Origin of the sequence: Streptomyces albofaciens JCM 4342 (genome assembly GCF_008634025.1) — a bacterium.
Lineage (GTDB): Bacteria > Actinomycetota > Actinomycetes > Streptomycetales > Streptomycetaceae > Streptomyces > Streptomyces albofaciens.
Genome location: NZ_PDCM01000001.1, coordinates 4,311,177 through 4,426,519, shown reverse-complemented (window position 1 = coordinate 4,426,519; position 115,343 = coordinate 4,311,177). Strand labels below are relative to the sequence as shown.

At 72.3% G+C, this 115,343-nt stretch carries 94 protein-coding genes and 1 pseudogene (1 of these 95 only partly in view); 52 read left to right on the top strand and 43 right to left on the bottom strand.

Annotated elements, in window-relative coordinates; all coding sequences use genetic code 11:
* Position 1 precedes the first annotated feature (1 nt).
* From CP973_RS19635 to CP973_RS19620, 5 genes are all read left to right on the top strand, one after another.
* Positions 2-1,102: an aminotransferase-like domain-containing protein gene (locus tag CP973_RS19635; RefSeq protein ID WP_150242489.1), complete on the top strand. Its 1,101-nt coding sequence runs from the start codon at positions 2-4 to the stop codon at positions 1,100-1,102.
* A gap of 353 nt (positions 1,103-1,455) precedes the next feature.
* The gene (locus tag CP973_RS19630) at positions 1,456-3,267 is read left to right on the top strand and encodes a coagulation factor 5/8 type domain-containing protein (protein WP_150242487.1); all 1,812 of its coding nucleotides are present in this window, start codon (positions 1,456-1,458) and stop codon (positions 3,265-3,267) included.
* A gap of 130 nt (positions 3,268-3,397) precedes the next feature.
* Entirely contained in the window at positions 3,398-3,559 is a 162-nt protein-coding gene (locus CP973_RS40050; RefSeq protein WP_167538381.1) for a hypothetical protein, read from the top strand.
* Positions 3,560-3,714: 155 nt separating this feature from the next.
* Entirely contained in the window at positions 3,715-4,365 is a 651-nt protein-coding gene (locus CP973_RS19625; protein WP_167538380.1) for an acetoacetate decarboxylase family protein, read from the top strand.
* Between the two features lie 75 nt (positions 4,366-4,440).
* Positions 4,441-5,682, top strand: a complete 1,242-nt coding sequence (locus CP973_RS19620; RefSeq protein ID WP_150242485.1) for an FUSC family protein — start codon at positions 4,441-4,443, stop codon at positions 5,680-5,682.
* A gap of 67 nt (positions 5,683-5,749) precedes the next feature.
* Here CP973_RS19620 and asnB read toward each other — a convergent pair whose 3' ends face one another.
* Together asnB and CP973_RS19610 are read right to left on the bottom strand one after the other, a co-directional pair.
* The gene (gene asnB, locus CP973_RS19615) at positions 5,750-7,609 is read right to left on the bottom strand and encodes an asparagine synthase (glutamine-hydrolyzing) (RefSeq protein ID WP_150242483.1); all 1,860 of its coding nucleotides are present in this window, start codon (positions 7,607-7,609) and stop codon (positions 5,750-5,752) included.
* 324 nt (positions 7,610-7,933) lie between these two features.
* On the bottom strand, positions 7,934-8,809 hold the full coding sequence (locus CP973_RS19610) for an RNA polymerase sigma factor SigF (protein ID WP_150243780.1): 876 nt from the start codon (positions 8,807-8,809) through the stop codon (positions 7,934-7,936).
* 283 nt (positions 8,810-9,092) lie between these two features.
* Between CP973_RS19610 and CP973_RS19605 the strand changes: the two genes are divergently transcribed.
* The 5 genes from CP973_RS19605 to CP973_RS19585 are packed head-to-tail and all read left to right on the top strand — an operon-like array spanning position 9,093 to position 13,284.
* Positions 9,093-9,977, top strand: coding sequence for an STAS domain-containing protein (locus CP973_RS19605; RefSeq protein ID WP_150242481.1), 885 nt, complete (start codon positions 9,093-9,095; stop codon positions 9,975-9,977).
* Positions 9,974-10,384 carry an STAS domain-containing protein gene (locus tag CP973_RS19600; protein ID WP_150242480.1) on the top strand — a complete coding sequence of 137 codons (411 nt, stop codon included), beginning with the start codon at positions 9,974-9,976 and terminating at the stop codon, positions 10,382-10,384. The genes CP973_RS19605 and CP973_RS19600 overlap by 4 nt, the downstream gene beginning before the upstream one ends.
* Positions 10,368-10,856 carry an ATP-binding protein gene (locus CP973_RS19595; protein WP_150242478.1) on the top strand — a complete coding sequence of 163 codons (489 nt, stop codon included), beginning with the start codon at positions 10,368-10,370 and terminating at the stop codon, positions 10,854-10,856. The genes CP973_RS19600 and CP973_RS19595 overlap by 17 nt, the downstream gene beginning before the upstream one ends.
* Entirely contained in the window at positions 10,853-11,869 is a 1,017-nt protein-coding gene (locus CP973_RS19590; RefSeq protein ID WP_244409610.1) for a SpoIIE family protein phosphatase, read from the top strand. Before CP973_RS19595 ends, CP973_RS19590 begins: the two co-directional genes overlap by 4 nt.
* Positions 11,866-13,284: a PP2C family protein-serine/threonine phosphatase gene (locus tag CP973_RS19585; protein WP_150242474.1), complete on the top strand. Its 1,419-nt coding sequence runs from the start codon at positions 11,866-11,868 to the stop codon at positions 13,282-13,284. The genes CP973_RS19590 and CP973_RS19585 overlap by 4 nt, the downstream gene beginning before the upstream one ends.
* Before the next feature lie 3 nt (positions 13,285-13,287).
* Here the strand turns inward: CP973_RS19585 and CP973_RS19580 are convergent, their stop codons facing one another.
* The gene (locus CP973_RS19580; protein WP_150242472.1) at positions 13,288-13,725 is read right to left on the bottom strand and encodes an ATP-binding protein; all 438 of its coding nucleotides are present in this window, start codon (positions 13,723-13,725) and stop codon (positions 13,288-13,290) included.
* Positions 13,726-14,037: 312 nt separating this feature from the next.
* Between CP973_RS19580 and CP973_RS19575 the strand changes: the two genes are divergently transcribed.
* The gene (locus CP973_RS19575; protein WP_150242470.1) at positions 14,038-14,463 is read left to right on the top strand and encodes an SRPBCC family protein; all 426 of its coding nucleotides are present in this window, start codon (positions 14,038-14,040) and stop codon (positions 14,461-14,463) included.
* 6 nt (positions 14,464-14,469) lie between these two features.
* On the opposite strand, the gene CP973_RS19570 is transcribed toward CP973_RS19575, so the two are convergent.
* Both CP973_RS19570 and CP973_RS19565 read right to left on the bottom strand, forming a co-directional pair.
* A complete protein-coding gene (locus tag CP973_RS19570; RefSeq protein ID WP_425281979.1) occupies positions 14,470-14,889 on the bottom strand; it encodes an STAS domain-containing protein in 420 nt (139 codons plus the stop codon).
* Between the two features lie 190 nt (positions 14,890-15,079).
* On the bottom strand, positions 15,080-15,601 hold the full coding sequence (locus CP973_RS19565; protein ID WP_208853218.1) for a MarR family winged helix-turn-helix transcriptional regulator: 522 nt from the start codon (positions 15,599-15,601) through the stop codon (positions 15,080-15,082).
* 148 nt (positions 15,602-15,749) lie between these two features.
* Here CP973_RS19565 and CP973_RS19560 point away from each other — a divergent pair, with 148 nt between their 5' ends.
* Positions 15,750-16,874 (top strand): PP2C family protein-serine/threonine phosphatase, encoded by a 1,125-nt coding sequence (locus CP973_RS19560; protein WP_244409609.1) that lies wholly within the window; start codon positions 15,750-15,752, stop codon positions 16,872-16,874.
* A gap of 44 nt (positions 16,875-16,918) precedes the next feature.
* Here the strand turns inward: CP973_RS19560 and CP973_RS19555 are convergent, their stop codons facing one another.
* Positions 16,919-17,617, bottom strand: a complete 699-nt coding sequence (locus tag CP973_RS19555) for an FMN-dependent NADH-azoreductase (RefSeq protein ID WP_150242466.1) — start codon at positions 17,615-17,617, stop codon at positions 16,919-16,921.
* Between the two features lie 74 nt (positions 17,618-17,691).
* Between CP973_RS19555 and CP973_RS19550 the strand changes: the two genes are divergently transcribed.
* Together CP973_RS19550 and CP973_RS19545 are read left to right on the top strand one after the other, a co-directional pair.
* Entirely contained in the window at positions 17,692-18,567 is an 876-nt protein-coding gene (locus CP973_RS19550) for a sigma-70 family RNA polymerase sigma factor (protein ID WP_150242464.1), read from the top strand.
* A gap of 239 nt (positions 18,568-18,806) precedes the next feature.
* Positions 18,807-19,637: a glutamate racemase gene (locus tag CP973_RS19545; protein ID WP_167538379.1), complete on the top strand. Its 831-nt coding sequence runs from the start codon at positions 18,807-18,809 to the stop codon at positions 19,635-19,637.
* Here CP973_RS19545 and CP973_RS19540 read toward each other — a convergent pair.
* The gene (locus CP973_RS19540) at positions 19,528-20,802 is read right to left on the bottom strand and encodes an MFS transporter (protein WP_167538378.1); all 1,275 of its coding nucleotides are present in this window, start codon (positions 20,800-20,802) and stop codon (positions 19,528-19,530) included. The two genes, CP973_RS19545 and CP973_RS19540, sit on opposite strands and share 110 nt — an antisense overlap.
* Positions 20,803-20,949: 147 nt before the next feature.
* Here CP973_RS19540 and CP973_RS19535 point away from each other — a divergent pair, with 147 nt between their 5' ends.
* The 3 genes from CP973_RS19535 (at position 20,950) to CP973_RS40045 (ending at position 23,783) form a co-directional block, all read left to right on the top strand.
* Positions 20,950-21,897: a LysR family transcriptional regulator gene (locus tag CP973_RS19535; RefSeq protein WP_150242458.1), complete on the top strand. Its 948-nt coding sequence runs from the start codon at positions 20,950-20,952 to the stop codon at positions 21,895-21,897.
* A 395-nt stretch (positions 21,898-22,292) separates the two neighbouring features.
* Positions 22,293-23,600 carry a phytase gene (locus CP973_RS19530; protein WP_150242456.1) on the top strand — a complete coding sequence of 436 codons (1,308 nt, stop codon included), beginning with the start codon at positions 22,293-22,295 and terminating at the stop codon, positions 23,598-23,600.
* A gap of 24 nt (positions 23,601-23,624) precedes the next feature.
* On the top strand, positions 23,625-23,783 hold the full coding sequence (locus CP973_RS40045) for a hypothetical protein (RefSeq protein WP_167538377.1): 159 nt from the start codon (positions 23,625-23,627) through the stop codon (positions 23,781-23,783).
* A gap of 54 nt (positions 23,784-23,837) precedes the next feature.
* Here CP973_RS40045 and CP973_RS19525 read toward each other — a convergent pair whose 3' ends face one another.
* Positions 23,838-24,311, bottom strand: coding sequence for a carboxymuconolactone decarboxylase family protein (locus CP973_RS19525; protein ID WP_150242454.1), 474 nt, complete (start codon positions 24,309-24,311; stop codon positions 23,838-23,840).
* 302 nt (positions 24,312-24,613) lie between these two features.
* Complete coding sequence (locus CP973_RS19520) at positions 24,614-25,297, bottom strand: hypothetical protein (protein WP_208853217.1); 684 nt, start codon at positions 25,295-25,297, stop codon at positions 24,614-24,616.
* Positions 25,298-25,786: 489 nt separating this feature from the next.
* On the opposite strand from CP973_RS19520, the gene CP973_RS19515 reads away from it, so the two are divergent.
* Entirely contained in the window at positions 25,787-26,611 is an 825-nt protein-coding gene (locus CP973_RS19515) for a lipase family protein (RefSeq protein WP_208853216.1), read from the top strand.
* Here the strand turns inward: CP973_RS19515 and CP973_RS19510 are convergent.
* Both CP973_RS19510 and CP973_RS19505 read right to left on the bottom strand, forming a co-directional pair.
* Positions 26,578-26,850, bottom strand: coding sequence for a hypothetical protein (locus tag CP973_RS19510; protein WP_150242452.1), 273 nt, complete (start codon positions 26,848-26,850; stop codon positions 26,578-26,580). The two genes, CP973_RS19515 and CP973_RS19510, sit on opposite strands and share 34 nt — an antisense overlap.
* Entirely contained in the window at positions 26,847-27,701 is an 855-nt protein-coding gene (locus tag CP973_RS19505) for a LysR family transcriptional regulator (protein WP_150242450.1), read from the bottom strand. Before CP973_RS19505 ends, CP973_RS19510 begins: the two co-directional genes overlap by 4 nt.
* Before the next feature lie 210 nt (positions 27,702-27,911).
* Here CP973_RS19505 and CP973_RS19500 point away from each other — a divergent pair, with 210 nt between their 5' ends.
* Positions 27,912-28,943, top strand: coding sequence for a nitronate monooxygenase (locus CP973_RS19500; protein ID WP_150242448.1), 1,032 nt, complete (start codon positions 27,912-27,914; stop codon positions 28,941-28,943).
* 48 nt (positions 28,944-28,991) lie between these two features.
* Here the strand turns inward: CP973_RS19500 and CP973_RS19495 are convergent, their stop codons facing one another.
* The 7 genes and pseudogenes from CP973_RS19495 to CP973_RS41420 form a co-directional block, all read right to left on the bottom strand.
* Positions 28,992-29,567: a hypothetical protein gene (locus tag CP973_RS19495; RefSeq protein ID WP_150242446.1), complete on the bottom strand. Its 576-nt coding sequence runs from the start codon at positions 29,565-29,567 to the stop codon at positions 28,992-28,994.
* A 153-nt stretch (positions 29,568-29,720) separates the two neighbouring features.
* Positions 29,721-30,677, bottom strand: coding sequence for a hypothetical protein (locus tag CP973_RS19490; RefSeq protein ID WP_150242444.1), 957 nt, complete (start codon positions 30,675-30,677; stop codon positions 29,721-29,723).
* A gap of 247 nt (positions 30,678-30,924) precedes the next feature.
* Positions 30,925-31,641, bottom strand: a complete 717-nt coding sequence (locus tag CP973_RS19485) for a class I SAM-dependent methyltransferase (protein WP_150242442.1) — start codon at positions 31,639-31,641, stop codon at positions 30,925-30,927.
* 135 nt (positions 31,642-31,776) lie between these two features.
* Positions 31,777-33,813 carry a SpoIIE family protein phosphatase gene (locus tag CP973_RS19480; RefSeq protein ID WP_150242440.1) on the bottom strand — a complete coding sequence of 679 codons (2,037 nt, stop codon included), beginning with the start codon at positions 33,811-33,813 and terminating at the stop codon, positions 31,777-31,779.
* A 294-nt stretch (positions 33,814-34,107) separates the two neighbouring features.
* Positions 34,108-34,667: pseudogene (locus CP973_RS19475) on the bottom strand (ABATE domain-containing protein).
* A gap of 91 nt (positions 34,668-34,758) precedes the next feature.
* Entirely contained in the window at positions 34,759-35,010 is a 252-nt protein-coding gene (locus CP973_RS19470) for a DUF6087 family protein (RefSeq protein WP_150242438.1), read from the bottom strand.
* Positions 35,003-35,125, bottom strand: coding sequence for a hypothetical protein (locus CP973_RS41420; RefSeq protein WP_280119008.1), 123 nt, complete (start codon positions 35,123-35,125; stop codon positions 35,003-35,005). Before CP973_RS41420 ends, CP973_RS19470 begins: the two co-directional genes overlap by 8 nt.
* Before the next feature lie 644 nt (positions 35,126-35,769).
* Here CP973_RS41420 and CP973_RS19465 point away from each other — a divergent pair.
* From CP973_RS19465 to CP973_RS19455, 3 genes are all read left to right on the top strand, one after another.
* Entirely contained in the window at positions 35,770-36,030 is a 261-nt protein-coding gene (locus CP973_RS19465) for a hypothetical protein (RefSeq protein WP_150242436.1), read from the top strand.
* 33 nt (positions 36,031-36,063) lie between these two features.
* On the top strand, positions 36,064-36,873 hold the full coding sequence (locus CP973_RS19460; protein ID WP_150242434.1) for a helix-turn-helix domain-containing protein: 810 nt from the start codon (positions 36,064-36,066) through the stop codon (positions 36,871-36,873).
* A gap of 413 nt (positions 36,874-37,286) precedes the next feature.
* A complete protein-coding gene (locus CP973_RS19455; protein WP_150243772.1) occupies positions 37,287-38,063 on the top strand; it encodes an SDR family oxidoreductase in 777 nt (258 codons plus the stop codon).
* Between the two features lie 69 nt (positions 38,064-38,132).
* On the opposite strand, the gene CP973_RS19450 is transcribed toward CP973_RS19455, so the two are convergent.
* From CP973_RS19450 to CP973_RS19435, 4 genes are all read right to left on the bottom strand, one after another.
* The gene (locus tag CP973_RS19450) at positions 38,133-39,140 is read right to left on the bottom strand and encodes an alpha/beta fold hydrolase (protein WP_150242432.1); all 1,008 of its coding nucleotides are present in this window, start codon (positions 39,138-39,140) and stop codon (positions 38,133-38,135) included.
* Between the two features lie 245 nt (positions 39,141-39,385).
* Positions 39,386-41,755, bottom strand: coding sequence for a HelD family protein (locus CP973_RS19445; RefSeq protein ID WP_244409608.1), 2,370 nt, complete (start codon positions 41,753-41,755; stop codon positions 39,386-39,388).
* Positions 41,756-42,078: 323 nt separating this feature from the next.
* Complete coding sequence (locus CP973_RS19440; RefSeq protein ID WP_150242430.1) at positions 42,079-42,612, bottom strand: hypothetical protein; 534 nt, start codon at positions 42,610-42,612, stop codon at positions 42,079-42,081.
* A gap of 77 nt (positions 42,613-42,689) precedes the next feature.
* Positions 42,690-43,001 (bottom strand): hypothetical protein, encoded by a 312-nt coding sequence (locus CP973_RS19435; protein ID WP_150242428.1) that lies wholly within the window; start codon positions 42,999-43,001, stop codon positions 42,690-42,692.
* A 719-nt stretch (positions 43,002-43,720) separates the two neighbouring features.
* Here CP973_RS19435 and CP973_RS19430 point away from each other — a divergent pair.
* The 5 genes from CP973_RS19430 (at position 43,721) to CP973_RS19410 (ending at position 48,995) form a co-directional block, all read left to right on the top strand.
* On the top strand, positions 43,721-43,930 hold the full coding sequence (locus tag CP973_RS19430; protein WP_150242426.1) for a hypothetical protein: 210 nt from the start codon (positions 43,721-43,723) through the stop codon (positions 43,928-43,930).
* A 938-nt stretch (positions 43,931-44,868) separates the two neighbouring features.
* Entirely contained in the window at positions 44,869-45,231 is a 363-nt protein-coding gene (locus CP973_RS19425; protein ID WP_150242424.1) for an STAS domain-containing protein, read from the top strand.
* Positions 45,232-46,068: 837 nt separating this feature from the next.
* Positions 46,069-46,956 (top strand): transcription antitermination regulator, encoded by an 888-nt coding sequence (locus tag CP973_RS19420; protein WP_150242422.1) that lies wholly within the window; start codon positions 46,069-46,071, stop codon positions 46,954-46,956.
* Positions 46,886-47,599, top strand: a complete 714-nt coding sequence (locus tag CP973_RS19415) for a GAF and ANTAR domain-containing protein (protein WP_150242420.1) — start codon at positions 46,886-46,888, stop codon at positions 47,597-47,599. The genes CP973_RS19420 and CP973_RS19415 overlap by 71 nt, the downstream gene beginning before the upstream one ends.
* 1,063 nt (positions 47,600-48,662) lie before the next feature.
* A complete protein-coding gene (locus tag CP973_RS19410; protein WP_150242419.1) occupies positions 48,663-48,995 on the top strand; it encodes an STAS domain-containing protein in 333 nt (110 codons plus the stop codon).
* A 761-nt stretch (positions 48,996-49,756) separates the two neighbouring features.
* Here CP973_RS19410 and CP973_RS40895 read toward each other — a convergent pair.
* Together CP973_RS40895 and CP973_RS19400 are read right to left on the bottom strand one after the other, a co-directional pair.
* Positions 49,757-50,458: a GAF and ANTAR domain-containing protein gene (locus CP973_RS40895; RefSeq protein WP_150242417.1), complete on the bottom strand. Its 702-nt coding sequence runs from the start codon at positions 50,456-50,458 to the stop codon at positions 49,757-49,759.
* Between the two features lie 131 nt (positions 50,459-50,589).
* Entirely contained in the window at positions 50,590-51,285 is a 696-nt protein-coding gene (locus CP973_RS19400; protein ID WP_167538376.1) for a response regulator transcription factor, read from the bottom strand.
* Positions 51,286-51,483: 198 nt separating this feature from the next.
* On the opposite strand from CP973_RS19400, the gene CP973_RS19395 reads away from it, so the two are divergent.
* The 3 genes from CP973_RS19395 to CP973_RS19385 are packed head-to-tail and all read left to right on the top strand — an operon-like array spanning position 51,484 to position 54,390.
* Positions 51,484-51,777 (top strand): circadian clock KaiB family protein, encoded by a 294-nt coding sequence (locus CP973_RS19395; protein ID WP_150242413.1) that lies wholly within the window; start codon positions 51,484-51,486, stop codon positions 51,775-51,777.
* A gap of 2 nt (positions 51,778-51,779) precedes the next feature.
* Positions 51,780-53,321 carry a circadian clock protein KaiC gene (kaiC, locus tag CP973_RS19390; protein ID WP_150242411.1) on the top strand — a complete coding sequence of 514 codons (1,542 nt, stop codon included), beginning with the start codon at positions 51,780-51,782 and terminating at the stop codon, positions 53,319-53,321.
* A complete protein-coding gene (locus tag CP973_RS19385; RefSeq protein ID WP_150242409.1) occupies positions 53,314-54,390 on the top strand; it encodes a sensor histidine kinase in 1,077 nt (358 codons plus the stop codon). Before kaiC ends, CP973_RS19385 begins: the two co-directional genes overlap by 8 nt.
* Positions 54,391-54,800: 410 nt before the next feature.
* Here the strand turns inward: CP973_RS19385 and CP973_RS19380 are convergent, their stop codons facing one another.
* Positions 54,801-55,076 (bottom strand): hypothetical protein, encoded by a 276-nt coding sequence (locus CP973_RS19380; RefSeq protein ID WP_150242407.1) that lies wholly within the window; start codon positions 55,074-55,076, stop codon positions 54,801-54,803.
* Between the two features lie 50 nt (positions 55,077-55,126).
* Between CP973_RS19380 and CP973_RS19375 the strand changes: the two genes are divergently transcribed.
* Positions 55,127-55,429 carry a hypothetical protein gene (locus tag CP973_RS19375; RefSeq protein WP_150242405.1) on the top strand — a complete coding sequence of 101 codons (303 nt, stop codon included), beginning with the start codon at positions 55,127-55,129 and terminating at the stop codon, positions 55,427-55,429.
* Here the strand turns inward: CP973_RS19375 and CP973_RS19370 are convergent.
* Entirely contained in the window at positions 55,414-55,710 is a 297-nt protein-coding gene (locus CP973_RS19370) for a hypothetical protein (RefSeq protein WP_150242403.1), read from the bottom strand. The two genes, CP973_RS19375 and CP973_RS19370, sit on opposite strands and share 16 nt — an antisense overlap.
* A gap of 1,009 nt (positions 55,711-56,719) precedes the next feature.
* Here CP973_RS19370 and CP973_RS19365 point away from each other — a divergent pair.
* From CP973_RS19365 to CP973_RS19330, 8 genes are read left to right on the top strand one after another with little or no spacing between them, the layout of a single operon-like run.
* Positions 56,720-58,129, top strand: coding sequence for a B12-binding domain-containing radical SAM protein (locus CP973_RS19365; RefSeq protein ID WP_150242401.1), 1,410 nt, complete (start codon positions 56,720-56,722; stop codon positions 58,127-58,129).
* Positions 58,129-59,262 (top strand): arginase family protein, encoded by a 1,134-nt coding sequence (locus tag CP973_RS19360; RefSeq protein WP_150242399.1) that lies wholly within the window; start codon positions 58,129-58,131, stop codon positions 59,260-59,262. The genes CP973_RS19365 and CP973_RS19360 overlap by 1 nt, the downstream gene beginning before the upstream one ends.
* A complete protein-coding gene (locus CP973_RS19355; RefSeq protein WP_150242398.1) occupies positions 59,259-60,311 on the top strand; it encodes a hypothetical protein in 1,053 nt (350 codons plus the stop codon). Before CP973_RS19360 ends, CP973_RS19355 begins: the two co-directional genes overlap by 4 nt.
* A gap of 5 nt (positions 60,312-60,316) precedes the next feature.
* On the top strand, positions 60,317-61,270 hold the full coding sequence (locus tag CP973_RS19350; RefSeq protein WP_167538375.1) for a phosphotransferase family protein: 954 nt from the start codon (positions 60,317-60,319) through the stop codon (positions 61,268-61,270).
* 17 nt (positions 61,271-61,287) lie between these two features.
* The gene (locus CP973_RS19345) at positions 61,288-62,403 is read left to right on the top strand and encodes a GNAT family N-acetyltransferase (RefSeq protein WP_167538374.1); all 1,116 of its coding nucleotides are present in this window, start codon (positions 61,288-61,290) and stop codon (positions 62,401-62,403) included.
* Positions 62,400-63,653, top strand: coding sequence for an MFS transporter (locus CP973_RS19340; protein WP_150242392.1), 1,254 nt, complete (start codon positions 62,400-62,402; stop codon positions 63,651-63,653). Before CP973_RS19345 ends, CP973_RS19340 begins: the two co-directional genes overlap by 4 nt.
* Positions 63,650-64,843, top strand: coding sequence for a peptidogalycan biosysnthesis protein (locus CP973_RS19335; RefSeq protein ID WP_150242391.1), 1,194 nt, complete (start codon positions 63,650-63,652; stop codon positions 64,841-64,843). The genes CP973_RS19340 and CP973_RS19335 overlap by 4 nt, the downstream gene beginning before the upstream one ends.
* 2 nt (positions 64,844-64,845) lie before the next feature.
* Positions 64,846-65,610 (top strand): HAD family hydrolase, encoded by a 765-nt coding sequence (locus CP973_RS19330; RefSeq protein WP_150242389.1) that lies wholly within the window; start codon positions 64,846-64,848, stop codon positions 65,608-65,610.
* Between the two features lie 296 nt (positions 65,611-65,906).
* On the opposite strand, the gene CP973_RS19320 is transcribed toward CP973_RS19330, so the two are convergent.
* From CP973_RS19320 to CP973_RS19295, 6 genes are all read right to left on the bottom strand, one after another.
* Positions 65,907-67,514: a DHA2 family efflux MFS transporter permease subunit gene (locus tag CP973_RS19320; RefSeq protein WP_150242387.1), complete on the bottom strand. Its 1,608-nt coding sequence runs from the start codon at positions 67,512-67,514 to the stop codon at positions 65,907-65,909.
* Positions 67,514-68,182: a PadR family transcriptional regulator gene (locus CP973_RS19315; RefSeq protein WP_150242385.1), complete on the bottom strand. Its 669-nt coding sequence runs from the start codon at positions 68,180-68,182 to the stop codon at positions 67,514-67,516. The genes CP973_RS19320 and CP973_RS19315 overlap by 1 nt, the downstream gene beginning before the upstream one ends.
* A gap of 351 nt (positions 68,183-68,533) precedes the next feature.
* On the bottom strand, positions 68,534-69,799 hold the full coding sequence (locus CP973_RS19310; RefSeq protein WP_150242384.1) for an MFS transporter: 1,266 nt from the start codon (positions 69,797-69,799) through the stop codon (positions 68,534-68,536).
* On the bottom strand, positions 69,796-70,968 hold the full coding sequence (locus CP973_RS19305; protein ID WP_150242382.1) for a PLP-dependent cysteine synthase family protein: 1,173 nt from the start codon (positions 70,966-70,968) through the stop codon (positions 69,796-69,798). Before CP973_RS19305 ends, CP973_RS19310 begins: the two co-directional genes overlap by 4 nt.
* A 135-nt stretch (positions 70,969-71,103) precedes the next feature.
* On the bottom strand, positions 71,104-71,529 hold the full coding sequence (locus CP973_RS19300) for a hypothetical protein (RefSeq protein ID WP_167538373.1): 426 nt from the start codon (positions 71,527-71,529) through the stop codon (positions 71,104-71,106).
* 282 nt (positions 71,530-71,811) lie between these two features.
* Positions 71,812-73,101, bottom strand: a complete 1,290-nt coding sequence (locus CP973_RS19295) for a PAS domain S-box protein (RefSeq protein WP_150242378.1) — start codon at positions 73,099-73,101, stop codon at positions 71,812-71,814.
* A gap of 442 nt (positions 73,102-73,543) precedes the next feature.
* Between CP973_RS19295 and CP973_RS19290 the strand changes: the two genes are divergently transcribed.
* Genes CP973_RS19290 through CP973_RS19280 form a run of 3 tightly spaced genes read left to right on the top strand, consistent with a single transcriptional unit; the run spans position 73,544 to position 78,452 of the window.
* Positions 73,544-75,016: an ATP-grasp domain-containing protein gene (locus tag CP973_RS19290; protein WP_150242373.1), complete on the top strand. Its 1,473-nt coding sequence runs from the start codon at positions 73,544-73,546 to the stop codon at positions 75,014-75,016.
* On the top strand, positions 75,013-77,025 hold the full coding sequence (locus CP973_RS19285) for a PEP/pyruvate-binding domain-containing protein (RefSeq protein ID WP_150242371.1): 2,013 nt from the start codon (positions 75,013-75,015) through the stop codon (positions 77,023-77,025). Before CP973_RS19290 ends, CP973_RS19285 begins: the two co-directional genes overlap by 4 nt.
* Complete coding sequence (locus CP973_RS19280; RefSeq protein WP_244409607.1) at positions 77,022-78,452, top strand: MFS transporter; 1,431 nt, start codon at positions 77,022-77,024, stop codon at positions 78,450-78,452. Before CP973_RS19285 ends, CP973_RS19280 begins: the two co-directional genes overlap by 4 nt.
* Before the next feature lie 75 nt (positions 78,453-78,527).
* On the opposite strand, the gene CP973_RS19275 is transcribed toward CP973_RS19280, so the two are convergent.
* The 7 genes from CP973_RS19275 to vanY-N form a co-directional block, all read right to left on the bottom strand.
* Positions 78,528-79,172, bottom strand: coding sequence for an HAD family hydrolase (locus CP973_RS19275; protein WP_150242369.1), 645 nt, complete (start codon positions 79,170-79,172; stop codon positions 78,528-78,530).
* 332 nt (positions 79,173-79,504) lie between these two features.
* Complete coding sequence (locus CP973_RS19270) at positions 79,505-83,344, bottom strand: type I polyketide synthase (RefSeq protein ID WP_150242367.1); 3,840 nt, start codon at positions 83,342-83,344, stop codon at positions 79,505-79,507.
* Positions 83,337-88,919, bottom strand: coding sequence for a type I polyketide synthase (locus CP973_RS19265; protein ID WP_150242365.1), 5,583 nt, complete (start codon positions 88,917-88,919; stop codon positions 83,337-83,339). The genes CP973_RS19270 and CP973_RS19265 overlap by 8 nt, the downstream gene beginning before the upstream one ends.
* Before the next feature lie 27 nt (positions 88,920-88,946).
* Positions 88,947-90,209 carry a cytochrome P450 gene (locus tag CP973_RS19260; RefSeq protein ID WP_150242363.1) on the bottom strand — a complete coding sequence of 421 codons (1,263 nt, stop codon included), beginning with the start codon at positions 90,207-90,209 and terminating at the stop codon, positions 88,947-88,949.
* A 3-nt stretch (positions 90,210-90,212) separates the two neighbouring features.
* On the bottom strand, positions 90,213-99,782 hold the full coding sequence (locus CP973_RS19255; RefSeq protein ID WP_425281978.1) for an SDR family NAD(P)-dependent oxidoreductase: 9,570 nt from the start codon (positions 99,780-99,782) through the stop codon (positions 90,213-90,215).
* 546 nt (positions 99,783-100,328) lie between these two features.
* Complete coding sequence (locus CP973_RS19250) at positions 100,329-101,534, bottom strand: cytochrome P450 (protein ID WP_150242359.1); 1,206 nt, start codon at positions 101,532-101,534, stop codon at positions 100,329-100,331.
* Positions 101,535-101,780: 246 nt separating this feature from the next.
* On the bottom strand, positions 101,781-102,488 hold the full coding sequence (vanY-N, locus tag CP973_RS19245; RefSeq protein ID WP_244409605.1) for a D,D-peptidase/D,D-carboxypeptidase VanY-N: 708 nt from the start codon (positions 102,486-102,488) through the stop codon (positions 101,781-101,783).
* Between the two features lie 86 nt (positions 102,489-102,574).
* On the opposite strand from vanY-N, the gene CP973_RS19240 reads away from it, so the two are divergent.
* Both CP973_RS19240 and CP973_RS19235 read left to right on the top strand, forming a co-directional pair.
* Positions 102,575-103,270 (top strand): response regulator transcription factor, encoded by a 696-nt coding sequence (locus tag CP973_RS19240; RefSeq protein WP_150242357.1) that lies wholly within the window; start codon positions 102,575-102,577, stop codon positions 103,268-103,270.
* On the top strand, positions 103,263-104,387 hold the full coding sequence (locus tag CP973_RS19235; RefSeq protein WP_150242355.1) for a sensor histidine kinase: 1,125 nt from the start codon (positions 103,263-103,265) through the stop codon (positions 104,385-104,387). The genes CP973_RS19240 and CP973_RS19235 overlap by 8 nt, the downstream gene beginning before the upstream one ends.
* A gap of 104 nt (positions 104,388-104,491) precedes the next feature.
* On the opposite strand, the gene CP973_RS19230 is transcribed toward CP973_RS19235, so the two are convergent.
* Both CP973_RS19230 and CP973_RS19225 read right to left on the bottom strand, forming a co-directional pair.
* A complete protein-coding gene (locus CP973_RS19230) occupies positions 104,492-105,610 on the bottom strand; it encodes a lipid II:glycine glycyltransferase FemX (protein WP_150242353.1) in 1,119 nt (372 codons plus the stop codon).
* Between the two features lie 8 nt (positions 105,611-105,618).
* Positions 105,619-107,001, bottom strand: coding sequence for a UDP-N-acetylmuramoyl-tripeptide--D-alanyl-D-alanine ligase (locus CP973_RS19225; protein WP_150242351.1), 1,383 nt, complete (start codon positions 106,999-107,001; stop codon positions 105,619-105,621).
* A 510-nt stretch (positions 107,002-107,511) separates the two neighbouring features.
* Between CP973_RS19225 and CP973_RS19220 the strand changes: the two genes are divergently transcribed.
* The 4 genes from CP973_RS19220 (at position 107,512) to CP973_RS19205 (ending at position 110,831) form a co-directional block, all read left to right on the top strand.
* Positions 107,512-108,543 carry a D-isomer specific 2-hydroxyacid dehydrogenase family protein gene (locus CP973_RS19220; protein WP_150242348.1) on the top strand — a complete coding sequence of 344 codons (1,032 nt, stop codon included), beginning with the start codon at positions 107,512-107,514 and terminating at the stop codon, positions 108,541-108,543.
* Positions 108,540-109,580, top strand: coding sequence for a D-alanine--(R)-lactate ligase (vanA, locus tag CP973_RS19215; RefSeq protein ID WP_150242346.1), 1,041 nt, complete (start codon positions 108,540-108,542; stop codon positions 109,578-109,580). The genes CP973_RS19220 and vanA overlap by 4 nt, the downstream gene beginning before the upstream one ends.
* Complete coding sequence (vanX, locus tag CP973_RS19210) at positions 109,577-110,185, top strand: D-Ala-D-Ala dipeptidase VanX (RefSeq protein ID WP_150242345.1); 609 nt, start codon at positions 109,577-109,579, stop codon at positions 110,183-110,185. The genes vanA and vanX overlap by 4 nt, the downstream gene beginning before the upstream one ends.
* A gap of 61 nt (positions 110,186-110,246) precedes the next feature.
* Complete coding sequence (locus CP973_RS19205) at positions 110,247-110,831, top strand: hypothetical protein (protein ID WP_150242343.1); 585 nt, start codon at positions 110,247-110,249, stop codon at positions 110,829-110,831.
* A 339-nt stretch (positions 110,832-111,170) separates the two neighbouring features.
* Here the strand turns inward: CP973_RS19205 and CP973_RS19200 are convergent, their stop codons facing one another.
* A complete protein-coding gene (locus CP973_RS19200) occupies positions 111,171-111,521 on the bottom strand; it encodes a helix-turn-helix transcriptional regulator (RefSeq protein ID WP_150242341.1) in 351 nt (116 codons plus the stop codon).
* A gap of 133 nt (positions 111,522-111,654) precedes the next feature.
* Here CP973_RS19200 and CP973_RS19195 point away from each other — a divergent pair, with 133 nt between their 5' ends.
* From CP973_RS19195 to CP973_RS19180, 4 genes are all read left to right on the top strand, one after another.
* Positions 111,655-112,449 (top strand): ANTAR domain-containing protein, encoded by a 795-nt coding sequence (locus CP973_RS19195; RefSeq protein WP_150242339.1) that lies wholly within the window; start codon positions 111,655-111,657, stop codon positions 112,447-112,449.
* A gap of 645 nt (positions 112,450-113,094) precedes the next feature.
* A complete protein-coding gene (locus CP973_RS19190; RefSeq protein WP_341874827.1) occupies positions 113,095-113,763 on the top strand; it encodes a response regulator in 669 nt (222 codons plus the stop codon).
* 210 nt (positions 113,764-113,973) lie between these two features.
* Entirely contained in the window at positions 113,974-114,267 is a 294-nt protein-coding gene (locus CP973_RS19185) for an STAS domain-containing protein (protein ID WP_341874836.1), read from the top strand.
* Positions 114,267-115,196 carry an anti-sigma factor RsbA family regulatory protein gene (locus CP973_RS19180; protein WP_150242333.1) on the top strand — a complete coding sequence of 310 codons (930 nt, stop codon included), beginning with the start codon at positions 114,267-114,269 and terminating at the stop codon, positions 115,194-115,196. Before CP973_RS19185 ends, CP973_RS19180 begins: the two co-directional genes overlap by 1 nt.
* On the opposite strand, the gene CP973_RS19175 is transcribed toward CP973_RS19180, so the two are convergent.
* Positions 115,193-115,343 carry the 3' end of an STAS domain-containing protein gene (locus CP973_RS19175; protein WP_150242331.1) on the bottom strand. Its footprint extends 230 nt past the window's final position, so the window shows 151 of its 381 coding nt (coding positions 231-381); its start codon lies off the right edge, out of view; the stop codon is at positions 115,193-115,195. The two genes, CP973_RS19180 and CP973_RS19175, sit on opposite strands and share 4 nt — an antisense overlap.

Genomic DNA, 115,343 nt, shown 5'->3' with positions numbered 1-115,343 from the left:
CATGTTCCACTTCTCGCGTGGCATCCCCCCGCAGGAGGCGATCCCCGCGCGGCAGATCGCCGAGCACACCGCGACCGTCCTGCGGGAGCACGAGGACCGGGTGTTCCAGTACGCGCCGATCGGCAACCACACCGGTGACGCGGCACTGCGGGAGCAGCTCGCGGCGTTCCACTCGGTCGGCGCCGACCAGATATTCGTCACGAACGGCTCTCTCCAGGCGCTGGACCTGCTCGCCGCGCACCTCTTGGCGGGCGACCGCAAGGACGTCTACGTGGAGGCGCCGACCTACGACCGCGCGGTGCAGATCTTCGAGCGGCACGGCGGGCGGGTCTCCGGCGTCACGCTCCAGCACGACGGCCTGGACCTGGACGCGCTCGAAGCGCGGCTGGCAGCCCGGGTGCCGGCGTTCGTCTACGTCATCCCGGACTTCCAGAACCCGAGCGGCGTCACCATGAGCGAGGACAAGCGCCGCCGCCTGGTACAGCTCGCCGAGACCCATGACTTCCTCATTCTGGAGGACATCCCCTACCGGGAGCTGCGGTACGGCGGCACCGCGCCCACCGGCTTCTTCGAGCTGGCGCCCGCCGGGCGGGTGCTCACCATGGGCTCGCTGAGCAAGATCCTCAGCCCTGGGCTGCGCGTCGGGTACGTCATCGGCGCGGCACGGACGCTCGGCGCCCTGGCCGCGCTCGCGGAGGGCACCTACCTCTCGCCCGCCCCGCTGCTCCAGGCGGTCGCCGCGCAGGCGCTCCGCGCGGGCCTGGCCCAGGAGAACGTGGCGCGGGTCCGTGAGCTGCTCGGCCCCCGGCACGACGGCGCGGTCGAGGCCGTACGCGAGGTGCTGGGCGAGGACGCGCTCCTCGCCGTACCGCACGGCGGCTACTACGTGAGCGTGCATCTGCCCGTCGCCACGGACGAGAGCACGTTCCTCAAGGCCGCCGCGGCCGACGGCCTGAAGCTGACCCGGGGCTCGGGCTTCTACCCGGCCGACGCGGCACCGCCGGAGGGCAAGGTCTTCCTGCGGCTGCCGTTCCAGTCCTTCGAGCCGGACGAGTTCGCGGCCGGCGTGGAGCGGCTGGCGGCGGTGGCGTCGAAGGGCTGAGGCCCCGACGCCGGACACCCCCGTGCGCCCCGGACGGACTCGGTTCCGTCCGGGGCGCGCGGCGTAGGGCGCACGGTGTAAGGCGTAGGGCGTACGGCGTAGGGGGCATGACCACTCGTCAGCCGCCTGCCGTCACCTCCTGAACCCTCATCGGCGCCCCAGGGGCACTTCCACCCCGATCGCGTACATTCCCTTGACGCCCCGCTCCCGATGGCGCCACCATCCTCACGCAAGAGAGCGCTCTCACCCGTGTGAGCCTTCGTTCCTCGAAGTCACCCGCATCTCCTCCCCCCAAGGCGCATCCCGCTCAACGAGCCGACGTTCGAACGAGCCGATGACCCAGGAGACTTGTCATGTCCTCACCCCCCTCGCGCCGCAGAGTCCTCGCCACGGCGGCCGCCGCCCTGCCCGCCGCCGCTCTCCCCGCCGCCGGCCTGCTCGCCGGAGCCGGCACGGCGTCCGCCGCGGCGGCCGCGGCGCAGTCACCCGCCGCCCCACGGCGGACGGCCCGTGCCCCGCTGCCCGGCGGCGGCGACCTCGGCCCGAACGTGATCGTCTTCGACCCCGCCACGCCCGGCATCCAGGCCAGGCTGGACGAGATATTCGAGCGGCAGGAGTCGGACCAGTTCGGCAAGGGCCGCTACGCCCTGCTCTTCAAGCCGGGCACGTACCACGGAATCAACGCCCAACTCGGTTTCTACACCTCGGTCATGGGCCTGGGCCTGTCGCCCGACGACACCCTCGTCAACGGTGATGTGACGGTCGACGCCGGCTGGTTCGGCGGCAACGCGACCCAGAACTTCTGGCGCTCGGCGGAGAACCTCGCACTGAACCCGGTCAGCGGGACCAACCGGTTCGCCGTCTCCCAGGCGTCGCCGTTCCGGCGCATGCACGTCAAGGGGAACCTCAACCTCGCCCCGGACGGCTACGGCTGGGCCAGCGGCGGGTACATCGCCGACAGCCGGATCGACGGCACCGTGCAGCCGTACTCCCAGCAGCAGTGGTACACCCGTGACAGCTCCGTCGGCGGCTGGCTCAACGGCGTGTGGAACATGGTCTTCTCCGGTGTCGAGGGCGCCCCCGCCCAGTCCTTCCCCGACCCGCCGTACACGACGCTGGCGACCACACCGGTCTCCCGCGAGAAGCCGTTCCTGTACCTGGACGGCGGTGAGTACAAGGTGTTCCTGCCCGCGCTGCGCACCGGCGCCCGCGGCACGAGCTGGGGCCGCGGCACGCCGCAGGGCAGGTCGCTCCCGCTGAGCCGGTTCTACGTGGTCAAGGAGGGGGCGACCGCGGCGACCGTCAACGCCGCGGTCGAGCAGGGACTGCACCTGCTGTTCACACCCGGCGTCTACCCCCTCGACCGGCCGATCGAGATCACCCGGGCCGGCACCGTGGTCCTCGGCCTCGGCTATCCCACGCTCGTCCCGGAGGGCGGGGTGAGCGCGCTGCGGGTCGCCGACGTGGACGGCGTACGGCTCGCCGGTCTGCTCGTCGACGCCGGACCGCGGAACTCCGAGGTGCTGGTGGAGATCGGCCCGGCGGGCGCGTCCGCCGGGCACGCCGCCGACCCGATCACGGTGCAGGACGTGTTCGTCCGCATCGGCGGCGCGGGCGCCGGGAAGGCCACCACCAGCCTGGTGGTCAACAGCAACCACACGATCATCGACCACACCTGGCTCTGGCGGGCCGACCATGGCGACGGGGTCGGCTGGGAGACCAACCGGGCCGACTACGGGATGGTCGTCAACGGCGACGACGTACTGGCCACCGGGCTGTTCGTGGAACACTTCAACAAATACGACGTGCAGTGGAACGGCGAGCGCGGCCGTACGGTCTTCTTCCAGAACGAAAAGGCGTACGACGCGCCCGATCAGGCAGCCGTCCAGGACGGGTCCGTCCGCGGCTTCGCCGCCTACAAGGTCGCCGGTTCCGTCACCGCGCACGAAGGCTGGGGCCTGGGCAGCTACTGCTACTACAAGGACGCCCCGACGATCGTCCAGGACCACGGTTTCGCCGCGCCGCGCAGGCCCGGGGTGACGTTCCACGATCTCCTCGTGGTCTCCCTCGGCGGCAAGGGCCAGTACGCCCATGTCGTCAACGACCACGGCGCCCCCACCTCCGGCACGGCCACCGTTCCGTCGAAGGTCGTGTCGTACCCCTGATCCGCGCCGCCGGGCCGTCCCTTCGACCGGCATGCCCGTAGCCCGTACGCCTGTGCCGGTGTTTGCCCGTGTTCGTCACGGGTAGTCAGCGGATCTCAGATGATCTTCGAGGCCCTTGGAGGCACGGCACATGAGCGATCAGACACCGTCACAGGCGGAAGGCGAACGGGACGACGACCCGGAGGCCACGGGCCGGCAAGGCGCCTCCCGTGGCCGCGAGGACACGCCCCGCTCCACCCCTTCCCAGGCGGAGGGCGAACGCGAGGAGGAGGCGGAGCAGGACAAGACCTGAGGCCGGCCGGCTCCAGATGGTCCGTGTGGGCCGCGTGGGCGGCGACGCACGGGGGTACTCGCGGGCGGGCGGGCGGGCGGTCCGGTCCGGCGGCAGGCGCACGGTACGGTCCGGCGGCAGGCGCACGGTACGGTCCGGCGCGGGAAGGAGCCCCGGTGGACACGCCGGAAGACACACCCGGCACCGGCCAGGTGCCGGGCCCGTACCCGCCCCCGCCCTGGCAACTGCGGGGCCACCTGTGGGGCGGTCTGTTCCCCGCGGAGTCGGTGCCGGCCCCTCCTCCGGATCTCTCGCGCCTGCTGCCGCGGACCCTGGCCGTCTTCCTCATCCGGTACCGCGCGGGAACCCTCCGCTACGACGAGCTGATCGTCGGTACGCCCGTGCGCCGCGGCCGGCGGCCCGGCCTGTATATCCAGTGGATCTGGGTGGACGACGAGCGGTCGCTGTGGGGCGGCCGCCGTATCTGGGGCGTGCCGAAGCGACTGGCCGGGTTCCGCTGGGACGGCTCACGCGTCCGCGTCACGGACGGCGAAGGGCCGGTCGCCGTACTGGACGTGGCGACGCAGCGCCCGCCGCTGCCCCGCCTCCCGCTGCCGATGACCGGTTTCGGCTCCCTCGACGGGGTGCGGACGGTCGCCACCGCACGGTTCAGCGCCCGGCCCGCGGCCGCCTCCCTGCGGGTGGCCGGATGGTCGCCGCGGCTGCCCGCGCTCCGCCGCGCCGACGCCCGTATCCGCTTCGCCGCCACCTCGTTCGACATGTTCATGCCCGCACCGGCGCTCCACCCGGCTCCGGCCGCCACCTGACGTACCGTCACGAGCAGATCGGTGATCGGGCGCTCGCTGGTGCCTGTGGTGCGCAAGAGGGGGAACAAGCCAAACGTGGCTGAAGTTACCGACCCTCTGCTGGATCTCGTCCGGCGGCGCCGGGAGCCGGTGGTCGTCCAGACCGTCCGCTCGACCGTGGCCGCCGTGCTCTCGTACGTCGTCGCCCTGGTACTGAGCAGCGAGCCGGCGCCGCTGACCGCGCCGCTCACCGCGCTGCTGGTCGTCCAGGTCACGCTCTACGCGACGCTCACCACCGGGATGCGCCGGGTCAACGCGGTGGTCGTGGGCGTGCTGATCGCCATCGGGTTCAGCGCGCTGGTGGGGCTGACCTGGTGGAGCCTGGGCCTGATCATCCTCGCTTCGCTGGTGATCGGCCGCTTCGTGCGGGCCGGTGAGTTCGTACCGGAAGTGGCGATCAGCGCGATGCTGGTGCTGGGCGTGACCCGGGTGGCCGAGACCGCCTGGGACCGGGTGCTGGAGACGCTGATCGGTGCCGTCGTCGGGCTGCTCTTCAACATCCTGTTCGTCCCGCCGGTGTGGGTGCAGCCCGCCAGTGCGGCCATCGAGGACCTGGCGGGCCGGATGCGGCGGCTGCTCGTGTGCCTCGGGGACGAGGTGGGCGGGCACACCCCCGTCTCCGAGGCCGCGGCCCGGCTGCACGAGGCGCGCCGCCTGGACCACGACATCGTGCAGGTCGACGCCGCGCTCCGGCAGGCGGAGGACAGTCTGCGGCTCAACCCCCGGGTCAAGGAGGGCACGCTCTACCGCGTCGTGCTGCGCACCGGCCTGGACACCCTGGAGATCTCCGCGGTGGTGCTCCGTACGCTGTGCCGCACGCTGACGGACCTGGCCAAGGCGCGGACGGAGGAGCATCTGTTCGCGCCGCACATCGCCACCGCCCTGCACGACGTGTTCGACCACATGGCCAGCGCGGTGGAGAGCTTCGCCGTACTGATCACCACGCAGGTCGGCGCCAACGCCGAGGAGGCCGAGGAGCGGCTCGCGGGGGAACTCGCCCGCAGCCGCGCCAGCCGCGACGTGGTCGCGCACCTGCTGCTCGACGGGGTGCGGGAGCATCCGCGCCAGTGGCAGTTGCACGGCGCGCTGCTGGCCGAGATCGACCGCATCCTGGACGAGCTGGACGTGGAGAAGCGCTCCCAGCGGCTGATCGAGGAGCTGGACCGGGAGTCGCGTGAGCAGCGCGAGAAGTACCGGCTGGTGGACCGGCTCCGGGGCCGGATAAACGTCACACGTACGGGCGACCGCACCGCGAAGCCGCAGGGGCCGGTGCCGTGACGCCCGCGCCCGGGGGCCGTCCGGTGCCGGACCGGCTCTCCGCCGGGTCCGTGCCCGGACGGGGCCCTCAGTACGCGACCCGTACGCCGTACTCCCGCACCCACGTGTCGAACTCGACGAGCCGTTCCAGGACGGCGCGGGCGCTCCACGGGCCGCCGACCCCGTACGCGCCCTCCGGCCGGGCCAGGAGCCGGCGGACGCCGTCCGCGCTCACCAGGCGCAGCACCGGCGCGTCCGGGGTGAGGAGGTCCGCGACCTTGCGGCGCAGGGCGTGCTCGTAGGCGAGGTCCTGGGTGGAGGGGTAGGGGCTCTTCTTGCGGTCGAGGACCGGGTCCGGGAGCAGGCCGCGCATCGCGGCGCGCAGCAGGCTCTTCTCCCGGCCGTCGAAGTTCTTCATGGCCCACGGGGTGTTGTAGACGTACTCCACCAGGCGGTGGTCGGTGAAGGGGACCCGGACCTCCAGGCTGACCGCCATGCTGATGCGGTCCTTGCGGTCCAGGAGGAAGTTCTCCCAGCGGGTGAGGTTGAGGTAGGTGATCTCGCGCATCCGGGCCTCGTGCCCGCTCTCGCCGGGCAGCCGCGGCACCTCGGCCATGGCCTCGGCGTAGCGGCGCTCGATGTACGCGGTGAGGTCCAGCGCGTCCCACAGGCCCAGTTCGCGCAGCGCGCCGATGCCGCCCGCCTTCTCGAACGGGTGGTGCCAGGGGAAGCTGTCGAGGCCGACGGCCTCCGGGTCGTGGAACCAGGTGTAGCCGCCGAAGAGCTCGTCCGACGCCTCGCCGGACAGCGCCACCGTCATGCGCTCCTTGAGCGCCCGGCAGAGCAGGAACAGGGAGTACTCCATGTCGCCGGTGGACACCGGCAGGTCCTGGGCGCGCAGTACGGCGTCGCGGACCTTCGGGTCGAGGATGTCCTCGTTGTCCAGCTCCACGATGATGTGCTCGGCGCCGACGTGGGTGGCCACCTCGATCGCGAAGGGGGTGTCCGGGTCCTCCCACTGCACGTTGGAACGGAAGCGCTCCTGGTGGCCGGTGAAGTCGACGGAGAACGCGCGGACCGGTTCCGGCACGCCGCGCCGGGCGCGGGACGCGGCGGCGAGCGCGGTGACCGCGCTGGAGTCCAGACCGCCGGAGAGCAGGGTGCCCACGGTGACGTCGGCGACGAGCTGGCGCTCGACGGTGTCCTCCAGGAGTGAGCGGACGGTGGCCACGGTGGTGTCGAGGTCGTCGGTGTGCGGACGGGCCGTCAGCTCCCAGTAGGGGCGTACGCCGCTTCCGTCCCGGGTGAATTTCCGTACGGTCCCGGGCAGTACCTCGTACATACCGCTGAACACGCCGTGGCCCGGCGTTTTGACGATGCTGAAGATCTCGCGCAGCCCTTCCGCGTCCACGGCCGCCTCGGCCTCGTCGTGGGCGAGGATCGCCTTCGGCTCGGAGCCGAAGAGCACGCCGTCGGCGGTCGGCCGGTAATAGAGGGGTTTGACGCCCATGCGGTCGCGGACCAGCAGGAGTTCTTCGGAACGCGGGTCCCACAGCGCGAAGGCGTAGATGCCGTTCAGGCGCTCGGGGAAATCCTCTCCCCATTCCAGGTAGGCGCGGAGCACGACTTCCGTGTCGCTGGACGTCCGGAAGGCGTGCCCGCGCGCACGCAACTCCTCGCGCAATTCACGGAAGTTGTAGACCTCGCCGGTGTAGGTGATGACCGGCGATTCCCCGGAATCGCCGTCGCCCGCCGCGGTCATCGGCTGGCGGCCGCCTTCGATATCGATGATCGCCAGCCTGCGGTGGCCCAGCAGTGCGTGCTCCGACACCCACACTCCCCCGGCGTCGGGGCCACGGCAGACCATGGTTTCGGTCATCGCCCGCGCGGTATCCCTATACGCGGTGAGGTCGCGCGCGAAACTCACCCATCCGGCCAGACCGCACATGAAAACCACACGCCTTCATCAGGAAGGTGCGGGCCGACGGCGGGCGTCCTTCGCACTTTCCTACAAGTGCCTGGAATCAGTCTATCCGCCTGGCTTCCATCCGTCTCGGCGGGGAATTCCCGGCTCGTTCACTGCCGTGGAGCGGCCGGGGCAAAGCCGAGAAAAGCAACTCCTTGAAGCCGGCCGACTGAGCCCGGCTCCCGCGGCGCCGAACTGCCGGTGGGGCCTCATCCTGTCCGCGCGGGGTCCGGGCGGACAGGTGAAGGACCGCAGTGCCGTACGGGGACGATGGGGGCCGTTCCCGGGGGCTTTCGCACCGTACGGCTACTGCTCCAGCAGTCCCTTCCGCAGGTGTTCCAGGGTCCGGGAGAGCAGCCGCGAGACGTGCATCTGGGAGATGCCCAGCTCCGCGCCGATCTGCGCCTGCGTCATCTCCTGGACGAAGCGCATCTCGATGATGCGGCGCCGGCGGTCGTCCAGCTCGTGCAGGAGCGGGGCGAGGGCGTTGAGGTTCTCGACCAGTTCCATGCCGGGGTCGTCGCCGCCCATGACATCGGCGATGGCGCGGCTCTCGCCTTCAGCGCCGGAGCCGTCGCCGGGGGTCTCCAGCGGACCCGCCGTGTAGCCGTTGCTGGCGGCGATCGCGTCGACGACCTCGTCCTCGCCGATCTCCAGACGGGCGGCCAGCTCGGACACGGTGGGTTCGCGGCCCAGGTCGGCGGAGAGCTGCTCGCCCGCCCGGGACAGCTCGGTGCGCAGTTCCTGGACCCGGCGGGGCACGTGCACGGCCCAGGTGGCGTCGCGGAAGAAGCGCTTGATCTCGCCGACGATGTACGGGACGGCGAAGGTGGAGAACTCCACCTCGCGGGTCAGGTCGAACCGGTCGATGGCCTTGATCAGTCCGATCGTGCCGACCTGGATGATGTCCTCGGAGTGCCCCTGGTCCTGGCCCCGGCCGCGGAAGCGGGAGGCGGCGAAGCGGACCAGTGAGAGATTCATCTCGATGAGGGTGTTGCGCGCGTACTGGTACTCGGCCGTCCCCTCTTCCAGTGCGGCGAGCCGGGTGAGGAACAGCTTCGACAGTTCCCGGGCGTCCCGGGGCGCCACCTTGGTCGCGTCGCGTACCTGCGGCAGCTCGGGCGCCCGCCCCGCCGGCGCCGCCGTCCGAGGTCCCGCTGCACACCCTTGTACGGCAAGCATGGTCACGTCTTCACCCTTCACGGTATGTACGGTCAGGTGCACCTGCCCGACCCTTAGGTGTTTAACCCTTGCCAATGGGAAACAGTTTCTCGTGTGGCCGGGAGCCTACCGGCCCGGGCGGGGCCGGCGGGCGGCCGCGGCGGTCCGGCCTTCAGGCCCCCGCCCGCGCTCGGTAACATTTGCCGGACGGCAATCGAAGATCGCGTGCGGTTGGGTACGCACCGCACGAGCAGCACATCATGCGCGCTTGTGCTCCAGTCAATCACCAAGAAAGGACCGTGGGTTGAGTTCCACCGAGGCCGCGGCACGCGAGCGTGTCATCGGCGCGCTGCGCGCAGAAACCGACACCGTCTCCGACCGCTGGGTGCAACTCCAGCTCGACCAGGAAGAGCTGCGCGACATAGTCAGCGAGGGCGAACTGCGCGAGGAGGCCGACACCTTGCTCGGCGCCCTCCTGCGGGGCCTGGAGAGTGACCTTCCGGCGAACCGCGTGGTGGCCACCGACCGGTCGCTGCGCCAGGCCGTGACCGATCTCTCCATGCGCCGGGCGCGGGCCGGCGCCATGCCGACCATCACGTCGCTGGCCGTCCTCTCGCTCAAGGAGGCACTCCTGGAGGCGGTACAGCGGCAGACCCGGGACACCCAGGAGCTGTTCAGCGCCGCCGTGCTGATCAACCGGCTGCTGGACGCGGCCGGCGCGCTGTCCTTCGAGACGTACGTGGAGGGCCGCGAGGAGATCATCCGACGGCAGAGCCGGCAGCTCCTTGAGGTGTCCACCCCGGTCGTCCGGCTGTGGCGGCAGGTACTGGCCGTGCCCCTGATCGGCACCCTCGACACCACCCGTACGCAGGTGGTGATGGAGAACCTGCTGGAGGCCATCCAGGAGCACGAGGCCCTGGTCGCCATCATCGACATCACCGGCGTGCCGACCGTGGACACCGCGGTCGCCCAGCACCTGATGCAGACCGTCAACGCGGTCCGGCTCATGGGCGCGGACTGTGTGATCAGCGGCATCCGGCCGTCCATCGCGCAGACCATCGCCCAGCTCGGCATCGACCTGTCCACCATCCTGACCCGCGCCACCCTGGCCGACGCGCTGGCCGCCGCCGTCAAGCTCACCGACGAGGGCGCGCACCGGCCGTCCAGCGGCGTACGGGAGAACCCGTGAACGCCCGGCCCACCCCTGGCGTGCCCATCCTCAGGCTCGGCGACGTCCTGGTCACGGGGCTGCTCAACGAGCTGGACGACGCCACGGTGGTGGCCTTCACCGAGGAGCTGACCACCCGCATCACCGCCGACCGGGCTCGCGGAGTGCTCATCGACATCTCGCGCCTGGAGATCATCGACTCGTTCGTGGCGCGGACCCTGATGGAGCTGACCACCATGGCGCGCCTGCTGGGCGCCCGGGTGATCGTCGCGGGCATGCGGCCCCCGGTGGCCATGACCCTGGCCGAGCTGGGGCTGCGCCTGGCCGGTGTGGAGACCGCCCTGAACGCGGAACACGGCATGGCGGCCCTGGGCTGGCATCAGAGTCCCCGTTCCTCAGGAGAGGTACCGCATGAAGGGACCCGGTGAATACGGCGGTACCGGCGGCGCCGGTACCACGACCCTCGACGGCGGGGGCCCGGAACGGGCCGGTGACCCGGCGGAACCGACGGTGCTGACCGTGCGCAGCGAACAGGACCTGCTCGCGATCCGGCACGCGGTGCGCGACGCGACCCTGGCGGTGGGCTTCAGCATCGTCGACCAGACCCGGGTCGTCACGGCCGCCAGCGAGCTGGCCCGCAACGCCTACGTCCACGGCGGCGGCGGCACGGTACGCATCGAGTACCCGACCCGGCCCGGCGCGGTGGGCCTGCGGCTGACGGTCGACGACGCCGGACCGGGCATCGCCGACATCGACGCGGCCCTCACCGACGGGTACACCACCGGCGCGGGGCTCGGGCACGGGCTGGGGGGCGCGCAGCGCCTGATGGACGAGTTCGAGATCCGTACCCGGGAGGGGGGCGGTACGACGGTGACCGCGACCCGGTGGGCCGACCGTTGACCCTGCCCCCCGCCGCGTACCCGTCGGCGTACATCCCCGTCGACCACTACAGCGCCGTGCACCTGGCCGCGCAGGCCGCGCGGTCGGTCGCGCAGCGCTGCGGGCTCCAGGGGGCGCTGCCCGACCAGGCCGCGGTCATCGCGTCCGAACTGGGCAGCAACCTGGCCAAGCACGCGGTGGACGGGGCGCTGTACGTCCAGGAACTGCCCGTGGGGAGAGGAGTGGAGATCATCGCCGCCGACCGTGGGCCGGGCATGCCGGAGCTCCGGCGCTGCCTGGCCGACGGGTACACGACGACCGAGACGCTCGGCGCCGGAATGGGCGGCGTCAACCGCATAGCCACCAGCTTCACCGTCCGCACCCAGGAGCCGGACGGCACGGTGGCCTGTGCCCGGCTGACGCCGCCCGAGGACGCCGGGGACGCGCGCCGGGCGGTCGGCGCGGTCTGTGTGCCCGCACAGCGGGAGGAGGTCAGCGGCGACGCCTGCGCCGCGGCCGAGACCGAGCAGGGCCTGACCGCGATCGTGGTCGACGGGCTCGGGCACGGCCCGGAGGCGGCCGAGGCGGCGCAGATCGCGCTGCGCACCTTCGCCAGGACCCCCGACCAGCCGCTGACCGGGCTGCTGACCACCGTCCACCGCGCGCTGCGGCGCAGCCGTGGCGCGGCCGTCGGGCTGCTGCGGCTGCACGCCGGGCGCGCCCAGTACTGCGGCATCGGCAACGTACGGTGCATGACGCTGACGCAGCGGGACATCCAGCACCGTCTGACCGGCCAGCCCGGGGTGGCGGGGTTGGAGATGCCGCGGCCGCTGACCCGCGACATCCCGTGGGAGCCGCACTTCACCGCCCTGCTGCACACCGACGGCATCGACCACCGCTGGGCGTACAGCCCGGACCCATTCCTCATGCGTCTGCCCGCGCCGCTGCTGGCCACGGCCCTTGTGCACGGCCACCGCCGCAGCCGGGACGACGCGACCGTCCTCGCCGCCAACCTCCATCAGAGACTTTCGTGAGACGCCACACTTTCCACGCGCTGCCGGCGCTGCGCCACGCCGTGCGCCGGCTGGGCGCGGCCAACGGCCTGCCCGTCGAGACCCGGGCGCGCCTCGTGCTGTCCGTGAGCACGCTGGCCGACCCGGTGCTCCGGGCCGGCTACGGGGTCACGCTGGAGACGGCCCGTACCTGTACGCGGGGCCGTTCCTCCTCGGCGGATTCCCCGGCCCCGGGGGCCGGGGAGCCCCGGGACGGTGACACCGACGGCGTCTCCGCCGACCCGGCCCGCACCGGCTACCTGGCCGTCACGCTGCGCACCCCCGCCCCGGGGCTCGTACCGCCGACCGGGGCCGAACTCCCGCTGCCCGCCCAGGTGTCGTCCGGCGCGGCCACCTGGCACGTGCCGCTGCCGGACGGGACACCGGAGATCCGGATTCCGGCGGGACGGCAGCCGGAAGACGCGACGGCGGACGGCGGCGGACGGCGGCGCGGCCCCGGCGGTACGCCCGCGGGCGCGTCCGGCGGGGACGGGAACGGCGCGGTGTCGGACCCGGTGGCCGAGAACCGGCTCCTGGAGGAGGAACTGCGGGTCGCGCTGGCCCGGGTGGACTCGCTCGCCGCCGACCAGCGCCGGCTGACGCACGAGCTGGCCGAGACCAACAGCGGTGTACTGGCGCTGTACGTACAGCTGGAGGAGCGCGACGAGCAGCTGCGTACGGCGCACGGCCACATCCTGCGCGAGCTGGAGGACGCGCTGCGTCCGCCGCCGATCGCGGTGGACGGGCTGGAACTGGCCGTGCATTACGCGCCGGCCGGCACCGACGCGCCCACCGGCGGCGACTTCTACGACTGGTTCACGCTGCCGGACGGGACGGTCCACATCACCGTCGTCGACGCGCTGGGGCACGGCGTGCGCAGTACGCGCAGTGCGCTGAACGTCACGCACGCGGTCCGTACGCTCGCGCTGGAGGGCCACCCGCTGAAGTCCATCGTGGCCCGTACGGACGAGATCCTCGCGCCGCTGGACCCCGAGCTGATGGCCACGGTGCTGCTGGCGCGGATCGACCCGGCCAGCGGGGACCTGCGGCTCGCCAACGGCAGCCATCCGCCGGCCCTGGTCGTGCGGGGCACGGGCGAGAAGGAGTATCTGGAGGTGCGCGGGCGCGGGGTCGGCTATCCCTACCCCGGCAGTGAGCGGCTGCTGCACGCCAAGCTGGACGAGGGCGACCTGCTCGTGCTCTACACCGACGGGCTCACCGAGAGCCGCCGGGACCCCCGGGAGGGTGAGCAGCGCCTGGCCGAGAGCGCCCGGCGGCACCGGCACCGGCCCATCGGGGAGATCCCCGGCGCCATCGCCGAGGACATGCACACCGTCGTCCTGCACCCGGACGACACGCTGGCGCTGGCCGTCCGCCTGTCGCCGCGTCCACGCTGAGGCTCACGCCGGGGTCCGGCTCGTACGGGCGACGACGGCGCTGACCGTCTTGCCCCAGGCGGTGGTCTCCACCGAGGTGGCCGCGGCGAGGCGGCGGACCATCGGCCAGCCGAAGCCGCCGCCCTCGCCGCGCACGTCGGGGTTCCGCTCGCGGGGCGGGGTGGCGCTGGAATCGGCCACGCTCACCGTCACGGTGTCGGGGGCGGCCGTCAGGCTCAGGGTGCAGGTGCGGGTCCGGGTGTGGCGGACGGCGTTGGTGACGAGTTCGGAGACGATCAGGACCACGGCGTCCGAGGCGTCCCGGTCCAGCGGAGGCCCCAGCCCTTTCAGCAGGTCACCGGCGGCGTCCCGGGCGACTGCCGCCGCCTCGGGACAGTTCTCCAGCGTCACCACCAGCGACGGCGCTGCGGAAACCCTGTCCGGGGCCGTGGCACTGCTCATCGGGGCTCACCTCGTTTCCCGTTCGACCGTAAGGCGTACAAGTAGGCAGCTTTCCCGCCAGGCAACCGGGCAATCACGCTGTCACATGCGGAACAGCAAGTTCCCGATGGGGTGACAACCCGGCGGGCGGCGTTCCGGTAACCGCTGCCGTACTCCCCGGGTACCCGCTCCGGCACGGGGTACAAGGGCAACTCCGGACCGCTCGCGGATACGGCCGGACGGCAATCCCGGCCGCGGACGAATACGGCCGCGGCGGGCCGTTACCGCGCGTGTCCGTGCGCTTTCGCCCACCAGACCAAGGAGGTTCCTGCCATGTCGTCCTCGCTGCTGGAGAGTGTGGACATCGAAGCGCCCGTCGCGGTGAGCTGGGCTTTGTGGTCCGACGTCACGCGGTGGCCGAAGTTCCTCAGCCACGTACGGCTGGTCGAGCGCCTGGACGACACGCATTTCGCCTGGCAGCTGTCGCTGCCGGGGGCGGACAAGAATTTCGTGGCGGAACTCACCGAGATCAAACCCCATGAGCGCATCGCCTGGAAAACGACGGAGGGCGTCCATCACGCGGGAGTCGTCACCTTCCACCGGCTCAGTGACACCGCGAGCCGTGTCACGCTGCAAATAGAGTACTCACCGGAAGGTTTCGTGGAGCGGCTGGGGGCCCTGACGAACCTGGACTCCACCCTCGCCAACTACGACCTGGGGGAATTCCGGAAACTCGCGGAGACGGCGGCGGCCGGCTGAGAGCCGTTACTCCCCGGCCGGCTCCCCCGCCACGCCGTCGGCCGCCGCCGCTTCCGCGACCGTTCCGTACAGCGGGAGCACACCGTCGAGGCCGGTCAGCTCGAAGAGGCGGCACAGGCCCGGCGAAGGGGCGGCCAGACGCAGCCGGGTGCCGAGGGCGGCGTGCTGCTGCAGGAGGACGTTGACCGTCGTGGAGTCCGCGAACTCCACCCCGGACAGGTCGACGACCACGGGCCGCGCCGCTCCGTCGCCCGGCCCGGCTCCGTCCCCGTGCCCGGCGCCCGCCTCGCGCAGGGCGGCTTCCAGCGGCGCGACGGTGTCGATGTCGAGCGGTCCGGTGACGGTGACGACCATGGCGTCCCCGGCGCGCTGTCCTTCCCGTATCAGAACCTGCGTCGGCCGGTCTGCGCTGGGCTGTGGATGCACGGTAGTCCTCGGTCGGTGACGGGTCGGCGGCCCGGCCGAACTCCCGTCCGGCCGGATGGAGTGATCAACAATAGAAGCGATTGTTGCCGTTTGACAATATTCCAGAAAGGCAACAATCTTGTCCCCTGTCACTGCGCAACACGGCTCTGCCCGGAGTGACTTCGGATCGAGAAGCGGGGCCTGAATGTCTTCACGCTGTGTCCGCGCTGTCCGCACCGAGCGTGCGGCGGGCGGGGACCGTACGAGAGCCCTCGGCCGTACGGTGCAGGGCGGCCGCCCGGTGGAACGCCGCCAGGCCGGACGCGAGATCGGCGACCTGAGCCGGGTCCATGCGCGCCACGATGGCGGCGACCTCGCTCTTGCGGGCCGCCCGGTACTCCTTCAGGAAGGCGCGCCCGCGCAGGCTCAGCCGCAGCTCGACCTCGCGCCGGCTCGTCGCGCTCGGACAGCGCTCGGCCAGGCCCATGGCCTCCAGGCGGTCACAGAGGCGGCTCACCGCGGGCGGACGCGAGCCGAGTGCGTCGGCGAGCGCCCGCAGGTTAGTACCCTCATGATCCTCGATCACCAGCAGAGCCCGCAGCTGGGACGGCGACACCTGCGCCGAGCGTGCCGTCTCCTGGCCACGACCCCACAGCACCTCCAGCAACTCGGAGGCGGCAAGGGTGGCCTCGGTCACCTGCTCGTGTTGCGACTGGCCGGGAAAACGGGACACACGACCACTCTGTCACCCTCCGGCCGCCCGCGTCAGCCCGGCCATGTCTGAATTCATCTGAATCCACCGGAATAAGAATGCTTGAGAGACCGTGACCCTGAGCTGTGATGTGGAAAGAGCCGTTCGCGCGTCGGCACCGCACGCATTGGTGGACACGCTGCGCGAAGCACTCGCCGCGGCCTACGGAGCCACGTCCGTCCATCTGTTCCTCGCCGACTACGGCGGCACGGTGCTCAGGCCGTTCGCCTCGCTCGGCGAGGACTCGCCCGGCGCGCTGTCCATCTCCAACAGCCCGCAGGGGCGTGCCTTCGGCAGCCAGGAACCGCACGAGCGGCAGGTCCGGCAGGGCGGCGCGGTCGACCACCACCTGCCGGTGACGGTCCGCGGCGAACGGCTCGGCATCCTGACCGTACGGCTGCCCGGCGACCGCAACGTGCCGGGCGTCGCCGACGAGCTCGCGCACGCCGCCGACCTGCTCGGCCACGAGATCCTCGTCGCCGAGCGGGACACCGACGTCTACCAGCGGGCCCGCCGCACCAACCGGCTCACGCTGGCCGCCGAGATGCAGTGGCAGCTGCTGCCCGCGCGGGCCTGCGTGGCCGCGGAGTACGCCATCGGGGCGCAGCTCGAACCGGCCTACGCGATCCACGGCGACAACTACGACTGGGCGGCGGACGCGGACGAGCTGACCCTCGCCGTCACCAACGGCATGGGCACCGGCATCGAGGCGTCCCTGCTCACCCATCTCACGGTCAACGCGCTGCGCAACGCCCGCCGCGCCGGTATCGGCATCGCCGACCAGGCGGCCCTCGCCGACCAGGCCCTCTACGGGCAGTACCGCGGCTCCGCCTACGTCTCGACACTGCTGCTGCGCTTCGAGCTCGCGACCGGCCGGGTGGAGGTCGTGGACGCGGGCTCCCCGCAGCTGTGGCGGCGCCGGGGCCGCACCATCGACCGGGTGCCCCTGGAGGCGCAGCTGCCGCTCGGCATGTTCGAGGAGACGCAGTACGTGGCGCAGGAATTCGAGGTGCGGCCCGGTGACCGGCTGCTGTTCGTCAGCGACGGGGTGTACGGGGCGGTCTCGCCGCCGGGCGAGGAGTACGGCGAGCACGCCCTCGCCCGCGCGATCCACGCCACCAGCCTGCTGCCGGCGGCGAGCGTGCCCCGCGCCGTACTGCGCGACCTCGCCGAGTACCGCGACGCGGAGTCGATGGACGACGCGCTGGTGCTGTGCCTTGACTGGTTCGGGCGGCCGCGGGACCGGGAGGGGTGAGGCGTTCGTCCGACGGCCGGGGGGCGGGGCGCACGCCTCCCTGGTCAGGTGACCGCCCCGCAGGCCCCGGCCAGCGCGGTCACCTCGGCCCGCGCCGCGTCGAGCGAGTCGGCCGCCGGCGGCCCGAAACGCGTCACATGCGGAACGAGATGAGCCAACGTCAGCTCGACGGGGACGACCCGGACGGCGTCCTCCGCCACCCCCAGCTCGCGGAAGTACGCCCGTAGGTACGGCGTCTGGAAGTCCCAGCCCTCCCGTGGGGTCCCCGGCCCGTACGCCCCGCCCCGGGAGCTGATCACCACCACCCGCGTCCCCCTCAGCAGGCCCTCCCCGGTTCCCGGGTCGGTGAACGCCCCGGGAAAGCGGACCCGGTCCAGCCATGCCTTCAGCGCGGCGGGCACCGAGAAGTTGTACATCGGCGCACCGATCAGCACCGTCCCGGCCGCCCGCAGCTCGTCCACCAGCGGGCGGGTCAGCGCCCACGCCCGCCGCTCGGCCGGGTGCGCGATCAGCGCGTCCACGCCGTCCGGCGGGACGAGGCCGCGCTCCTCCACGCGCCGGCCGAGCGAGCAGTAGGCGGTGTCCAGCGGGGGCACGGGGTCCGCGGCCAGGTCCCGGTGGCGGTATCCGGCCGCCGGGCCGTGTGCGGCGCGCCAGGTCTCGGCGAACAAGGCGGTCAGCTGCCTGCTGACCGACCCGCCGGAGCGGTCGGCGCTGGAATCCAGGTGCAGCAGGGTCGGCATCGGGTTCTCCTGTCACTTCTCGCGCGGTGCGTCCGTCCTTACCCGTGACGGAACGGAACGAGGAAAGGTGACCGGTGGACGCGCGCGACGGACTGGCGGAACGTTTCGAGGAACAGCGCGACCGGCTGCGGGCCGTCGCTTACCGGATGCTCGGCTCCCCGGAGGAGGCCGACGACGCCGTACAGGAGGCGTGGCTGCGGCTGGGCCGGGTGGACGCGGACGCGGTGGACAACCTGGGCGGCTGGCTGCGGACGGTGGTGACCCGTATCTGCCTCGACGCCCTGCGTGCGCGGACGTCCCGGCGGGAGGACCTGACGGAGCTGCGGGCCTTCGACGAGGCCCCGGGCCGGGCAGCGGGCCCTGAGGCGACCGCGCTGCTGACCGACTCCGTCGGCCGGGCGCTGCTCGTGGTGCTGGACCGGCTGGGTCCCGCCGAGCGTGTCGCGTTCGTCCTGCACGACATGTACGCCGTGCCGTTCCAGGAGATCGCCCCCGTCGTGGAGCGCACCCCGGCCGCCACGAAGAAGCTCGCCAGCCGGGCGCGCCAGAAGGTACGGGGTACGCCCGCCGTCCCGGCGGCCGACCTGGCCCGGCACCGCCACGTCATCACCGAGTTCCTGAAGGCCGCCCGCGCCGGCGACCTCCCGGCGGTCCTCGCCCTGCTGGCCCCCGATGTCGTACGCCGCGCCGACCCGGCCGCCCTGCCGCCGGGAGCGGCGCCCGAACTCCGCGGCGCCCGGGCCGTGGCCGAGGGCACCCTCCTGTTCGCCCACCGCTCCCGCCAGGCCGAACCGGCCCTCGTCAACGGCACCGTCGGGCTCCTCGTGGCACCCCGCGGCCGCCTGCGCGTCGCGCTGACCTTCACCGTCGAGGACGACCGGATCACCGGCTACGAGGTGATCGCGGACCCGGCGCGGCTGCGGGGGCTGGAGATCGGGGTGCTCGACTGACCCCCGGACGCGAAGACACCGCCCCGCACCAGACCATCCCCACGGAATTGGCCATGTTGTCCGGTCCCGCCTCCATACAGACTCACCTCCCGTAACACCGACACCGAGCGAACGCGGAGGCGACCGGCATGGACGACGAGCACCGGGACGGCGGCGGGGGCGGGCCACATCACCGACGCGCGGCAGGCCGCGCCGCCACAAGGCGGTCCCGCCCCGGTGACCGGCCGAAGATCGCGGTCATGGATGTCGGGATCGGGCTGCTGGCGGCGGCCTCCGCCGTACGCCGCCTGCGGCCCGACGCCGACCTCGTCCTCTCCTCGGACCCCGACGGCATGCCCTGGGGGCCGCGCACTCCACGGGACATCACCGCCCGCGCGCTCGCCGTCGCCGAAGCCGCGGCGGCGCGGCGCCCGTGCGCGCTGGTCATCGCCTGCAACACCGCGACCGTCCACGCGCTGCCCGCCCTGCGGGCCCGCTTCGAGCCGGACCTGCCGGTCATCGGCACGGTTCCGGCGATCAAACCGGCGGCCGCGGGCGGCGGGCCCCTCGCCGTCTGGGCCACCCCCGCCACCACCGGCAGCCGGTACCAGCGCTCGCTCATCCGGCGGTTCGCCCGGGGTGTGGCGGTCGCCGAGGTGCCGTGCCCCGGGCTCTCCGACGCGGTGGAGCAGGGGGACGAGGACGCCATCGACCTCGCGATCGCCGCCGCCGCACTGCGCACCCCGGCCGGGGTGCGCAGCGTCGTCCTCGGCTGCACCCACTACGAACTGGTCGCCGAACGCATCCGCACCGCACTGCAACGTCCCGGCCTGCCACCCCTGGTCCTGCACGGCTCGGCCCACGCGGTCGCCGCCCAGACCCTCCGCCGCATCGGGCACCCGCCCGCACCCCGCTCCCCCGCCGACGGCAGCCTGACCGTCGTCCTCAGCGGACGCGAAGCGCTCCTTCCGGACCCCGCCTTCACCTACGCGGAGGGCCGGTTTCTGCTGCGGGAACCCGCGAGGGCCCGGGCGAGGCGGGGGCCGGCCCGGCCGGCCGCCGGGGCAGCAGGAAGGGAGTCGTCAGGATGAGGGCGCCGGCGAGGGCGATGGCGGGGCGGGGTCCGGTGAGGGCGGCCAGCAGGCCCCACAGGGCGGTCAGGGCGGCGATGGTGAGTTTGCCGGTGACCGACCAGGCGGAGAGCGTACGGGCGACGCGGTCCGGCTCCGTGAGTTCCAGCCGGTGGGCGGCGAGCACCGGGTTGTAGACGCCGATGCAGACGATCATCGCGAACTCGACGGCCATGACGAGCAGCAGCCCGGACACACCGGGGTGGACGAAGGCCAGACCGATCAGCCAGCAGGCCCGCAGCGTCCCGGCCGCGCGCAGGACCCGGTGCCGCCCGTAGCGCGCGACGAGCGGACCGGCCAGGCGCGAGCCGAGCAGGCCGCCGAGGCAGGGCACCGCGAAGGCGAGGGCGTACTGCCAGGGCGGGAAGCCGAGGGGGCCGAGCATGAGGACGGCGGCCAGCGGCGCGGTCGCCATGATCAGGCCGTTGACCAGGACCGCGTTGAGGAACAGCGGGCGCAGGACGGGGTGGGCGAGGAGGTGCCGCCAGCCCTCCAGGACCGTGGCGGCGCGTGCCGCCGGCGGCGCCTCGGCCCGTACCGGACGCGGTTCCCCGCCGCCGACCGCCCGGATGCCCGCGGCCGACAGCAGATAGCTGACCGCGTCGGCCACCACGGTCGTCACCGGCCCGAACAGCCCGGCCGCGGCTCCGCCGAGCGGCAGTCCGAGCACGGTGGAGGTCCACTGCGTGGCCTCGAACCGCCCGTTCGCGACGACCAGGTCCGGCGGCCGGACGAGGGCCTTCAGGCAGGCGCCGGCGGCCGCGTTGAAGGTGATGTCGGCCGCCGCGACCACCATGGACACGACCAGCAGCTGGCCGAAGCCGAGCCGCCCGAGCAGGTACGCGGCGGGGACGCTCAGCAGCAGCCCGCACCGGACCAGATCCATCGCGATCATCACGGGCCGCTTGCGCCGGAACTCCACCCACGGGCCGAGCGGCACCGCCAGCACGGCCCCCACCGCGGGCCCGACCGCCGCGAGCGCCGACACCTGGGCGGGCCCGGCGTGCAGCACCAGGACCGCGATCAGCGAGAACGCGTCGAAGGCGAGCGACGTCCCGAACGTACTGATCGCGTACGCCGCCCACAGCCACCCGAACCGCCGCCCCAGCGGCCGTCTGCTCCCCACGCCCCACTCCATACTTTCCCGGCGTCCACTTCGCACGACAGATCGTCGAGCGGAGACATCTCACCGAGCGGGCGGCGCGGAAGCAAACAACCCGGGGCGACCGCAGGGACAACCGGCGGTTGTCCACGCGTCCTCTAGAGTGCTCCCGTGGATCTGCATGCCGTACGCACCGTCGTCGCCGTCGCGGACTCCGGGCAGTTCCGGGAAGCCGCCGCCCAGCTGTCGGTCACCCAGCAGGCCGTGTCCAAGCGCATCGCCGCGCTGGAGAAGGACCTCGGGGTACGGCTCTTCGACCGCACGCCGCGTGGGGCGCGGCTCACCATCGACGGACAGGCGTTCCTGCCGCACGCCCGCGAACTGCTGCGCGCCGAGGAGCGGGCGGCAGCCTCCGTACGGCCCGGCAGCCGCGCCCTGCGCGTGGACGTGATCGGGCGCCGGCTCGCCCCGGCCGACCTGGTGCGCGACTTCCACCGCACGCACCCCGACACCGCGCTCGACGTGGTGACCCTCTTCGACGCCGACGCGGCGCTCGCCGCCGTACGGTCCGGCACGATCGACGCGTCGTTCCGCGCCGTGACCGTACCCGCGCGGCAGCTGCCCGACGGCGTCGGGGCCGTACGGGTCCACGACGAGCCCGTGCAGCTCCTCACCGGACCCGCCCACCCGCTGGCCGACGCGCGTGCGGTCACCCCCCGCGGGCTCGCCGGGCACCGGATCTGGATGCCGGGCATCGTCAGCGGCACCGAGTGGGCGGCCTACTACGACGCGCTCGCCGCCGCGTTCGGGTTCACCATCGAGGTGACCGGACCCGACTTCGGCACCGAACCGCTGCTGGACACCATCGCCGACTCCCCGCGGATCGCGACCCTCGTCGGCGCGTGGACGCGGTTCGCCTGGCCCGCCGAACACGATCTGCGGCGCGTGCCCCTGCACCGGCCGACCCCGGTCTACCCGCACTCGCTGATCTGGCACCGCGACAACCCGCACCCCGCGCTGGCCGCGCTCCACGACCACCTGCGCGCCCGGTACGCGGCGCCCGCAGCGGGTGCGGAACGGCGGGACGACGAGACGTGGACGCCGGAATGGGCGGGGTGACCGGGTAAGGGGGCGGCTCCTCGGGGCCTTCAGGAGGGTCACGGAGGGCGGCTCTTTGGTGCCGTTCAGGAGGGGCACGGGAGGGCGGCTCCTTGGGGCCGTTCACGAGGGGCACGGGGGCGGCTCCTCGGGGCCGTTCAGAGGGGTCACGGGAGGGTGGCCTTTCGGGGCCGTTCAGGAGAGCCGGCCACCCGACCGGGAGTCAACTCCCTTTGCAGCGCACGGAGTTCGCGTTACCTTCAGCTGCCGCACGGCTCAACCGGCGCCGCGCCACGGACCGTTCACGTCCCGTACGCGCCCCGGAAACGTTACCTACTGGTAAGCCGTCATGCGCGCATCCCAGACTCCCCCTGCTTTCCCCTTCAACCACCCTCCCGACATGAAGGAGCCCCTTCGTGGCCACCTCCCGCAGCGTCCGGCCGGCAAGGCTCGCCCTCGCCACGGCACTCGCCGCGCTCACCGTCGCGGCCGTACCCTTCCCGGCCGGGGCCGCCCCGTCCGCGCCGCCCGCCGTCACCCCGCGGGCCGAGACCCCGGCCCTGCACGACGACGCGGCCGGGGGCGACGCCGACGCCGACGACCCGGCGATCTGGCGCGACGCCGCCGACCCGGGCCGCAGCCTGGTGATCGCCACCGCGAAGAAGGGCGGTCTGCGGGTCTACGACCTCGACGCCCGCGAGGTGCAGTCGCTGCCCGCGCCCGCCGCGCCCGGCTCCGGGCACGCCGCCGGCCGGTTCAACAACGTCGACCTCGTCTCCGGCCTGCGCCTGTCGTCGGGCCCCGCCGACCTCGCGGTGGTCAGCGACCGCGGCAACGACCGGCTGCGCTTCTACCGCGTCGACCGCGACCGCGCGGGCGGCCCGCTCACCGACGTGACCGACCCCGCGGCCCCGCCGGTCTTCTCCACCTCCCAGCAGGAGATCGACCAGCAGCGCACCGCGTACGGGCTGGCCACCTGGACCGACCGGGCCACCGGCCGCTCGTACGCCCTGGTCAGCCGCCGTGAGCGGACCACCCTCGCCCTCCTGGAACTCACCCCGGGCGCCGGCGGCACGGTCGGCTACCGCAAGGTCCGCACCCTGGACCTGCCCGCCGCCTTCCGCCTCCCCAACGGCAAGAAGTGGTCCCCCTGCGCCGAGCCGGGTGAACTCCCGCAGGTCGAGGGCATGGTGGTCGATCCCCACAACGGCACGCTGTACGCGGGCCAGGAGGACGTCGGCATCTGGCGGCTGCGGGCCGACCTGACCGGCACGCCGAAGCTGATCGACAAGGTCCGCGAGTACGGCGTACCGGCCACCTACGACGAGGCGTCCGAGAAGTGCGTCGCGGGCGCCGACCCCGGCTACGGCGGCAAGCGGCTGACGGCCGACGTCGAGGGCCTGACACTGGTCGAGGAGTCCAAGGGCGACGGCTACCTGCTGGCGTCCAGCCAGGGCGACAACACCTTCGTCGCCTACGACCGCGAGATATCCGACGACAACGAGTACGAGGGCGGCTTCCGCGTCGCTCCCGCCTCGCCGGCCCTGGACGGCTCCGAGGAGTGCGACGGCGCCGCCGCGCTGAAGGCGCCGCTGGGCCCCAAGTACCCGAAGGGGCTGCTGGTCGTGCAGGACGGGCACGACGCGCCCGGAGACCCGGAGCGCCCCTCCACCAACTTCAAGTTCGTCGACCTGGGGGACGTACTGGACGCCGTGGACGACTGATCCGCGGACCGCACCGTGGGTACGGTGGCGGCTGCGACGGCCGTACGGAGCGCGGACGGCATCGGCGACGCACGGCGGACGCACCCGCACCCGCACCCGCCCCCGCAGAGCGTCTGCCGCAAGCTCGCCGTGACCCGGCGGTCGGCCGCGGTACGGCGGGCCCGCGAGCTGGAACTGCTGTGACCGGTGGCCGGGCCGCCGGGGCGGAGCGAGGCCTCCGCCCCGGCGCTCCCCCGGCTACTTGAACTGCCCGGGCCGGTAGTCGCCCGCGGGCTGCTGGACGATCACGTTCATCCGGTTGAAGGCGTTGATCAGGGCGATCAGGGACACCAGCGCGGCGAGCTGCTCCTCGTCGTAGTGCTTGGCGGCGTTCGCCCAGACCTCGTCCGGGACCCCGCCGGCCGCGTCCGCGATCCGGGTGCCCTGCTCCGTCAGCTCCAGCGCGGCGCGCTCGGCCTCGGTGAAGACCGTGGCCTCCCGCCATACCGCGACCAGGCTCAGACGTACCGCCGTCTCACCGGCGGCGACGGCCTCCTTGGTGTGCATGTCCGTGCAGAAGCCGCACCCGTTGATCTGGCTCGCGCGGATCTTCACCAGCTCCTGCGTCGCGGCGGGCAGCGACGAGTCCGTGACGACCTGCCCCGCCGAGACGACGTGCTTGAGGAACTTGCCGGCGGTCGGGCTGCCGAAGAGGTTGAGACGGGCATCCATGGTGGTTCTCCTCCGCGTTGTTCACTTGCCGCTGTTCGATAGCTGCACCCCTATGACGGAACGGCCCGGCCGGATGTGACAGGGCCGCCGGTGACGTGCGTCACGCCTGCTGGGGGCGGGGACGGACGCCGGCGGAGAAACTCCTGAAACAGGACACCAGCCGCCCCCGACTTCGCAGCGCCTGACCCCGGCCCCCTGCACCGCGTCCACCAGCGCCCGTACGGGACCGTCCGTCCCGACCAGGGAACGCAGCGAACTCAGCAACCCGCTGGGCGAGAGGGCGGGTGGGTGGGGCTATGGCGTCATGAGCCCGCGGAGCCGGGCTCCTCGGTGTCCGGCGGGAGGGCACCGATGAGTCGCCGGGCGAGCGTACGGGCATGGGGAGGCCGGGCCAGGAGTGAAAGGGCTGCCTCTTGCCGGTGGTGCAGCGCCTCCACCGCCGTGCGCAATGCCCGGATGCGCGCGGACATGCGCCATCTGCTCTGCCACGGGTGCCACAGCGCCTGGAGCAGGAGTTGCGCCGTCGCCTCCCGGTACTCGGCACACGCGGTCATCAGCTCGTCGAGCGACTCGCCCAGCACCCCGCCGACGCGCAGGTCGGCCAGCCGGATCACCTCGCACTGCAAGGCACGCTCCTCGCCGCCTCCCGCGAAGTCCAGCACCCTGCGCGGTATTCCGGCCGAGAGGGACGCCACCACAAGGCCTGCGACGGCTTCGCGCAGCGCACGCTCCGCGTCGCCGCCGTCCTCCAGCACCGCCGACAGCCCGAGCTCGGCTGTGGCCGACAGCTGCCTGCCCGCCACGGACGCAGCAGGGCGGCCGTGGCGGCACGGCACGATGTCCCACACCCCGGCACGGACCAGCGACACCTGTTGAAGCCGCTCCATGACAGTCGCACGCAGCTGACGGCGCTCGTGGTTCCTGGAGATGTGGGCGGTCACTGCCGCGCCCACCACACCGCCGGCCGTCGTATACACCAAGTCCATCAGCCCGGGCAACGGTCCGCCTCCGCCGGTGCGGCGCGCCTCCGACCGGCCCTGCCGGGCGACGCGTTCGCCTCCGTCCTGCCGCCGGGCGAAGTGCGCCGGAGTCGCCTCGTGTGCTCCGGCTCGCGCACCCTGGCGCGGTCGGCACGGCACTGCCTGATCACAGCCGCCGCGAACGTCCCGCCGATATCCGGCACCGCGACGACGAGCCGGCTGATCGAGCTGTCTGAGCTGTCTGAGGTGTCTGAGGTGTCCAATCTTCCCCCCGGCTTTGATCGGCTCGGCGGGACTGTATCGCTTGTGGGTGGGTGGCAGCACGAACGCCCTGGGGGTGCACGGCTGCACAGCCCCCGGCGTACCACCCGAAAGAGGGAACAATGCGTCAGATCGCAGGGCGCTGCGCACAGATCACATGACGGCCCGGCAGAACGCGCGCGCAAGACCCCGGTGAGCGGCACGGCCGTCGAACCGAGCGAAAGGACCGTACCCGTGAGCGCACCGCCCGCACTCGACCACCGTTCCACCAGCGGCTACAGCGTCCCGCTGGCCTACTGGCTGGCCCAGGCGTCCGACCTGGCCTACAAGGACGAAGCCACCATCGAAGCCCGGGCACACGACTGGGGCTTCGACACGGTGCGCCACCACCGGACGCGGTTCACCCCGCCGTTCCCGCTGGAGGACACCCAGGCCTACACCGCCGCCAGCGACCACATGATCATCACTGCCTTCCGCGGCACGGAACCGGCCCAGATCCGCGACTGGCTTTCGGACACCAGCACTCCCCCGTGGCCCGGCCCCGCCAAAACCGGCTATGTCCATTACGGTTTCGCCGAGGCCCTCCAGGCGGTCTTCCCGGGCGTCAAGGACACCCTGGCCGAACTGCGCACCAACAACCAGACCGTGTGGTTCACCGGCCACAGCCTCGGCGGCGCCCTGGCGATGCTCGCCGGGGCGCGGATGTACCTGGAGGAGCCGAAACTGCAGGCGGACGGCATCTACACCTACGGCCAGCCCCGCACCTGCGACCGCGTCCTGGCCGCCGCCTACAACAAGGGCTTGAAGGACCGCGCGTTCCGCTTCGTCAACAACAACGACATCGTGCCGCAGATGCCGCCCGAGCCCGTTTTCACCCACGCCGAGGGCCTGAGGTACATCGACTCCGACGGCAAGCTCCACTCGTCGATGAGCCTGCTGGGAGGCCTCACGGACCGCGCCAAAGGACTGACCGCGGACCCCTTCGCCCCCGCCTCGGACGGCGTCCGCGACCACTCCGTCAAGCGCTACATCGCCGCCATCGGGAACAATCTCACCTGACCGTGTCCGTGAATGCCGAGCCGGCCGTCGGCGTCCTCGAAGCCGAAGCCGTGCGCCTCCAGGCGGTGCAGGCGGTATCCCGCGATGCGGCGCGGTGACCATGAGCACCAGCCCCGTGCTCGGCCATTGATTACGGTGATCTCCACGACCGGGCACGCGGCGAGACAGGCGTCCTGCCGGTGTGCGGGCCACTCCCGCGCCGCGCGGACGCCGCCGTACGCGTCGGCGGCGGCGATCACCCCGTAGCCAGAGCGGCGTCCAGGAAGCGGCGGATCAGCGTCCGCTGCGTGTCGGGCAGATGGACGAGGCCGACCGGGCTGGGCGGCGCGTTGGTGAGGGGGACGAAGCGGAGGGCGGGGTGCTGGGCGCGGCGTCGGGCGACCCCGGGGACGATGCCGATGCCCCGGTTGGCGGCCACCGTCTCCAGCCATTCGTCGTAGTTGGCCGTTTCGACGATCTCGTCCGGGCCTTCGCCGACGGGCCACGACCAGGGGCCGGTGGTTCCGCCGACCGTGTTGACGACCAGCGGCCAGTACCGGACATCGCTCCAGTCCAGGTGTGCGCAGCGGGTCAGCTCGCTGCGCTCCGAGCAGACGGCGACGCGCGGCTCGTCGTAGAGTCGCACGCTCCGCATCCCCGTCGGCACGTCGGCGTCCCCCCGGACCAGGGCGATGTCGACCGTACGCCGGCGCAGCGCCTCGACGGGATCGTCGGTGCGGGTCAGGACGACCGAGGCTCCGGTGTTCTCCTCGAAGCGGCTGACGGTGCGCTGCGCCCAGGGATCGGGCAGCAGCCAGCCGAAGCCGAGCCGGAGGGTGGCCCGGGGCCGGACGGCGGCCAGGGCCGTGTCCAGGGCGGCGAGGACCCGCTCGGTGTGCTCCAGGAACTGCGCACCGGCGTCGGTCAGCGCCGGGTGCCGGGCGGACCGGTCGAGGAGCAGGACGTTCAGCCTGTTCTCCAGTTGCGCGACCGTACGGCTGAGGGCCGGCTGGGTGATCAGGAGTTCCTCGGCGGCCCGGGAGAAGGAGCGGTGGCGGGCCACGGAGGAGAAGGCCCGCAGGTGCCGCAGTTCGATGTCCGTGCTCGTCATGCCCTTCACCGGCGTCCATGCGCGTCGTGCATGGCAGCAGACTAACGGGCATTTCCCAGGCGGCCGCGGGTCGCCTAGCGTCGACGGCGGCTTCCGAACTCCCCATCACCCGCCCCGGCCGGGGCCGCGGCCGTGACCAGCCTTGTCCGTTCTCCCGCTCGGCCCCGCCCGTGGCCCCAGCGGCCCGGCCTCGCACCTCAAGGAGCTGTCATGAGCACCCTGTTGTCCCGTCTCGGTATCGACCGTCCGCTCCTGGCCGCGCCCATGGCCGGCGGAGCGAGCACGCCCGCTCTGGTCACCGCGACGGCACGCGCCGGCGGACTGGGGTTTCTGGCCGGCGGCTACAAGAGCGCCCAGGCACTCGCCGGGCAGATCCGCACCGTCGAAGCCGAAGGGGTTCCGTTCGGCGTCAACCTCTTCGCGCGCACCCCCGTCCCCGTCTCACCCGAGGCATATCGCGCCTACGCACGCCTGTTGCAGGACGAGGCCGACCGCTACGGGCTGACGGTGACCGGCACCGGACCGCTGGACGACGACGACAACTGGACGGACAAGATCGACCTGCTGACCGCGCGTCCCGTTCCCTGGGTGTCCTTCACCTTCGGCCTCCCCGACACCGGGACCGTCACCAGCCTGCGCCGCGCCGGAACCACCGTCCTGCAATGCGTCACCACCCCCGCGGAGGCACGCCTGGCGGCCGACGCCGGCGTCGACGCGCTGATCGTGCAGGCGTCCGCCGCCGGCGGGCACTCGGCCACCCTGACCCCCGAACGTCCGCTCACCCCCGTCGCTCTCCCCGACCTGGTCAGCGCGGTACGCCACACCGTGCCCCTGCCGGTCATCGCCACCGGCGGCATCGCCGGCCCCGCCGACGTGGCGGCAGCCCTCCGGGCGGGCGCGCAGGCCGCCATGGTCGGCACCGTACTGCTGCGCACCGACGAGAGCGGGGCCTCCGCACCGCACAAGGCGGCCCTGGCGGACCCGGGCTTCGACACCACCGTCATCACCCGCGCCTTCACCGGACGCCCGGCCCGCGCCCTGCGCAACCGCTTCACCGACCGGTACTCCGCCCACGCCCCGGCCGGCTACCCTGCCCTGCACCACCTGACGAGCCCACTGCGCAAGGCGGCCACCGCGGCCGGCGACACGGACCTGATCCACCTGTGGGCCGGAACCGGTCACCGCCAGGCCCGAACCGAACCCGTGGCCCACACCGCCGAACGGCTGACCAGCTGCCTCTGACGCAGCCGCGTCGCACGACAGCTCGCCGATGTACGGCGGGCTTCCGGCTCAGCAGGGCCGGGCGTACCAGACCGGGGTCCAGTTGGCGGTGCCGGAGCTGTAGGCCGGGCCGGTGTTCCAGCGTTCGCTGCCGTCCTTGTTGTAGAAGCGGCCTATGGTGCCCGGGGTCTGGTTGTTGCCCCAGGTTCCGTTGCCGACCAGGTTCGGGAGTTGGTAGTAGCCGCAGTGGTAGTAGTCGAAGCCGTTGCCGTTGCCCCCGGAGCCGTTGGCCCAGCCGCACAGGTGGCCGTAGTCGCACACCGGCTTGACCGGGGCCTTGGAGCGGTCGGCGAGGTCGCGGGCGTAGGGCTGGCCCGGGGCGCGGACCACCATGCTGCCGCCCGGCACCAGGATCTTGTTGGCGGAGACCTGCTTGCCGCCCAACTCGGCCACGTAGGTGTCGACCTGCGCCTGGAGCCGGTCGGCCTGGGCGGCGGTCAGCCCTGCCCGCTGCGTCTGGGCTGCGAAGCCGGTGGAGGGGCCGGCCGGAGTGTCGGCGGTCGCCGCGCCCGTGAGGCCGAGCACCGAGGCGGCGGCGAAGGTGGTGGCGGCGATCAGCAGTGCGGTCGGTTTGCGGACGGCCACGGTGGTCCCCCTTGGGTTCCCTGGTCCAGGAGCCGGCGACGGACCGGCCTCCCGACCAAGATGACGGGTGGGGCGCGGGTTGGCCACGCGTTTCCGGTCGCTTTGTGCTCCGTGGGTGGCCGGTGACCGGAGGGCGTACGGAGTGGGCGGGCGCTACGCGCCGGATGCACCGGGTTCCTCGTCACGCACACCGTCGTCGAAGACCACGGTCAGCGGTTGCCGCCCGCCACTGGTCGTCCTGCGCAGGCCCTCGGCGATACGGGAGTAGAAGGCACTGGTCAGCGCCCAGGTTCCGTCCAGGTGGCTCTCGTCCCGGGTGTGGCGCAGGGAGATCAGCGCGCCGATGAGGGAGCGGCCGGACAGTACGGCCCGTACCCGTCCGTCACCCTGGTCCGTCAGCTCGCAGGACCCTCGGAAGTGCTCGTTGTCGGCGGCGCAGGCGGTGAAGAACTCCCATGACTCGCGATGGCAGACCAGGGCGACCGTCCCGGCCTTGGCCGCTTTCAGCAGCAGCACACCGTGGTCGATGTCTTCTTGGGTCTCGCTGCGGATCCGGTCCTCGCCCTGGCCGATACCGTCCTCGTCCTCCGCGCCCGGCTCCCCTCCGGCGTCCTCGAACGGAGCGACGGCGGGAGGGTCGCCGGGTACAGCATGGCCGTGGTGCCCGGGTTCGTGCCCGCCGCCCTCCGCGAGCGGGGGGAACGGCGGCTCCTGCCCGGCGTCGACCGTCTCCGGCTCCAGCCCCGCCCACCCGGGGTCCGCCTCCTCGCCGAGTGGCCCCTGCGCCTCGGTGGGTTCCGTACGGAACACCGGGTGCTGCGCCAGCGTGTCCAGCGTCCGCCGGAGTCCGGCGATCGCGTCCCGTACCTCGGAGATCTCCTGCCGCAGCTGCGACACGGCCCGCCCGGTCTCCGCGGCGGCGGTGGCGCCGCGGTGGGCGCGGTCGCGGGTCTCCCGGCCGTCGGCGCGCAGCTCCGCCGTCTCCGTGTCGATGCGCTCCAGCACTTCGCGCCGCGAGTCGTCCAGGCTCCGGCCCAGGCCCGCGATCTCTTCGCCGAGTTCCTCGCGGACGTTGGCCAGAGCCGCCATGAGGTTTTTGTCGCGTCCCACCAGTACCCCCGTACTGCGTGTGTTCCGACGGTATCGGCGGGGAGACTGCCCGGGTGGGCCCGGGGTTGACGCGTCCCGGCCCCCGTCGCCGCGCCGGCCGGCCGCAACCGGCCGAAAAGGCGCCCTCGGAGGGGTGACTGTGCGCCACTCCCCCCAAACTCGCGCCCGACCGGCGCACACCAGGACGCATTCGGCACGCGCCAGGACGCATTCGGCACGCGCCAAGGCCTGCTGGGGGCACGGGTGTTCAGCGGCCGAGGACCATCCACTGGGCCGGGAGGTCGATGCGGGCTCCGTCCGCGCGGTTCTCCGTCATCACCAGGTCGGTCTCGCCGTGTGCCAGCACCGTCAGGCCGAGGTCGCGGAAGAAGCGCGGGATGGCGGCGTCGTCCGCCTCGGCCGGGGTGAGGCCGTGCTGGAAGATGCTGGCCAGCTTCGGCGGCGGGCCGTCGGGGCCCTCGGCCGCGTGGGCCAGGACGTCCTTCGCCCGGGACAGCAGCTCGACCACGAAGGCGTGGCCGCGGTCGCCGATCAGCGTCGCGACGGCGGCGGCGACCGCCGGGCGGGCGTCCGGTTCGCTCTGGTGGATCACCGCGCGCAGGTAGACGTTGGCGTCGCCCAGCCGCTCGTGCAGGCGCCGGACGGCGTCCTGGTCGGTGGCGTCGAGCTGCTCGAAGCGGGCGATGTGCCCGGTGTCGGCACGCCGCGCGTGGTCGACGGCGGCCTCTGCGAGGTCGACACCGACGGCCTGGGTGAAGTGCCGGGCCAGATAGCGGGTCTGGGTGCCGGTGCCGCATCCCAGGTCGACGATGGGCAGTGCGGTGTCGGCGTGGGGGGCCAGCAGCGGCAGGTGGCGGGCCGCGCTCAGTTCGGGGGCGCAGTCGAAGATCGCGGCGCCCGGCGCGTCCGATGTGTCGCGCCAGTAGCTCTCCCACGCTTCCCGGTAGCGCTTCGACACGTCCATGGGGCCTCCCGCTCCGCCGATACGTTTGCTCCTGCCGTTGGTTATCTCCGGCGGGTCGCTGCGCCAAGCTACGCGATCAAACGTTTGCCCGGTCTTCATGTGCTCTCCGTCGCGGCCGGCCGCCGCCTCAGCGCATCAGTCACCGGCGGCCGCCGGACCGATGCCGTTGAGGCGCGCCATGAGGAGGGCCACGTCGTCCTTGCGCCCGCCCGCCGACGCGAGGGTGCGGATGATCGTGTCGCAGGCGTCGTCCATGGAGGCGGCCGGGTGGGCGGCGCTCTCGCACAGGGCCGCGAGCCCGTCCCCGATGTCCTGGCCGCGCACCTCCACCAGGCCGTCGGTGCACATGACCAGGCGGTCGCCGGGGGCCACTTCGCGGACGACCGTCTCGAACGGTATGCCGCCGACGCCGATCGGCACCCCGGTCGGCAGGTCGAACAGCTCGCTGCCGCCGTCCGCGGCACGCACCAGAACGGGCGGGAGGTGCCCGGCGTTGGCCAGGTGCAGGCGGGACGCGTACGGGTCGTAGACCGCGTACAGGCAGGTCGCCAGGTACTGTTCGCCGAGCCGCCGGGCGAGGTCGTCGAGGTGGCGGAGCAGCTGGGCGGGCGGCAGGTCCAGGGCGGCGAGGGTCTGCACCGCCGTACGGAGCTGCCCCATCGTGACGGCCGATTGCAGGCCGTGCCCCATCACGTCGCCCACCACCAGCGCCAGCCGGGAGCCGGGCAGTTCGACGGTGTCGAACCAGTCGCCGCCCACCCGGCCCAGCCGGGTGCCCGAGAGGTAGCGGGTGGCGATGTCGCAGCCGGGCGGGTGCGGGTCGACGCGCGGCAGCATCCGGTCCTGGAGGGTCTCGGCGATGTTCTCCTGGTAGGTGTACATCCGGGCGTTGTCCAGGACGAGTCCGGCGCGGGCGGCGAGTTCCGCGCCGGCCGCACGGTCCATGTCGGTGAACCGCGGGCGGCCGGGGCGGCGCAGCAGCACCATGAAGCCGAGCACCACCCGGCGCGCCTTGAGCGGCACGATGAGGATGGACCGGCCGTTGATCAGGGGGCGCAGGTCGCGCTTCTCGAACTGGGCGGAGATCCTGTCGCCCAGTTCGTCGCTGATGTGCGGGATCAGCACCGGCTCGCCGGTGACCATGCACTGGAAGAACGGGGTGTGTTCGGGGAAGGCGAGGGCCTCGCCGACCGGGACGGTGTCGTCCCAGCGGCCGGGCTCGTCGTCGTGTTCGACCCATACCCGGTGCCAGACGGTGGTGACGTCGGGCGGGCCGTCCGGGAAGGTGTCGCCGGCCAGGACCTGGGCGCGCAGGTGCGTACCGGCGAAGTCGGCGAAGCGGGGTACGGCCGCGCTGGTCACCTCGCGGATGGTGACTTCCAGGTCGAGCGAGGAGCCGATCCGTCCGGAGACCTCGTCGAGGAATTCCAGACGCTCCCGGACCGCCGCGTGCTCCAGGTCGGGCCCGGATCCCGGCCCGTCCGCGGCCGCGGACGCCGCGCCGCCCGGCCGGGTCCGCCGGGCGCGGCGCCGTACATGCTTCGGCACGCCCCAGTCCGCCGTGATCGGCACCCGGTCGTGGTGGCTGACCTCCAGTACGGGATAGCCCCACTCCAGGACCTGCGCGACGATCCGGGCGCTGCGCGCCGGGCCCATGCGGGGCAGGATGTCCGGCAACCGCCGCGCCAGTACGTCCGCTTCGGGTAGCGTGGCGTGCCGGGCGAAGCCGCACGCGATCCGGTCACCGGGCCGGGCCGTGGCGGCGGCGGAGGCCTCGGCGAGGAGCAGCAGGAGCCGGTCGGTTCCGGGGCCGGCCAGCGGATACGCCCACCACAGCAGATCGGCGGGCGCCGGGCCGGGGCGGGGCAGGCGGGCGCGGCCGGACCGCGGATACGTCACGTCGTTGACGGTGAGCCAGGAGTCAGGCTCGGACGCCGCGGTGGTGAGCCGCCCGAGGACCGGGGCGGTGCCGTTCCCGCCGGCCTCGTGGCCGAACACCGGCACCCGTCTCAGCAGCGGGCTGCCGATCGCCTCCTGCCGCTCCACTCCGAGCAGCCGTCCGGCGCCGCTGCTCCAGTGCGCCACCAGCCCGTCCCTGTCGGCGATGACCACGCCCAACGGCAGCCGCCCGCACATCCCGGCGCCGCCCGCGGACGCCGTGCTCCTGCCCATACGTGCCGAACTCCTCACCCGTGACGGGCGACAGCCGACGCCGCGCCGCCCGCGCACATCCCCGTGTCCACCCCACTCAACGGTAGGCCCCGGACACGGTCGGTGACGTCGTAATGCCCACATCACGTCAACATCCGTCGCACGACATGACGGGAGCCCCCCGAGTCGCGTACGCTCCGGCGGCTTCCCGGACGCGCCCGACAGCCACCGCCTCCTCGGCCGGGCTCCGGGCGGGCTCCGGGCGGGCTCCGGGCGGGCTCCGGGCGGGCTCCGGGCGGGCTCCGGGCGGGCTCGTCAATCCGTACCGGAAACCGTTCCGGCGCCCTTTCCGGACCGCGTGCGGCGGGCGTAGGCGCGGGCGGCGCGGGCGCGGTCGCCGCAGCGGGTGGAGCACCAGTGGCGGCGGCCCGTGCCGCAGCAGGTACCGGCCGCAGGGGGCGGAGCCGCAGGCGGTGAGCCGCTCGGCGTCGGGCGAGGTCGGCGGCGTCGGCGGCGAGGGCCGCCAGGGCGTGGTCGACGATCTGCGTGGTGGGGTGCGGGGTGGCGCGGTAGGGGCCGTTCTCGTCGTCCCACCGCAGCAGGGGGGCGGTGGGGACGCGGGTCATGGCGTCGTTGACCGCGGACAGGTCGGCGGGCAGGGCGGGCAGGCCCTCGACACGGGAGGCGAAGAGCGCCCGGAGGTGTTCGCGCAGGGAGCGCAGCTGCGCCGCGCACATGTCCCGCAGGCCGGCGTCGGCCGGGGCGAGGCCGCGTTCCGCGAGCCAGCGGTTCGCCGGCTCGGGGGTCCCGAGCTGGTCGATGCAGTGACCGCCGGGCAGGGCGATGGTGCTGTTGACGAGCGCGTCCTGAGGCAGGAGCCAACGGGTCTGAGGCTGTGCCGCGCGGGCCTCGGTCCACGGCCGGCTCGCCGCCCGATCCGCCCCGGCGGGGGACAGCCGGGGCAGGTCACCACGGTTCGGGCCCGGCCTTCCGCGGGCGCATGAGCCGCTTCGCGGCCGCGAGGTCCGGTACGACCTTGACCAGCTTCCACTGCACGCCGGTCCAGCGCAGCACCGCCCGGGGCAGCTCCGGGTCCAGGTGCTCGGCACGGGGCGGCCCCTCCCGCAGCGTGACGGCACGCATCCGGCCCGGCTGATACGTACGGGCCAGCAGCCGCCGTCCCCACCGGCGGCTGACCTCGTCGGACCAGTCAGCCATCGCCGTCCTCCCGACCGCCGTCGGGCTCATCGGGCTCCATGGTGGAAAAGGGGCTCATGGTGCCGGCTTCTTCCTCGGTGACCTCACCGTTGCTCTCGGCGTCCTTACGGGCCATGGCAGCAGTGTCCCGCACGAACTCCACGGTCTGCTACGGCCGCCAGCCGGGCCTGGTCCGAGTTCACCGTCGCCCGCGTGACGTGCTCGACGGCGAGGTGGCTGCCCGGCGCCGACGACGTCCTGGGGCGGCTGGTCCACGCCCGAGGCCCAGCGCACACGGCGAGGCATCGGAACGTACCCCGCCCTCGGCGAGGCATCGGCCCCCACCACCGGCCGGGCTGCCGGTGCTCGTTCCGGCTCACAGCGGCGACCGCGCCGCCTTCCGGAAGGGGCCCGGCAACAGCACCGGCAACGGAAGTGGGCCAAGAATGGAGGAACGCGCGCCCGGCACTCCCCGGAGCGGCGTGTTCCGGTTGGTGGTCGGCGGGTTGCGGCTGGTCAGCTACCGGACCGCTCGTCACACCGGCCACAGGCCATGGCCAACGCTGGGGGAATTTGCCAAGGGGCCCTCTCCCCTTCCGCCGGGACGGCAGTGAACGAACAACGCAGAGCAGGCGCGGGAGCACTCTGCGCACTGGCACGATTCTGTCCACCGCGGCCCGGCGGAGCCGACCGCCGTCGCGGCGTCTGGCGGGAGCCAGTCGACGTATGCCGTACACACCCGGCCGCGCGGTGCGCCGGTGGGGAATCAGGGAGTCGCTCATGTCTGTCCAGCAGTCCGTCGCCGCGTGCGGCACGGCCCGGTCCCGCTTCGGCTCGGGAGAGACCGCCGTCGTCATCGTGATCATCGCGCTGGCGGTGCTCATGACCCTGCGCGGTCTGCCACTGCCCGAGGTGACGGCCGTGCTCACCAGCGCCGGCCTGCTCGCGGTGACCGTGATCCGGATCGGGCAGGGTCGGGTGGTGCGCGGTGCTGCGCTGCGCAGTGCCGGCCGGGCCCTGTTGTCCTGCGGCCCGGCATGATGCCCGGCGATGGCGCGCCGACGGGGGCGCCCGATGGCGCCCATCCTGACGCCGAACCACGGGGCCGGACTGCTCGCGCAGGAGCTGCGCCGGGCCCGCGCCCGGCGCGACCTGTCGCGGCCGGAGCTCGCGCACAAGATCGGCCGGTCGCTCGCGACGGTCCAGCGGGCGGAAGCCGGCCGGATCAGGCCGCCGTGGCCGGTGATCCGGGACATCGCCTCGGTCTGCGGCCTGGATCTCGACACGGCGGAGGACCTGTGGCGCAAGGCCGGCCGACCGGGCAGGACACGCCGTACGGAAGCGCCGCTGCTGAGCCTGGTCCGTACTCCCGGGGACCTGGCGGCCGTTCTGCGGCGGGTCTGGGAGGACAACGGCGCCCCCTCGCTGCGGACCATGGAAGCGCGGGCGGAGCGGCTGGCCAGGACGTACGCGCCGCTCTCCCGGATGTCCGCCTGGCGCATCCGCGAACGCAAGCAGACGCTCTCCTCGCTCAACCAGCTCTACGCCTACCTGACCGCCTGCGACGTCGCGGAGGAGGACTTCCCGGCGTGGGCCCAGGCCTGGCGCCGGGCCGGTCACCACGAGGAACGGCCGCCGAGGCCTACGGCGCAGTCCGGTGGTCCGCGCCGCGCGACCTCCTTCGAAAGAGCGGCGGCGCTGATGCGGCAGGCCGGCCTCCTTCCCTGCGAACCTTTTCCCGGGCGCCACGTCCCCTGGGCCGCCCGGTGCCGGTCCTGCGGGAAGCTCAGCCGGTTCAAGTTCTCCCAGGTGCTGGAAGGAACCGTCTGCCCGGTCTGCCACCACCCCCACGCGGTGATGGACGCGGGACCGGAAGAGGGCTGATGGACGGAACGGGCTCAGGGCCCGCTGGTGCTGCGGCGGATGCGGCGGCTGCGGCAGGACGACTGGTTCGGCCTGTACGCCATCGGATCCGAGCCACGCTTCTCCCGGACCTCCCGGACCTCCCGGACCTCCCGGACCTCCCGGACCTCCCGGACCTCCCGGACCTCCCGGACCTCCCGGGCCTCCCGGGCCTCCCGGCGGACGGACGCCGGGTACCGACGAAGGAGCTGCCGATGAGGAGAGGGGGTGCGGGACACCTGGACACGAGCAACCCCGATACAAGCCACCCGGATACCAGCCATCCGGACACAAGCCACCCAGGCACAGTCCGCCCTGGTCAGACCGTAAGCCCTGCCGCAGCCTCATAGGGCAAGCACGTGAACAAGCACGTGAAGCCCCCTGAAAGGCACGGCATGAACTCCAACCCGAGCGCATACGGTGGCGAGACCGCGGACACCACCACCCCCGGCAAGGTCGTCCTGATCACCGGTGCGAGCAGCGGCATAGGCGAGGCGACCGCGTGCCGACTGGCCGCCGACGGCCATCGCGTCTTCCTCGGCGCACGTCGCACCGAGCGGCTGGCGGCACTGGCCGAGCGGCTCACCGCCGAAGGGCACGCGGCGGCGTACCGGCGGCTGGACGTCACCGACGCCGCGGACGTACGGGCCTTCGTGGACGCCGCGCGTGCCGCCTACGGGCGGGTGGACGTGCTCGTGAACAACGCCGGTGTGATGCCGCTGTCGCCGCTGGAGGCGCTGCGGACCGCGGAGTGGGACCGGATGCTCGATGTGAACGTGCGCGGTGTGCTGCACGGGATCGCCGCCGCGCTGCCCGTGATGCGGGCGCAGGGCGGCGGGCACTTCGTGAACATCGCGTCGGTCGGCGCGTACGAGGTGTCGCCCACCGCGGCGGTCTACTGCGCCACGAAGTTCGCGGTGCGCGCGCTCTCCGAGGGGCTGCGGCAGGAGTCCGGCGGCGACCTTCGCGTCACCGTCGTCTCCCCCGGCGTCACCGAGTCCGAACTCGCCGACGGCATCGGCGATCCGCTGGCCCGGCAGGCGATGCGGGACTACCGCGCGGTGGCCATGCCGGCCACCGCGGTCGCCTCCGCCATCGCCTTCGCGGTCGCGCAGCCGGCGGACGTCGACGTGAACGAACTCGTCGTACGGCCGACCGCGAGCGCCCAGTAATGCCCCGGGCGCCCGGTCAGGACAGCTCAGGTCAGGACAGCTCAGGTCAGGACAGGCCAGGAGGCCAGGTCAGGAGGCCAGGGAGCGGAGCCAGCCGGTCAGGATGCGGTTCACCTCGTCGGGCCGTTCCTGCTGGACCCAGTGTCCGCAGCCCTTGAGCAGGTGGGCGGCCGACAGCCCTGGGAGGGTGGTGGGAAAGGCTTCGATGGCGTCGGCCATCCATGTGGTGGAGGAGTCGTGTTCGCCGCCGATGAAGAGGGAGGGCTGCGTGATGGGGGCGCCGTCCCAGGGGGCGAGGTCCTCCCAGTCCCGGTCGACGTTGCGGTAGCGGTTGAGGCCGCCGGTGAGGCCCGTACGCTCGAACTCCTCGGCCAGCTCGTCGAGTTCCGCCTCGGAGAGCCAGGCCGGGCGGGCATCGCGGACGAACCGGTCGGACATTTTCCCGCCGGGCGGCACGAAGAAGCAGCTGGGGCTGCCTTCGGGGGCCATGGTGTCGGCGGACAGGCTGGCGTAGAAGCCGGCCAGCCAGCCGCGGACATCCGGCTCGATCTCCGCCTCCGCCCGGCCGGGCCGCTGGAAGTAGCCGACGTAGAACTCCTCGTCGCCGCCGGCCATCCCGAAGGCGTCCGTCGGCCGGACGCCGTTGCGGGGTGCGTACGGCACGCCCAGCAGTCCGACGGCGGTGAAGACATCGGGCCGCAGCAGCGCGGTGTCGGCGGCGATGGTGGCACCCCAGTCGTGGCCGACGACGGTCGCGGTGTCCTCGCCCAGGGCGTGGACGACCGCGACGTTGTCGGCGACGTGCGCCGTCATCCGGTACGCGGCGACCTCGGCCGGCTTCGAGGAGCGCCCGTAACCGCGGACGTCCAGGGCGACGGCACGGAAGCCCGCGGCGGCCAGCGCCGGCAGCTGGTGCCGCCAGGAGCGCCAGGTCTCGGGGAAGCCGTGGAGCAGCAGTACCAGCGGGCCGGTGCCCTGTTCGACCAGGTGGACGCGTCCGCCGGGGACGTCCACCAGCCGGTGTTGCGCCTGGTGCCCCTCGTGGGGCGGGGTGGCCGTGTCGGTGGGCTGGGACATGGCGGTCTCCTCGTTCCGTTGTCCGGCGCCGTGCGGTACCCGTACGGTGCGTCGCCGTTGTGATCATCCGAGGGGACCCGCACCGCGTCCAAGGGTCTTTGCCGGTCCGGCAAACCGGCCGGTGGAGGAGCCGCCGGGGACGGGGCGCCGCGCGCGGTGCGCGGCGCCCCGTCCGTACGGGTCCCGGCCGGGAGCCAGGCCGTACCGTACGGGCCCCGGCCGGGGAGGCAGGCCCTGCCGTACGGTCAGCGGCCGGCGCCGACCGCCTCCGTTTCCGCCTCCGCTGCCGCTGCCTCTCCCGCTTCCGCTGCCGCTCCCTGTTGCGGCTCCCCCTCCGCCAGGGACCGCAGCGCCTCCGGAAGGGCCGCCGCGTGTATCACCCCCAGCCGCTGGGTGGCCCGGGTGAGCGCCACATACAGGTCGCTCGTGCCGAACTCCGCCGGTTCGACCACGACCACGGTGTCGAATTCCAGGCCCTTGGCCTGCCGCGGGTCGAGCAGCACGACCGGGCGGGTCAGGTCGAGGTCCGGGCCGGTGGAGGCCTCCGGCACGGCCGCGGACAGCGCGGCGTACAGGGCGGCGTGGTACGTCCCCGGGGCGATGACCGCGAGCCGGCCCTCCGCCGCACCGCCGGCCGTCTCCCGTACGACCGCGTCGGCGACCGCCCGCGGCAGGTCGTCGGCGGTGATGCCGAGCGCCCAGGGGCGTACGCCGGTCGAGCGGATCGAGCTGGGCGGTTCGAAGGAGGGGTTCTCGGAGCGGGGAACCGCCGCCGCGATCTCCATGATCTCGCTCGGGGTGCGGTAGTTGACACCCAGCCGGACGTGCTCCCAGCGGTCCTCCACGTACGGCGCGAGGATCGATTCCCACGCGCCGCAGCCGCCCGGCTCCGCGGTCTGCGCCGGGTCGCCGACCAGCGTCATCGAGCGGGTCGGGCAGCGGCGCATCAGCAGCCGCCAGGTCATCGGGGACAGCTCCTGCGCCTCGTCCACGATGATGTGCCCGAACGCCCAGGTGCGGTCGGCCGCCGCCCGTTCGGCGGCGCTGCGGTGGTCGGCCTCCTCCTGCCGGTCGGCGAGCCGGTCCGCGTCGATCAGGTCGTGCGCGGCCAGCACTTCGGAGTCCTCGTCGTCCTTGTCCTCGAACTCCTGGGTGCGGGAGCCGTACGAGAGGTCGAGCACGCCCTGCGCGTACTTGATGCGCTCCTGACGCTCCGACTCCTCGGCGGCGCGCGCGGCCGTGTCGTCCTCGCCGAGGAGTTCGGCGGCCTCGTCCAGCAGCGGCACGTCCGCGGGCGTCCACTCTTCCTCCGCGGGCCAGGGCCCGTGGTGGCGGGGCGTACGGCGGATGGCGTCCGCGTCGGCGTCCGGCAGGTGCACCGGGTCGGCGAGGAAATCCGCGACCAGTTGCTGCGGCGTGAGCGAGGGCCACAGCTCCTGGATGGCGGCGTGCACCTCGGGGTCGGCGGCCACCGCCTTGCCGATCTGGGCGATGTCGTCCGGGCCGAGCAGGTTCGGGCCGCCGTACGGGTCGGCGCCGATCCGGTCGGCCAGCTGCGCGGTGAGGGCGTCGATGACGTGGAACGCGAAGTACGGGCGGGCCAGGTTGTGCGGCAGCCGGGTGGCGCGCGCGTGCTCCCGGGCCGCCGCGGCGATGTCCGCGTCCAGCACCAGCTCGCCGTCCTCGTGGTCGATGACAAGGGCCGGATCGGGCAGCGCCTGCCGGTCGCGTACGTACGCCGCCAGCGCGTCGGCCATCGCCGCGCCGCCCTTGACCTCGGCGGCCCGCGCGGTGTCGGTGCCGGTCGCGATCACGCCGGGGAACAGTTCGGCGGGCGTGGCGAGCAGCACGCCCGTCTCGCCGAGCGAGGGCAGCACCTCGTCGATGTAGCCGAGGAAGGCCGGGTTGGGACCGACGATCAGCACGGCCCGGCGGGCCAGCAGCTCGCGGTGCTCGTAGAGCAGGTACGCGGCGCGGTGCAGGGCGACGGCGGTCTTGCCGGTGCCCGGGCCGCCCTCCACGACCAGTACGCCGCGGTGCGGGGCGCGGATGATCCGGTCCTGCTCGGCCTGGATGGTCTGCACGATGTCGTGCATCCGGCCGGTACGGGCGGCGTCCAGCGCGGCCAGGAGCACGGCGTCCGCGTCGGCGGCCTCGTGGCCGGTGCGTTCGGCGTCGGTGAGGTCCAGGATCTCGTCGTGCAGGGCGGTGACCTTCCGCCCCGACGTGGTGATGTGGCGCCGGCGGCGCAGACCCATGGGGGTGTGGCCGGTGGCGAGGTAGAACGGGCGGGCGACCTCCGCCCGCCAGTCGATGACCAGCGGCGTACGGTCCGCGTCGTCACGGCGGATGCCGATGCGGCCGATGTGGTGGTCGGCGCCGTCCTGGAACGCCAGCCGCCCGAAGCACAGGCCGTTCTCCCCCGCGTCGAGGGCGGCCAGCAGCCCGGACTGCTCGGCCACCGTCACATCGCGCTCCAGCCGCGCCTGGAAGTTGTTCCCCTCCAGCGGCAGCGCCCGCTCGACGGCGGATTCGGTTCCGGCCCGCAGTTCGGCGAGGCGCTCGTAGAGCAGATCGGTGAATTCCTGCTCCTGCCGCAATTCCTCGTTTGACAATTCAGCTCCGCTCGGATACCGTGTTCTCTAGTGGCCAACCATGTATGACGAAAATCTCAGACATGGAAACGCCCAATATACCCAGAGAAACACCCCGGCCGTCAATGCGGACCGGGGCGTTTTTATGTTTCCGTACGGTGCCGCGAGCGGCGGGCGGGGACGGTGACACCGGTGCGGACGGTGGGCCGCGTCGGGGCGGTGAGTGGCCTCCGGACGCCGGGACGCGTCAGGCCGGTGAGCCACGTCCGAGCGGTGGGACGGGTCCGAGCGGTGGGACGAGTGCGAACGGTGGGACGAGTCCCGTCAGCTTGGGACGAGCCCGGTCAGCTGACGAATTCCACGCTCTCGAAACGACTGTGGGAAACCCGTTCATGCGCATAGATCTTGGCGTTCGCCGTGCCGGGACAACCGGGCCTGCTGAACAGCAGCACCACCTTGTCGGTGCGGTTGGCGGCGCGGCCCTCGCCGCGGATATCGATGCAGCGGTCGGCCTGTGGATTTTCCAGCGCCTCCGGAAGCGGGGCGAGGGAGTAGGAGAAATAGCCGCCGGCGGAGCCGTGGCCGACGAAGCGAGCGCTGCTGAAGACGGCGTTCCTGTGCCTCTGCCCCTGCCGGAGGACGCGGTCCAGGCCGGAGCAGTTCGCACCGCGGAAGAGCTCGGCCTCGTAACGGGTCTGGTTCTCGGCGGGGCCGTCGCCGTCCATCGTGTAGCAGGTGCCGACGCGGGGCGCTTGCAGCGCCTCCTCGACGGGCGGGGGCGTGTAGGTGAACAGCCCCCGAGTGGCCGACGCGGTGCCGGGCTGCAGGGCCAGGACCACGGCGGCCGCCATGCTCACGGCGAGGGAGGAACGGTTCACTGCGGGGCCTCTCTGAACGGGAAACGTACGGGGGCAACGGACGGGGGCGGTGGGCCCGGAGGCCCACCGCCGCAGGGTCAGCTCGGGAATTCCACGCTTTCGAAGGTGATGTCGAAGGCGTGCTGCTTCGGCCTGATCCGCTCCGCGCTGCCGACACAGCCGGCGCGCCGGAAGACCAGGGCGGTCTTGTTGGTCTGGTTCACGGCATGCCCGTCACCGGCACGGTTGTAGCAGCGGTCGACGGAGGGGTTGTCGAGGGTCTCCTGCTCACCGCCCGCGGTGGTGTACAGGAAGACGCCTTCGGCGGAGGCGTAGGAGCTGCCCGCCAGGCCCACGGTCAGGGCGACGGCAGTGCCGACGGAAGCCAGGGCCATCGTGATGCGCTTCATCAGTTCTCCTCGGTGGGGGAAACGACCGCACGGCGAGAGCGCGTGCGGGGTACGGGGACGGCGGACGGTCCTCCGGTGGCCACCGGGAAGAACCGCCATGCCGGCACCGCCGCCCGCCCTCGGAGCCCCCGGACGCGAACGGCGGCCGACCGGGCCGGCGACCCCGCCGCGGACCGGTGCCGCACTCGACGCATCATGTGAACTCCCCGGGCAAGAGCGGCTGATGGGGGCATCGTGCCCATTCACGACAAGGGTGATCGTTTCCTCATCCCCAAAGATCGGAGCAACAGGGGCACTTCTGTAAAGCCGCCCACTACCCACGCCCCGCGTGCGCGCCAGCGCCTGGCTCAATAACCCGCACGGATACGGCTGTTGGCGGCCTCATGGCGCGGCAGGAGGGGCGCATGCGAGGGTGGCAATGGCACGGAGGGCGGCGCGACACCAGGCGCGAGCGCCGACGGCGGCGAGGCACGGGCGGACTGGCGCCACCTATGCCTTTCACCCGGCCAACTGGCCTCAATGAGCGCCCAGTTACCGGCTCCCGCTACCCATCCACATCTCAACCCCGGACGCCGCGCTGGGCGATGCGGCAGCAGCGGACGCGCGCTCACCAACGAGGCCCGCCCCCAGATTGCGCGGGCCGGGCTTCGCCGCCGTACACAACCGGCAGTTTCTCGCAGTTGCCGGCACCTGCCGGTAGAAGCTCGCGGAGGCCTGCCGTGCCGATTTCCCACTCACCCCGCTCAACCGTTCTGATCCACCTCCTGGAAGGCGGCAGGATCGCCGAAACCGGCACCTTCACCGAGCCGGTAGGCCCGGCCACGGCACCGGGCGGCAGGTTCCTGGCTGTGTACGAGATCCAGCGGGCCCAGTTCGCCACAGGCGACGAGCACGCCGTACCGCTGCAGGAGGGCTCAACGGCTGCATGAGGTAATGGCCGATACGTACGGTCAGCCTGGGCAATGGTCGCGGACTTCACCGGCACGGAACGGCCGTGGTAACACTTTCCGGGCTTCGGCGTGACCTTGCCGTACTTGCCCGTGTAGTTCTTCAGACGAGGGGCCTCGGATGCTTCATCCGGCACACCCGGGACATCCGGCACATCCACGCGCCGACGCGCAGCGTCCGCCGACTTCCGCACGAACTACCTTGCGCTTTCCTCGCTACGGGAACTCACAATTCCGCATCGCTCCTTGCCGTGTCGGCTCAGCCGCCCTCTTCCTGCAGCGGCACCCGCTGCTGCGGCGGTACTGGTGCTGTAGACGGTTGCCCGACATCGGGGTCCGGGATGCCGGGCAACCTGACCGGCTGCGGGGGTACGGCAGCCAGCTTCTTCCAACCTAGAGAGCATGGGCAGAGCCGGAATCGGCTTGCTGGACGAGTGGCCGACGTGGCGCCGGCCGGATACGCGCCGCAGAGATGGGGCGTACGGTGCGTGGAGGTAGAGGTAACGGCGTGCATTCATCCGGCCGGAAGTCCGGCCGGGTCTTGGCGGGCAGTGCCCCGGACCTGATGGTCCGGGCCCGGACCGTGGCCCAGGGGTTCTTGCCCCTGGCCCACACGCTCGCACAGTGAACTCAGCAGCCCCGCACGCCCTGGTCGGGGGATCAAACGCGGCCGCCCGTGTGCCCGCCGGCGCCGCCACTTGCGGTGGCACGAGGTATCTCGGCGAGCGCACCCGTGACATCGCAGCCGGTTCCGCAAGCCGAACGGTCCAGGTTCACCCGAACGAGGAGATGGTGGCCGTGTGAATCGTTTGCGCGGTGCACCGTCGAGGCTGACGCCTTAGGGTCGATGCGGGCAGCTGCCCCTGTCTCAGCCCGCGGTCATATGAGATTGCTGGCGGCACGGCTTTCGGGAGGCCGCAATGTCCCACCCATCGGAAGACCTTGCCCCCTGCCGTGCGGTGCACACCTATCGGCTGGGGCGGGCCATCGTGGTCGAGCTTCGCGGGGAGATCGATATGTGGACCGCTCCCACCGTCCGCAGCCACCTGCGGTACCTCACGCAGCCCCGGGGGGCTGTCCTCGTGGTCGATCTGCGCCCCGTGACATTCTTCGACTGCTCAGGGCTGGAGGCCCTGTTGGACGCCCACCACTGGACGGTGCTGGGCCGAGGCCGGCTGAAGGTGGTGTGCGACGACACGCGCATCCTCCACCTGCTGAACACCACGCGCACCCATGCGCTCTTCCACCCCACCGCCACGCTGGCCGAAGCCCTGCCCGGGTAGACCCCAGCCGTATCCCTCACCAGGGTCAATCTGCCGGCCCGTGCGGCCCGTTGGGCCTCAACGGGGCGTGTGCAGTGCCATGCCGGCGCCCTTGTTGTGCGCCGTCGCGACGGCGAAGGATGGAAGTGCTGTCGGGCGACGGGAGGTCCACCGCGCTGGATTGCCCGCCGTCCGGCAGAGTACGGCCCGCCGCGAGAGGCAGGCCAGGCGGTGCGCAGCGCCTTCTTGGTCCCGTGAATGCGGGTTCTTGCTGGTCAGAAGCTCCCTGCCTCGGACACTCGGCCTGCTCGCCCGCTGGGTTCGCCACCCCGCCGAACGTGCCCACCCTCGCCGGACCGAAGTTCAGCAGCATCGCGGCGTCCCGCTCCAGCCCCGCTCCAGCCAGGATGCGTACCCGGTGTGCCCACCCGCCGCCACCGCCTACCAGTAGGCCGACAGATTCCGCCGGCCCCAGCACGAAGCGAATACGCCTGCCAGCACGCCGTCTACAAACCGCACTGTCCCGCCTCCGCCAGGGAGTGCCGCACCTTCGAGCCGGTGTGGGCGAGGCGCACCTCTCGCTCCCCGCCGTCGGTGACCCGGCAATACCGCGAGGCGCCTCTCAGCGCTGTGCCGACGGCGCTAGGCTGACAGGTGCACCGTAAGGCCGCCGGGCGGGTCGGCACCGGCCACTGCGGCGGTCGGGGCGGGTCAGGCGGAGAGCAGGTGGAATACAGCGGTCCCGTCCGCGGGCATTCGCGGTCCCCTGTGGCCGGACTTTCGCTCCCACCGCCAGGCGCGCGCCCTGTCCCCGCGTTTCACGCCGCGGATGCGGGAGCCTGCCGATCGGTGGCGTTCATGCCCGCGACCCGACGGGAGGTGCGCATCGCCGAAGCGGTGCGCGATCTGGTTCACCGCGCCGCGGACTGCGATCCGCTGGAGCTGCTGCGCGAATCTACCGGCCATACGACGGCCCTGCTGCCGGTGGCCGGAGCCGGCGTCACCGTTCTCGACGCCCCGGGGCGGGTGGAGTACGCCACCGCCTTCGACGAACGCCATCGCCACGTGGAGGACGACCAGACCGACCTCGACGAGGTCCCCTGCGAGGCTGCCACCCGCGACGGCACTGCCGTGCCCACCGCGGTTCGGACCGGCCCGGCGGCAATGCGCCGGCCGCGTTCTGCCCGTCGCGCCCACCGGGTCGGCACCACCGCCGTGGCCGCGGTGCCGCTGCGCTCCCCCGTCCCGACCGTCTGCGCCCTGAACCTGATGGGCGAGCAGCACACCGTACCCCTGCCGGACGGATCGGACCTGCGCATCGCCCTGGCCCTGGCACGATGCCGCCGCGCCCTGTTTCGGCCACCGGTACGACCCGCACGATCAGGCCGTCCTGATCGAGCAGCCGACCGCCGCCCTGGACAGGCGCCTGGTGATCGGACAGGCCAAGGGCCTGCGGTCCGAACCGAACGCCTGCGCATCAGCCTGGACGACGCGTTTCACCGGCTGCGCGCACACGCCCGTGCCCGTCGGCGCCAACTCACCGCCCCGGCCACCGACGTCGCCCACGGCACGGTCCCCGACGACGTGTCCCGCTCGCGGCAGCCCGGCCTCATCCGGCACCCGGCGGCGCCCCGGCCCGCCGCCACCCCGCCGTGCCCACGACAGAAGGTGGACCATGCCCCATGCCGAGATCGACACCCTCTTCGACCGGCTGCGCCACGCCGTGCGCACCGGCCGGGGCCTTGACGTCCTGTCCCCTGGGGCCATCGCGCGCCTGCTCGGCCACGACGCACTGACCTTGTGCCTGGCCACTCCCCGAGGCCATCTCGAACTCGTCTGGAGCGACGATGCGGCCGGCCTGCTCGGCCCGACTCTGGACGACCTGCAGTACACCCTCGGTGAAGGCCCCACCCTGGACGCGGCCCGTACCGGCCGCACCCTCACCGAACCCGACCTGGCCCGTACCCCCATCGACCGCTGGCCGCAGTTCCTGCCCGCCGCCGCCGACACCCCTGCCCGCGCCGTCGTGGCCGTCCCGCTGCACCTGGGCGTTGTCCCGGCCGGCGTCCTGACCGTCTACCGCACCCGCCCCGGACCACCGACCGCCCAGCAGCAACAAGCCACCGAACGCTTCGCCCGCATCGCCCTGACCCTGCTTCTGCGCGCCTCCCCCGCCCGTCTGCTCACCGGCGAACACGGCACCGGAATCGCCCTGCACCGCGCCGAGGTCCACCAGGCCGCCGGCGTCCTCGCCGTCCAGCTCCACCTCCCCGTCGACCAGGCCCTCCTACGCTTACGCGCCCACGCCTACACCCACGATCTGGCCCTGCTCGACGTCGCCCGCGACATCCTCGCCCACCGCCTCTACCTCCACAACGGCACGGCATGACCCACCGCCGGGCGCTCCAGCTCCGTCTCACCGGTACCGCACAACCTCGGCACACGCGACGCTTACCGCCAGTGTGAGCCGTGATCGATCGGCTGTTCTGCTGTGTGCCGTCGCGGACCGGTGCGTCGGACGGGAGCAGCCGCTCGACGAGCGCGAGAAGGCCGCCGGGCTTCGCGAGCGCCGCGCCGACGAGCGGGTACGGCCGGCGGATCAGCGTGATGAGGCCGCCGACCGGCGAGCGGGAGCGTCTCGCGGACGCCCGCGAAGACGCCGCTGACCTGAGAGAACGCCGGGCCGACGAGCGGGAGCGGGCCACTGACCGGCTCCGAACCGCTCTCGACGCCCAGGAGGAATTGGCAGGCCGGCGCTCTCGCGTCGCAGGGCAGGCCGTGACCGGTTGCGGGAAGTCGTCCTCCGCAGCCCTGTGTCGGGCGCGCGAGGCTGTCGCGGAAGGTCAGGCAGGACCGGCTGAACCGTCATGCGGCGAGGCCAAGGCGCACACGGACGCGCGAGACGCGCGAGCGGCATGCCGTCGATCGCGAAGTGGCCACCTCGACCCGTCACAGCGCGGTGATGACGATGCGCCCGCCCGCAGCGCCAGGACGCCCCGGATACACACCGACAACCCCGCAGGCGGGCGGCAACTCTCAGCAGGTGCGCTCGTCCATGGCCGGGAAGAGACCGGGCAGGGGCAGCCCTGTCGTGGCAGGTTGCCTCCATCACTCCCTGGGGCCAGGCGTGTTCGCCGCCGATGGGTGGCGGTGACCGGGCGCGAGGACGGCACCCCCGCCCGCTGTCGCGCCTCACAGCCAGGGCGGCGTGCGGTGCCACGGCGGCCGAAGGGGTGCCTACCTGATGCACTGGGCGTAGGGGATCTCATACCTCTGCGGCGGGTAGTACTGACGCGGCCGGGTATGCCGATGGCACGGTAGCCGTGTTGGACCGCCGCACTGTGTGATCTTTGGCCGAGGCGTCCAGCTCCGCATAGGGGAAGGCCCTGGTCTCTTTGCTCCGTTCCGCCCAGTACCACCTGCTGCATCTGCCCGACGGATCGCGGGAAACCGTGAGCCGCCTCGCCTGCGTCCTCCGGCGCCGTGCCAACGCGCCCACCGTGATCCTCGATGTGTCGACAGTGGAGCGGATGACCTTCGATGCCCTGGCCGTACTGGTCCGCGAGGCGATGCGGCTGCGCTCGGCCGGAGGCGAACTGCTGCTCACCGAACCGGGCGCGGCCCTTCGCAAGATGATCGACCGCACGGGGACCGGCCCGCTGCTCACCCTCCGCACCGACATCGCCGCCGCTGTCCGTTCACTGGCCGAGGACAGCCGCACCTGGTGCCGGGTGGACCTGTCGGCTGCTCCGAGCACCCTCTTCACCGGGTCGCCACTGCAGTAGCGTTTCCGCACCAGCAGTGATTATCGGGTGAACATTGTGCGACGGCACGTGCCCGGAGCCACCGGCTTTCGTTGCTCCCACCACCACAGGTGCCCTGGAAAAGGCGGAGCTGATGGAACATGGCGCGGCGATCCGCGGGCCCGCGGCCGTGCTTCTCCGGCGTGCCGGGCGTCCATCCCGTGTGAGCCTGGCATCAAAGTCATTACGGTGTGCCATCGCCGTGTCGGCCCCAAGCTCCGGGGCCGCGCCGCAAAGCATCGCTCGGCACTGTCGCCCAGCGGTCTTCGGTCATCCAGGGGCGCCGCGCCCACGGCAGGCGGCGGTGTCCCTCTTGCTGAGGAAAGCCGTATGAACGCACACGTCGGCGTGCCTTCGCGCCTTGGCCACCTCGACCGGCGACGGCTCAGTGCCCCCGCCGTCCGGCCTGGGGAGCGACCGGCCGCAGTGCGGCTGAAGGGAGAGGTCACGCTCCCCACCATGGCCCTGCACGGCTGCGCACCAGATCACCACCGCACCCGCCGGGAAGACGGCGTGGTGGTCAGCGAGGAGTGCGTGCGGTGCGGCTACCGGATCTCCTACGAGCCCGCCGGCCGCGACCGCTCTTCTCGCCCCGGCCGGGCGTCAGAACCGGGCCGGGGCCGCCAGGCACGCTGACGGTGCGCCATACGCCGACTGCCCGCCTGGCGGTAGACCGCGGAGGCGCCCCCGCCAGGACGGGAGGGAATCGCGACGGTCTGGGTGAGGGCGCCTGCCAGGGTGGGTCAGGGGCTGTGGCGGGTGCGCACGACCTCTCGCGCCGTATCGTGGAGCTTCGCCCGCCGGTAGCGTGCGTGCCGGCGCAGCTGGTCGAACGCCTCGTCGACGGAGACCTGCCGCATCGCGGAGATCACGCCCTTCGCCTGCTCGATGACCACCCGGCTGGCCAGCGCGTGCCGCAACTGGTCGGTCAAGCGTTGCAGTTCGTCGAGCGCGGTGGAATGCGCCAGGTAGGCGGTGGCTATGTCGTTCAGCAACCGGACCGCGGACAGATCGCAGGACGGCCAGGGACGGGCGGCCGTGTCATAGAGGTCGACGGTACCCAGTACCCGGCCGTCACCGCACAGCGGCACACTGGCGAGGGCCACCACGCCGAACCGGCGGGCCACTTCCTCGTACGCGGCCCAGCGCCCGGGAGCCCGAGTCAGGTCCACCACCGCCACCGGACGCGCGGTCCGTAGCGCCTCGGCGCACGGACTGCTGGTCAGGCGCTCCTGTGCGTGACCGAGCGCGGTGGACGCCTCGTCCAGGGCGCCGACGAGCTGTGGGCGGTCGTCGAGGTACAGGGACACGCCCGCACTGCGCATTCCCAGGCTGCTGGCGCCGCACCGGGCCAGTTCGTGCACCACCTGGCCGACCGGGGGAAGCGCGGCCAGCGTGGTGGCGAACCGTGATGTTTCCGCGAACAGCACATCCTTGTCGGCCATCGGCCGGACGCCCCTTTCCTTGCACTACACGCGGTGTACTGCCCCTACGGTAGGAGCGGCGGAGCGGGGCGTTGAACCCGTGGATGGGCCGTTCGCACCCCCCAGGTGGGCCGAGTTCGGGTCCGCGGGTCTCAGGCGTCCGGGCATCCGCCCGTGGCGGGGGGCAGCAGCCCTTCCCGTATCGCCGTGACGACCGTTTCGAGCTGGCTGTGCGCGTTCAGCTTGTGCATGACGCTCTTGATGTGGCCGCGGGCCGTGTGCGGACTGATGACCAGGCGTTCGGCGATGGCCTTGGGGCCCAGCCCCTGCCCGAGCAGCCGCAGCACCTCCAGTTCCCGCGCGGTGCAGCGGCCCCGGTTCTGCTGCCGGGGAGCCGGACGCGCCGGGCGCCCGGTGCCCGGCGGGAGCGGTTCGTCCCCGGGCACCGCGGCCAGCGCCGCCAGCGTGCCGCCCGCGACCAGCAACGGCCCGGTGGCCGGGGCTCGGATCGCGGCGAGGATGTCCGGGAGAGCGCTGTCCTTCGTCAGGAAGCCCGCGGCGCCGGCCGCCGCCGCGGCGGCGAGCAGCCGGGGGCGCGGGTCCCCGGTCAGGATCAGCACGCGCAGGGCCGGGGCGGCCGTCTTGAGCAGCGAGGTCCCCGAGATGCCGTCGGTGCCGGGCAGGTGGACGTCCATCAGGACGACGTCGGTACCCGTCCGTGCCAGGGGCAGCGCCCGCTCGACCGTCTCCACCGTTCCCACGCACTCCAGATCGGGCTGGGCGCCGATGGCCAGCGCCAGCGCCTCGGCCAGCGTCCGCTGGTCCTCGACCACGAGCACCCTGGTCATCGTTGGCCCCTGCCGTGTCTGCGCCGGTCTCCGCCGCCGCATGGGAACGGACACCTCCGAGCCTAGGCCCGGCAAGCGCTTCGGCGCTCCTGTCGGAACGAACGCGGCCTCCGCTCTGGCGACCGGTTCTCGGGCGGAGGACAGTGGAAGGCAGGGACGGGCGACGCACGGGGATCGCGTGGGGAGGTATGCCCTCAAGTGACCACGTACTCCTTCGTTCTCTACATCGCGGGGCAGACCCAGCGTTCTCACGAGGCGCTGGAGAACCTGCGGTCGCTGTGCGAGGCCCGCCTACGGGGTTACTACGAACTGACCGTTGTCGATGCCGTCGAACGGCCCGAGCTGGCGGAGCGGTGGCGCATCCTCGCCACGCCCACCGTGGTCCGATTGCGCCCCGCGCCCCAGCGGAGAGTGGTCGGAGACCTGTCGGACCAACACCGCGCCGCACTCGCTCTGGGACTGCCCAACGTGGACGAGTTTGGAGGCGCGTGACCATGGCCGCCGGTGACGACACGCTTGCGCGAGTGCCCACCAGCATCAACGGCTTCGACCGAGTGGCGCTGGGCGGCCTGCCCCAAGGCCGGTGCACCTTGGTGACGGGTACGGCGGGCAGCGGGAAGACGCTGTTCGCCGTGGAGTTCCTGGCCCGGGGCCGACAGCGGTTCGGTGACCCGGGGGTGTTCGTCACCTTCGAGGAACCGCCCGCCGAAATCCGGCGGAACGCCGCCTCGCTGGGCTTCGACATCGCGGCCTGGGAAGCCGAGGGCACCTGGGCGTTCGTTGACGCGTCCGCCGACATCACCGAGGAGGGGCCGACGGTCGGCACGTACGACTTCGGTGCGCTGGTGGCACGGATCAGCCACGCGGTGCACAGGACCGGGGCCACCCGGGTGTCCCTGGACTCCCTGGGCGCGATCTTCACCCGGTTCCCGGACAAAGCGGTCGTCCGGCACGAACTCTTCCGCATCGCCACCACGCTGGAGGGGCTCGGAGTGACCTGCGTCCTGACTGCCGAGCGGACGGACGAGTACGGCAGCATCTCGCGCTACGACGTCGAGGAGTTCGTGCTGAACAACGTCATCGTCCTGCGGAACGGGCTGTACCAGGAACGCCGCCGCCGGACCGTGGAGATCGTCAAACTCCGGGGGGCGCCGCACCGCACCGGGGAGTGGCTGTTCACCATCGATCCGCAGGACGGCATCGTCGTCATCCCCCTCGCGTTCCTGCCCCTCGACAAGGGGTCGGTGCGCCACGACCGGGTTTCCTCCGGGGTCCCGGCCCTGGACGAGATGTGCGGCGGGGGCTTCTTCCGGGACGCGGTGGTCCTGCTCTCCGGCCCCACCGGTGTCGGGAAGACGCTGACCGCGCTGAGCTTCATGGTCGCGGGCGTCGACGCGGGCGAACGCTGTCTGCTCTACACCTTCGACGAGACCGAGGAGCAACTGCGGCGCTCCATCGCGGGCTGGGGCGTGAACCTGGCCCACATGGATGCCTCAGGTCTGCTGACCGTGGTGTCCGAATACCCGGAGACCTCATCCCTGGAGGACCACTTCATCCGTATCCGCCGGGCGGTCGAGGAGTTCGCGCCGCAGCGGCTGGTCATCGACACGCTGTCCGCGCTGGAGCGCATCGCCACCTCGCGGGCGCTGCTCGACTTCGTCATCGCCCTGGGCGCGGTACTGCGCCCCCGGGGCGTCACCACGCTCCTGACGGCGTTGCCCGGTCCGTCGTACGCGGGGTCCGGCGGTCCGTCGATCGCCGACCAGATCGCCAGCCTGACGGACGGCGCCATCCTGCTGCGCTACGTCGAGTCGCCGGGGCACGTCGGGCGCGCCATCACCGTGCTCCAGGCCCGCGGCTCGGCTCACGACCACCGCGTCCGCGCGGTCACCATCGACCACACCGGTCTGCATGTGGGCGCTCCCTTGAAGGGGGTGTCCAACATCCTGGCCGGCTACGGCAGTCCGCTGCTGGACACCAGGCCGTGGCCCGCCGGTACGGCCGAGGGCACAGCGCAACCGGAGCCACATGAATGACGCCGTCACCCCGGGTTCCCACTGCCCGTCACCCGGGGAGCGGAAGCCGGACGGGCCGGACCACGAGGACATCGTGCGGGCGGTCCTGGCGGCGTCGGCGGACGGCATCGTGGCGATCGACGCGCAGGGGGTCATCCGCTACTGCAACCCGGCCGCGACCGAGTTGTTCGGCCGCACGGTCGACGACCTGACCGGCAGTGACCTCGGCTCCCCGCTCGCCGTCGGCGAGGCCACCATCGATCTGGTGCTGCCCACCGGCGGCAGCCGCGTCGTGGACATGCGCGTCACCACCACGGTGTTCGAGGGCGAGCGGCTGCACGTCGTCGCGCTGCGGGACATCACCCGGCGGCGACAGGCGGAGCGCGAACTGGAGGAAGCGCTGGAGCGGCGCAATGTCGTCGTCGCCGTCGCGGCCCACCAACTGCACAACCCGCTGGCCACCATCGGTCTCCTGGTCGATGTGCTGCGTGACCGCCGCGCAGCGGCCGACGCGGAACGGCGCACCGAGATCCTCGCCCGGATCGCCGAGCGCGTCACCCACCTCCAAGGGCTCGTCCGCAAACTCCTCACCGCCTCCCGGATCGATGCCCACGAGGCGGGCGGCACCCCTGAGCGCATCCCCGTCCTGGGCTTCCTCATCGAGCGGCTGGCCGACCTCGGCGAACGGGCGCAATCCGTCCGGCTGTACGACGGTCGCGGATTGCGGGCGTACGTCGATCGGATCGCCTTCTCGGAAATGCTCACGAACTACCTGGAGAACGCCTTGTCCTACGGCCGCCCGCCGATCGAGGTGCGGGCCGAGGAGTGGACCGAGGAGAGCGGCGGCCGCTGGGTGGACATCACGGTGCGCGATCACGGTCCGGGCGTGGCCTCCGACTTCGTTCCGCGTCTGTTCGAACGGTTCAGCCGCGACCCCGCCCATGCGCCGGGCACGGACGGGGCCGGGCTGGGACTGTGGATCGTCCGCAACCTGGCCCGCACCAACGGAGGCGACGCATGGTACGAACCGCAGCCGGACGGCGCGTGTTTCCGCCTGCGGCTGCCGGGGGTGAGGGGTGGAGAACCGTGAGGACCTTTGTGCGGTGCGGTCGTCATCCTGGGCCGTGGCCGCATACCTCCGTGCTGCGGCCAAGGACACTGCGCCTCTTTCGCGCAGACGCGCCGCAGCCTGTGGAGCCCAGTTCGGCATCTGGAGCCGGTGCATGACCCACTTCCCTTCCCGCCAAGTCCCGACGAGTTCGGCGTTGCGCAGGACCGTGGCGTGCCGGCTGGCGCCGGACAGACTGACAGACGCGCCCAGGCGCTACGCAACCTGACCGGGAGTGCCTGCGTTACCGGCGACCTGGCTCGCCGCATGGTCACTGGCGACGTCGGAACACACGTGCCGCCAGTATGTGGCCGGGCAGGCATCGTGATAGCTGCGTAGCGCACCGGTCAGCATGTCAAGCGCCTGGACCCGCCCAGCTGTGACTGCAGCGTTCAGTTGGCATTTCCCGCATTTCCCGCTGATGCTCGGCAAGTGCGGGGCCAGTGATCGAGGCCGCGCCGGAGCGGTGACACGGCAGGCTCCAGGTCGGCCGCGCCGAGGAAGCCGACGGCCTTGCCTGGCTTGCCGAGGGTGACCGGAAGCTCCGTGGCCGGTGTGCCTTCGGAATCGGCCGCGGTGTGGTCGGGCACATGGTCGGCGGTGGTCGTGCGGATGACATACGGCACATGTAGGGGTGTGTGCTGGTTGTTGCGCGGCATAGCGTTCATGGGCGGGGAGTAGCAGGCTGACGCAGAATGACGACCGCGAAGGAGCTGACATGCCAAGCACGTTCGGCGACAACGGTGACGAAGCCACGCGCCGTCGGAAGGCGGATGACGAGTGGTGGACTCGCCGCCGGGAGGAGGAAGAGGAGGAGAAAAGGCGAGCCCAGCAAGCGGCGGATGATGACGCTCAGCGCCAGCGCCAGCAGCAGGATTCGGCGTACGCTGACCAGCAGCGGTACGAGGCTGAGCAGCAGTATGCAGCGCAGGTCGCAGCAGACGCTGCCCAACAGCAGCAGGCGGCACAAGCAGCGGCTGACGCACAGGCGGCAGCAGACGCTGCTCAGCAGCAGTGGTAACAGGGCGAACTCGAAACGCCTTTACCGCCCCCGTCGGCGACGAGCGTGGTCACATTGGCCTCTTCCGCGTGGACACTCCGGAGGTGGTAACAGGTATCCGGAAAGACCTGCCCCTTGAAGACCCCTTTTTCTTCGGTGAAGCTCGGGTTGACGGCAGGAACACCGGCGGCGGCAAGAGGAGCGAAGTCGGCGCTTTTGCAGGTGAATTCTTCGAGCGAGCCGGATCTGGGGGCGCGGCCGTTTCCATCTGCGGTGAGCTGGTCTCCGGGGCAGCGGGCCACGCCTGTCCTGTCAGCGGCGTAGACACCGAAGGTGCCGTTCCTTGTTGCCCATCATGTCGACGTTCACCTACTGCGTCAGCGTGGCCCGGTCGCGGGTGGACCGGTCGGCACGCCAGAAGGTGAAGCCCGCCTTTTCTCTTTCCTCATCACCACTCATCACCCTCAGAAGACCGGAGCTACGGTACGCTTCGGCGTCCAGTTCTGGGCGCGTGCTTGAGCCGCACATTGCATTCGCTGAACAACTTCTCCTGCTATGGCACGTCCATAAGCCCGGAAGCCGTTCGCCCTCTGCCCGAGCACGCCGCTGCCGCCGGTGGATGCCTTGACCTCGTAGAGGTAGGCGTCGTCATCGGCATGGTTGCGGAAGCCATGGCCGGACCACCCCTCCCCGGACTGCCGGCGGATCGGCGCTGCTCGACCGTCGGGTCGTGCCGCAAGTGCCCAGCGCCTGCCCCAGGGTGGGACAACGGGCACGGGCGCGGGGCCCGGCTTTTCGTATTCCCTCTCGGTCTCGTGCGCGCGCCTTTTCGCACGTGAGCGTCGGCGTACGAGGTCGGGCAGGTGGCGCGGCACGGTAGCTGACGCGGGCGGATAAACGCCTGTTTCGGGACCGGGCCGAGAGCGCAGGCCGCGCAGGCCGAAACCGTGCCACGGGCTTCGCATACCGCCTGCTTCCCTGGTCCATGTGCGCACGAAACGGGTTGTCCATTGGGCCAGTGGCAAGTCGCCATGGCTCACTGCCGTACAGCGCACAACCCCCTGGCGAAACAAGCCATTTTCGGTCACGCCCTCGTCGCACCGCCGCCGCGATGATCAGGCCCGGCTCGTCACATGCGGCACACGCTTAGCACTTGACACATGAACATGTTGAGTGCCTACGATCGAAGCTGTTGTGTTCCCACTGCACCGATCCCGCACGACCGACACAACCCCCGAACTGACGGCCTCGCGACACAGCGCCGGTGCACGCCGCACGCCTCGTGAATGTCGACGCGCTCAGGAGAACGCCTTGCAGAGGTTATCGACTGCGCTCAAGAGTTGCATCGTCCAGTTACCCTTCCCCTCCACACAGGCCCCGGACCCCCGGCTCGCCGCGTACTACCGGGACTACGACCTGCGTTTCCGCGCCCACCTTCCCTCGTATTTCGTTCCCGGAGACGGTCTCTGGGAGATTCCCCTGTGGGTGGCGCATCTGACGGCTCTCATCGACACGGCGAGGCTGGATTCCAGTTTCTGCGACCTCTCCAAAGAGCCCGCCGAACCCGACGCGTGTGCCGAGCCCATACTGGCCGACACCGCGCCCGGCGACCTCGTACTCATGTCGCCCCTCGCGCAGAACCTGAAACTCGCGCTGGAGGTGTCCGCCACGTTGCAGCGGGCGGGACGCCGCGTCGTCCTCGGCGGCAACATGGCACCGCTCGTCCCGGCGGGCTCCGTCCACATGGTCCACCGGGGCCAGCTCGACGCCTCCTTCGTCACCCGGCTCGTCGAGATGGCCGCCGGCGAGGGCGGGCAGAGCGAGAAGGCGCCGACGCTCGGTCTCTCACCCCACCGCGTGAGCTGGTCGCCCAACTACCGGCACCTTGAGGGGTACCGGGGCAGTGTGCCGATGCTCCGGCTCAACGCCAGCCATGGCTGCCTGTACAAGTGCTCCTTCTGCGGGGACGCCTGGAGCAAGCAGCTCACGCTCGTGACCAAGGACGCGCTGGCCGAGGAGGTCGACCAACTCGCCGCGCGCTTCCCGGACACGCGTCTCGTCTACATCGGCGACAAGACGTTCGGCCAGTCCCGCGAGGCGGTGCAGAACCTCCTCGACGTGTTCCGCGACCGGCCCGGTTACCGGTTCATCGTCCAGACCCACGTGATGCAGGTGAAGGAGTGGGTCGTCGACGCGATGCACCAACTGGGCGTCATCGCCGTGGAGATGGGGTTCGAGTCGGCGGACACCCAGGTGATGAAGCGGCACCACAAACTCTCCCGTGGACTGGACGATTACACCGAGAAGATCCGGACCGTCAGCGACTCGGGCCTCAAGGTGGTCCTGAACGTCATGGGCGGCCTCGACGAGGAGACCGAGGCCGCGCACCGTCAGACAGTGCAGTGGCTGGACGACAACAGCGCCTGGCTGTGGCTCTTCAACCTCTACAACTTCGTCCCCTATCCGCTCACCCCCGACTTTCCGCGGCTGCGCCGGCGGATCGTGGACTGGGACTTCGCCGCCTGGCGGGAGGACGCCCCCGTCGTCTACCGCCCGCAGCACCTCAGCCGGGAACGCAGCTGGGAACTCTTCCAGGAGAAGATCGCGGTGGCACATCGCATCGTACGGGGCTGCCCCACGGAATCCACCGGCGAGGAGCGGGAATCCGGCCCGGCAGGCGCCGTCCCGTCGAGCCCCACCGTCTCCCCCCGCGAGGTGTGATGAACCAGCTGCCGGACTTCTCCGCCCTGCAACAGAGCGCCAAGCCCGAGGACTTCGAGCCCGACCCGCTTCCGGGCTGGTCCGGGATCGCCACGCTCTTCGGCGCGCCCGCCGCCCCGCCCCTGACCGGAGACGTTCCGTCGCTCGACGGCTGGGCGGTGGCCGGCGTTCCTTTCGACGGGACCGCCAGCTCCCGCCCCGGCGCGGCCGAGGGCCCCCGGTCCATTCGTCAGGCCAGTCTGGTGTTCTCCAGCTATCTGAACAGCCTCGGCGAGTGGCCGATGCTGGACACCCGCACCGGGCAGACCTTCCGTTACCGCGCGCCGTCCGTGACGGACACGGGCGATCTGCACACGTATCCGACCGACACCGTACGGACCTTCCAGGCCGTCGCGGTGGAGAGCCGCCGGCTCGCCCGGCACGCTCCCCGGACGCTCTTCCTCAACGGCGACCACTCGGCCACGTTCCCGACCTTCGCCGGGTTCCGGGCGGGACAGCTGGACAAGGGCCGGCTGCGGACGGGCTTCATCAACATCGACCACCACTTCGACTTCGGGAACTGGAGCACGCTGCACGGGCCGCTGTACCACGGCTCGAACTCCCGCCGGATCAGCGAGCTTCCGGGAGTGGACCCGCGTGACATCGCCTTCGTCGGCGTCGGCGATGTCACCAAGTACGACCAGTTCCGGTCCCTGGTGGAGCGCGGGTTCCATGTGGTGCCCGCGTCGCAGATCATCCGGGAAGGCGCCGGCGCCGCGTTGCGCCGTGTGATCGACACATTGGGCGAACGCTGCGACACGGTCTATGTGTCGCTCGACATCGACGTGCTGGATTCCGCCGCGGCCACCGGTACAGGACATGTCACCATGGGCGGTCTCCAGAGCGCCCAGCTCCTCGACGTCTACGAAGAGCTGCGGGCCCTTCCCGTCGACGGTCTGGACATCGCCGAGGTCGCGCCTCGGTACGACCCCACGGGCAGCACCGCTCAGATAGCGGCCCGGTTGCTGTTCGAATTCCTCTTCCGCACCGACTGCCAGCCCTCCGGCCTGGCGCCCTGGGACCCGCCCCAAGACGCCGCGGACGGACAGGACGCCGCCGGGGAACGGATACGGACTTCTGAGGAGGGACGGTGAAGTTCGCCCCCACCGACACCGGCATCGCCTGTGACGAGCTGATCGGGAGCCGGCCGGACGAGGCCCTCGACCGGATCGCCGGGCAGGGCGCGGAGATGCTGGACACCCGTGGTTTCGCCGTCTTCCGGCTGGGTCGGCTGCGGCTTTCCGTGGACGAGAGCCGCGGCCTCGCGCGGTCACTGGCCGAGCGGCTCCGCCTCGCTCTCGTCCGCCGCGGCGCGCCCGAGGAGATGCGGCTGGAGGTCGACCGTCCCCAGGAGACGTACGTTCCCGAGGGATACCCCACCCGCACGCTGCTGCCCCACTTCGACGGCCAGCACTGCTCGTACCTCACCCCCAGCGTCCTCGACATGCCCGAATGGGAGGCCGCGTGGCGGGAGTTCGGGTCCCGGGGCTACACCACCACGTCCGCGCACAAGATGTACCAGGGCATCTTCCTCACCGACCCCGGACAGGGGCTGAGCGTGACCACCTATTACGACTGGCTCGCCGTGCTGCGCGCCGTCCGGGAGGAACGCGGCCTCGGCACCACCGGTGAGCCGGTGGCCGAGGTGGCCCGCTGGCTGGGCGGCAACCTGCGGGAGGCCGTACGGCGACAGCCCGAGCACGGGTGTCCTTACCCCTCGATGGGTGCGATGCTGGGGCTGGAGGACACGCTGTGGCACGGGGTGTCCTTCCACCACGGCGAGTCCGACCTGCCCAAGGAGGCGCGGGAGCGGTGTCCGCACGCCGGGCCGCTCACACAGCGCTGTCCCTGCGGCCGGTGCCAGGGGGAGGTCGCGCGGCTCTTCTGCCATCAGACCCTCATGTCCACCGGTATGACCTGGGACGCCTTCAAGCAACGCTGGGAGGTGCTGGTCCCCGGCGAACACTGTGACCTGCTCGTCGGCCACAACCTCACGATGCTGCACGGCGGCCTGGCCGGCGGAGCCCGGCGCGTACTCGATCCGCTGTGTCTGGTGGTCGACAGGCCGGCCGGGGACGTGTACGAGAAGTGGCTCGCGCGTGCCTGGCGCAGACCCGCGCCGGCCGGTACTGGTGCAAGCTGATGACCATGACGCAACCGACGACAAGCGCAGCGACACGGGCTCTGCGGTCCGCCGTCGAACGGCTCGGGCTGACCGGCCCGCAGCCGGTCGGCCGCGGGCTGGAGTTCGAGGTCTGGCGCGCGACCCATCCACGCTGGGGGGAGGTGGCCCTGCGCATCCCGGCGCGCAAGGTCGACTCCAACGACAACGACCCCTGGGTGGAGACCGCGGAACTGCTCCGTCACGAGGCGGAGATGTACCGCTGCCTGGGCCCCCTCGGCATCCCCGTGCCCCGGGTGTACGACCTGCTCAGCCTCGACGTCGACGTGCTCGTCTGCGAGTTCCTCGCCCCTGACGGCAGCACGTTCCGCTCGTACGACCTGGGCGCGATCCTGGCCCGGCTGCACGGTCTCCCCCCGCCGGCAACGGTCTCGGCCGGGCGAAGGTTCGCCGCCTTCCGCCCGTCGATCGCCGAGCGCCTCTCCCGCCGCTGGGCCGTGCTGACGGACCTCGGCCTCGTCCGCGACGCTCCCGCCGGCTCGGACCTGCGGCTGCCCACCGCCCCGCACGCCACGGAGATCACCGGCCGCATCCCGCCGGACGGCGAGCAGGCCCTGCTCCATCTGGACGTGCGCGCCTCCAACCTCATCGTCCGCCGGGGCCGCATCAGCGCCCTGATCGACTGGTCCAACTCGATGACCGGCGACCCGGCGCTCGATCTCGCCCGGATCCACGAGAGTTCCCGACTGCCCGAGAACGGCATCGACTTCGGCGCCTTTCGGCGCGGGTACACCTCGGTACGGCCGTGGCCCGAGCGCTCTCCAGAGACCTGGCAAGTCTACCACCTGGACGCCGCGGTCATGCTGGCCGTCGTCTTCACCAGTGAGGCCCCGGACCCGGAGCGCGGCCCTGCCCTGGTCCGGCGCGTTTTCGAGCTGAGCGCCTCCTGGCAGGCACCGGCCGGCGGGTCCGCATGGTGAGGGGCGGGCGGACGGCCGTGGGCGTCCCGAGCGAGTACGCGTCGTTCGACGAAGCAGCCGCCCGCCTCGCCCTCACCCCGGCCCGGAGCCTGTACAGCAGTGACGCGTGGCTGCGCCTGCTGGCGGGCCACGGGCACCGGTACCGCTGGGCGGCCCTGTCCACGGAAGCGCGCTCCGCGGTCCTCGTCCCGGTCACCGACGGGCCCGCTGTGCGGTCCACCCGCTACCGCCCCGACTTCCTCCTGGCCGGCCGGATACCCGTCGACGGCTGTGCCGTGGCCGGGCCCCGCACCGGGTACCACAACGAGTTACGCCATGGCGAGGACCGGTTGCCCGCCGCCCGCGTCGCGAACGGCCTGCTGGATTTCGCCCCTTCCCGTGCCGACGGGCGGGCGGTGCTCCTCCCCTACCTGCCGAGCCACACCGCGGCCGAGTTCGAGGCGGCCGGCCACCCGGCCGGACTGATCGCCTGGGACGCCTGGCTGGACGTCCCCGACGGCGGCTTCGAGGACTACCTCACCACCTTGGGCGCGAACCGACGGAACCAGGTCAAGGGCGACCTCAGGCGCCTGGCGGCGGCGGGCCTCACCTTCAGCAGCGGTCCTCTGCGGGGCCCTTACGACGCCGCGGCCGCTCTGCTCGTCCTGCACGAACGCAAGTACGACCCCGGATACGACCAGCCTCCGGCAGGCTTCGCCCGCTATCTGGCCCGCTGTGCGGAGGTTCCGGGGGCTTACCTGGTGGAGGCCCGGCTCGACGGCCATCTCGTCGGATGCCATGTGGTCTTCCACTACCGCGATGTCCTGTGGGTACGGCTGATCGGCGTCGACGAGTCCCGCTCGGCGACGCGCGGCTGCTACTTCGGCCTGATGTTCTACGAGCCGCTGAAGCTCGCCCACCGGCTCGGAGCGCGCGCCGTCCACCTCGGCATCGGCACGTCCGAGGCCAAGGCCCGGCGTGGTGCGCGCCTGGAGCCGCTGTGGACCGTCGCGGTCACGGCCGGGGGCGAGGACGGTGACCGGGCCCGGGAAGGGTTGCGGTCCCGTGCGCTCGACCTGCCTGACCCCGCGCCCGTGCGACAGGGCCCCGGCCCTGTTTCCCCTGCGGACTGGGGGCCACCGTGGCCCGGATGAGCGAGGGCACGTTCCGCACGGTCCTCGGCGTCCGTACCTTCCGGCGGTTCTTCCTCAGCCGCGCCGTCTCCCTGGCGGGCGACGCGGTCGTGCCCACCGCCCTCGCCCTGGCCGTGACCGGACGGGGGGAATCGGCCGAGTGGCTGGGCGTGCTGCTCGCCGCCGCCCTGCTGCCGAAGGTCTTCCTGCTGGCCTTCGGGGGCATCGCCGCCGACCGGTTCGCCAAACTTCCGCTGATGGCCGTCTCCTCGGTCGTCTGCGGCCTCACCCAGGCAGCGACCGCCGTACTCCTGCTCCAGGGGGGCAGCCTGTGGTGGGTGCTGGGCTGTCAGGCTCTGTACGGCGTGTCCATGGCGGTGGGGTACCCGGCCTCCTTCGGATATCTCCCCCACTGCGTCGACGCCGGCATGCTCGGTGCCGCGAACGCGCTCCTGGGCGCCTGGACCGGCGCCGCGGCCCTGCTGGGGCCGGCGCTCACGGCCGCGCTGGCGACCGTCGATCCGGCCCTGGCGCTCGCCGTCGACGCCGCGTCCTTCTTCCTCGGCGCCCTCCTGCTCCTCGGGCTTCCCCGGGGCGGCCCCACGGAGCGTATCGGCGGCGGTCTGGCGGCGCTCCACGACGGCTGGCGGGCCTTGCGCCGTCTTCCCTGGCTGCTGCGCATGACCGTGGTGGACAGCCTGATCCTGATGGTCGTCACGGCGCCGTTCATCGTGCTCGGCCCCGGCCTGGTGGAGCCCCGCTCGTCCGGCGGCTGGGCGCTGCTCATGCTCTGCTTCGCCTCGGGTGAGCTCCTGGGCAGTCTCGTCAGCGGCCGGCTGGCCCTGCCCCGGCCCATTTTGATCGCCGCGCTCGGTCTGACCGTGATCGGCCTGCCCCCGCTTCTCCTGGCCGCGGGGTCCGGAATCGGGTGGCTGAGCATCGCGCAGGTACTCGCCGGGGCGGCCATCGGCGCGTACGGGGTGCTGGTGAACACCACGATCCAGCGCACGACGCCCCAGGACCAGCTCGCGCGCGTGGGCGCCATCGCGTCCATCGGCTCGTTCGCCTTCCTGCCGCTGGGCTACGTGCTGGCGCCGGTCCTGGCCGGCTTCGTCGGCGTCCGGCCCCTGTTGTGGTGTGCGGCGGCCTGGACACTGCTGTCCGTCGCCGTACTGGTGGCCGACCGTGACCTGCGTGGCTTCGACGGCGGCGGTACCGGGAGCGGCCGGGGACGCCCCGCGCCGGTCGACGCCCTGGCGGAGCACACATGAAGGTCGAACGGTACGAACGGATCCGGCACGCCGCGGCCGGGGGCGCCGAGCCGCTGCTCAGGTCCGGACTCGAACACTCCCTGCCCTGGCTGGAGGCCGAGGAAGGACGGGTCGCCCCTTTCCAGAACTACCTGCTCGCCCGCGGCCGGGACGGCACCCCCACGGCACTGGCCACCTGCTACCCGATCCGTCACACGTCCGCACACCGCGCCTACGCGGCCTGGGAAGTGCTGCTGGGCGCTCCCACCGAAGCTCTGGTGGAGGCCCTGCCGCCGGGCGCGGCCCATGACGACGCCGTGAATACGCTGGCCAAGCTGCGCGCCGGCCTGCCTGCCACGGCGACGGACGCCCTGGCCGTGGTCACCCCGGGCTCCGTACGGCCCGGTGTCCTCACCGCGCGGGACGCCGTACCCGTCCGCGAACTCGACGCCCTAGTCTCGGCGGTGGAGGACCTGTCCGCCGAACTCTCCCTGCCGGTCGTGGAATTCGCGCATGTCCGTGGCGACGCCGAAGGCCGGCGGCTGCACAGGGTCCTGCGGGCACGCGGGTACACCGCGGTGACCACTGGGGCCGACGCCGTGCTGGACGCGCGGTTCACCAGCCTGGAGACGTACTTCGCCCGCTTCCGCAGCAATCGGCGCAAGACGCTGCGCAAAGAACGGAGCCGCTTCCTCGCCCAGGCTCCCGAGGTGCGCCTCCAGGGACCCGAGGGCCTGACTCCCTGCCTGGTCGCCCTTCAGCTGGCCCGCTACCGGGCGTACGGCCATGACACCGACGCAGACGCCGTCCGCGACCGGTTCTCCCGCGCGGCGAGGATTCCCGGGCTGAAGGTGCTGCGTGCGGACGGCAGCGACGGCCCGCTCGGCTTCGTCGCGTTCTACGAAGACCCGCGTGCCCGCCGGCTGGTGCCACGTCTGGGCGCCTTCACGCGGGACGTACCTTCCTGCTACTTCAACCTCAGCTACTACGAACTCATCGCCTACGCGGCGCGCATCGGCGGCATGAGCATCCATTACGGAGACTCCACGTACGGCGCGAAGACGCTCCGGGGCTGCCGCCTGGTGCGGCTCACCACCTACCTGCGCGCCGCCGACCCGGCCCTCCACCACCAGCTCGATGAAGCGGCGCGGCTGCGCACGACTTTGGAGGAGAACCAGATGCGTGCCGCAGAAGACATGGCAGGGAGCTGACGATGACATCCGCACACCCCACCGAGCACGCCCCCGACGCGGGGCGACGCGGCCCGTCGGCCGTCCTCTTCGACGCCGCGGGCACCCTCTTCGCCGTCCACCCGCCGTTCTGCGAGTTGATAGTGGCCCACGCGGTGCGCTCGGGAGCCCCGTGCACCCTAGGCGCGGTGGAGCGCGCCGTCGCGCACGTCGGCGGCACCGCCGGCTGGCCGGACGACCAGCCCGACCCGGCGAGCCGGCGAGCCGCGTGGGCGGAGTTCGTGACGTCGATCCTGGCGGAGGCGGGCATCGGCCGGGAGGAAGCCGGCCGGCGCCGCACCGGGCGTTCCGTCGCGGAGGTGATCGTGGAGCCCCGCAACTACCGGGTCTTCCCCGACGTGCCCGAGGTCCTCGCCGGGCTGGCGGCGTCCGGGACGGCCGTGGGCATCGTCTCCAACTTCGACGACCTGCTCTTCGACATCCTCCGCTGCACACGCCTGGACGCCGCGTTCCCCGTGGTCGTCACCTCCTACCGATCGGGTGTGTCCAAACCCGATCCCCGGATCTTCCACCAGGCCCTCAGCGCCATGAAGGCCGACCCCGGCTCCGCCTGCTACGTCGGCGACTCCGTCTACTCCGACATGGGCGGGGCACGGGCCGCCGGACTGCGCGGAATCCTCATCGACCGCGACGGCACCCATCACGACTACACCGGCACGAGAATCACGTCACTTCTGGGCCTGCCCGCACTCCTGAATCCGGAAAGCAGGGCCGACAGCCAGAGGTGAACCGGCCCGGATGCTCGTTAGTTGTTCGGGGGGCATGGGTAAGGCGACCGCCGTGTGCGGCACGTGCTCCGCCACCGGCTTGGAGCTGGTGAAGGCGCTCCCCCACAGCACCATGGTGATCGACAGCAGCAGATACGGGCTGCTTGGGTCCTTCGTTCGCGTCATGCGGCGACTGTGACGGGCATGGTGGCGGGCTCTCCGTCCGCGAGGGGTGCAAATCACCCAAGGCGATTCGCTTGCTTTCGCCGACACCCAACGGTTCCTCACACACCTTTGTCTGCCCTGGCAGAAGAGACTCAGGACGGGTCGAATGCCCGGACCGGTTCCGGTTGCTCGGAGACACGTTGCACACGCCGGCGGGAGGTGATTCCCAAGCAGCACACGGCCGCCACGAGACAGAGCCCGATCGGGAGCAGGAGCGTCCCGCGCATGGCGCTGACGAATCCCTGGTTGAAGACTTCCGTTCCCAGTTGGTGCAAGCGCGCTCCGACGGCGCCCGGGGCTTCGGCTGCTTTCGGCGCGCTCATGAACGGATTGCCACCGCCCACGTCGGCGAAGCTCTTGATGAACGCGTTCCGGTAGGCCATCGGCACGTCGATGCTGCGGCGGACGGCCTCGTCGTGGAGTTCCTGCCGGAGCGTTCCCTGAAGCAGTGCCCCTACCGCGGCTGTGCCCAGGGCCTGCCCCAGTTGCCGGATCGTGTTGAAGACACCGGAGGCGGAGCCGGAGAGCTCCGGGCTGATGTTCCCGACGGCGACGGTGGTCATCGTGGTGAACAGGAGGCCGATTCCCACTCCGATCACCGCTACGGCGGGCAGGACCAGCCAGCTGCTTATGTGCGGTCTGGCGGCCACAGCCGCGGCACCGATGCCGAGAGCGAAGGCGCCGAGCCCGGCGATCAGCAAGTACTTGCCGCCGGTCCGGTCGGCACGGAAGCCGGCGAACGGGGCGATGGCGGCGGCGGTCAAAGACGCCGGCGCGGTCACCACGCCGGCTTCCAGCGGGGACAGTCCCAGGATCGCCTGGAGGAAAATCATCAGCGGCAGCAGGCTGACCATGGCGAAGCCGACCGCCAAGGCGACCACGTTGGCGAGCGTGAAGTTGCGGTCGGCGAAAAGCGTCAAGGGGACCAGGGGGTCCGCCGACCGCCACTGTGCCATCACGAAGCCGGCCAGGAGTACACAGCCGCCGACCAGAAGCATCGGAATGGTCAGCCCGCCGGTGATCGTCCCCCAGTCGTACCGGCTGCCTTCCAGGAGCCCGAAGGTGATCGCGAACAGGCCGCCGGTCAGCAACACGGCACCGAGCGGATCGACGCGGTGCGCGAGGCCGGTGCGGGATTCGGGGACCCAGAGCAGGATCAGGAACAGCCCGATCACGCCGATCGGCACATTGACGAAGAAAATCCACTGCCAGCTGAGCCGTTCCACGATGAAGCCGCCGAGCAGCGGTCCGGCGATGGTCGACACGCCGGCCACGGCGCTCCACACCCCCAGGGCGGCTCCGCGTTTGTCGGCGGGGAACAGGACGGTGATGAAGGCCAGCGTCTGCGGGCTCAACAGCGCTGCGCCGATGCCTTGTAGCGTTCGGGCAACAATGAGCGGGCCGGCGGTGTCGGCCATGCCGCACAACCCCGAAGCCAGCGTGAAGATCACAAGGCCGACGAGGTAGAGCCGCTTCCGGCCGAACCTGTCCCCTAATCGGCTGGCGATGACGAGTGGCACCGCGTAGGCGAGGATGTAGATGTTGACGACCCAGAGGATTTCATCGATCCCCGCGTGCAGCCCGGTCAGCATGCTGGGTACGGCGACGTTCACGATCGTGGTGTCCAGCAGGATCATGAACAGTCCCAGGCACAGTGCGCCGAGCGCCGGCCATGGATTGCGCCCGTGCACGCGCGACATCAACCCGCCTCGCTTCCGGTGTCGTCGGCAGCCGGCCCGTGCACAGGCTGCCCGGGCTCCGGCAACTTCAGCTCCTGCTGCCGGCCGGCCGCCTCTGAAGGCCAGGGCAACGCACCGCTCGCGAGCCGTTCCACGACCGTCCGGATCCACTCCAGCTGGGCTCGTGCGGCGGCCGTCTGCCAGGTCAGATCGAGGAAGTACAGCTCCTCGGTCCCGAATCCGGTGAGCCGGGCGGCCACCGTCTCCTCGGCGGCGATCTCGGCTTCCAGCATCGCTGCCCGCCAGGTCAGCCACTCGATGGCTTCCTCGCGCCCGAGTACGTGCAAGAAGGCCAGAGCCAGGGGGAATTCGAGGTACTCGGGGGCGGGAGTGGACACCATCTCGCGCAACCGGTCGGTGAAGGCCGCTCGCCCGTCCGCGGTGATGGAATACACCGTGCGCTCGGGAAGGCGGCCCTGCCGGCTGGTGTCCACCGCTTCGATGAGACGGAACTTCTCCAGGCGCTCCACCGCGTGGTAGAGGGAACCCACGGTGAGCTTGACGAGGCGGTCCCTTCCCCGATCCCGCAGCGTCTGCTGCATCTCGTACGGGTGCATGTTCCTCTCGTCCAGCAGCTCCAGAATGGCCAGCGAGATCAGATTGAGCTTTGGTGATCTTGGAGAAGGCACGGCTCACTCCGTTCGTCTATTCCAAGTGGAGTACTCAGGGCGGACTATACGCCTGCGACGCCACGCAGGCTCCCGGCCGGACCCCGGGCGCATACCCTCATGTGGTCCTTGACTAAGGGGTGTTGGCGTGTCGCCTCGCCCCCGTCCAGGCTCAGGCGGGAAGGCATCGGGCTCCGGGGCTCGGTCTACGCCTTCGGGATGCACCGCTCACGCAAGGTCCGGGCCACACACGGACCAGCGCTGCCCCGGCAGCGGTATCAGCCGACGTCACAGCAGGTCGGTCCCCGGCCGGAAGCAGCGGGTCCCCGGCCGGAAGCGGCGCGGGGACCCGTGGGTTGGTGGGAGGTCAGGTCAGGCGATGGCCGGCTGGGGGGCGGGGCTGTTCAGGTGTCCGTTGCGGGCGAGGGCGGCTACCGCGGTCGCGCATCCTGCTCCGGTGAGGGCCAGGGCCGTCCACACCAGCCAGGGGGCGTCGGCGTGGGCGGCGTCCCACAGTGCGCCCAGGGCCAGGTTGCCCAGGGTGATGCCGAGGCCCGAAACGGTGTTGTAGAAGCCGTAGTGGGTGGCCACCAGGTTGTTCCCGGACAGGGCGACGACGGTGTCCATCTCGAAGGGGTAGACCACCGCGCCGGCCGCGGCGAGCACCGCGACCGAGGCGACCAGGGCCGCCAGCACCGCGGCACCCGACCCGGCGGGGACGAGCGCCAGGGGCGCGAACGCGATACCCAGCGCGGCCAGGCCGCCGGTCAGGGCCTGATGGGGAGTGAAGCGCCGCTTGGCCCAGCCTGTCAGCCGCAGTTGACCGGCCACCGCCACCGCTGCGGACACGACGAACAGCGCGCTGGTGGCCTTCGTGCCGTTCGCGCCGAGGGCGGCGTCGGCGGCCAGCGGCAGCACCAGGTAGACCTGGAACGTCAGCACGTACGAGCCGATCATCGCGGCGGAGAACAGCAGGAACGGCCGGTTGGCGGCGACCTGCCGCCACTGCGCCCACACCGAGCGCGCTGCCGTGCCCCCGGCCTCCGGACGGGAGCCGGTGGCGCCGCGCCGGGCGGGCAGGGCGCGGATCTGGAGCACGCTGAGGGCGGCGAAGATCACGGCGGCCACGGTGCACACGGCGCGGAAGTCGGCGGCCAGCAGAGCCAGTCCGGCCGGCGGGCCGAGCAGCATGCCGGCCTGGTAGTAGACGTTGAAGGTGGCGAAGGCGTCCACCCGCCGTTCGCCGGCCTCGGCGGCGAGGTAAGCGCGTACCGCGGGGTTGAACAGGGCGCCGGCGAACCCGGTCGCCGCCGACGCGGCGATCAGCGCCGGGAGGCTGTCCACCCAGCCCAGCAGGGCGAAGCCGCCGGTGCGCAGCAGGCAGCCGGCCAGGATCGGCGGCTTGTAGCCGAAGCGGTCGGCGAGGGTGCCGCCGATGAGGAACATGCCTTGCTGGGAGAGGTTGCGGACGCCGAGCACCAGGCCGACCGCCCAGGCCGCCAGGCCCAGGTCTCCGGCGAGGTGAGCGGCCAGGTAGGGCATGAGCATGTAGAAGCCCAGGTTGATGGCGAACTGGTTGACCATCAACAGCCGGGCGGCCGGGCTGAACGAACGTGTCTGTACGAGGACTTTCCTCACCGGGCCGCTCCGCTCAGGCCGTCGGCCGTGGCGCTCGGGGACGCGGGGCAGGGGTCGGTGACGGTGCGGCAGCGCGTCCAGCGGGTGACCACCGCCTGGGCGGGATGGGCGATCTCGTCGGGGGCGTCGGCCGGTTCGTGTCGCAGCAACCGGTGGGTACGGCAGTAGTCGTCGTCGAAGACGGTGGAGACGTAGCGGTGCGGGCCGTCGGGGAAGACCGCCGCGATACGGTCCTCCGCCGGGGACGTACGGGCGAGGTGGCGGGCGACCAGCGCGACCGCGCCCACGCTCCAGCCGCCGGTGGCGTACCGGGTACGGGCCAGGGCGCGGGCGGCCCAGACCGCTTCCGGGGCGGCGACCCAGTGGACCTCGTCGAACATCTCGTAGGCGACGTTGCGCGGGTAGATCGACGAGCCCAGGCCGCGCATCAGCCGGGTGCCGGCCGGCTGCCCGAAGATGGTCGAGGCGCAGGTGTCCACGCCCACCACCCGCAGCGCGGGGAAGAAGGCGCGCAGGACGCGGCCGATGCCCGCGGAGTGGCCGCCGGTGCCGACCGCGACGACCAGGGTGTCGATCCGGCCGAGCTGCGCGACCAGCTCGTGCGCCAGGGGCCGGTAGGCGGCCACGTTGTCGGGGTTGTGGTACTGGTCCGGGCACCAGGCGTGCGGGTACGCGGCCAGCAGCTCGGCCACCTTGTCGCGGCGGGCCTGCTGCCAGCCGCCGTCCGGGTGCGGGGCGGTGACGGTGTGGACCTCGGCGCCGTACGCCCGTAGCAGCCCGGTGACCTGCGCCTCCATGCCGGGATCGGTGACCACCGACACGGGGTGGCCGAAGGTGATGCCGGCCAGCGCCAGGCCGAGGCCGAGGGTGCCGGAGGTGGACTCCACGATCCGGGCGCCGGGCCGCAGGTCCCCGCGCTCGCGGGCGGCGGCCACCATGTACAGGGCGGTGCGGTCCTTGATGCCGCCGGGGTTGTGGCCCTCCAGCTTGGCCCAGAATCCGCGCCCGGCGGGGGTGAACGGCTCGCCCACCCACAGGACGGGGGTGTCACCGACCAGGGCGGCCGGTGTGGCGGCCGACCGCGCCGAGGCGGCCAGCAGTTGGGCGGGGGAAGAGGCGGGAGAGGAAGGGTGGAAGTCCAGGACGGATGACAGGTGTGGGTTCGTCATGACGCATCTCCCACCGCCGTCCGCGGCGCACAGGCGCACAGCGGCGAACGGCGGTGTACGGGTCGGGGGACTGAACACGGGCTCGTCCTGCCGCACCGGCCCGCCAGGGGACGGCTCACGGTGCGGTGGGCCCTGTCAGCTCCGCCACACCTGCAACATCGCTTGCGGCGCACCGCTCGGGCGCACGGGCTCCTGCACCGGCGGCCCTCGCACGGGCAGCACGCGGGGCTCCACTCCGGTGCCCGGTGGCGGGGGCGGAAGCAGCGCGCCCCTGCCCCCGTCGGTCTGCCTCCGCGTCGGCTCGTCGACGCCCGCGCACTGCTGTGACTCGTGGTGCGGGCTGTCGCAGGCGCTCGACCGGACCGCGGACTGCCCGGTGGCCGTGTCCGGCTCGACGGCCGAGACGGGGCCCGCCGCCGTGAGGCTGTCGGTCCGCCAGGAGCCGTCGGCCAGCGGCCCGTGCGAACAGCCCACGACATGCATCAGTGCGACCAGCAGGACAGCGAGCCACAACCCACGTCCCGCGGCCCGCCGCGTCTCCGACGTCGCACCGGTCACCACGGCCACACGGTAACCGAGCAACCACCTGAAGTTCTCGCCGGTGCTCACGCTTTGGCGTGATTCACCTGTCCTCCACACTCTGCACGCCCGAAAACGCGGCCCGGAACGGGTCTTCCTGTGGAACGGGCCGTGCCGGGTACCGGGGGCAAACGGGGAGGAGCAGCGCCTGGACGGGGGCGTCCCCGGCCTGGTCCGGCCGCTGGGGGTGCCGGTAGCCGGGCGGCCGGAGGGCAAGGGCGTGAGCGGGGAGCGGGCCCCGGCCCCGGGCGCGGCCCCCGCGTCTCAGCGTGAGCTGAGCGGGTCGTGGGTCGCGGCCGGGCGCGGCGGCCAGGCGCGGGGGGCGAGGATGCCCAGGACGTAGGCACGGGCGACGAGGGCGGGCCTGGTCTCGGCGCCCAGCAGGTCCCGGAGCCGGCTGAGGTGGTAGTCGACCGCCTGCCGGGAGAGCTTCAGCGCGGCGGCGATCTCGCCGTTGGTGCTGCCGCCGGCGAGCAGGGACAGTATGCGGATCTGCGTGGCGGTGAGCGGCGGGTGGGCCTCGTGGGCGATGCTCTGGTCGGTGACGACGGCCCACACGTGCGCGACACGGCCGACGGGCCCGCTCACCGTGGACAGGTGAAGCTGCGCGCGGCGCTGGCGCCCCTCGGTGTCCACGAGGACGGCGGAGGTCTCCGCCCGCCTGATGCGGCGGGTGATCAGCCCCTCCCAGGCGCGGCGCAGGGGACGGAGGTCGGGCGTGGCGGCGAGCAGGGTGTGCGCGCGGCGGCCGACGAGGTCGGACAGCCGTGTCCGGAACAGTTCGGCGGCGGCCGTACCCGCCTGCTCTATACGGCCCCCGACCGAGAGCAGCGCGCAGGGCAGACCGCTGTAGTCCCGCAGCGCGCGCAGCTTCTCCTCGGCCTCCTGGCGCTGGCTCGTCGCGCGGACGTGGTCGGTGATGTCGACGTAGATCCCGGCCACACAGGTCCGGCCGTTCTCCTGGACCGGGAAGCGGTGGCCGGCCGCCTGCCCCGTGCTGCCGTCCGAACGGTGATAGCGCAGGTGGTGGCGGACCGGCTTGCCGCGGCGGAGGATCTCCTGGTCCAGGGCCCGGAACCGGGCGGCGTCGGAGGGGGTGTCGAGGTCCTCGATCCGGCTGCCGACGACCCGCTCCGGTGTGGTGCCGTAGAGATGCGCGTAGGCGTGATTGGCCCATAAGTAGCGGCCGTCGCGGTCGCGGAGGAATGCCGCGGCCGGCGCGAAGTCGGCGAAGTCCGCGAAAGCGGCGTACGGCCGGCCGCCCGCGGGCTGCGCGCCGGCCTCCATCGCGAGCCCGCGCGTCCACCCCCGGCTCCCGTCCCGGGGCCATCTCACGTGGAAGGTCCGGCCGTCGAACCGGAGCAGGGGGTGGCCGTCCTGGAGGGCGTCTCCCGGAGCGGACAGCTCTTGGCGCGCGCGGTCCAGGAAGCGCTGCGCGGTGGGCAGGTCGGCGAAGGCCCCGCCGCCCCGCTCCTTGACGCGCCCCTGCTCGTCGGCCTCCCACCAGGCGACGGGGAGGCGTTCCAGCAGTGCTCTGAGACCGGGATCGTCCACGACGGCCTTTCCGTCCATGTTCCCGCCGGGCGGCGGGAAGTGACATGGCGATGCCTATCCCGTGCGGAGTCCGGCCATGCTCGGTTATCGGCCGACCGCGATACGTGAGCGCGTCGCCGGGGCAGCTTGCCATAGGTGATCCACCACCTTCGCGCGCACTCCAACGATGTCCACGACTTTGGCATTTGCCTGATTGGCGCCCGCCTCCGGCGGCACTTCCGGCACCCGCCTTCTGATTCCCTTGTGTGTGTCACCGGTTACCCGCCGTGTTCTACGCGGGTTGCGTCACCGTGTCCCGGCCATGGCCGGCGAGCGGCACCAGGCCGGGCAGCGGGGCCGGGCCACGGCCCGGCTCCCCCCGGACGGAGGCCCGACGCCCCGGCCGGACACCCGACGCCCCGGACAGACAAGCGAACAGACAAGTGATGGGAGACGAATCTCAGTGAGCACGGTGCTGTTGGTGCACGCCAAGGGCGGTCCGCCGCTCGGCCATGTCCTGTCCCGGGCAGCCGCGCGAGCGGACGTGCACCTGCTGGCGCTCAGCGCACTTCCGCCGTCGGTCGCCGCGTCCGCGGAGCGACTGTGCGCCTCGGTCGTGCTGCCCACCGACGCGGAGCGGTCCGACCTGGTCTCGTTGATCGTCTCGCGGGCCGAAGCCGTCGGCGCGGACGCGGTCCTCACCTTCTCCGAGTACGCGGTCGTGGCCGTCGCCGAGGCGTGTGAGGCGCTCGGTCTCGCCGGGGCGGGAGACGCCGCCGCGCTCGCCCGCGACAAGCGGATGATGCGGCACACCTGGCATCGGCACGGCCTGCCGCAGCCCGCGTTCCGCCCCGTCACCACCCAGGCGGACCTCCACGAGGCCGTCACCGCCCTGTCCGCTCCCCTGCTGCTCAAGGCGGCCTGGAGCGCCGGTTCCACCGCCCACCAGATCATCGCCTCCCCTCAGGAGGCCGACACCGCCTGGCGGCGCTCGCGCGAGACCATGGCCCGGTCCGCCCGGCTGGGCTTCGCCGAGCTCCATGTGGCCGAGGCGGCGGGGCACTTCGTGGTCGAGGAGATCGTGACCGGCGACACCGCGGGCTGGTTCGACGAGCCCGGCTGGGGCGACTACGTCAGCGTCGAGGGCGTGGTGACCGGCGGCGTCTTCCGGCCGGTCTGCGTCAGCGGCCGGATGCCGACGGTGCGGCCGTTCACCGAGCGCGCCGGCATCACCCCCGCGCTGCTCCCCGCGGACCTCCAGGACCGCGTCGTCGCCCTCGCCCGGGAGGCCGTCGACGCCCTCGGCCTGCGCGACTGCGGCACCCACACCGAGATCAAGCTCGGCGCCGACGGGCGCATGTGGCTGATCGAGACGGCCGCCCGGTTCGGCGGCGCGATGACCGTCCCGCAGATCGAGGAGGTGTTCGGGCTCGACGTCGTCGGCATGCTCGTGGACCACCTCCTGGGCCGCCCGGTCGCCTGGCCCGAGCGGGTCCTCGGCCCGGAGCAGGCACGCGGCGCCGCGGGTTCCCTCGTCGTCCTCGCGGTGGACGGCCACGGCGCGGCCTGGCGGGACCGCAGGCTGTGGGACTTCCCCGTGGTGAAGGAGGCCGTCGCGCTGAGCGAGGGCAGCATGCTCTCGGTCGTACCGGAGAGTTCCCTGCCCGACGGCAGCGCCGTGCCGGTCTACGACCCCGCCGGCGGTGCCAACACGATGGCGGCCCTGTGCCTGCTCTCCGCCGCCGACGCGCGCACCGTGCTGCGCGACTTCACGGCTCTGGTGGACGCGCTGCCCGGCGTGCTGCCGCCCGCCGTACCGGCCGCGCCGCGGTCCGGGTCTCCGGCCGCCCGGCCCCCGTCCCCGGCCACACCGTCAGCGTCCCCCGCCCGCCCGCGCGTCCGGCCGGCCGTACCGTCCGAGGAAGTCGCCGTATGACCACCACTCCGCTCCCCGTCAGCGTCGCCGATCCCGCGGCCGACCGCACGGTCGTCGGCGAGAACCTCTCGCTGCCGCTGTTCCGTACGCTGTCCGGGGTCCTGGCAGGCCACCCGTACCTGAAGGTCGTCGTCGACCGCGCCGAGTCCACCTGGCACCTGCTCGACACGGCCGCCCACCCCTTCCACGTGAACTACATCGCCACCCGTGTCCTCGGCATGGACCTCGCCGAACTCGACGCCCGGCTGGACGAGTTCAACGCGTCCGTCTACATGGACCCCGAGCGCCGCTTCCTGCTCGGCGTGCTGTCCCTGCACACCGACGAGGACCGGGAGGGCCGCGAGCGCACCTTCCTCGTGCTGGAGACGACCGAGGCCGACACCATGCACGGGGAGCTGCTGGAGTTCTTCTACACCTTCGTCCGGGAGCGCGTCGACGGCAGGCTGCCGCTCCTGCTCAAGCCCGCCAATCACGGCCAGGAGGAGGCACTGGCCCAGGTCAGCGAGCAGCGCGTGCCGCGCATCCTCGGTCACGAACTCTTCGGCTCCCGGGTCCGCGTGCCGCTCAACGCCGGGGAAGCCACCGGCCGGCTGCGCTGCTTCACGACCGTGGCGGAGTACGAGGCGGCGGCCGACGGGCTCGGCTGGTCGGACATCGTCGCCATGCCCTGCCTGCCGGACGGTGTGCAGCGGGTGGCGGGGTTCATCAACACCGCGCCCATCACCCCGCTGTCCCACACCAACGTGCTCGCCTCCGGGTGGGGCATCCCGAACGCGATCGTCCGCGATCTGGAACAGCTCGTCCAGAAGGACGGTCTGGACGGGGCCTGGGTCCGCTACCGGGTCAGCGAGGACGAGATCACCCTGGAGCGGCTGGAGCAGGCCCCCGAACTGCGGGCCCCGGCCTGGCACCAGCAGCGCATCCGCCTGGAACCACCGCTCCTGGAGGACGCGCCCGTACTCTCCCTGCACCGGCTGCGCAGCGCCGACCGTGACCGCTACGGCACCAAGGCGGCCAACCTCGGAGAGCTGCACCACGTCCTCGACAGCCGCACGGCCGATCTCACCGCGTTCTACGGCCGCCCCCGCCCGCCCCGCAAGAACCTGTACGGGCACCTCGCGTCCCGGCTCGGCCTGGACGCGCCCTCCGCCACCGAACTCCGCGCGGCCGCGGCCTCCTTCGTGGCCGGCACCGTCGCGGCCCCCGAGGGTGTGGCCCTGCCGTTCTCCCTCCTGCACCGCTTCCTCACCTCCTCCCCCGCGCTCCAGCAGGGCATCGGCAAGCTGAAGATGGCGCTCGAACTCGACGCCATGGACGTCCTCGACCCGCTCTGCCTGCAGCTCCAGCACCTGACCCGGCACGCCACGATGCCCGACTCCGTCACCAGGGAGATCACCCGGGCCTTCCCCGCCCCGCTCACCGCGGGCGGCCGTCTCGTGGTGCGCTCCTCCTCCAACGCCGAGGACCTGCCGGGCTTCTCCGCGGCAGGGGTCTACGACTCCGTCACCACGGTCCGCGGCACCGGCGAACTCCTCGACGCCGTGCGGCAGGTATGGGCCTCCCTGCTCTCGCCGCGCAGTGTGCGGCTGCGCCACCAGGTGGGCATATCCCTGGACGACACCTACATGGGCGTGATCATCCAGGAGTACGTCCCCGCCGCGCTCGGCGGCGTCCTGGTGACCTGCGACCCCACCCGGCGCGAGGACTTCCGCAACGTCTACCTCAACTGTTCGCCGGGCTCGCCCGAACAGGTCGTCGAGGGCGAGGTGCTGCCGCAGCAGTACCTCTACAACACCGTCGAGGGCGGCGGGCGCACCGTCGCCCTCGGCTCCTGGAGCGAGGGCCTGCCCGCCGCCACCCGGGCCCGGCTCGCGGACCTGTCCCTGACCGGCCGGCTGCTGCAGTCCCACTTCAGCGCCCCCGAGGTGGACGACCCCCTGGACATCGAGTGGCTGCTGACCGACCAGGGCGACTTCCGCCTGGTCCAGATCCGCCCCTACGCGCTGTGAGCCCCCGCCTCCCGCGCTCCGCGGCGCGGCCCGCCGCCACGCCCCTGACCGGCACCGCCCGGCGCATCGTCCGGCTCAACTACGGCTTCCAGCTGCTGTTCAACCTGCTGTGGTGGATGCCGGTGTTCTACGCCTACCAGAAGGACGCCGGGCTCTCCGACGGGCAGATCTTCGGTATCCAGAGCATCTACTACGTGGCCTTCTGCCTCTTCGAGATACCGACCGGGCTGATCGCCGACCGGATCGGTACCCGCAACTGCCTGCGGGCCGGTGCCGTCGTGATGACGGCCGCGAACCTCGCCCCGGTGGTCAGTTCCTCGTACTCCGGCTTCCTCGTCCACTTCCTCGCCATCGCCGCCGGCCGCTCCCTCACCTCGGGCGCGGCCAGCGCCTACCTGTACGACGGGCTGCGCACCGAGCGCTGCGAGGAGCACTACCTCAAGGCGGAGGGGACCGCGCGGGCGCTCGGACTCGCCGCGAAGATCCTGTGCTGGCCCCTGGTCGGGCCGCTGATGACCCTCGTCCACCCGGCTCCGTACCTCCTGAGCGCCCTGAGCGCGGCGGGTTCCCTGATCTGCGTCATCGCCCTGCCCCGGACAGCAGTGCCCGCCACGGCTCGCGGTACGGCCTCACCGGGCCGGGCCGAAAGGCCCCGGGCACCGAGGGGCGGGCGCGGCACCTCGCTGGGCGACGCGAAGGCAGCGCTGCGCTGTGTCGTCTCCTCGCCGTGGCTGACGCTGGTCATGGTCCAGGGCGTGGCCGTGTTCACCCTGTCCAGGATCTGCCAGGTCAACCTCTTCCAGCCGATCCTGCTCGACCACGGCATCGGCGAGTCCGCGCACGGCGGGGTGCTCGCCGCCATGACGGTGGCGGAGGCCGTGGGCTCGGCACGCCCCCAGTGGCTGGGCCGCCGCCTGTCGCCGGTGGCCTGGGTCTCCGTCCTCAGCCTCGTCCTCGCGGGCACCCTGGCGGGCATCACCCTCGGCGGGCCCTGGACGACCGTAGCGCTGCTCTGCGTGTTCGCCGCCGCGGCCGGTTTCGCCTACCCGGTCCAGCGCAAGCTGGTCAACGATGCCGTACCGGCCGGCGCCCCGCGGGCGACGCTGCTGTCGGTCGAGTCGATCGTGGACCGCGCGGTGTGCGCGCTGGCGGCCGTCGCCGTGGGCGCCTACCTCTCCGCGGGCCGCCTGGACGCCCTGCTCTGGCACAGCGCCCTGGCGACCGCGGTGCTGCTCGGGGCCTTCCAACTGGTCCTGCGGAGCGTGCGGACGCGGCGCGGTGCGGAGGGGATGACGGAGGGAGGTGCGGCCCTGGAGGCGGCGGAGCCGCCGGATTCCGAGGCGGCGGAGGAGCCGGGCTCCCGTCGACGGCATCCGGAAGGCGCGGTGTCCGGCGCGTCGGACACACCTCCGAAAGCCGCCGTGTAGGACGTCCGCACGCCCGCGCCCACCTCGGGGCGCGGGCGTGCGGACATGCGTACGTACGGCCGTCCACGCTCCTGTTCAGGCGCGCCGGCCGGAGCCGTCCGCCAGGCACTCGATCACTCGGACCGGGAGGTAGGCGGGGCGGAAGGGCCCTCCGACCCGATAGGCCACGTAACCGAGCGAAGCCGCCACATACGTCTCCTCGGCGGTCTCCCCCTGGTAGACGAGGCGACAGCCGTGTGCCGCGGCCCTGGCACGCTTCCAGAGGACGGCTGCCGGCTTGCGCTCCGCCTCGGTGCGCGGAGTGAGAATCCGGTCGCCGAAGTCCTTCCAGGCGAACGGGACGGGTCCCTTCCACGCGCCGTCGACCGCCTTCTTCAGGGCGGCGGCGCGCTCGGCGTCCGTCTTGCCCCACGAGGACGGCACGTTGGTGATCAGCCCGACTTTGATGTGCCGCTCCCGCAACGCGCGCAGGTACGCGGCCGCACCCGGCAGGTAGCTGATGCCGGAGTCCGCGGCGGTGTGCACCAGCGTCTCGCCCAGATCGAAGTAGACGACGGCACAGCCGCGCGCCGAAGGGGTCCGCGCCCCGGCCGGAACGCCGTGCGCCACGTCCGCCGGCACGGCCGCGCTCGCCGCGGTGGCCAGCACGACCGACGCCACCGCGGCGGCCGGCAACACGGGACCGATACGGAAGAAGCCACGGAAGGAGGTTCTCTGCATGGCGGTCGGCGCCTCTCTCTTCGACGCGCCACACAGACGCGCCCCACGTCAGGTGCGTGACGAACAGACGCACGAGGCACCGCTACGGCCCCTCGCACCCCCGGAAGAGCCCCTCTCCCCCGTCATCGCTGCTTCCCGCCATACCCCTGAACAGCACACGCCACTCGCCGACACGCCACCGGGCGCGCCGGCCGCCTCCCCAGGGGAGGCGGCCGGTGGATACGCCATTCGCTGAGAGTTTTGGCCAACAGCGGGCGCGGTCGGGTGTGTTCAGGGGTGCCCAGGGTGACCGGCCCGTGCCCCCGCGGCGTCGGGAAGATCGGGAACGGTCGTCATACCGGCCGCACCTCCGTCAGCCAGTCGTGCAGGTTCGCCGAGATCAGGTCGGCGTGCTGGGACAGGATGGTGAAGTGATCGCCGGGCAGCCTGCGCACGCGGTGCGCCAGTTCGGCCGGGAACGGGTGGTCCTCCGAGCTGGTGGGCATACCCGCGACGACCTCACTGGCGAGCAGGTGCAGGATCGGCGCCTTCAGCGGGCCGGGCCGCCAGCCGCTGAAGATCCTGCTGTAGCCGCCCATCGCCGCGATCTGGCCGCTGGTGGTCACGGTCCGGTCCGGACGGTCGAGCGACATGCCCATGAGGTCACGTCGTCGGATCTGTTCACGCATGAACTCGCTGCGGGTCTCGGTCTGGTCCATCTCCTCCTCCGGCAGGTACGAGTCCAGCAGCAGCAGCGCGGTGACGGGGACGCCGGTCCGCTCCAGGTGCGCGGCCAGGTCGTGCGCCAGCCAGCCGCCCGAGGAGTAGCCCGCGATGATCAGCGGGGTGCCGGCCAGCTCACGGCGCAGCGGCTTCGCCAGCATCCGCATCAGGGCGGCACGGTCGGCGGGCAGCGGAGCCTCGCCCGCGAATCCGGGCGACCACAGCGACCACACGTCGGACGCGGGGTCCAGCCCGGCGTGCAGGTAGGAGTAGGGCAGGTCCAGGTTGGGGAAGATCGGCGGGGTGAGGCCGACGATCGTGGGGCCGCCCGCGCCCGCGCCCACCTTGCGCAGTTCGGCGAGATCGCGCGGATCGTCCCGGTCGAACGTGTCGCGGGTCTCGGAGGCCGCGCGGGCCAGGCGGAGGGCGACGTTGATCCGGCCGGTGCGGATCGCCCGGATGTAGAACGAGGCCAGGCTGCCGTCGCTGGCGTCGGCGTCCTCGGGCGCCGGGTCCACCGGCCCGGTGCCGGATTCCGGGACCACGTTACCGGACCGGGCGGTCCCCGGGATCTCGTCGAGTGTGCCCTCCTCGGCGCGGGCGGCCAGCTTCTCCAGCACGCGCTCGGTGAGGTCGACCACCGTGGGGTAGTTCAGCACGTCGGCGAGTTCGATCTCCACACCGGCACCGGTGGTGAGTTGCTTGCGCAGGTCCTCCGCGCTCAGTGAGTCCATCCCGAGGTCGCGGAACGTGTCCTCGGCGTGGACCTGGTCGTCCGGTCCGTTGCCCAGCGCCCGGTCCAGGCACTCACGCACCAGCGTCTCGACGTGGCGCGTGCGCTCCTGCTCGTCCAGTGCCCACAGCACAGCCGCGGGCGAGCGCCGTTCGGGCTCGCGCGTCCCGGGGTCGTCGGAGATCAGCACCGGCATGGTCCACTCGCGGTCGATCCAGTACCGGCTGCGCTGGAAGGCGTAGCCGGGCAACGGGATGCGCCGCGCACCGGTGCCGGCCAGGACGGCACGCCAGTCCACCGCCGCGCCCCTCACGTACGCGCGGCCCAGCGCGCGCACGATCGCCGCTGGACCGGTCACCGCGCTCTCCGTGTCCTCCGGCACGGCCAGCACGGCGGGACCGTCGGACAGCGCGGCGGCCATGCCCGCGGTGTCCCCGCCGAACACGAGCAGCAGGCGGTGACCGTCGGCCCGCAGCTCGCGGGCAGCCACGTCGGATCCGGCAGCCGGCACCGTACGGTAGTCGTCCTCGGCCGGACGGTCCCGCAGCCAACGGCCGGTGTCCCCGCACAGCACCGGCACACCGGGCGCGGGGGGCGGGACATCCGCGGCGTCGGGTCGGTCGTCCGCGGGGCGCCCGGCCGCGATCCGCAGCGCCGAGGACAGGGACAGCCACCCGACCGCCCAGGACGCGGCCAGCCGGCCGGATCCGTGTCCCGCCACCGCCGCCGGTCGCACCCCGGACGCGCACCACACGCGTGTCACGCCGGTCAGCACGGCCAGCGTGGCCGGGGCCAGCACGTCCGGCCGGTCCAGTGGCGGCGCGTCCGGGGCACCGCGCAGCACCTCCGTCAGGGACCAGCCGGCCAGTCCGGCCAGCACTGCCGCGCACGCGGAGAGGTGCTCGGCGAACGGCTCGGCCCCGGCGTACTGCGTGGCCAACGCGCGCACCACGGCCGGGGTGCACTCGTGTGGGTACAGGAACGCGGTGGTGCCGTTCCGCACCGCGGTGCCGGAGACCGCCACCGTGGCGCTCCCGGTGTCGTTGCGGCCCGTGCTCAGCGCGGTCAGGCCCGCGGCGAGGTCGGCCGGGCGGGAGCCGAACACCACCGCGCGGTGCGGCAGGTGCGCCCGGGCGGTGGCCAGCGACCACGACAGGTCCAGCAGGTCCGGGCGCGCCCGGTCGAGGTACGCGTGCAGCGCGGCCGCCTGCGCGGACAGTGCCCGTTCGGTCCTGCCCGACAGGGTCCAGGCCAGCAGTGGCGGGACGGCCCGGTCGGCGGGCCCGGTGTCCGGGTCGGGTCCCGGGTCCTCCAGGATCACGTGCGCGTTGGTGCCGCCGACTCCGAACGCGGACACGCCCGCCCGCCGGGGGCGCCCGTCGCGCGGCCACGGGACCGCGCTGGTGAGCACTTCGACACCGCCCCGCGCCCAGTCGACCCGGGGGGTCACCGTGCCGGTGTGCAGGGTCCTGGGCAGCGTGCTGTGCCGCATGGCCAGCACCATCTTCACCACTCCGGCGACTCCGGCCGCGGCCTGGGTGTGGGCGAGGTTCGACTTCACCGCGCCGACCAGCAGCGGCGGCCGGTCGCCGCGGTGGCGGCCGTACCCGGCCAGCAGCGCCTGCGCCTCGATCGGGTCGCCGAGCGCGGTGCCCGCGCCGTGTGCCTCCACCGCGTCGACGTCCGCGGGCGACAGGCCGGCCGAAGCGAGCGCGTCGGCGATCACCTGCTGCTGCGCGGTTCCGTTCGGGGCGGTCAGCCCGGAGGAGGTGCCATCGGAGTTGATCGCCGATCCGCGCAGCAGCGCGAGCACCGGGTGGTCGTTGCGCCGTGCGTCGGAGAGCTTCTCCAGCACCAGCATCCCGGCGCCCTCGCCCCACGCCGTACCGTCGGCGTCCGAGGAGAAGGGCTTGCACCGCCCGTCCGGCGCCAAGGCGCGCTGCCGGGCGTAGTCGATGAACAGCAGCGGGCTGGACATGACGGTCACCCCGCCCGCGAGCGCCAGGGTGCACTCGCCCGCGCGCAGCGACTGCACGGCCAGGTGGATCCCGACCAGGGACGAGGAGCAGGCGGTGTCCACCGTGAGCACGGGCCCCTGCAGGCCGAACACGTAGGCCAGCCGACCGGAGGTCACGCTGCCCGCGTTGCCGATGGAGAGCTGGCCCAGCATGTCCTCGGGCATCTCGCGGACCGCCGTGGCGTAGTCCGCGTTGGCCAGTCCGAGGAACACGCCGGTGCGGCTGCCGCGCAGCCCGGCCGGATCGATGCCGGCGGACTCCAGCGCCTGCCAGGTGACCTCCAGCGCGATCCGCTGCTGCGGGTCCATGCCGAGCGCCTCGCGCGGCGAGATGCCGAAGAACTCGGCGTCGAAGTCGGCCGCGTCGTCGAGGAAGGCACCGTGCCGGACGTAGGAGCGGCCCGGCGTGCCCGGTTCCGGGTGGTAGATCTGGTCCTCGGTCCAGCCGCGGCCGGCCGGGAACCCGGTGATCACGTCCCGCTCCGCGGCGAGCAGTTCCCACAGCTCCTCCGGCGAGCCGACCCCGCCGCCGAACCGGCAGCCCATGCCGACCACGGCCACCGGGTCGTCGACGGGGTTCTCCAGCTCGCGCAACCGCTCCCGGGTGCGCTGGAGTTCCGCGGTGACCCGCTGGAAGTACTTGACGAGCTTCGGATCCTCGCCCACAGCTTTCGCTTCCTCTCCGGTCGGCCGGGCGGCCCCGGCTGCTGGCTCACGCATCGCCGAGTTCCTTGTCCACGAAGGCGTAGAGCTGGTCCACGGAGGCCGAGCTCAGCTCGTCCGCCCCGAGTTCCGGCTCGCCGTCCAGCGCGTGCAGCGCCGCCCGCAGTCGTCCGCGCAGCGCGTCGCGCTGCGCGCTCCCGCCGGCCAGCGCCTCCTCGACCGCCTGCGCGAGTCCGGAGAGCTGATCCGGGCCGCGCTCGGCAGGGCCGTCCGCCGGTTCCTCCGGGCCGGCGGCATCCGGGGCGACCTCCGTACCGAGGTGCGCCGCGAGGATGGCCGGGGTGGGGTGGTCGAACACCAAGGTGGCGGGCAGGTTCAGACCCGTGGCGGTGTTGAGCCGGTTGCGCAGCTCGACCGAGCTCAGCGAGTCGAATCCGAGGTCCCCGAACGGACCGTCCGCGGGCACCCCGTCCGCGGACGGGTAGCCGAGCACCGCCGCGATGTGACCGAGCACCAGATTGAGGAGCTGCCGGTCCCGTTCGGTGGGGCTCAGCCCGCCCAGCCTGCGGGCCAGGTCCGCCGGGGACTCGGCGGGCGCGGCGGACCGCGCCGAGCTCCGGCGGCGGGCCGGGCGGACCAGGTCGCGCAGCAACGGCGGGATGCCCTCCTCCCCCAGACCGGCCACGGTGGCCAGGTCCAGCCCGATGGGCACCAGGTGCACCCGGTCCGAGGCGGTCGCGGTGTCCCAGAGGGCCAAGCCCTGCTCGACGGTCAGCGCGCGGATCCCGGTGCGGTCCATGCGGGCCCGGTCCGCGGCGGCCAGCCCGCCGCCCATCCCGTCGGTCGTGCCGGTCCCGCTGTCCGGCGCCCACAGGCCCCAGCCCAGCGAGTGGGCCGGGAGCCCGGCGGCGGCCCGCTGGTTCATCAGTGCGTCCAGGAAGGCGTTCGCCGCGGCGTAGGCACCCTGGCCCGCGGTGCCGAACACGCCGGCGGCGGAGGAAAAGCACGTGAACCCGACGAGATCGAGTTCCCGGGTCAACTCGTGCAGGTGCCAGGCTCCGTCGACCTTCGGCGCCAGCACGTTCTCCATCTGCCCCTCGGTCAGCGACTCCACCAAGCCGTCGTCCAGCACGCCGGCCGCATGGACCACGGCGGTGAGCGGGTGTGCCGCGGGCACCTCGGCCAGCACCCGGGCCACGTCGTCCCGCCGGGCGACGTCGCCGCGCGCCAGCTCGGCGTGCGCGCCGAGCCGGCCGAGTTCGGCGACCAGTTCCGCGGCGCCGGGGCTCTCCGCGCCACGGCGCGAGAGGAGCAGCAGCCTGCGGGCGCCCCGGCTCGCCAGATGCCGGGCCAGTGTGCGGCCCAGCGACCCGAGCCCACCGGTGATCAGCACGGTGCCGTCGGGGTCGGGCGGGCGGGCGGCCGGGCCGCCGTCGCCCTGCGCCGGAGCGTCGTCGCGGTGCAGCCGGGGCACCAGCAGCTCGCCCGCGCGCAGCGCCACCTGGGGCTCACGGGCCGCGGACGCGACGGCGACCGCGTCGCGCAGCGCGGTGCCGGTGGGCTCGTCGACGTCGACCAGCAGGACGCGCCCCGGGTGCTCGTTCTGTGCCGAGCGAGCCAGCCCGTGGGCCGCGGACAGTGCCAGGTCGGGTTCGTCGCCCGCGCGTACGCCGAGCGCGCGCTCGGTGCAGACCACCAGCAGCGAACCGGCGAACCGCTGGTCGGTGAGCCACCCGCGCAGGTACCCGGTCAGCTCGGTGAGCGCGGCGCGGACCCGTGCGGTGACGTCGTCCCCGGCGGGACGGGCCGGGCGCAGCACCACCACCGGCGGCACCGGGTCCGCCGCGTCCGCCAGCGCCGCGAGGTCGAGTTCACCGGTCCCGGGATCGTGCCACCCGCCGGAATCGTCCACTGTGGACGGCCGGCGCACGGGCACCCAGTCCTGTGCCAGCAGTTCCGCGCCGTCGTCGGCCGGTCCCAGCAGGTAGGACTCATCGGCGGGCAGCGGCCGGAACACCAGGGAGTCCGCCGTGGCCACGGTGGCGCCGGTCTCGTCCGCCAGCGTGATCGCCACATCGCCGTTTCCGCCGGTGGCGTGCACCCGCACCGTCGAGGCTCCGGCCCGGAACAGCGACAGCCCCGACCACGAGAACGGCATCGAGCCGTTGCCCTCGTCGATCCCGTCCAGCTGCGGGCCGAGACCGACCGCGTGCAGTGCCGCGTCCAGCAGCGCCGGATGCAGGCTGTAGCGCTTCGCGTCCCCCGCCGCCTCGGCGGGCAGGGCGACCTCGGCGAACATCTCCGAGCTCCCGTCGGGGTGGTCGCGCTGCCAGAGGGTCCGCAGGCCGCGGAACGCGCCCTCGTAGCGGAAGTGCCTGCCCTCCACCACCTCGTCGTAGACGTCCGCGACCGGGATCTCCCGTACGTCACGCGGCGGCCACTGCGCGAGGGCCGTGTCCGGCGTCGCGGTGCGGATGCCCAGGTAGCCGAAGGCGTGTGACCGCCATGGGCCCGGCTCGGCCTGCCCCACGCCCTCCGGCCGGGAGTACACCCGCACCGGGCGGCGGCCGGTCTCCTCGGTGCCGCCCACCACCACCTGCACCGACACCCCGCCGTGTTCCGGCAGGACCAGCGGTGCCTCGACGGTCAGCTGGTCGAGCAGGTCGCAGCCGACGTGCTCGCCCGCGGCCAGCGCCAGTTCCACGAAGCCGGTGCCGGCCAGCAGGGGGATGCCGCGCACCCGGTGGCCCCCCAGCCAGGGGTGCGACTGGAGGGACAGCCTGCCGGTGAGCAGGACGCCGTCGCCCTCGGCCGCGGACACCATGGCGCCCAGCAGCGGGTGGCCCACCGGGAGCAGCCCGGTGGAACGCAGGTTCAGCCCGTTCCCGTCCGGTACCAGCCAGTACCTCTCGTGCTGAAACGCGTAGCCGGGCAGGTCCGCCGTCCTGGCGGGCGCGGCGGGCAGCACGGCGGGCCAGTCCACCTCCACGCCCTGCGTGTGCAGCGCGCCGAGGGCGAGCAGCACGTCCTTGGTCTCGTCACGATCGGCCCCGCGCAGGGTGGGCACCACCGCCTCGTCCGGCCCGGCATCCCGCCCGGCCAGCGCGGAGAGCACCGCGCCCGGTCCCAGTTCGAGCAGGACGCGCGCACCGGCCTCGCGTGCGGTGCGCAGCCCGTCGTGGAACCGCACCGCCTGCCGGACGTGCGCGGTCCAGTACTCCGGCGAGCGCAGCTGCTCCGCCGTGGCCGGCTCGCCGGTGAGGTTGGAGATCACCGGGATGTGCGGGTCGTGCGCCGTCAACCCGGCCAGAACCGTGCCGAACTCGGCCAGCATCGGCTCCATCAGCGGCGAGTGGAAGGCGTGGCTGACCCGCAGCCGCCGGGTCCGCCGTCCCTGACCCGCCCAGTCGGCCTCCAGTTCCGTGATGTCCTCGTCCGCGCCGGAGACGACCACCGTGTCCGAGGCGTTCACCGCCGCGACGGACACCCGCCGCGCGCGCCCCGCCAGCCAGGGGGCCAGGTCCTGCTCGGTGCCCTGCACGGACAGCATCGCGCCGCCCTCGGGCAGCGCGGCCATCAGGCGGCCTCTGGCGGCCACCAGGCGGACCGCGTCCGGCAGCGACCACACCCCGGCCACGTGCGCCGCGCTGATCTCCCCGATCGAATGTCCCAGCAGCAGGTCCGGGCGCACGCCCCAGGAGCGCATCAGCCGGAACAGCGAGACCTCCACCGCGAACAGGGCGGCCTGGGCGTAGTCGGTGCGGTCGAGCAGGTCCGGTTCGCCGTCGAGCACGGTCCGCAGCGGACGCGGCAGCTCCCGGTCGAACAGCTCGCACACCTCGTCGAACGCCTCGGCGAACGCCGGGAAGGAGGCGGCGAGCTGGCGCCCCATGCCGGGCCACTGCGCGCCCTGGCCGGTGAACAGCACGCACAACCCGCCGCCGGCCGCGGTGCCCACCGCCACATCGGGGACCAGGCCGGTGTCGAGGTGGCCGCGCAGCGCGGAGATGAGTTCGTCCCGGTCCCGGCCGGGCACTGCCAGCCGGTGGCGGAAGTGGGTGCGGCGGGTGGCCAACACGTACGCCAGCCCCTCGGCGGAGGGAGCACCGTCGGACTCGGCGAACGCCAGCAGCCGGGTCGCCTGGTCGCGCAGCGCTTCCCCGGTCCGGCCCGACACCGTCCACACCAGACCGGCGGACGGCGCGCCGGGTTCCGGCGCCTCCGGCTCGACGGGCTGTTCCAGCACGACATGGGCGTTGGTGCCACTGATCCCGAAGGAGGAGACGGCGGCGCGGCGCGCTCGGCCGGTCTCCGGCCAGGGCATCGCGTCGGCGAGCACGCTGACCCCGTTCACTCCCCAGTCCACCTTCGGGGTGGGGCTGTCCACGTGCAGCGTCTTCGGCGCGAGACCGTGCCGCATCGCCATGATCATCTTGATGATGCCGGCCACGCCGGCCGCGGCCTGCGTGTGTCCGATGTTGGACTTCAGCGAACCCAGCAGCAGTGGCCGGCCGGGCGGCCGGTTGTGGCCATAGGTCGCCACCAGCGCGGTGCCCTCCACCGGGTCGCCGAGCGGGGTGCCGGTGCCGTGCGCCTCGACCACGTCGACGTCCTGGGTGGACAGTCCGGCGTCGGCGAGCGCGGTACGGATCACCTCCTGCTGGGCGGTGCCGTTGGGCGCCGAGAGCCCGTTGCTGGTGCCGTCGGAGTTGACCGCCGAGCCGCGCAGCACCGCGAGCACCTGGTGGCCGTGCTGCCGCGCGTCGGACAGCCGCTCCAGTACCAGCAGGCCCGCGCCCTCGGCCCAGATCGAGCCGTTCGCCCCGGCCGCGAACGCCTTGATCCGGGCGTCCCGGGAGGTGACGCCCTGGCCGCAGAACTCGACGAACGTCTCCGGCGTGCTCAGCACCGTCACACCGCCCGCCAGCGCGATCGGGCACTCGCCGGCGCGCAGGGCCCGCATCGCGAGGTGGGTGGCGACCAGGGAGGACGAGCAGGCGGTGTCCACGGTGAGGGCCGGGCCGTGGAAGCCCAGGGCGTAGCTGATCCGGCCCGAGATCACGCTCATGGTGTTGCCGGTGATGCCGTACTGGGAGAACTGGTCGGTGCCTTGCCAGAGCATCTCGTAGTCGTTGCTGGACGCGCCGACGAAAACCCCGGCCCGCTCGCCCACCAGCGAGTCCGGCAGGATGCCGGCGGACTCCAGCGCCTCCCAGGCCAGCTCCAGCACCAACCGCTGCTGCGGGTCCATCACCAGCGCCTCGCGCGGGGAGATCCCGAAGAACGCGGGGTCGAAATCGCCCGCCCCGCTGAGGAAGCCGCCCTCGCGTACGTAGGACCGCCGCGCCTGCTGGGACTCCGGGTCGGCGTCGTAGAGCTCCTCGATCGGCCAGTGCCGGTCCTCGGGGAAAGCCGAGATGGCGTCCGTGCCCGCGGCCACCAGGTCCCACAGCTGGGCGGGCGAGGCCACGTCGCCGGGCAGCCGGCACGACATGCCGACCACCGCGATCGGCTCGGCGGACCGCTCGGTCGCGTCCCGCAGCTCCTCCCGGGTGCGTAACAGGTCGGTGGTGACCCTTTTCAGATAGTGCCGGAGCGTGCTGACTTCATCGGGGCTGACTTCATCGGGCATGAACGACTCCCTGGGGCGGACGGCCGGTCAGAGGTGGAAGGTGATCCGTTCGGTGTCGAGGCCGCGGACGACCACGTGCCTGCGGTAGCTCAGTGAGTCCTCGTGCACGTGGAAGCCGCGCAGCCGGCGGGCCAGCTCACCGAACACGATCTCCGCCTCCAGCCGGGCCAGGCTGCTGCCGAGGCAGTAGTGCGCGCCGGCGCCGAAGGCGAGGTTCATCACGGACGGCTTCCGGTCCGCGATGAACCGATCCGCCTTCGGGTGCACCCGCTCGTCCCGGTTGCCGGACGCGAGGACCAGGGTGACCACCGAACCCTCGGGGATGTCGAGGCCGTTGATCCGGTCGGACCGCAGCGCGACCCGGCCGGTCAGCATGATCGGGCAGTCGTAGCGCAGCGCCTCGCCGACCACGTCGCCGACGATCGCCGGGTTCTGCCGGAGCAGCTGGAACTGCTCCGGGTGGCGCGACATCGCGAGCAGGCCGTTGGTGATCAGGTTCGTGGTGGACTCGTGGGCCGCGGTGAACACGGTCACCACGACGTTCGTCACCTCGCGCCGGCTCAGCCCGCGCCCGTTCTCCTGCGTGGAGAGCAGGCTGGAGATGAGGTCCTCGCCGGGGTTGCGGCGGCGCTTGTGGATGAGGTCCGCGAAGTAGCCGTGCAGTTCGGTGGTGGTGCGGACGATGCGGACGAGTTCCTCGCGGTCGAACATCGCGGTGGAGTGGAAGCTGGCCACCAGCGTGGGCAGTTCCGTGGACAGCGCCATGTCGCTGGACCACTCCCGCAGCATCGGGATGTCCTCGCCCGGGATGCCCAGGAGCGTCGCGATGACCCGCAGCGACAGCACCCCGGCCAGGTCCTGCACGCCGTCGAACTCGCCGTCGGCCAGGCAGTCGCGGAGCAGTTCGTCCACGATCTCGCGGATCCACGGCTCGAAGCGGGCGGTGATCCGTGGCGTGAACGCCTTGCTGACCAGGTTCCGCTGCCGCCCGTGTCCGGGATCGTCCATGAAGAAGATCGAGTTGAGCACCGGCTCGTCGCCGCGGTCGCCGAAGAGTTCCCGCATCCCCGGCGCGTTGAACGTGTCACTGCCCATGGTCTTGTGGTTCTTGAGCACCGCCAGACAGTCGTCGTGGTCGCTCAGCAGCAGGGAACCGTCCGACGTCCACATCGGACCTTGCTCCCGCCACCGCTCGAACAACGGGTAGGGGTTCGCGAGCACCTCCCGGTCGAGCAGGGCGTGCAGCGGGTTGTCCGGCACGGTGACCGGTAAGCGGCTGGGCACTGACATGGGCTAGTTCCTCTCCGTGGCACGGCCGGCGGTACGGCCGGTGTCCGATTCCGCGTCGCCGAGCACTCCGTCGATCAGCGTGAACATCTCGTCGTCCGTGGCGCCGCTCAGGTCGGGCACCTCGGCCGCCTCATCGGCGGTGCGGTCCTCCTGGCTGCGCAGCAGTCGCCGCAGTGTCGTGGTGACCACCTCGGGGACGGGCGCGGACGGAGGCCGCCGGAGCAGGGCCGCCTCCAGCTCGCTCAGCCGGTCCAGCACGACCCGCTCCGCCGGGTCGCCCTCGGCGACACCGAGCGCGTCGCCGAGGTACCGGGCCAGCGCGGCGGCGGTGGGATGGTCGTAGACCGCGGAGGCCGCCAGCGGCACTCCGGTGTCCGCGCCGAGCAGGTTGCGCAGCCGGACCCCGGCCAGCGAGTCCAGGCCCAGCTCCTGGAACGGCCGGTGCGCGTCCAGGTCTCCGGCCGGCCGGCCCGAAACGACGGCGACCCGGTCGGTGACCAGCTCCAGCAGCACCGACGACCGCAGCTGCGGCGCGGTGGCCGCCAGCCGTTCCCGCAACGCGCTCGCGGGTTCGGGCCCGGTGTCCGCGCCCACACCCGGCAGTCCGGAGCACAGGCGCCCCGGCCGTACGGCGGCGAACCGCGGCCAGTCCACGGCGCCGACCACGTACTGCGCCGCACCGTCGAACAGTGCCCGCTCCAGCGCGTCCAGCGCCCGGTCGGCGGGCATCGGCGTGGCGCCGCTGTCCGACCGCGGGCCGACGGGCCAGGACGTCGTCATCCCGGTGTCCAGCCAGGGGCCCCAGGCCAGGCTCGTCGCGGGCAGGCCGCCGGCCTGTCGATGGGCTGCCAGCGCTTCCACGGCGGCGTTGGCCGCGGCGTAGTTGCCCTGCCCCGGCGAGCCCGCGGTGCCGGCCAGCGAGGAGCACAGGACGAAGAAGCGCAGCGGATGGCCGGCGGTCAGCTCGTGCAGGAACCGCGCGCCGTCCGCCTTCGCCGCGTACACACGCGCCAGCCGGGCCTCGGACAGCGCCTCCAGCACCCCGTCGTCGAGCACCCCGGCGGCGTGCACCACACCGGTGAGCGACCGCCCGGCGAGCAGCCCGGCCAGCGCCTCGCGGTCCGCCACGTCGCAGCCGGCGATGTCGACCTCGGTACCCAGCGCGGTGAGTTCGGCGCGCAGTTCCGCCGCGCCGGGGGTGTCCACGCCCCGGCGGCCGACCAGCAGCAGGCGCTCCGCGCCCCGGGCCGCCAGCCGGCGGGCGATGTGCGCGCCGATGCCGCCCAGCCCTCCGGTGATCAGCACGGTGCCGATGGGCTCCGCCGTGGCGGGTTCGGTGCGGGGCACCGGGACCAGTCGCCTGGCGTACAGCCGCCCGTCCCGGATCGCGATCTCGTCCCTGGCGGCCAGCGCGGCGGGCAGCGCGGCCAGGTCCCCCACGGCCGGTCGCGGCGGCAGGTCCACCAGGCCGCCGTGCAGCCGGGGCGCTTCCATGCCCGCGACCCGGGCCAGCCCGCACACGGCGGCCTGCTCCGGATTCGGCACGGTGTCCGCCGTGTCGGCCCGCACGGCGCCGCTGGTGATCGACCACAGGGGCGTATCCGCGCCTCTGGACAGCAGCGCCCGCAGCAGCGCCAGGGTGGCGGCCAGGCCGGTCGGCACCCGCGGCGTGTCCGAGTCCTCGGCCATCGCCAGGAGGGACACGATGCCGCCGCCCGGCAGGTCCGGCAGCAGCCGGTCCCAGTGCTCGCCGTCCACGGCGTCGCCGCGTACGGTGCGGGTCCCTTCGCCCAGTACGCCCGCCACGTCCTCGGTGAGCCGGTCCCAGTGCGCGCCCGGCGGGGCCACCACCAGCCACGGCCCCGGCGCGTCGGCGACCGGGCCGGGGTCGGGCAGCAGCGGCCACTCGACACCGTGCAACAGGGGATCGGCGGGGGCCCTGTCGTCGTCGGGCAGCCAGAACCGCTGCCGGGTGAACGCGTAGCCGGGCAGTGGCACCGCCCGGCCGCCCGCGCACCAGGCCGCCCAGTCCACGTCGACTCCCCGGGTGTGCGCGGTCGCCAACGCCGTCAGCAGGCCGTGTACTTCGTCGGTGTCCTGCCGTAGCACCGGCAGGAATCCGTCCCCGCCCAGCGCGTCCTGGCCGAGCGCGCTGAGCGTCGCGCCCGGTCCCAGCTCCAGGTACGTACTGGTGCCTGCCGCGTCCAGGGTGCGCAGGCAGTCGTGGAAGCGCACCGGTTCCCGCGCATGCCGGACCCAGTACTCCGGGTCGCGAAGCTCTTCGGTGACCCGTGCGCCGGTCACCGAGGACACGACCGGAATCACCGGCGTCCGGAATTCCAGTCCGGCCAGCACCTCCCGGAAGGGGTCCAGGACCGGGTCCATGTGGTGGGAGTGGAACGCGTGCCGCACCGTCAGGCGGTGCGCGTGGGCCACCCGCTGCGAGAGTTCCCGCACCGCGTCCGCGTCCCCGGCGAGCACCACCGAGGCGGGTCCGTTCACCGCGGCCAGCGCCACCCGGTCCTCGCGGCCGCGGAGCAGTTCCGGCACGTCGGCTTCCGGCACCTGGACGGCCACCATCGCGCCCTCGCCACCGAGTTCGCGCATCAGCCGCCCGCGCGCGGCCACCAGTGCGCAGGCGTCGGCCAGCGAGAACACGCCCGCGGCGTGCGCCGCGGCGAGTTCGCCGACCGAGTGCCCGGCCACCGCGTCCGGCCGCACCCCCAGCGTGGTGAGCAGCCGGAACACCGCCACCTGCACCGCGAACACCGCGGCCTGCGCGTGGTCGGTGCGTTCCCCGGGCCCGTCCCGGAGGATCTCGGCGAGCGGCCGGTCCAGCAGCGGGTCCAGCTCGGCGGCGATCTCCTGGAGGGCCGCCGCGAACGCCGGTACCCGGTCCCGGAGCGACGTGGCCATGCCCGCGTACTGCACGCCCTGGCCGGGGAACAGGAACGCGGTCGCGCCGTCGGCCGCCACCCCGGTGACGCCGGTCCCGGCGCGCAGCGCGGCGGTCAGCTCGCCGGTGTCCGTGCCGAGCACGACGGTGCGGGCACGCAGCCGGGCCCGCGTGGTGGCCAGCGAGTACGCCACGTCCAGCGCGGACGGCGAGCCGTTCGCGTCCTCGTCGGCCAGTCGGCGGAGCAGGGCCTCGGCCTGCGCGGGCAGCGCCTCCGGGGTGGCCGCGGAGAGCACCCACGGGATCAGCGGCACAGCCGCGGCGGTCGCCGGCTCCGGTTCGGGCTCGGGCTCGGGTTCCTCCAGGATCACGTGCGCGTTGGTGCCGCTGAGGCTGAACGAGGACACCGCCGCCCGGCGCGGACGGTCCACGCGCGGCCAGTCCGCCGGCTCGTCCAGCAACCGCACCGCGCCGTCGTGCCAGTTCACGTGCGGGCTCGGGGCGTTCAGGTGCAGGGTCGCGGGCAACCGGCCGTGCCGCATGGCCAGCACCATCTTGAGCACACCCGCCAAGCCCGCCGCGGCCTGGGTGTGCCCGAGGTTGGACTTCGCGGACCCGACCAGCACGGGCCGCTCCCGGTCCTGACCGTAGGTCGCCAGCAGCGCGGTGGCCTCGATGGGGTCGCCGAGCGGGGTGCCGGTGCCGTGCGCCTCCACCGCGTCCACCTCGCCGGGCGCCAGGCCCGCGACGGCCAGCGCGTCCCGGATCACCCGCTGCTGGGCCGATCCGTTCGGCGCGGTCAGCCCGTTGGACGCGCCGTCGGAGTTGAGTGCCGAGCCGCGCAGCACGGCGAGCACCCGGTGGCCCCGTTCGCGCGCGGTGGACAGCCGTTCCATCACCAGCAGGCCGGCGCCCTCGCTCCACGCGGTGCCCTCCGCCGCCGCGTCGAACGGCCTGCACCGGCCATCCGGGGCGAGCACCCCCACCTGGGAGAACTCCACGAACAGCGTCGGCGTGGTGAGCACCGTGACGCCACCGGCCAGCGCGACCGTGCACTCACCGGACCGCAGCGCCTGCGCGGCCTGGTGCATCGCCACCAGCGCGGAGGAACACGCCGTGTCCACCGTGATCGCCGGGCCGTGGAAGCCGAACGTGTAGGCCAGCCGCCCCGAGGCGACGCTGCCCGCGTTGCCGATCGAGACGTCGCCGGTGAGGTCCTCCGGCGTCCGGTGCGCGCGGCGCGCGTAGTCGTTGCCCATCAGCCCGAGGTAGACGCCGGTGCGGGTGCCCCGCAGCGCGGTCGGGTCGATCCCGGCGTCCTCCAGCGCGTGCCAGGCCAGTTCCAGCAGGATGCGCTGCTGCGGGTCCATCGAGACCGCCTCGGCCGGGGCGATGCCGAAGAAGCCGTTGTCGAACTCGGCGATCCCGTCCAGGAAGCCGCCGTGCCGTACGTAGCTGCGCCCGCCACGGCCCGGCTCCGGGTGGTAGACCTCGTCCAGGTTCCAGCCGCGATCCGCCGGGAACTCGGTGATCGCGTCCCGCCCGTCGGCCAGCAGCGCCCACAGCTCGTCCGGGGTGGCCACCCCGCCGGGAAAGCGGCAGCTCGCGCCGACCAGCACCACGGGGTCGTCCCTGTCGTCCGGGCCGGGCCCGGCGACCGGTGTCCGGCCGCCGGGCGCCGCGTCCGGGAGCTGCCCGGACAGGTACCCGGCCAGGGCCGTCGGGGTGGGGTGGTCGAACACCGCGGTCGCGGGGAGCCGCACCCCGGTCGCGGCGGTGAGCCGGTTGCGCAGTTCCACCCCGGACAGCGAGTCGAAGCCGATGTCGCGGAACGCCCGCGCCGGGTCCACCCGGCGCTCCACGCCGAGCACGGAGCCCACCGTGGCCAGCACGAGGTCGAGCACCGACCGCTCGCCGCCGGAGACGGACACGGGCGCCGCGGCCACGGGGGCCGGCCGGGCTGCGCTCCGCCGGACGCCGAGCAGCCCGGCCCACACCGGAGCCCGCTCCGGGCCTGCCGCACGCACGTTGGCCAGGTCGAAGCGGGCGGGCACGGTGCACGCCAGGCCGGTGCCCAGCGCCGCGTCGAACAGTGCGAGCCCGTGTTCGCGGGACATCGGCACGAGCCCGGTGCGCCGCAGCCGGGCCCGGTCGGTGTCGCCCAGCCGCCCGGTCATGCCGGTGTCCTGCGCCCACAGTCCCCACGCCATCGAGGAAGCGGGCAGTCCCCGCGAGCGGCGGTGCTGCGCCAGCCCGTCCAGCCAGGCGTTGGCGGCCGCGTAATTCGCCTGTCCCGGCGTGCCGAGGACACCGGCTACGGAGGAGAACAGCACGAACGCGGCCAGGTCGAGGTGTTCGGTCAGTTCGTGCAGGTTGCGCGCACCCTCGACTTTCGGTCGCAGCACCGCGTCCAGCCGTTCGGCGGTGAGGGAGCGCACCGTGCCGTCGTCCAGCACCCCGGCGGCGTGGACCACCGCGGTCAGCGGTTGGTGCGCGGGGATCGCCGCCAGCAGCTCGGCGAGGGCGGCCCGGTCGGCGACGTCGCATGCCACGACCTTGATCTCGGCGGTGCCGGTCAGGTCCTCGAAACCGGACTCCAGCGCCGCCGTACCGCCGCGCCGCCCCGCCAGCACCAGGTGCCGTACCCCGTGCTCGGTGACCAGGTGCCGGGCCAGCTCCCGGCCGAGTACGCCGGTCCCGCCGGTGATCAGCACCGTGCCTCCGGCGAGGGCGGGCCGGTCCCCCGTCCGCGTCACCCGGGCCAGCCGCGGCGCGAACGCCTGCCCGCCCCGGACGGCGACCTCCGGCTCACCGGTGCCCAACGCCAGCTCCAGGGCCAGGCCCTCGTCCCCGGGGTCGCCGGAGCGGTCCAGGTCGACCAGTACGAACCGGCCGGGATGTTCGGTGCGGGCCGTGCGGACCAGGCCCCAGACCGCCGCGGCGTCGGGGTCCTGGTCGTCCTCCGGGGCGGTCGCGACCGCACCACGGGTCCGCACGACCAGGGGCCCGCCCGTCTCCTTCTCGTCGTCGGTGCCCAAGAACTCGCGTACCCGTGCCAGTGCTTCCTCGGGCCCGGCCACGTCCACGACCGGCGCGTCCACGATCGCCGGGGCGGGCCGCCGCGCAACGGGCACCCAGTCCAGCCGGTGCAGCGCGCGGTCCACGCCCGCCGTCCCCGACCGCACCGGCCCCACGGGCCGGAGCGCGAGCGCGCTGATCGTGGCCACCGCTTCCCCCGTCGCGTCGGCGAGGGCCACGGCGAACGCGTCGTTGCCCTGCGGAGTCAGCCGCACCCGCAGTGCCGTGGCCCCGACCGCGTGGAGTGCGACACCGCTCCAGGAGAACGGCAACCTCACCGGCGCGTCCTCCGCGTCCAGCAGCAGCGGGTGCAGTGCGGCGTCGAGCAGGGCCGGGTGCAGGCCGAACCGCCCGGGATCATCCGGCAGTTCGACCTCGGCCCAGCGCTCCGCACCGAGCCGCCAGGCCCGCCGCAACCCCTGGAAGGCCGGCCCGTACTCGTAACCCCGCTCGTCGAGCCGTGCGTACTCGCCGTCGAGGTCGATCTCCTCGGCACCGGCCGGCGGCCACTCCGTCAGCGTCGCGCCGCCGGGCGCCGCGGCCCGGAGCGTGCCCGTCGCGCACCGGGTCCACGGAGCGTCCGGCGCGGACCGGGCGTACATCGCCAGCGTGCCCGGATCCGTCTCACCGATCGCGATCTGCAACTCGGTCTCGCCCCGCTCGGGCAGCACCAGCGGGCTCTCCAGCACCAGTTCGTCCAGCATCGGCAGCCCCGCCCGCTCACCCGCGTGCAGCGCCAGTTCGACGAACGCGGCCCCGGGCAGCAGCACGGTGCCGCGCACCGCGTGATCGGCCAGCCAGGGGTGCCGGGTGAGAGAGAGCCGGCAGGTGGCGACCAGGCCGCCGCCGGCGAGCTGGACCACCGAGTCGAGCATCGGATGCCCGGCGACGGGCCCGGAGGCGGCGGTGGGCAGCATCCAGTACCGCTGCTCGTGGAACGGGTAGGTCGGCAGCGCCACACTCCGGGCGCCGTCGAACAGCCCGTTCCAGTGCACGTCCACACCGTGTACGGCTGCCTCGGCCACCGCCAGCAGGAAGCGGTCGGCACCACCGTCGTCCCTTTGCAGGGTCTCCAGCACCACGCCGCCCCCGTCGTGGTCCTTCTGGCGCTTACCGAGGATCTGCCGCACGCCGCCGGCGAGCACCGGATGCGGGCCGACCTCCAGGAAGGTGGTGTGCCCGGCGGCGACCAGCCCGCGCACCGTCGCCTCGAACTCGACCGTGGCGCGCAGGTTGCGGTACCAGTAGTCCGCGTCCAGCCCGGTGGTGTCCGCCAAACCGCCGGTCACGGTCGAGTGGAAGGGAACCTCGGCCGCCATCGGAGTCACCGGCGCCAGCAGTTCGCGCAGCTCCGCACGCAGCAGTTCGACCTGCGCCGAATGCGAGGCGTAGTCCACCGGCAACAGGCGCGCCCGTTTGCCCTCGGCGACCAGTACGGCGGCGAACTCCTCGACCGCGTGGACGGCGCCCGAGACCACCGTCGCGCGCGGCCCGTTGACCGCGGCCACCGAGAGGTCCTCGCCCCAGCGGGCCATCGCCTCTTCGACCGCCGCTCTCGGCAGCCCCACCGACAGCATCCGGCCCGTACCGGAGAGGGCCCGCAAGGCCCGGCTGCGCAGGGTGACGATCCGCGCCCCGTCGTCCAGGGACAGGGCGCCGGCCACGGTCGCGGCCGCGATCTCGCCCTGGGAGTGGCCCACCACCGCGGCCGGCCGCACCCCGTGTGCCCGCCAGAGTCCGGCCAGCGACACCATGACCGCCCACAGCGCGGGCTGCACCACATCCACCTGGAGCAGCGCGTCCGCGTCGGTGAGCACGTCGTCCAGGTTCCAGTCGACGTACGGCGCCATCGCGTCCTGACAGGCCGCCATGTGTTCGGCGAAGACCGGGCTGGACTCCAGCAGTTCCGTGGCCATCCCGGTCCACTGCGTGCCCTGGCCGGGGAACAACAGCACCGGACCGGTGTCCCGGCAGGGTGACCCGACGACCGTGCCCGGTGCCGAACCGCCCTCGGCGAGCGCGTCCAGTCCGTGCACCAACGCGTCCCGGTCCCGGCCGAGGACGGCGGCCCGGTGCTCGAACCCGGCCCGGCCGGTCGCCAGCGTGAATCCGGCGTCCAGCAGGCCGACCCGGTCCGAGCGGAGCCGCTCGGCCAGCCGGCCGGCCTGCTCCCGCAGCGCCTCCGCCGACCGTGCGGACAGCAGCAGCGGCACCGCGGACGCCGGTCGTGGTGCCGGGGCGGGCGCGGGTTCCGGCGCCTGTTCCAGGATCACATGGGCGTTGGTGCCGCTGATGCCGAACGAGGACACCCCGGCCCGGCGCGGGAGTCCGGTCTTCGGCCACGGCGTGTCCTCCGCGAGCGGGGTGACCCTGCCGGACTCCCAGTCCACGTGCGGGCTGGGCTCGCTCAGGTGCAGGATGCGCGGCAGCACGCCGTCGCGCATGGCGTGCACCATCTTCAGGATGCCCGCCACCCCGGCAGCGGCCTGCGTGTGCCCGATGTTCGACTTGACCGACCCCACCAGCAGCGAGCGCGCCCGCTGCGGGCCGTGCACCGCCAGCAGCGCCCGTGCCTCGATCGGGTCGCCGAGCCTGGTGCCCGTGCCGTGCGCCTCCACCGCGTCGATGTCCGCCTCGGACAGTCCGGCGTCGGCCAGCGCCGCCCGCAGCACCCGTTCCTGAGCCGGCCCGCTGGGTGCGGAGAGCCCGTTGGAGGCCCCGTCCGAGTTGACCGCGGTGCCGCGTACCAGCGCGTGCACGGTGTGCCCGTGGCGCAGGGCGTCGGAGAGCCGTTCCAGCACCAGCATCCCGACGCCCTCGGACCAGGCCGTGCCGTCCGCCGTCGCGGAGAACGGCTTGCACCGGCCGTCCGGGGCGAGGCCCCGCAGCCGCGAGAACTCCACGAACATCTCAGGGGTCGCCATCACCGTCACCCCGCCGGACAGGGCCAGGTCACACTCGCCGACACGCAGCGACTGCACCGCGAGATGGGTGGTCACCAACGACGAGGAGCAGCCGGTGTCCACCGTGAGCGCGGGGCCGGTGAGACCGAGCACGTAGGCCACCCGGCCGGACACCACGCTGGAGGTGTTCCCGGTGATCTGGTACCCCTCCAGCCCGTCCGGGACGGTGTGCACCCGGGGCGCGTAGTCGTGCATCATCGAGCCGGCGAACACGGCCGTGCGGCTGCCCCGCAGCGAGGTGGGATCGATGGCCGCGTTCTCCAGGGCCTCCCACGCCGTCGTGAGCAGGAGGCGCTGCTGCGGATCGGTGGTCAGCGCCTCGCGGGCGGAGAGCCCGAAGAACTCGGCGTCGAAGTGGCCGGCGTCGTAGAGGAAGCCGCCGTGCCGGACGTAGGAGGTGCCGGGACGGTCCGGGTCGGGATCGTAGAGGGCCGCCAGGTCCCAGCCCCGGTCGTCCGGCAACTCGCCGATCGCGTCGGTCCCGTCCCTGGCCACCTGCCAGAGTTCTTCCGGGCCGGCTATTCCGCCCGGGTAGCGGCACGCCATTCCCACAATCGCAATCGGTTCGCCCGGCATCCGGTGCCCTCCCAGAGCAGTTTGGACTTTGTCGGCTACCATGGACGCAAAATCATTCACCGAACTCGCGGCCATCCGACCAAACGGCGATAAATCGTGGTGCATCGACATGCTGGGCGCCCGGACTCATGCCGTACAACACGAACCGACCACGGTCTGGGGCTTTCCCTAGACACTTCTACCTGCCGTCGAAATTCCTACCACTACCGTGACGCGTAGCAGGTCCCGCCGAATTCCGCTACCCGTCAAAAGCGATACGGCCGTTCCGCCGCACCGGCCACCTCCAGGCGAGCACCCCTTTCTGCCACCCCCGAGCCGACCTCGAAGAACGGGCGAACTCGCAGGTCACAAGCGTGACCAGCGACGTCGCTCGATCACCGGTCACAGGACGGCTCGCCCCTGCCCAAAACTCAGACAATAAATGACACGGCAAGTCGTGGACATACACTTGAACGATCAGGCCGCCACCTGGAGCGCCATCACCGCAAGATCTGTCCGGAAAACAGGGCGCGACCCGTACCCCTGACTGAATTTGACCGGCACAAAGGAACTGCCTCTCCCACAGCCCCGGTAAACGCGTGGCCGACGGCCGGCACTTTTCCTCCGTCACCAAGTGACCGGGAGTGCCGATACCGAGAACGCGGAGCCGTTGACGTAGCGCAGTTCGTCGCGTGGCGTGGCCAGGCGGAGAGCGGGGATGCGCCGGAACAGAGTGCCGAGGACGATGCGCAGCTCCAGCCGGGCCAGATTCTTGCCGAGGCACTGGTGCGGTCCCCAGCCGAAAGCCAGGTGCCTGCGGTTGTCCCTGGTGACATCGAACGTGTCCGGGTCGGCGAAGGCCGCGGGGTCGCGGTTGGCGGCGGCGGCCAGGGCGGCGACGCCCTCATTCGCCCGTACCAGAGTGCCGCCGATCTCGACGTCCGCCGTGGCGCGGCGGATCAGGGACAGCTCGGCGACGGAGAAGAACCTCAGCAGTTCCTCCACCGCCGCCGGGGTCAGGCCCGGGTCGGCGGTGAGGAGGGCGAGCTGGTCGGGGTGTTCGAGGAGAGCCAGGGCCCCGAGTGCGGTCATCGTGGCGGTGGTCTCCAGGCCCGCGACGACCAGGAGTACGCACAGTTCGACCATGGCCCAGCGGCTCCCGTCACCGCTGAAGAGCTGGTGGCCCGCCAGCCTGCCCAGCAGGTCCTCGGGCCGCTCGGTCATCTTGGTGGCGCACAGCGCGTCGAAATACGCGGCCAGAAAGCGGAAGGCCTCGGTGCGGTCCGCATCAGCGGAGTCGTGGGCCATCAGCACCGTGGTACTGACGGTGAACTCCTGTCGGTCACTGGTCGGGATGCCCAGCAGCTCACACAGCACCAGACCGGACATCGGCACGGCCAGCGCGGACACCAGGTCGGCGGGCCGGGCGCCGGCCAGCATTTCGTCGAGCAGACCGTCGACGATGCGCTGGACCTTGGGGCCCAGTTCCCGCATGCGGCGGGCGGCGAACTCGCCGACGACCGCACGACGGGCGGGGCCGTGCTCGGGTGGGTCCATCTCGATCAGCGAGGGCCGGAAGCCGGGGAACACGGTCTCGCCGACGCGCATCCACGGGAAGTCCGGGTGCGAGCGGTCGGAGCTGAACCGGGCGTCGCCGAGCACGGCGCGGACGTCTTCATGGCGCGCGGCAACGAACACGGTGCGTCCGCTCGGGCCCGTCACCCTGGGCAGGCCGGGGTGCTCGCGCAGGCGGGCGTAGTCCGGCGGCGGGGAGAACGGGCAGGTCCGGGACATCGGCCACATCTCGGCTCGCAGGGGGCTCTGGTCGTGCATGGTCACCACCTCGGCTCTTCCGGAGATCAGGGGCAACCGTATGACGGGTGATTCCCGATTTTCCCTAGAATCCCGTTGAGGCCGGAATGCAGCCGTCCGTCCGTATCATGCGGGGGAAGCCGCTACTGTGCACTGATCCTTCTGGGGACGGTGGGGGCGTGTTGCGCGGGCTTGTAGACATGTATGCCCACCCGATGACTTCGTTTGACTTCGTCTGACTTCGTTCTGCCCGCCACGGGCAACTCTTCAAGTGCCGGACCGCGCTGGTGAACCGCCGCGAGCCCGTCGGCTCCCCGGCCGGGCCGCCGCATCCGGCCTGGCCGCAGCGTCCGGCCGGGCCCGAAAACGAGTGCCGTGCTCCAGCCCCACACCGTCACCGCCGCCTTCACCCACTCCTCCCCCACCGCCGCCGGTCCCTGCTGAGCGGCCACGGCTTTCACCCACCGGCCGGCCGGCGCCCGGGTGGTATTCGAAGTGCCACCACTCGTTGTCGTAGATGCGGTGGAGGCCGTAGCGGGCACCGTGTTCCTCAAGCCATCGCGCGCCTTCGAACGGGCGCACATCCAGCGCGATGCCCTTGACATGCTGGGACTCCGCCGGTGGCAGCACGAGCGTCCGGGCCGCGGCCGGTGAGCCGACGCGGCGCACCTCCTCGTCGAACAACCGTTGTTGTACGAGGGGATCGCGGTATCCCGAGGTGAGGCCGATGAGCTGCCCGTGGCGCCAGAGCGCCTCCGCGCGTGCGGCCGTGAATGCCGCCCTGGCGCCGTCGGTGAGCCCGGTGAGATCCTCGGCGGGAAACCGGAGTCCCAGCGCCCAGCCGCAGGCCAGTTCGCGGGCGCGGCGGGGACGGCGGACGAAGGCAACGGGCAGCAGGAGCACGGCGAGCAGCACCGCGAGTACGGCGAACAGCCGGTCACGGGGCCGAAGTGGGACGATGTGTGGTTCGTTCATGCCTCCAGGCAAGGGGGCGTGGTGTTGCCGGTGCGTATCCGGTTTTCGATATACCGGCGATATGCACCGGCTCGTAGCATCGGGCCATGCGTGTGTTGGTCGTCGAGGACGAGCCCTACATGGCAGAGGCCATCCGCGATGGGCTGCGCCTGGAAGCGATCGCGGCCGACATCGCCGGTGACGGTGATACCGCGCTGGAACTGCTGAGCACCAACGCTTACGCCATCGCCGTCCTGGACCGGGACATCCCCGGCCCGACCGGTGACGAGATCGCCCGGCACATCGTCGCTTCCGGCGGCGGCATGCCGATCCTCATGCTGACCGCCGCCGACCGGCTCGACGACAAGGCCAGCGGGTTCGAGCTCGGCGCCGACGACTACCTCACCAAGCCCTTCGACATGCGGGAACTCGTGCTCAGGCTCAGAGCACTCGACCGCAGGCGCGCCCACAGCAGGCCGCCTGTGCGAGAGATCGCGGGCCTGCGTGTGGATCCGTTCCGCCGCGAGGTCCACCGCGAGGGCCGCTACGTCGCGCTCACCAGGAAGCAGTTCGCCGTGCTCGAAGTCCTCGTCGCCGCCGAAGGCGGTGTCGTCAGCGCGGAGGAGTTGCTGGAGCGGGCGTGGGACGAGAACGCGGACCCGTTCACCAACGCCGTGCGCATCACGGTCTCGGCCCTGCGCAAACGCCTCGGCGAGCCCTGGCTGATCGCCACCGTGGCCGGGGTCGGTTACCGCATCGACACCGGACCGGACGCCGATGACCGGGGAGCGGGGCGTGGATAGGCGCCGGGGATTGAGCGTCCGCCTCAAGCTCACCCTCAGCTACGCCGGATTCCTCGTGATCGCGGGCGCCTTGCTGCTCGCCGCCGTGTGGGCATTCCTTCTGCGTGGACGGTCGCGCAGCCTGAACGTCCCCGATCCGTCCGACTTCCTCCGCGTCTTCCGCCCGAACAATTTCGGCCCCGTCGTCTTCGTACCGGCGGGAATCATGGTGCTGGCGTTCCTGTTGGTGTTCGGTCTCGTGGGCGGCTGGATTCTGGCCGGCCGGATGCTCGCCCCGCTGAGTCGCATCACCGACGTCACCCGCAGGGTGGCGACCGGGCCGCTCTCCCACCGCATTCGCCTGCCGGGCCGCCGGGACGAGTTCCGCGAACTCGCCGACTCCTTCGACGCCATGCTCGCGCAGCTCGAAGACCACGTCGCCGAACAGCAGCGATTCGCCGCCAACGCCTCTCATGAACTGCGCACCCCGCTGGCGGTCACGCAGGCGCTTCTCGACGTGGCCCGCAACGATCCGAACCGCGACATCGGCGAGCTCGTCGAGCGCCTCCGCGTGGTCAACACCCGAGCCATCGACCTCACTGAAGCGTTGCTCCTGCTCAGCCGCGCCGACCGGCGGTCCTTCACCAGGGAACACGTCGACCTGTCCCTCCTGGCGGAAGAAGCCACCGAAACGCTCCTCCCCTTGGCGGAAAAGCACGGCATCACCATAGAAACCTCCGGTGACACGAGCACCACCGCCGGCTCACCGGCGCTCCTGCTCCAGATGACCACGAACCTTCTGCACAATGCGATCGGCCACAACCTGCCTGAACAGGGCATCGTATGGGTGAATACCAGCGTCCGCCCCAACACCGTCGTGCTCACTGTCGAGAACACCGGCGAAAAGCTCACCTCACAACTGGTCCCGACACTCACCGAACCGTTCCAGCGCGGCACCGAACGCATACGCACCGGCCACGCGGGGGTCGGCCTCGGGCTGGCAATCGTCAAAAGCATCGCCCGGGCACACGACGGAACCCTCGCCCTCGCCCCCCGCCCCGCCGGCGGGCTCCGGGTCACGGTGCAACTGCCCGCCGCGTCAGCGCACACACAAACCGACCGATCTGTTGACCGCTGAGGCGGGATGGGCAACCGGCGGGCACGACCGCCCGGACCACGCCGCCGGTTTCCGCCATGTCCTCTTCGCGTCCCGCCCGCCGATTCCGCCACCGACAGGCTGTCTCAGCCTCTACGGGACATATAGACCTCGAACGCCTTGTAGAGCAGGCGGTTCAACGGCAGGTCCCATTCGCCGAGATACTCCACGGCTTCGCCGCCGGTGCCGACCTTGAACTGGATCAGGCCCAGGTGCGGGTCGTTCCCGTCCACGGTGTCGGTGATGCCGCGCAGGTTGTAGACCGTACAGCCGGCAGCCAGAGCGTCAGTGATCATCTTCCACTGCACGGCGTTCGACCCGCGTACCTCCCGCTTGGCCGTGGCGGAGGCGCCATAGCTGTACCAGGCGTGTTCTCCGACCCGGATCCAGATGGTGGCGGCGACGAGGTCACCTTCGTGGTGGGCGAGGTAGAGCCGGATCCGGTCCTTGTCCTCGGCCGACAGCGCCTCGAACATGGCCGGGAAGTAGCCGAACGGCCGTGGGATGAAGTGATCACGTTCCGCGGTCTCCAGGTAGACCCGGTAGAAGTCGGGCAGGTCCCCGACCCCGCCCTGGGTCACGATGACGCCCGCCTTGCCGGCCTTCTTGATGTTGCGCCGCCAGAGCTGGTTCATCCCCGCAAGAAGGTGATCCTCGTTCTTGCCGGCCAACGGGACCTGGAACACCCGGCGCGGCTGCCCGGCGGAGAATCCTTCTTCTTCTTTCGGCGGGCGCCAGCCCAACCGCCGGAGCTGGCTGCGTGCCCGGGCAGCGGCGTCGTTGACAGTGTCCGGCGGCACGTCGCTGAGCCTGGTGACCTCCGGGTCGGCGATCGCCGCCTTGATCGTCGCAGCACTCCAGGTGCGGGCCACCACCGTCGTCCCGATGCGTACGGCGAAGGCGCCGGAGCGCTTCAGGTGGTCCACCAGCGGGCCGAGCCAGCCGGCCAGATCGTCCGAGGCCCAGTCGATCACCGGCCCTTCGGGCAGGTACGCCAGCGACATCCTGAGCCCGGGCAGCCGCCGATACAGCACCAAGCCCGCGCCGACCAGTTGACCGCGGTCGTCGAACCAGCCCAGCGACTCCGACCCCCACTCGCTTTTCACCGAACCCCAAGCTGGGGTCTGCAGGAAACTCACCGCGGGCCGGGACGCGTTGAACGCGACGTGATCGCCCGACGTGATGGTCCGTACCCGAAAAGCCACAGCCGCTCCTACCTGTCGTCCTTGCGTCGATCCGCGGGCACATCGTGGGGTCCGGAGGCGAGCGCGGCGGCGACCTCGTCGAGGCGCGCCCCGCGGGAGGCCTTGACGAGCACCACATCGCCGGCCGTGAGCCGACCGCGCAGCCACTGGACGGCCGCGGCGTTGTCGGGCAGCGCCACCGCCCGCGCTCCGGCGCCGTCGGCGAGCGGCCGGCTGCCGACCGCGACCACCATGTCGGCCCGGACGGCGGCGTACTTCCCGACGGCGCGGTGCTCGGCCTCGCCGGCGGCGCCGAGTTCGAGCATCTCGCCGAGGATGGCGATGCGGCGCTTGCCCTCGATCGCCGCCAACGCGTCCAGGGCGGCACGGGCCGAGTCGGGGTCGGCGTTGAAGGAGTCGTCGAGCAGCGTCGCGCCGCCGGGGAGGTCACGCAGCTCCAAGCGCCACTTCGACAGCGCGACCGTGGGCAGCGCCGCCGCGGCCGCATCGAGGGAGACGCCGGCCGCCAGCCCCGCCGCCGCGGCGGCGGCCGCGTTGAGCGCCTGGTGCGCGCCCACGAGCGGCAGCGCGACCGGAGCCCGGGCGGCGGCGGTCCGCAGGGTGAAGGACGGCCGGGCGAGCCGGTCCAGCACCACGTCGAGTACGCGGACGTCGGCGTGTTCCGCCCGGCCGAAGGTCAGTACCGGGCGGTCGGTGAGCGAGCGCATCGCGGCCACCCGGGGATCGTCGGCGCTCAGGACCGCGGTGCCGCCGGGCGCCAGCCCCTGCACCAGCTCGCCCTTGGCCCGGGCGATCGCCGCGCGCGATCCGAGATGGCCGAGGTGGGCCCGGCCGACGTTGAGGACGACACCGACGTCGGGCGCGACCAGGCCGGTGAGCTCGGCGATGTCACCGATGCGGCGGACTCCCATCTCAAGGACGAGGAACCGGGTGGCCGCGTGGGAACGCAGCATGGTGAGCGGCACGCCCAGCTCGTTGTTGAGCGAGCCGATCGTGGCGATCGTCGGCGCGGCGCTCGACAGCACGGCCGCCAGCAGGTCCTTGGTGCTGGTCTTGCCGCGGGATCCGGTCACCCCCACGACGGTCAGCCCCTCGCGCAGCCGGGCCACGACGTGGGCGGCGAGCGCCTGCAACGCGGCCTTGGCGTCCTCGACGACGACGGTCGGCAGCGCCGTGGGCCGGGAGCCGAGCACGGCCACCGCGCCGGCCCGGCCGGCCTGGACGGCGTGGTCGTGACCGTCGGCGTGCCGGCCGGCGAAGGCGACGAAGAGGCCGCCCGGCTCGGCCTGCCGGCCATCGAGCACGGCCGGCGCGGTCACCGTCACGGCGCCGTCGCCCTCGACCGTTCCGCCGACGGCTGCGGCGATCTCGCCGAGGCTGAGCGGGATCACGTCCGGACCGTCCAAGGTCCGACGAAGGGCGTCACCGGACGGCCGCTCGCCATGACGGTGAGCGGTGGCGGGCCGGCGGAGCAGAGGACGGCAGTGGCTGATTCGCTGGAATGCATGCCGTCCAGTCAAGAGAGCCTGGTGTTGCCGACGCGTATGCGGTTTTCGATACGCCGACGATACGCTGCCGGCCAGCACCCCCGAGAGCATGGATGACAGCCGGCCGCGCCGGTTTTCACCCGTGAGGTCGAGCGGACAATCCGGCAGTTCGAGCATCAGGACCGGCAGCAGTGTCCCCGGCCGCCCGAGCGCCATTTCGGGACCGCCCGGAACTCTACGGACGGCACGGCAACGTGTTGCTCATTCACCCTGCCGGCATCCTTTGCGGTCGGGGTCTCGTCCTTGACCATCAAGACGGGCATCGTCCTCCCCGTCCAGCGGCCGGCAACGTATCGTCGGCGTATCAGTAAATGCATACGCGTCGGCAACACCGCGCTCTCTTGACTGGACGGTATGAGTTCCAGCGGACCCACACGAGCGGCGGCGTGCCGCACCCGAACGCCGTCGCCGTCGTCACCAGCTGTCCCGGCAACGGGAATCACGGCCTACGGGTGCGAGCAGGACGAGGCCCTTCTCTTCCGGGAAATGGCGCATCGCTTCGGCGTGGTGCCGACCATCACCGAGGAAGCGGTCTCTGAAGCCAATATCGGCCTGGCAGCCGGGAACCGATGTATCAGCGTCAGCCACAAGACACACGTCACCCGTGACACGCTCATCGCGCTGAGCCGCGCCGGTGTGGAATACCTCTCCACACGAAGCATCGGATGCGACCACATCGACGTGAGCTACGCGGAGAGCGTCGGTATCTCCGTCGGAAACGTGACGTATTCACCCGACAGCGTCGCCGACTACACGCTGATGTTGATGCTGATGACGGTGCGCCACGCGAAGGCCACCCTCCGCCGCGCCGATGCCCATGACTACCGGCTGAGTGAGACTCGCGGCAAAGAGCTGCGCGACCTGACGGTCGGGGTGGTCGGCACGGGGCGCATCGGCACAGCGGTCATCGACCGGCTGAGGGGCTTCGGCTGCCGCGTGCTGGCCTACGACAAGCGCCCCCGGACTTCTGCCGACCACGTGCCGATCGACGCGTTGCTCCGGCACAGCGACCTGGTCACGCTCCACACCCCGCTCACCGCGGAAACCCGCCATCTCCTCGATCGCCGGCGTATCGGGCAGATGAAGCACGGCGCGTTCCTCGTCAACACCGGACGAGGGCCGCTCATCGATACCGAAGCCCTTCTTCCGGCGCTGGAGAGCGGCAGATTGGGCGGCGCGGCACTGGACGTCCTCGACGGCGAGGAAAGAATTTTCTACACCGACTGCCGGGACAAGCCCATCGAGAACCGGTCACTGTTGCGCCTGCAAGAGCTGCCGAATGTGTTCATCAGCCCGCACACGGCCTATTACACCGACCACGCGCTGCGCGACACCATCAGAAACAGCCTCATCAACTGCCTCGACTTCGAAAGCGGGAGAACATGAACAGGGCGAGGATCGGCATCATCTTCGGAGGCTCTTCCGAAGAACACTCCGTCTCCGTCAAGTCCGCCCAAGAGGTCGCGAAGAACCTCGACACCGATAGCTACGAGCCGTACTGGATCGGCATCACGCGGTCCGGCGCCTGGAAGCTCTGCGACTTCCCCGGCACCGGCTGGGAGAACGGCGGCGCCCGTCCCGTCGTGCTGTCACCCGACCGAAGCGTCCACGGCCTGCTCGTCCTGGAACAGGGACGATGCGAAGTGATCCGCCTGGACCTCGTACTACCCGTTCTGCACGGCACACTCGGCGAAGACGGTGCGGTCCAGGGCCTGCTGGAGCTCTCCGGCATCCCCTATGCCGGCTGCGACGTCCAGAGCTCTGCCATCTGCATGGACAAATCCCTGACCTACACCGTCGCCAGGAGCGCGGGAATCGCCACGCCTGATTTCCGGGTGGTCACGGGGAACGGGAAGGTCGACGCCGGCCGGCTTCCTTATCCGGTCTTCGTGAAGCCGGCCCGTTCGGGCTCGTCCTTCGGCGTGAGCAAAGTCACCGGGGAAGAGGACCTGCCGAGCGCACTGGACGCGGCACGACAGTACGACTCGAAGATCCTGATCGAAGAGGCCGTGGCCGGGAGCGAGGTCGGCTGCGCGATCCTGGGGGATCCCTGCGCCCCGATCACGGGCGAGGTGGACCGCGTAGCCCTCTCACACGGATTCTTCAGGATCCACCAGGAGAACTCACCCGAGACCGGCTCGGAGAACTCGACGTTCATCGTTCCCGCCGACATCTCCGAAGCATCGCGCCGGCTCGTCCAAGAGAGCGCCAGGACCATCTACCGCGCCCTGGGCTGCCGGGGGCTTGCCCGCGTGGACATGTTCCTCAAGGAGGACGGCCAGGTGGTGCTCAACGAAGTCAACACCCTGCCCGGCATGACCTCCTACAGCCGCTATCCCCGGATGATGGCCGCCGCAGGACTGCCGCTCTCCGACGTGATCGACCGGCTCGTGTCGATGACACTGCACCGGAAAAAGCGATGAACGACGACTTCGTGTACCTGGACGAGCTGGTGCCCGGCATCCGCTGGGATGCCAAGTACGCCACCCGGGACAACTTCACCGGGAAGCCGGTGGACGGATACCTGGCCAACCGGATAGTCGGCACCAGAGCACTGTGCACCGCCCTTGGGCGAGCACAAGAAGAGGCCGCGTCCCTCGGCTTCGGCTTGCTCGTCTGGGACGGGTACCGTCCGCAACGCGCCGTCGACTGCTTTCTGCGCTGGTCGGCACAGCCGGAGGACGGCCGGACAAAGCAGCGCCACTACCCCAATATCGAAAGAGCCGAGCTTGTCGACAAGGGATACGTGGCCGCCAAGTCGGGCCACAGTCGTGGCAGTACCGTCGACCTGACGCTCTACAGCCTCGCCACCGGACAGATTGCCCGCATGGGCGGCGGCCACGATCTCATGGATCCGGTCTCACATCACGGAGCAAAAGGACTGGCGCCCACCGAAGCGGAAAACCGCGAGCACCTCTGCTCCATCATGGAGAACTGCGGGTTCGCTCGCTACGCCTGCGAGTGGTGGCACTACACGCTGGAAAGCGAGCCTTATCCGGATGTCTATTTCGACTTCCCCGTCACCTGACGGAACCCTCCTCCCCTACGTCTCACAGTGGGGAAGCCTGGACCGGAACGACGATGTCGTCATGCGGCGTGCCGCCCCATCGGGGCTCGACGTCTTCCTGAGGCACACCGATCCGTCACCACGGCACGACTGGGCCTCCGACGGGTACCACTCGCGCGAAGAGTACCTGTTCTGGTCCCGCAAGGTCTGCGGCTTGGCATGCCTGCAGTCCCTGCTCCACGGCTGGACGGACATCCGACTGCCGATGCGTGAACTCCTTGCGCTGGCCCTCGATTGGGGCTGCTACGTGGTGGACCCCCGGGGCAAGGTGCAGGGACTGATCTACAGGCCGTTCATGGCGTGGATCAGCTCGCAATTCGGATTCGCATGCCAACTGGTCGAGAACACGCCGATCCAGGAATCCGCCCGGGCGGTGCGCCCCGGGCACGTCCTGATCGCTTCGGTATCTCCTGAGATCCGCGACCCGGGAACCCACGAACCGCGGCGGGGAGGGCATCTTGTGCTGGTCCACGCGGTGCGAGGAACAACGGTGCGGTTCCATGATCCGTCGGGCTACTCCCACAACGCTGACTCCGCATCGCTGCCCATGCGCGTATTCGAGCGGTTCCACGCGGGACGAGGGATCCTGGTCAGCGCGGCATCGTGAGGCCGGGCGAACCGAACCGGCACCGCGTCGTCGTCACCGGCGCATACGAAGGGGCCGCGACGGGACGGGTGGTGTGTGGTCGCCCGTCCCGCGCGGCGGGTACACGGGACGCTGATCCCCGAGCGTCGTGCGGCAGTGGCCGACCCGTGCGTGGGGCGCCTGCCCGCACCGGCGGCCGGCAGGCTCCTCCGATCGGGTGCGGTGAGCCCCCGGCCGTCGCGGACACTGGGCCAGGGCCGTGCGGACAACGCATGCGAACGGCCACCGCGGCGCGGCGACGGTGGCCACTGCCCAGTTCGGACCGTATGCGACGAGCGTGGCTGCCGGGAGCCGCCACCGTCAGGCCGTGCTGGGGTGCGACCTCGGGGCAGGTGCGGTGCGGTCGGCCTCGTCCTGGACGAGCAGGGACAGCAAGGACGCCACGGTCAGGCCGAGGCCGGCTTCCACCGGGTGGCGCAACACCCTGCTGGGGTCGATCTCATAGGTGTTGGAGCGGCCGTCGCGGGTGTGGGAGAGGTATCCGTCCCGCTCCAGGTCCGCGATGATTTTCTGGACCGCGCGTTCGGTCAGCCGGCAGTGCGCGGCGATGTCGCGGACGCGGACGTGGTGGTCGTCGGCGATGGCGGCCAGCACCCGGGCATGGTTGGTCACGAACGTCCATCCGGTATGCGGCGGGGGCACTGCGTCCATCGTTCCACTCTACCGACCGGCCACTCACGCATCCCAACACCTGTAGTGATTTTCGTGTATCGATTGACGGGTATGAGTAGCCAGGGCAAGCCTGGGAGAGAAGGCGGCGAGCCGATGACGCGAGAGGACGGCCATGTCAGAAGCTCCGGACCTCCTTCCGGAGGACGACGCGGGATGCGACGGGGCAGCACCCGCCGCATCCGCGGTGGACCGGTCGGGAGACCGCGAGGTGCATGTCTTCCGGGACGGTGAACGCATCGGCGCGGCAGTACGAGGCGTCCTCGACCTGACCACCTGCCAGGTGATCGAACGCGATCTGCAAGAAGCCCTGCGCCGCACAGCCCACCGTCTCGACCTCCACCTCGACGCGGTGCCGTTCTGCGACTGCGCCGGGCTGAATCTGCTCCTGCGCCTGCGTCTGCGCGCCCTGGTGCACAACAAGACCGTCGTGATCTCCTCCAGCAGCCAGGCCGTCGACCGGCTGCTGGACGTCTCCGGAGCCCGCGCGCTGTTCGCCCCCGCGCTCCCGGACGGCCAGGAGTCCTCCGGCTCCGCGACTCCGGCGCAGCACGAGGACAAGCGTGAGGACTTGTCCGCCGAAGTCGCCCAGCTGCGCCGCGCCATGCAGACCCGCCCGGCCATCGACCTGGCCCGCGGCATCCTGATGGCCACCTTCAGCCTCAGCCCCGAGGCCGCCTGGTCGGTGCTGGTCGCCGCCTCCCAGAACACCAACACCAAACTGCACCGCCTAGCCCAGGACCTGGTCAACAGCGTCCACGGGCCAGCCCTGCCCGCGACCGTACAAGGGCACTTGAAAGCCGCGGTCGCGAAGGCCAAGCAGACCCCGGCGCCCTCGGGGCAGGCGGGGCGACCCGCCGGTCAGGCGAACTCCGTGCCCCGGCAGTGGCGCACGGCACCCGGCGGGTAGCCACTGCCGCAGCCGGAACGCCGACCGCTGCCGTCCCCGCCACCGGGCCGGGCATCGCGAGGTACTCCGCACCACGCCGGGGCCCTGCTCGGCCGCCCGCACCCTGGCCATGGCCGGGCTGTCCCCGTACGAGCTGACGCGCACCCTTGACACCTTGTGCCCAGCGGCACTGGCCACACCAACGAAGTCAGCGTGCTGCTGAACACCTTCCCGCCGCGCCGCCCGCACACCCGGGTCGGCAGTCTGACGGCTTCGCCTCCGCACACGGAATGCTCTCCGCCGGTGCGCCCGGGGCGCACTCCGGACGCGGCCGGGAAACTGCGGCGCGCGGGGTGTCGGGCCGGGGCGGAAGAGGGAACGATGGACTCAGGCACGGATGTCCGGCCGACCAGCGGCACCGGCCGACGCGTGGGAGCCGCGCCGCGACCAGCGCGCTGTCCGCCGGCCCGGCGAAAGGCGTAGACGGCCATGCCCAACGGCCCGCGGGCGCTGCGACCCGGCTCCCCCTCTCCCGGTGACGGACCCTCCGCGGCGCCCCGCCCGTCGCCCGGCGGCGGGCCCGGCATCCCCGCACCCGCCGCGAAACCCGCCGCCGGCGCTGCTGCGGCCGCACCGCGCGGTACGCAGGCGATAAAAATCCTGCTCGTGGACGACCGGGTGGAAAACCTCCTGGCCCTGGAGGCCGTCCTGGCCCCGCTGCGCCACCGTCTCGTGCGCGCCACCTCCGGCGAGGCCGCCCTCAAGGCGCTGCTGTCCGACGAGTTCGCGCTGATACTGCTCGACGTGCAGATGCCGCGCATGGACGGCTTCGAGACCGCCGTGCACATCAAACGCCGCGCCCGCACCCGCCACGTACCGATCATCTTCCTGACGGCCGCCGGTCACAGCGCCCACCACACCTTCCGCGGCTACGCGGTCGGTGCCGTCGACTACCTGGTCAAACCCTTCGACCCCTGGGTCCTGCGCGCCAAGGTCAGCGTCTTCGTCGCGCTGTACGACATCAACCGCCGCCTGCACGAGCAGGCCGCCCTGCTGAAAGCCGCGCACCGGCACCGCGTCAGCCGGCCGGCCACCACATCGGCCGTGAGCCCGGTGCTCGTCGAAATCGACGCCCGGCTGCGCGAGGCCGAGGACGTCGCCCAGGACCTGTACGCCCAGCTCCCCGCCCACGCCCTTCCGGCCGGTACCCTCGCCACCGCCGCGGCCCTGGCCCAGCACCTGTCCCTGCTGCGCCAGTACACCGACCTCCTGCTCGACCACACCACCCCAGCCCCTCCCCGGGACCGGCAGCCTCCTGTGCCGGACGACTCCTGACACCGCGCCCCTGCGAACCGTCCAGGGCGTTCCGCGGTAAGTCTCCCGCGCCGCGGCCACCGGAACCGTATGCTGGTCCTTTTGCGTGACCACTCCGGGTACCCACACAGCGGCCGATGGCGCGATACTGACGGTGAAGCGATGGAGGAGGGCTGCTTGGAGCTCTCGCAGGGGTCTGGCGGGCCGTTGCCCGGCGAGGCCGTATTGACGGTGTGCCCGTTGCCGGACCGGCCGGGGCTTCGGGCGGCAGGGGAGATCAGCTTGAGCACACGCCCCGTCTGGGAAGGGGCACTGGAGCGTCTTGCCCGGTGCGAGGACGACGTCTTCCACATGGAGATGTCGGCGGTGACCTTCATCGATGTGGCCGGCGCGTCCGCCTTGGCCCTGACCGCGCACAACCTGGGCGAGGGGCGGCGCGTCGTGGTCAGCCGGCCGCCGGGTACGCTGCGGCGTCTGCTGGAGCTGTTCTGGCCCGATCTGGCGGCGATGGAGGTGACGCTGTGATGCATGCTCTCCCGGCCGACGGGCCCTTCTCTCACCCCGCACTGTTCTACTGGGACGACCAGCAGTATGTGGAGGGGACGGTACCGTTCATCCTCAACGGCTTGGAGGCGGGGGAACCGGTGGCCGTCGCCGTCCCCGCCGCCCGGCACGGAATGCTGAAGGAGCAGCTGGGCCGGTTCGCCGATGCGGTGCGCTTCATCGACATGACCCAGGCGGGGCGCAACCCGGGCCGGATCATCCCGGGGGTGCTGCGGGCCTTCGCCGACGCCCAGCCGCACGGACGCGTCTGGATCATCGGTGAGCCGATCTGGCCGCAGCGCACCGATGTGGAGTACCCGGCCTGTGCCCAGCACGAGGCGCTGATCAACGCGGCGTTCCACGGCCGTGCCGTATCGATCCTGTGCCCCTACGACGCGGCCGGCCTGGATGCCACGGTGCTGGCCGACGCGCACGCCACGCACCCGTTGATCATCGATCCGGGCGGCCGGCGGACCAGCCCCGCCTACGACCCCGAGGGCATCGTCGCCCGCTACAACCAGCCGCTGGCTCCCCCGCCCACCGCGACGGCGGCCGACTTCGGCGCACCGGAACTGGCCTCGGTACGGCGCTGGGCCACCGGGCGGGCGCGCGAGCTGGGGCTGACCGGGTCCCGGCTGCAGGACATGGAGCTGGCGGTGGCCGAGCTGACCACCAACAGCGTGGTACACGGCGGGGGTTCGGGTACCTTGCGGATCTGGTCCGAAGGACAGCAGGTGGTGTGGGAGGTGTGCGATCGCGGACGGCTGGCCGACCCGCTGGCCGGACGGCACCCCGCGCCTGCGGGACGGCCCGGCGGGCGTGGGCTGCTGCTCGTCCAGCTGGTCGCCGACCTCGTACGGATGCACACCAGCGAGCACGGCACCACGGTGCGCTGCTATTTCACCTGCTAGCCGCTGCCGCACGGGGGCGGAGCGCCGGGTGCGGCGGCCAGCGCCGCCTCGATGTCGGGGTAGACAGGAATGAAATGGTGCAGCCCGATCTGGTGCAGCGCCCTGCTCACGCGCTCGGGCGCCGCGGCCAGGGCCAGGGTTCCGTGA

Bases quoted from the DNA above. Each gene is read 5' to 3' on its own strand.
- CP973_RS19635 (WP_150242489.1), top strand. From the start codon at position 2: ATGTTCCACTTCTCGCGTGGCATCCCCCCGCAGGAGGCGATCCCCGCG.
- CP973_RS19220 (WP_150242348.1), top strand. From the start codon at position 107,512: ATGAGTTCCAGCGGACCCACACGAGCGGCGGCGTGCCGCACCCGAACG.
- CP973_RS19455 (WP_150243772.1), top strand. From the start codon at position 37,287: ATGAACTCCAACCCGAGCGCATACGGTGGCGAGACCGCGGACACCACC.
- CP973_RS19320 (WP_150242387.1), bottom strand. From the start codon at position 67,514: ATGTCGCGCGTGCACGGGCGCAATCCATGGCCGGCGCTCGGCGCACTG.
- CP973_RS19335 (WP_150242391.1), top strand. From the start codon at position 63,650: ATGAAGGTCGAACGGTACGAACGGATCCGGCACGCCGCGGCCGGGGGC.
- CP973_RS19360 (WP_150242399.1), top strand. From the start codon at position 58,129: ATGAACCAGCTGCCGGACTTCTCCGCCCTGCAACAGAGCGCCAAGCCC.
- CP973_RS19425 (WP_150242424.1), top strand. From the start codon at position 44,869: ATGTCCCACCCATCGGAAGACCTTGCCCCCTGCCGTGCGGTGCACACC.
- CP973_RS19630 (WP_150242487.1), top strand. From the start codon at position 1,456: ATGTCCTCACCCCCCTCGCGCCGCAGAGTCCTCGCCACGGCGGCCGCC.
- CP973_RS19285 (WP_150242371.1), top strand. From the start codon at position 75,013: ATGACCACCACTCCGCTCCCCGTCAGCGTCGCCGATCCCGCGGCCGAC.
- CP973_RS41420 (WP_280119008.1), bottom strand. From the start codon at position 35,125: ATGGCCCGTAAGGACGCCGAGAGCAACGGTGAGGTCACCGAGGAAGAA.
- CP973_RS19400 (WP_167538376.1), bottom strand. From the start codon at position 51,285: ATGACCAGGGTGCTCGTGGTCGAGGACCAGCGGACGCTGGCCGAGGCG.
- CP973_RS19450 (WP_150242432.1), bottom strand. From the start codon at position 39,140: ATGTCCCAGCCCACCGACACGGCCACCCCGCCCCACGAGGGGCACCAG.
- kaiC (WP_150242411.1), top strand. From the start codon at position 51,780: ATGGCCGCCGGTGACGACACGCTTGCGCGAGTGCCCACCAGCATCAAC.
- CP973_RS19435 (WP_150242428.1), bottom strand. From the start codon at position 43,001: ATGAAGCGCATCACGATGGCCCTGGCTTCCGTCGGCACTGCCGTCGCC.
- vanA (WP_150242346.1), top strand. From the start codon at position 108,540: ATGAACAGGGCGAGGATCGGCATCATCTTCGGAGGCTCTTCCGAAGAA.
- CP973_RS19180 (WP_150242333.1), top strand. From the start codon at position 114,267: ATGCATGCTCTCCCGGCCGACGGGCCCTTCTCTCACCCCGCACTGTTC.
- CP973_RS19485 (WP_150242442.1), bottom strand. From the start codon at position 31,641: ATGGACGTGTCGAAGCGCTACCGGGAAGCGTGGGAGAGCTACTGGCGC.
- CP973_RS19305 (WP_150242382.1), bottom strand. From the start codon at position 70,968: ATGACGAACCCACACCTGTCATCCGTCCTGGACTTCCACCCTTCCTCT.
- CP973_RS19610 (WP_150243780.1), bottom strand. From the start codon at position 8,809: ATGCTTGCCGTACAAGGGTGTGCAGCGGGACCTCGGACGGCGGCGCCG.
- CP973_RS19250 (WP_150242359.1), bottom strand. From the start codon at position 101,534: ATGCACGACCAGAGCCCCCTGCGAGCCGAGATGTGGCCGATGTCCCGG.
- CP973_RS40050 (WP_167538381.1), top strand. From the start codon at position 3,398: ATGAGCGATCAGACACCGTCACAGGCGGAAGGCGAACGGGACGACGAC.
- CP973_RS19240 (WP_150242357.1), top strand. From the start codon at position 102,575: ATGCGTGTGTTGGTCGTCGAGGACGAGCCCTACATGGCAGAGGCCATC.
- CP973_RS19340 (WP_150242392.1), top strand. From the start codon at position 62,400: ATGAGCGAGGGCACGTTCCGCACGGTCCTCGGCGTCCGTACCTTCCGG.
- CP973_RS19275 (WP_150242369.1), bottom strand. From the start codon at position 79,172: ATGCAGAGAACCTCCTTCCGTGGCTTCTTCCGTATCGGTCCCGTGTTG.
- CP973_RS19205 (WP_150242343.1), top strand. From the start codon at position 110,247: ATGCGGCGTGCCGCCCCATCGGGGCTCGACGTCTTCCTGAGGCACACC.
- vanY-N (WP_244409605.1), bottom strand. From the start codon at position 102,488: ATGAACGAACCACACATCGTCCCACTTCGGCCCCGTGACCGGCTGTTC.
- CP973_RS19265 (WP_150242365.1), bottom strand. From the start codon at position 88,919: ATGCCCGATGAAGTCAGCCCCGATGAAGTCAGCACGCTCCGGCACTAT.
- asnB (WP_150242483.1), bottom strand. From the start codon at position 7,609: ATGTGCGGTCTGGCCGGATGGGTGAGTTTCGCGCGCGACCTCACCGCG.
- CP973_RS19350 (WP_167538375.1), top strand. From the start codon at position 60,317: ATGACGCAACCGACGACAAGCGCAGCGACACGGGCTCTGCGGTCCGCC.
- CP973_RS19460 (WP_150242434.1), top strand. From the start codon at position 36,064: ATGGCGCCCATCCTGACGCCGAACCACGGGGCCGGACTGCTCGCGCAG.
- CP973_RS19545 (WP_167538379.1), top strand. From the start codon at position 18,807: ATGGATGTCGGGATCGGGCTGCTGGCGGCGGCCTCCGCCGTACGCCGC.
- CP973_RS19575 (WP_150242470.1), top strand. From the start codon at position 14,038: ATGTCGTCCTCGCTGCTGGAGAGTGTGGACATCGAAGCGCCCGTCGCG.
- CP973_RS19505 (WP_150242450.1), bottom strand. From the start codon at position 27,701: ATGACGAGCACGGACATCGAACTGCGGCACCTGCGGGCCTTCTCCTCC.
- CP973_RS19465 (WP_150242436.1), top strand. From the start codon at position 35,770: ATGTCTGTCCAGCAGTCCGTCGCCGCGTGCGGCACGGCCCGGTCCCGC.
- CP973_RS19270 (WP_150242367.1), bottom strand. From the start codon at position 83,344: ATGCGTGAGCCAGCAGCCGGGGCCGCCCGGCCGACCGGAGAGGAAGCG.
- CP973_RS19520 (WP_208853217.1), bottom strand. From the start codon at position 25,297: ATGGACTTGGTGTATACGACGGCCGGCGGTGTGGTGGGCGCGGCAGTG.
- CP973_RS40895 (WP_150242417.1), bottom strand. From the start codon at position 50,458: ATGGCCGACAAGGATGTGCTGTTCGCGGAAACATCACGGTTCGCCACC.
- CP973_RS19480 (WP_150242440.1), bottom strand. From the start codon at position 33,813: ATGGGCAGGAGCACGGCGTCCGCGGGCGGCGCCGGGATGTGCGGGCGG.
- CP973_RS19420 (WP_150242422.1), top strand. From the start codon at position 46,069: ATGCCCGCGACCCGACGGGAGGTGCGCATCGCCGAAGCGGTGCGCGAT.
- CP973_RS19595 (WP_150242478.1), top strand. From the start codon at position 10,368: ATGAAGGGACCCGGTGAATACGGCGGTACCGGCGGCGCCGGTACCACG.
- CP973_RS19470 (WP_150242438.1), bottom strand. From the start codon at position 35,010: ATGGCTGACTGGTCCGACGAGGTCAGCCGCCGGTGGGGACGGCGGCTG.
- CP973_RS19415 (WP_150242420.1), top strand. From the start codon at position 46,886: ATGCCCCATGCCGAGATCGACACCCTCTTCGACCGGCTGCGCCACGCC.
- CP973_RS19330 (WP_150242389.1), top strand. From the start codon at position 64,846: ATGACATCCGCACACCCCACCGAGCACGCCCCCGACGCGGGGCGACGC.
- vanX (WP_150242345.1), top strand. From the start codon at position 109,577: ATGAACGACGACTTCGTGTACCTGGACGAGCTGGTGCCCGGCATCCGC.
- CP973_RS19525 (WP_150242454.1), bottom strand. From the start codon at position 24,311: ATGGATGCCCGTCTCAACCTCTTCGGCAGCCCGACCGCCGGCAAGTTC.
- CP973_RS19375 (WP_150242405.1), top strand. From the start codon at position 55,127: ATGCCAAGCACGTTCGGCGACAACGGTGACGAAGCCACGCGCCGTCGG.
- CP973_RS19580 (WP_150242472.1), bottom strand. From the start codon at position 13,725: ATGAGCAGTGCCACGGCCCCGGACAGGGTTTCCGCAGCGCCGTCGCTG.
- CP973_RS19385 (WP_150242409.1), top strand. From the start codon at position 53,314: ATGAATGACGCCGTCACCCCGGGTTCCCACTGCCCGTCACCCGGGGAG.
- CP973_RS19200 (WP_150242341.1), bottom strand. From the start codon at position 111,521: ATGGACGCAGTGCCCCCGCCGCATACCGGATGGACGTTCGTGACCAAC.
- CP973_RS19260 (WP_150242363.1), bottom strand. From the start codon at position 90,209: ATGTCAGTGCCCAGCCGCTTACCGGTCACCGTGCCGGACAACCCGCTG.
- CP973_RS19380 (WP_150242407.1), bottom strand. From the start codon at position 55,076: ATGAACGCTATGCCGCGCAACAACCAGCACACACCCCTACATGTGCCG.
- CP973_RS19500 (WP_150242448.1), top strand. From the start codon at position 27,912: ATGAGCACCCTGTTGTCCCGTCTCGGTATCGACCGTCCGCTCCTGGCC.
- CP973_RS19195 (WP_150242339.1), top strand. From the start codon at position 111,655: ATGTCAGAAGCTCCGGACCTCCTTCCGGAGGACGACGCGGGATGCGAC.
- CP973_RS19555 (WP_150242466.1), bottom strand. From the start codon at position 17,617: ATGCCGACCCTGCTGCACCTGGATTCCAGCGCCGACCGCTCCGGCGGG.